At 64.3% G+C, this 115,343-nt stretch carries 90 protein-coding genes, 6 rRNA genes and 1 pseudogene (1 of these 97 running past the window's edge); 56 read left to right on the top strand and 41 right to left on the bottom strand.

Annotation, left to right across the window (positions count from 1 at the left end):
- From BKA07_RS18595 to BKA07_RS18585, 3 genes are all read left to right on the top strand, one after another.
- Positions 1–1,126: the 3' portion of a CaiB/BaiF CoA transferase family protein gene (locus BKA07_RS18595; RefSeq protein ID WP_167952594.1), read on the top strand. 137 nt of this gene lie to the left of the window's left edge; only the last 1,126 of its 1,263 coding nucleotides appear in the window; the start codon falls outside the window, past its left edge; its stop codon occupies positions 1,124–1,126.
- Positions 1,126–1,995 carry a hydroxymethylglutaryl-CoA lyase gene (locus tag BKA07_RS18590; RefSeq protein ID WP_167952592.1) on the top strand — a complete coding sequence of 290 codons (870 nt, stop codon included), beginning with the start codon at positions 1,126–1,128 and terminating at the stop codon, positions 1,993–1,995. The genes BKA07_RS18595 and BKA07_RS18590 overlap by 1 nt, the downstream gene beginning before the upstream one ends.
- Before the next feature lie 80 nt (positions 1,996–2,075).
- On the top strand, positions 2,076–3,449 hold the full coding sequence (locus BKA07_RS18585) for a 2-hydroxycarboxylate transporter family protein (protein ID WP_245162011.1): 1,374 nt from the start codon (positions 2,076–2,078) through the stop codon (positions 3,447–3,449).
- Positions 3,450–3,572: 123 nt separating this feature from the next.
- Here BKA07_RS18585 and purL read toward each other — a convergent pair whose 3' ends face one another.
- Positions 3,573–5,939 carry a phosphoribosylformylglycinamidine synthase subunit PurL gene (purL, locus tag BKA07_RS18580; protein WP_167952587.1) on the bottom strand — a complete coding sequence of 789 codons (2,367 nt, stop codon included), beginning with the start codon at positions 5,937–5,939 and terminating at the stop codon, positions 3,573–3,575.
- A 174-nt stretch (positions 5,940–6,113) separates the two neighbouring features.
- Here purL and trhO point away from each other — a divergent pair, with 174 nt between their 5' ends.
- The gene (gene trhO, locus BKA07_RS18575) at positions 6,114–7,025 is read left to right on the top strand and encodes an oxygen-dependent tRNA uridine(34) hydroxylase TrhO (protein ID WP_167952585.1); all 912 of its coding nucleotides are present in this window, start codon (positions 6,114–6,116) and stop codon (positions 7,023–7,025) included.
- A 156-nt stretch (positions 7,026–7,181) separates the two neighbouring features.
- On the opposite strand, the gene BKA07_RS19860 is transcribed toward trhO, so the two are convergent.
- Positions 7,182–7,514, bottom strand: coding sequence for a hypothetical protein (locus tag BKA07_RS19860; protein ID WP_342449127.1), 333 nt, complete (start codon positions 7,512–7,514; stop codon positions 7,182–7,184).
- A gap of 818 nt (positions 7,515–8,332) precedes the next feature.
- On the opposite strand from BKA07_RS19860, the gene BKA07_RS18565 reads away from it, so the two are divergent.
- The 9 genes from BKA07_RS18565 (at position 8,333) to BKA07_RS19650 (ending at position 22,130) form a co-directional block, all read left to right on the top strand.
- Positions 8,333–9,864, top strand: a 16S ribosomal RNA gene (locus tag BKA07_RS18565).
- 405 nt (positions 9,865–10,269) lie between these two features.
- Positions 10,270–13,385, top strand: a 23S ribosomal RNA gene (locus BKA07_RS18560).
- Between the two features lie 172 nt (positions 13,386–13,557).
- Positions 13,558–13,676 (top strand): 5S ribosomal RNA (gene rrf / locus BKA07_RS18555).
- Together the 16S, 23S and 5S rRNA genes form the textbook arrangement of a ribosomal RNA operon.
- Before the next feature lie 785 nt (positions 13,677–14,461).
- Positions 14,462–14,716 (top strand): helix-turn-helix domain-containing protein, encoded by a 255-nt coding sequence (locus BKA07_RS18550; RefSeq protein WP_167953397.1) that lies wholly within the window; start codon positions 14,462–14,464, stop codon positions 14,714–14,716.
- Positions 14,713–15,954 carry a type II toxin-antitoxin system HipA family toxin gene (locus BKA07_RS18545; protein ID WP_167952583.1) on the top strand — a complete coding sequence of 414 codons (1,242 nt, stop codon included), beginning with the start codon at positions 14,713–14,715 and terminating at the stop codon, positions 15,952–15,954. The genes BKA07_RS18550 and BKA07_RS18545 overlap by 4 nt, the downstream gene beginning before the upstream one ends.
- A gap of 485 nt (positions 15,955–16,439) precedes the next feature.
- Positions 16,440–17,971, top strand: a 16S ribosomal RNA gene (locus tag BKA07_RS18540).
- A gap of 405 nt (positions 17,972–18,376) precedes the next feature.
- Positions 18,377–21,492, top strand: a 23S ribosomal RNA gene (locus BKA07_RS18535).
- 172 nt (positions 21,493–21,664) lie between these two features.
- A 5S ribosomal RNA gene (rrf, locus tag BKA07_RS18530) occupies positions 21,665–21,783 on the top strand.
- A gap of 215 nt (positions 21,784–21,998) precedes the next feature.
- Positions 21,999–22,130 carry a hypothetical protein gene (locus BKA07_RS19650; protein WP_280712884.1) on the top strand — a complete coding sequence of 44 codons (132 nt, stop codon included), beginning with the start codon at positions 21,999–22,001 and terminating at the stop codon, positions 22,128–22,130.
- Positions 22,131–22,354: 224 nt separating this feature from the next.
- Here the strand turns inward: BKA07_RS19650 and BKA07_RS18525 are convergent, their stop codons facing one another.
- Positions 22,355–23,521: a DUF6882 domain-containing protein gene (locus BKA07_RS18525; protein ID WP_167952581.1), complete on the bottom strand. Its 1,167-nt coding sequence runs from the start codon at positions 23,519–23,521 to the stop codon at positions 22,355–22,357.
- Positions 23,522–23,771: 250 nt separating this feature from the next.
- On the opposite strand from BKA07_RS18525, the gene BKA07_RS18520 reads away from it, so the two are divergent.
- The 4 genes from BKA07_RS18520 (at position 23,772) to BKA07_RS18505 (ending at position 30,269) form a co-directional block, all read left to right on the top strand.
- On the top strand, positions 23,772–25,505 hold the full coding sequence (locus tag BKA07_RS18520; RefSeq protein ID WP_167952579.1) for an ABC transporter transmembrane domain-containing protein: 1,734 nt from the start codon (positions 23,772–23,774) through the stop codon (positions 25,503–25,505).
- A gap of 1 nt (position 25,506) precedes the next feature.
- Positions 25,507–27,669, top strand: a complete 2,163-nt coding sequence (locus BKA07_RS18515; protein ID WP_245162010.1) for an ABC transporter ATP-binding protein — start codon at positions 25,507–25,509, stop codon at positions 27,667–27,669.
- 331 nt (positions 27,670–28,000) lie between these two features.
- Positions 28,001–29,464 carry a hypothetical protein gene (locus BKA07_RS18510; RefSeq protein ID WP_167952577.1) on the top strand — a complete coding sequence of 488 codons (1,464 nt, stop codon included), beginning with the start codon at positions 28,001–28,003 and terminating at the stop codon, positions 29,462–29,464.
- 310 nt (positions 29,465–29,774) lie between these two features.
- Positions 29,775–30,269, top strand: coding sequence for a peptidoglycan-binding domain-containing protein (locus tag BKA07_RS18505; protein WP_167952575.1), 495 nt, complete (start codon positions 29,775–29,777; stop codon positions 30,267–30,269).
- Between the two features lie 122 nt (positions 30,270–30,391).
- On the opposite strand, the gene purQ is transcribed toward BKA07_RS18505, so the two are convergent.
- The 9 genes from purQ to purD form a co-directional block, all read right to left on the bottom strand.
- Positions 30,392–31,132, bottom strand: a complete 741-nt coding sequence (purQ, locus tag BKA07_RS18500) for a phosphoribosylformylglycinamidine synthase subunit PurQ (protein ID WP_167952573.1) — start codon at positions 31,130–31,132, stop codon at positions 30,392–30,394.
- Entirely contained in the window at positions 31,132–31,386 is a 255-nt protein-coding gene (gene purS, locus BKA07_RS18495; protein WP_167952571.1) for a phosphoribosylformylglycinamidine synthase subunit PurS, read from the bottom strand. Before purS ends, purQ begins: the two co-directional genes overlap by 1 nt.
- 116 nt (positions 31,387–31,502) lie before the next feature.
- On the bottom strand, positions 31,503–32,981 hold the full coding sequence (locus BKA07_RS18490) for an NAD(P)/FAD-dependent oxidoreductase (RefSeq protein ID WP_167952569.1): 1,479 nt from the start codon (positions 32,979–32,981) through the stop codon (positions 31,503–31,505).
- A 169-nt stretch (positions 32,982–33,150) separates the two neighbouring features.
- Complete coding sequence (locus BKA07_RS18485) at positions 33,151–34,005, bottom strand: ABC transporter permease (RefSeq protein ID WP_167952567.1); 855 nt, start codon at positions 34,003–34,005, stop codon at positions 33,151–33,153.
- Position 34,006: 1 nt separating this feature from the next.
- Positions 34,007–34,912 (bottom strand): ABC transporter permease, encoded by a 906-nt coding sequence (locus BKA07_RS18480; RefSeq protein ID WP_167952565.1) that lies wholly within the window; start codon positions 34,910–34,912, stop codon positions 34,007–34,009.
- Positions 34,909–36,072, bottom strand: a complete 1,164-nt coding sequence (locus tag BKA07_RS18475; RefSeq protein WP_167952563.1) for a polyamine ABC transporter substrate-binding protein — start codon at positions 36,070–36,072, stop codon at positions 34,909–34,911. The genes BKA07_RS18480 and BKA07_RS18475 overlap by 4 nt, the downstream gene beginning before the upstream one ends.
- On the bottom strand, positions 36,065–37,225 hold the full coding sequence (locus BKA07_RS18470; RefSeq protein WP_167952561.1) for an ABC transporter ATP-binding protein: 1,161 nt from the start codon (positions 37,223–37,225) through the stop codon (positions 36,065–36,067). The genes BKA07_RS18475 and BKA07_RS18470 overlap by 8 nt, the downstream gene beginning before the upstream one ends.
- Positions 37,222–38,991 carry an amidohydrolase gene (locus tag BKA07_RS18465; RefSeq protein ID WP_342449126.1) on the bottom strand — a complete coding sequence of 590 codons (1,770 nt, stop codon included), beginning with the start codon at positions 38,989–38,991 and terminating at the stop codon, positions 37,222–37,224. Before BKA07_RS18465 ends, BKA07_RS18470 begins: the two co-directional genes overlap by 4 nt.
- A 340-nt stretch (positions 38,992–39,331) precedes the next feature.
- Complete coding sequence (gene purD / locus BKA07_RS19855; RefSeq protein ID WP_167952559.1) at positions 39,332–41,710, bottom strand: phosphoribosylamine--glycine ligase; 2,379 nt, start codon at positions 41,708–41,710, stop codon at positions 39,332–39,334.
- A 33-nt stretch (positions 41,711–41,743) separates the two neighbouring features.
- Between purD and BKA07_RS18455 the strand changes: the two genes are divergently transcribed.
- From BKA07_RS18455 to BKA07_RS18440, 4 genes are all read left to right on the top strand, one after another.
- The gene (locus tag BKA07_RS18455; protein WP_167952557.1) at positions 41,744–42,901 is read left to right on the top strand and encodes an asparaginase; all 1,158 of its coding nucleotides are present in this window, start codon (positions 41,744–41,746) and stop codon (positions 42,899–42,901) included.
- Positions 42,901–43,302, top strand: a complete 402-nt coding sequence (locus BKA07_RS18450) for a sterol carrier family protein (RefSeq protein ID WP_167952555.1) — start codon at positions 42,901–42,903, stop codon at positions 43,300–43,302. Before BKA07_RS18455 ends, BKA07_RS18450 begins: the two co-directional genes overlap by 1 nt.
- The gene (locus BKA07_RS18445) at positions 43,299–44,741 is read left to right on the top strand and encodes an aldehyde dehydrogenase family protein (protein WP_167952553.1); all 1,443 of its coding nucleotides are present in this window, start codon (positions 43,299–43,301) and stop codon (positions 44,739–44,741) included. The genes BKA07_RS18450 and BKA07_RS18445 overlap by 4 nt, the downstream gene beginning before the upstream one ends.
- Positions 44,742–44,808: 67 nt before the next feature.
- Positions 44,809–45,792, top strand: a complete 984-nt coding sequence (locus BKA07_RS18440) for an EamA family transporter (protein WP_167952551.1) — start codon at positions 44,809–44,811, stop codon at positions 45,790–45,792.
- A gap of 318 nt (positions 45,793–46,110) precedes the next feature.
- Here BKA07_RS18440 and BKA07_RS18435 read toward each other — a convergent pair whose 3' ends face one another.
- Positions 46,111–47,091, bottom strand: a complete 981-nt coding sequence (locus tag BKA07_RS18435) for a universal stress protein (protein WP_167952549.1) — start codon at positions 47,089–47,091, stop codon at positions 46,111–46,113.
- A gap of 158 nt (positions 47,092–47,249) precedes the next feature.
- On the opposite strand from BKA07_RS18435, the gene BKA07_RS18430 reads away from it, so the two are divergent.
- The 3 genes from BKA07_RS18430 to purM are packed head-to-tail and all read left to right on the top strand — an operon-like array spanning position 47,250 to position 50,375.
- Positions 47,250–47,732: a hypothetical protein gene (locus BKA07_RS18430; RefSeq protein ID WP_167952547.1), complete on the top strand. Its 483-nt coding sequence runs from the start codon at positions 47,250–47,252 to the stop codon at positions 47,730–47,732.
- Between the two features lie 44 nt (positions 47,733–47,776).
- The gene (gene purF, locus BKA07_RS18425) at positions 47,777–49,258 is read left to right on the top strand and encodes an amidophosphoribosyltransferase (protein WP_167952545.1); all 1,482 of its coding nucleotides are present in this window, start codon (positions 47,777–47,779) and stop codon (positions 49,256–49,258) included.
- A 1-nt stretch (position 49,259) separates the two neighbouring features.
- Entirely contained in the window at positions 49,260–50,375 is a 1,116-nt protein-coding gene (gene purM / locus BKA07_RS18420; RefSeq protein ID WP_167952543.1) for a phosphoribosylformylglycinamidine cyclo-ligase, read from the top strand.
- A gap of 215 nt (positions 50,376–50,590) precedes the next feature.
- On the opposite strand, the gene BKA07_RS18415 is transcribed toward purM, so the two are convergent.
- Positions 50,591–50,815: a DUF3073 family protein gene (locus BKA07_RS18415; RefSeq protein ID WP_167952541.1), complete on the bottom strand. Its 225-nt coding sequence runs from the start codon at positions 50,813–50,815 to the stop codon at positions 50,591–50,593.
- A gap of 128 nt (positions 50,816–50,943) precedes the next feature.
- Between BKA07_RS18415 and BKA07_RS18410 the strand changes: the two genes are divergently transcribed.
- The 3 genes from BKA07_RS18410 (at position 50,944) to BKA07_RS18400 (ending at position 53,379) form a co-directional block, all read left to right on the top strand.
- Positions 50,944–51,759: a DUF8083 family protein gene (locus BKA07_RS18410; protein WP_167952539.1), complete on the top strand. Its 816-nt coding sequence runs from the start codon at positions 50,944–50,946 to the stop codon at positions 51,757–51,759.
- A 160-nt stretch (positions 51,760–51,919) separates the two neighbouring features.
- Complete coding sequence (locus BKA07_RS18405) at positions 51,920–52,483, top strand: hypothetical protein (protein WP_167952537.1); 564 nt, start codon at positions 51,920–51,922, stop codon at positions 52,481–52,483.
- On the top strand, positions 52,480–53,379 hold the full coding sequence (locus BKA07_RS18400; RefSeq protein WP_342449125.1) for a hypothetical protein: 900 nt from the start codon (positions 52,480–52,482) through the stop codon (positions 53,377–53,379). Before BKA07_RS18405 ends, BKA07_RS18400 begins: the two co-directional genes overlap by 4 nt.
- 46 nt (positions 53,380–53,425) lie before the next feature.
- On the opposite strand, the gene BKA07_RS18395 is transcribed toward BKA07_RS18400, so the two are convergent.
- The gene (locus BKA07_RS18395; protein WP_167952535.1) at positions 53,426–54,313 is read right to left on the bottom strand and encodes a LysR family transcriptional regulator; all 888 of its coding nucleotides are present in this window, start codon (positions 54,311–54,313) and stop codon (positions 53,426–53,428) included.
- A 90-nt stretch (positions 54,314–54,403) separates the two neighbouring features.
- Between BKA07_RS18395 and BKA07_RS18390 the strand changes: the two are divergent.
- Positions 54,404–55,327 (top strand): annotated as a pseudogene (locus BKA07_RS18390) (EamA family transporter); the annotation flags it as partial.
- Here the strand turns inward: BKA07_RS18390 and BKA07_RS18385 are convergent.
- Positions 55,322–56,221, bottom strand: a complete 900-nt coding sequence (locus BKA07_RS18385) for an AraC family transcriptional regulator (RefSeq protein ID WP_342449124.1) — start codon at positions 56,219–56,221, stop codon at positions 55,322–55,324. The pseudogene BKA07_RS18390 and the gene BKA07_RS18385 overlap by 6 nt on opposite strands.
- A 291-nt stretch (positions 56,222–56,512) precedes the next feature.
- On the opposite strand from BKA07_RS18385, the gene BKA07_RS19635 reads away from it, so the two are divergent.
- Together BKA07_RS19635 and BKA07_RS19630 are read left to right on the top strand one after the other, a co-directional pair.
- Positions 56,513–56,824: an aminotransferase class I/II-fold pyridoxal phosphate-dependent enzyme gene (locus BKA07_RS19635; protein ID WP_342449123.1), complete on the top strand. Its 312-nt coding sequence runs from the start codon at positions 56,513–56,515 to the stop codon at positions 56,822–56,824.
- Between the two features lie 58 nt (positions 56,825–56,882).
- The gene (locus BKA07_RS19630) at positions 56,883–57,416 is read left to right on the top strand and encodes an aminotransferase class I/II-fold pyridoxal phosphate-dependent enzyme (RefSeq protein ID WP_342449151.1); all 534 of its coding nucleotides are present in this window, start codon (positions 56,883–56,885) and stop codon (positions 57,414–57,416) included.
- 11 nt (positions 57,417–57,427) lie between these two features.
- Here BKA07_RS19630 and BKA07_RS18375 read toward each other — a convergent pair whose 3' ends face one another.
- From BKA07_RS18375 to BKA07_RS18365, 3 genes are all read right to left on the bottom strand, one after another.
- Complete coding sequence (locus tag BKA07_RS18375) at positions 57,428–58,906, bottom strand: phytoene desaturase family protein (RefSeq protein WP_167952533.1); 1,479 nt, start codon at positions 58,904–58,906, stop codon at positions 57,428–57,430.
- 4 nt (positions 58,907–58,910) lie between these two features.
- Positions 58,911–59,609: a nucleoside/nucleotide kinase family protein gene (locus tag BKA07_RS18370; RefSeq protein WP_167952531.1), complete on the bottom strand. Its 699-nt coding sequence runs from the start codon at positions 59,607–59,609 to the stop codon at positions 58,911–58,913.
- A gap of 66 nt (positions 59,610–59,675) precedes the next feature.
- A complete protein-coding gene (locus tag BKA07_RS18365) occupies positions 59,676–60,704 on the bottom strand; it encodes an ATP-grasp domain-containing protein (protein WP_167952529.1) in 1,029 nt (342 codons plus the stop codon).
- A 170-nt stretch (positions 60,705–60,874) separates the two neighbouring features.
- Between BKA07_RS18365 and BKA07_RS18360 the strand changes: the two genes are divergently transcribed.
- From BKA07_RS18360 to BKA07_RS18345, 4 genes are all read left to right on the top strand, one after another.
- Positions 60,875–61,237, top strand: coding sequence for a VOC family protein (locus BKA07_RS18360; RefSeq protein WP_167952527.1), 363 nt, complete (start codon positions 60,875–60,877; stop codon positions 61,235–61,237).
- Between the two features lie 57 nt (positions 61,238–61,294).
- On the top strand, positions 61,295–61,831 hold the full coding sequence (locus BKA07_RS18355; protein WP_167952525.1) for a HutD family protein: 537 nt from the start codon (positions 61,295–61,297) through the stop codon (positions 61,829–61,831).
- A 264-nt stretch (positions 61,832–62,095) separates the two neighbouring features.
- Positions 62,096–63,298, top strand: a complete 1,203-nt coding sequence (locus tag BKA07_RS18350) for a hypothetical protein (protein WP_167952523.1) — start codon at positions 62,096–62,098, stop codon at positions 63,296–63,298.
- Between the two features lie 226 nt (positions 63,299–63,524).
- On the top strand, positions 63,525–65,012 hold the full coding sequence (locus BKA07_RS18345; RefSeq protein ID WP_167952521.1) for a catalase: 1,488 nt from the start codon (positions 63,525–63,527) through the stop codon (positions 65,010–65,012).
- Between the two features lie 242 nt (positions 65,013–65,254).
- On the opposite strand, the gene BKA07_RS18340 is transcribed toward BKA07_RS18345, so the two are convergent.
- Positions 65,255–66,865: an amino acid permease gene (locus tag BKA07_RS18340; protein ID WP_167952519.1), complete on the bottom strand. Its 1,611-nt coding sequence runs from the start codon at positions 66,863–66,865 to the stop codon at positions 65,255–65,257.
- Between the two features lie 519 nt (positions 66,866–67,384).
- Here BKA07_RS18340 and BKA07_RS18335 point away from each other — a divergent pair.
- From BKA07_RS18335 to BKA07_RS18315, 5 genes are all read left to right on the top strand, one after another.
- Positions 67,385–68,749, top strand: coding sequence for a glutamine synthetase family protein (locus BKA07_RS18335; RefSeq protein ID WP_167952517.1), 1,365 nt, complete (start codon positions 67,385–67,387; stop codon positions 68,747–68,749).
- Positions 68,730–69,551, top strand: a complete 822-nt coding sequence (locus BKA07_RS18330) for a gamma-glutamyl-gamma-aminobutyrate hydrolase family protein (RefSeq protein WP_342449122.1) — start codon at positions 68,730–68,732, stop codon at positions 69,549–69,551. Before BKA07_RS18335 ends, BKA07_RS18330 begins: the two co-directional genes overlap by 20 nt.
- Positions 69,548–70,900 carry an aldehyde dehydrogenase family protein gene (locus BKA07_RS18325; RefSeq protein ID WP_167952513.1) on the top strand — a complete coding sequence of 451 codons (1,353 nt, stop codon included), beginning with the start codon at positions 69,548–69,550 and terminating at the stop codon, positions 70,898–70,900. Before BKA07_RS18330 ends, BKA07_RS18325 begins: the two co-directional genes overlap by 4 nt.
- A 165-nt stretch (positions 70,901–71,065) precedes the next feature.
- Positions 71,066–71,869, top strand: a complete 804-nt coding sequence (locus tag BKA07_RS18320; RefSeq protein WP_167952511.1) for a 3-oxoacyl-ACP reductase — start codon at positions 71,066–71,068, stop codon at positions 71,867–71,869.
- Between the two features lie 58 nt (positions 71,870–71,927).
- Positions 71,928–72,701 (top strand): FadR/GntR family transcriptional regulator, encoded by a 774-nt coding sequence (locus BKA07_RS18315; RefSeq protein WP_342449121.1) that lies wholly within the window; start codon positions 71,928–71,930, stop codon positions 72,699–72,701.
- 135 nt (positions 72,702–72,836) lie between these two features.
- Here BKA07_RS18315 and BKA07_RS18310 read toward each other — a convergent pair whose 3' ends face one another.
- On the bottom strand, positions 72,837–74,783 hold the full coding sequence (locus BKA07_RS18310; protein WP_167952509.1) for an aconitate hydratase: 1,947 nt from the start codon (positions 74,781–74,783) through the stop codon (positions 72,837–72,839).
- Positions 74,784–74,915: 132 nt separating this feature from the next.
- Here BKA07_RS18310 and BKA07_RS18305 point away from each other — a divergent pair, with 132 nt between their 5' ends.
- Positions 74,916–75,761 carry a DNA-formamidopyrimidine glycosylase family protein gene (locus BKA07_RS18305; protein WP_167952507.1) on the top strand — a complete coding sequence of 282 codons (846 nt, stop codon included), beginning with the start codon at positions 74,916–74,918 and terminating at the stop codon, positions 75,759–75,761.
- A gap of 147 nt (positions 75,762–75,908) precedes the next feature.
- On the top strand, positions 75,909–76,865 hold the full coding sequence (locus tag BKA07_RS18300; protein ID WP_167952505.1) for an aldo/keto reductase: 957 nt from the start codon (positions 75,909–75,911) through the stop codon (positions 76,863–76,865).
- Here the strand turns inward: BKA07_RS18300 and BKA07_RS18295 are convergent.
- Positions 76,807–78,081: an MFS transporter gene (locus BKA07_RS18295; protein WP_167952503.1), complete on the bottom strand. Its 1,275-nt coding sequence runs from the start codon at positions 78,079–78,081 to the stop codon at positions 76,807–76,809. The genes BKA07_RS18300 and BKA07_RS18295 overlap by 59 nt on opposite strands.
- A gap of 51 nt (positions 78,082–78,132) precedes the next feature.
- A complete protein-coding gene (locus BKA07_RS18290) occupies positions 78,133–78,882 on the bottom strand; it encodes a TetR/AcrR family transcriptional regulator (RefSeq protein ID WP_167952501.1) in 750 nt (249 codons plus the stop codon).
- 47 nt (positions 78,883–78,929) lie between these two features.
- On the opposite strand from BKA07_RS18290, the gene BKA07_RS18285 reads away from it, so the two are divergent.
- Complete coding sequence (locus BKA07_RS18285) at positions 78,930–80,366, top strand: flavin-containing monooxygenase (RefSeq protein ID WP_167952499.1); 1,437 nt, start codon at positions 78,930–78,932, stop codon at positions 80,364–80,366.
- Positions 80,363–81,187: an SDR family oxidoreductase gene (locus tag BKA07_RS18280; protein ID WP_167952497.1), complete on the top strand. Its 825-nt coding sequence runs from the start codon at positions 80,363–80,365 to the stop codon at positions 81,185–81,187. The genes BKA07_RS18285 and BKA07_RS18280 overlap by 4 nt, the downstream gene beginning before the upstream one ends.
- A 45-nt stretch (positions 81,188–81,232) precedes the next feature.
- Here BKA07_RS18280 and BKA07_RS18275 read toward each other — a convergent pair whose 3' ends face one another.
- From BKA07_RS18275 to BKA07_RS18250, 6 genes are all read right to left on the bottom strand, one after another.
- Positions 81,233–82,231 (bottom strand): AraC family transcriptional regulator, encoded by a 999-nt coding sequence (locus BKA07_RS18275; protein WP_167952495.1) that lies wholly within the window; start codon positions 82,229–82,231, stop codon positions 81,233–81,235.
- Position 82,232: 1 nt separating this feature from the next.
- Entirely contained in the window at positions 82,233–82,739 is a 507-nt protein-coding gene (locus tag BKA07_RS18270) for a flavin reductase (protein ID WP_167952493.1), read from the bottom strand.
- A complete protein-coding gene (locus BKA07_RS18265) occupies positions 82,736–83,053 on the bottom strand; it encodes an EthD family reductase (protein WP_167952491.1) in 318 nt (105 codons plus the stop codon). The genes BKA07_RS18270 and BKA07_RS18265 overlap by 4 nt, the downstream gene beginning before the upstream one ends.
- Positions 83,054–83,109: 56 nt before the next feature.
- Positions 83,110–84,336, bottom strand: a complete 1,227-nt coding sequence (locus BKA07_RS18260; RefSeq protein WP_209044028.1) for a styrene monooxygenase/indole monooxygenase family protein — start codon at positions 84,334–84,336, stop codon at positions 83,110–83,112.
- A 204-nt stretch (positions 84,337–84,540) separates the two neighbouring features.
- Entirely contained in the window at positions 84,541–85,257 is a 717-nt protein-coding gene (locus BKA07_RS18255; RefSeq protein WP_167952489.1) for a helix-turn-helix domain-containing protein, read from the bottom strand.
- Between the two features lie 76 nt (positions 85,258–85,333).
- The gene (locus tag BKA07_RS18250) at positions 85,334–86,968 is read right to left on the bottom strand and encodes a GMC family oxidoreductase (RefSeq protein WP_167952487.1); all 1,635 of its coding nucleotides are present in this window, start codon (positions 86,966–86,968) and stop codon (positions 85,334–85,336) included.
- A gap of 195 nt (positions 86,969–87,163) precedes the next feature.
- On the opposite strand from BKA07_RS18250, the gene BKA07_RS18245 reads away from it, so the two are divergent.
- A complete protein-coding gene (locus BKA07_RS18245) occupies positions 87,164–87,463 on the top strand; it encodes a muconolactone Delta-isomerase family protein (protein WP_167952485.1) in 300 nt (99 codons plus the stop codon).
- A 23-nt stretch (positions 87,464–87,486) separates the two neighbouring features.
- Here BKA07_RS18245 and BKA07_RS19625 read toward each other — a convergent pair whose 3' ends face one another.
- From BKA07_RS19625 to BKA07_RS18235, 3 genes are read right to left on the bottom strand one after another with little or no spacing between them, the layout of a single operon-like run.
- A complete protein-coding gene (locus BKA07_RS19625) occupies positions 87,487–88,206 on the bottom strand; it encodes an amidohydrolase family protein (RefSeq protein ID WP_425339359.1) in 720 nt (239 codons plus the stop codon).
- Positions 88,190–89,137 (bottom strand): amidohydrolase family protein, encoded by a 948-nt coding sequence (locus BKA07_RS19620; RefSeq protein WP_209044027.1) that lies wholly within the window; start codon positions 89,135–89,137, stop codon positions 88,190–88,192. Before BKA07_RS19620 ends, BKA07_RS19625 begins: the two co-directional genes overlap by 17 nt.
- Before the next feature lie 2 nt (positions 89,138–89,139).
- A complete protein-coding gene (locus BKA07_RS18235) occupies positions 89,140–91,083 on the bottom strand; it encodes a primary-amine oxidase (protein WP_167952483.1) in 1,944 nt (647 codons plus the stop codon).
- 93 nt (positions 91,084–91,176) lie between these two features.
- Here BKA07_RS18235 and BKA07_RS18230 point away from each other — a divergent pair, with 93 nt between their 5' ends.
- The 4 genes from BKA07_RS18230 to BKA07_RS18215 all read left to right on the top strand — a co-directional run bounded on the left by BKA07_RS18230 (position 91,177) and on the right by BKA07_RS18215 (position 95,936).
- Positions 91,177–91,794 carry a TetR/AcrR family transcriptional regulator gene (locus BKA07_RS18230; protein WP_167952481.1) on the top strand — a complete coding sequence of 206 codons (618 nt, stop codon included), beginning with the start codon at positions 91,177–91,179 and terminating at the stop codon, positions 91,792–91,794.
- A gap of 96 nt (positions 91,795–91,890) precedes the next feature.
- Positions 91,891–92,823 (top strand): AraC-like ligand-binding domain-containing protein, encoded by a 933-nt coding sequence (locus BKA07_RS18225; RefSeq protein ID WP_167952479.1) that lies wholly within the window; start codon positions 91,891–91,893, stop codon positions 92,821–92,823.
- A gap of 119 nt (positions 92,824–92,942) precedes the next feature.
- On the top strand, positions 92,943–94,439 hold the full coding sequence (locus BKA07_RS18220) for an APC family permease (protein WP_167952477.1): 1,497 nt from the start codon (positions 92,943–92,945) through the stop codon (positions 94,437–94,439).
- 81 nt (positions 94,440–94,520) lie between these two features.
- Positions 94,521–95,936 carry an aldehyde dehydrogenase family protein gene (locus BKA07_RS18215; RefSeq protein WP_167952475.1) on the top strand — a complete coding sequence of 472 codons (1,416 nt, stop codon included), beginning with the start codon at positions 94,521–94,523 and terminating at the stop codon, positions 95,934–95,936.
- A gap of 86 nt (positions 95,937–96,022) precedes the next feature.
- Here BKA07_RS18215 and BKA07_RS18210 read toward each other — a convergent pair whose 3' ends face one another.
- Positions 96,023–96,646, bottom strand: a complete 624-nt coding sequence (locus tag BKA07_RS18210) for a class I SAM-dependent methyltransferase (protein WP_167952473.1) — start codon at positions 96,644–96,646, stop codon at positions 96,023–96,025.
- Positions 96,647–96,650: 4 nt separating this feature from the next.
- Complete coding sequence (locus tag BKA07_RS18205) at positions 96,651–97,547, bottom strand: LysR family transcriptional regulator (RefSeq protein WP_167952471.1); 897 nt, start codon at positions 97,545–97,547, stop codon at positions 96,651–96,653.
- 165 nt (positions 97,548–97,712) lie between these two features.
- Between BKA07_RS18205 and BKA07_RS18200 the strand changes: the two genes are divergently transcribed.
- Genes BKA07_RS18200 through BKA07_RS18185 form a run of 4 tightly spaced genes read left to right on the top strand, consistent with a single transcriptional unit; the run spans position 97,713 to position 103,264 of the window.
- Complete coding sequence (locus BKA07_RS18200; RefSeq protein ID WP_167952469.1) at positions 97,713–99,092, top strand: MFS transporter; 1,380 nt, start codon at positions 97,713–97,715, stop codon at positions 99,090–99,092.
- 32 nt (positions 99,093–99,124) lie between these two features.
- The gene (locus BKA07_RS18195; protein WP_167952467.1) at positions 99,125–100,837 is read left to right on the top strand and encodes an acyl-CoA dehydrogenase family protein; all 1,713 of its coding nucleotides are present in this window, start codon (positions 99,125–99,127) and stop codon (positions 100,835–100,837) included.
- A gap of 26 nt (positions 100,838–100,863) precedes the next feature.
- Positions 100,864–102,072, top strand: a complete 1,209-nt coding sequence (locus BKA07_RS18190; RefSeq protein WP_167952465.1) for a CaiB/BaiF CoA transferase family protein — start codon at positions 100,864–100,866, stop codon at positions 102,070–102,072.
- Position 102,073: 1 nt separating this feature from the next.
- Positions 102,074–103,264, top strand: a complete 1,191-nt coding sequence (locus BKA07_RS18185) for an acyl-CoA dehydrogenase family protein (RefSeq protein WP_167952463.1) — start codon at positions 102,074–102,076, stop codon at positions 103,262–103,264.
- A 6-nt stretch (positions 103,265–103,270) separates the two neighbouring features.
- Here BKA07_RS18185 and BKA07_RS18180 read toward each other — a convergent pair whose 3' ends face one another.
- Both BKA07_RS18180 and BKA07_RS18175 read right to left on the bottom strand, forming a co-directional pair.
- Positions 103,271–104,338 (bottom strand): amidohydrolase family protein, encoded by a 1,068-nt coding sequence (locus BKA07_RS18180; protein WP_167952461.1) that lies wholly within the window; start codon positions 104,336–104,338, stop codon positions 103,271–103,273.
- 29 nt (positions 104,339–104,367) lie between these two features.
- Positions 104,368–105,255 carry an oxidoreductase gene (locus BKA07_RS18175; protein WP_167952460.1) on the bottom strand — a complete coding sequence of 296 codons (888 nt, stop codon included), beginning with the start codon at positions 105,253–105,255 and terminating at the stop codon, positions 104,368–104,370.
- A gap of 62 nt (positions 105,256–105,317) precedes the next feature.
- Between BKA07_RS18175 and BKA07_RS18170 the strand changes: the two genes are divergently transcribed.
- Both BKA07_RS18170 and BKA07_RS18165 read left to right on the top strand, forming a co-directional pair.
- Positions 105,318–107,036, top strand: coding sequence for an ABC transporter transmembrane domain-containing protein (locus BKA07_RS18170; RefSeq protein WP_342449120.1), 1,719 nt, complete (start codon positions 105,318–105,320; stop codon positions 107,034–107,036).
- Entirely contained in the window at positions 107,033–108,826 is a 1,794-nt protein-coding gene (locus BKA07_RS18165; protein ID WP_167952458.1) for an ABC transporter ATP-binding protein, read from the top strand. The genes BKA07_RS18170 and BKA07_RS18165 overlap by 4 nt, the downstream gene beginning before the upstream one ends.
- A 15-nt stretch (positions 108,827–108,841) precedes the next feature.
- Here the strand turns inward: BKA07_RS18165 and mgtE are convergent, their stop codons facing one another.
- The 3 genes from mgtE to BKA07_RS18150 all read right to left on the bottom strand — a co-directional run bounded on the left by mgtE (position 108,842) and on the right by BKA07_RS18150 (position 112,107).
- The gene (mgtE, locus tag BKA07_RS18160; protein ID WP_167953387.1) at positions 108,842–110,200 is read right to left on the bottom strand and encodes a magnesium transporter; all 1,359 of its coding nucleotides are present in this window, start codon (positions 110,198–110,200) and stop codon (positions 108,842–108,844) included.
- Positions 110,201–110,277: 77 nt separating this feature from the next.
- Positions 110,278–110,646: a universal stress protein gene (locus BKA07_RS18155; protein WP_167952456.1), complete on the bottom strand. Its 369-nt coding sequence runs from the start codon at positions 110,644–110,646 to the stop codon at positions 110,278–110,280.
- Positions 110,647–110,679: 33 nt separating this feature from the next.
- Complete coding sequence (locus BKA07_RS18150) at positions 110,680–112,107, bottom strand: sugar porter family MFS transporter (RefSeq protein ID WP_167952454.1); 1,428 nt, start codon at positions 112,105–112,107, stop codon at positions 110,680–110,682.
- Between the two features lie 73 nt (positions 112,108–112,180).
- Between BKA07_RS18150 and BKA07_RS18145 the strand changes: the two genes are divergently transcribed.
- Together BKA07_RS18145 and BKA07_RS18140 are read left to right on the top strand one after the other, a co-directional pair.
- Positions 112,181–112,891, top strand: coding sequence for an ArsR/SmtB family transcription factor (locus tag BKA07_RS18145; protein WP_167952452.1), 711 nt, complete (start codon positions 112,181–112,183; stop codon positions 112,889–112,891).
- On the top strand, positions 112,888–113,676 hold the full coding sequence (locus BKA07_RS18140) for an isocitrate lyase/PEP mutase family protein (protein ID WP_167952450.1): 789 nt from the start codon (positions 112,888–112,890) through the stop codon (positions 113,674–113,676). The genes BKA07_RS18145 and BKA07_RS18140 overlap by 4 nt, the downstream gene beginning before the upstream one ends.
- 10 nt (positions 113,677–113,686) lie before the next feature.
- On the opposite strand, the gene BKA07_RS18135 is transcribed toward BKA07_RS18140, so the two are convergent.
- A complete protein-coding gene (locus tag BKA07_RS18135; protein WP_167952448.1) occupies positions 113,687–114,196 on the bottom strand; it encodes a hypothetical protein in 510 nt (169 codons plus the stop codon).
- A gap of 78 nt (positions 114,197–114,274) precedes the next feature.
- Entirely contained in the window at positions 114,275–115,258 is a 984-nt protein-coding gene (locus tag BKA07_RS18130; protein ID WP_167952447.1) for a patatin-like phospholipase family protein, read from the bottom strand.
- Positions 115,259–115,343 lie beyond the last annotated feature (85 nt).

Here is a 115,343-nt window from a genome sequence, read left to right as displayed (position 1 = left end):
CGGTGCCGAAGTCATCAAGATCGAGACTCCGGGCGCTGGGGACGAACTGCGCAATTGGCGTCGACAGCGGGGCAAGGTCTCGATGATGTTCCGCACGCTGGCCCGCAACAAGCGATCGGTGACCGTCGATCTGCGCACCGCCCAGGGGCAGGAGATCGTCAGGGATCTCGTCGCCAAGGCCGATGTCGTCATCGAGAACTTCCGTCCGGGCACACTCGAGAAGTGGAATCTCGGCGAAGACGATCTCAAGGCGGTGAACTCGGACATAGTGATGGTGCGCATCTCCGGCTACGGGCAGACCGGCCCGTACCGTGATCGGGCCGGATTCGGCGGAGTCGCCGAGGCCTTTGCCGGCCTGCGCCACGTCACGGGTCATTCCGACCGTCCAGCAGTGCGACCAGCTGCCCCCATCGGCGACGCCATGGCCGGTCTGTACGGGGCACTCGGGGCGGTCATCCAACTCTTCGCGCTCAAGAGCGGTCATCGACTCGACCGCATGCGGGTGGTCGATGTCGCTCTCTACGAGGCTGTGTACTCGGCGATGGAATCCCTCATCCCCGACTACGACGCCTACGGGATGGTGCGCGAACGCAGCGGCGCCAATCTCCCCGGCGTAGTGCCCAGCGGCAGCTATCCGACCGCGGACGGGCAGACCGTGATGATCGCCGGCAATGCGGCAAAGCCGTTCCGAGCACTCATGAACCTCTGCGGCCGTTCGGACCTCGCGGACGACGAGTCCTTGGCAGACGGAAGCGCACGCAGTCGACGTGAGACCGAACTCGACGACATCGTACGCGCCTGGACCCTGGAACACAGCGTGACTCAGGCCGTCGACGCACTCGCCGAAGCGGGCGTGCCCGCTGGACCTGTCTACGATGCCGAGGGTATCGCCGCGGACGAGCATTTCGCGGCCAGGGGGATGCTCGAGCCGATCGACACCGCCATCGACGACGAGACGACCGAGGCGATCCGCTACCCCGGTGTCGTACCCCGCATTCCCGGGACCGAAGGCCGCATCAGGTGGGTCGGACCGGAGCTCGGTGAACACACCGAATCAGTGCTCACCGGGGTCCTCGGTGTGAGCACCGAGAACTATTCGGAGCTCAAGAGCAGAGGAGTTGTCTGATGACGAACCCACAGGTGAGAATCACCGACGTCGTCCTGCGCGATGGTCTCCAGGACGAACCCCGCGTCACCTCGGTCAAGGATCGACTGCTCATCGCAGCGAGCCTCGCCGATGCCGGGATCGTCGACATCGAAATAGCATCGTTCGTGAACCCGAAGCGCGTTCCGCAGATGAGCGGTGCCGAGGACCTGGCCGGCATGGTCTCCGAACGACCGGACATCACGTGGCGAGCACTCGCGCTCAACCGACGCGGTGTCGATCGCGCTGTCGCTGCCGGTTTCACCACCGTCAACTTGGTCGTCTCGGCCAGCGCCGCGCACAGTCGGGCCAACGCAGGAAAGGACCCGAGCGAGGCGATCGCCGATCTGAGCTCGATCGTTGACGCCTATCCTGACGTGGACTTCAGCGGAGGAGTCTCGACTGCCTTCGTCTGCCCATTCGAAGGGGAGATTGCGCCGGCGGCAGTGACCGAGATCGTCGCGGCCTACGCAGATATCGGCGTGCGGAGGATCGGCCTGGCCGACACGATGGGCACCGCGACACCACAAGAGGTGCAGAAAAGCCTCGAGCATCTGCGCAGCGAACTTCCCGACATCGACCTCAGCCTGCACCTGCACAATGCCCATGGGCAGGCCCTCGACACCGTGGACCGGGCATTCGACCTGGGCATCACCGAATTCGATGCCGCCACAGGAGGCTACGGCGGCTGCCCCTTCGCCCCTGGGGCGCACGGAAACATCGCGACGGAACAACTCGTCGAACATCTGCACGCGCGGGGATTCGACACCGGAGTCGACCTTGAAGGGCTGCGACGCGTGAGAGAACTTCTCATCGCAGCACTCGAGCGAGGCGCAGCAGTCGCCGTCTGAACACGATTGTCGATCGATAAGCGCTTGGTCAAAGCAGCAAACCGATCGACGCTCTCCGCATCAAACGAGAAGAGACAATGATGTCAGAAAATCGTCCCACCGTTCATCCTGGAAGTGACGTTCCCGTCACCGACGAATCGTCGTCGGGCAAGCGCAGAAAGCGTGATCTGTTCCGGATCGCGGGCATGCCCTACCTCTATTACGGCGCGCTGTTCATCACCTTCCTGGTCGCCGCATTGGCCGACAACCTGCCCGACAGTATGCTCGTGGGCTTCGGAGTCACCGTCGTCCTCGGCGGCGCGCTCATGGCCATCGGTGAAGCGATTCCGAAGGTTCGCGACTACGGGTTGCCCACCCTCCTGTGCACCTTCGTCCCAGCCATCCTCATCTATGCCGGCGTCATGCCGAGCTCGATCCCGCCTGTGGTGTCGAATTTCCTGGCAGGCTACGGCTTCATCGACTTCTTTGTCGTCGCCGTCATCGCGGGGTCGGTTCTGGGAATGCCGCGAACGCTCCTGCTCAAAGCCGGCCCGCGGTTCCTCATCCCGCTGCTTGGATGCATCGTCATCACCTTCGTCATCATCGGCGGCATCAGCACAGTCCTCGGTTTCGGGTTCATCAAGGGGATTCTCTTCGTTGCTGGTCCCGTCATGGCTGGTGGGCTCGGAATCGGAGCGGTCCCGATGTCCCAGATGTACGCCGCTCAGACCGGCACCGAGGCATCGGTCTTCATGGCCGATCTCATGGCGGCATTGGTGATCGGCAACATCTTCTGCATCATCTTCGCCGGCCTGCTCAACGGTCTCGGGAGGTCCGGCAAGCAGTGGTTCGTCGGGTTCAACGGTGACGGCGAACTGATGCGGATCGAGGGGAAGAAGAACGAGCTGACGATGCCCGAGAAGAAGGGCTCTGCAAGCTTCCAGAGCCTGGGAATCGGTGTCGCGATCGCGGCCGGACTGTTCATCCTGGGCACGTTGCTCGGCGCGATCATGCCGTTCCTCCACCCCTACGCGTGGACCATCATCGCGGCCGCCGTGATCAAGATCTTCGGACTGTTCCCACGCGAACTCGAAGAGTCCAGCACGGAATGGGGCGAGCTCATGACATCCTATTTCCTGCCGGCGCTCCTCGTCGCGGTGAGCATCACCTATATCGACATCAATGAAGTCGTCGGCGCGATCTCGGATCCGATCTTCATGGGGTTGACGGTACTGACCGTCATCTCGTCCGGACTGGTGTCCGGGGTGCTGGGCTGGCTGTTGAAGTTCAACTTCGTTGAAGCGACGGTCACCCCTGGATTGGTCATGGCCGATACCGGAGGCAGCGGAGATGTGGCTGTGCTCAGCGCGGCCGACCGCATCCACCTCATGCCCTTCGCCGCGTTGAGCACTCGGCTCGGAGGCACGGTGAACCTCTTCATCGTGTCCCTGCTGGTGCCATTCCTCACCATGTGAGCGAGACGAACCTTCCGCCAAACGGGAGACGCCGAGGGGACCAGTCAGCGTCGAGGGGACCAGTCGCAACTGGTCCCCTCAAGGCCAAGAGGTCCCCTCGGCGATTGTGCGAGCAAGGGCGCTTCACCCGAAGTGCTTCGGCAGCGTCCCCTCGTGGGTCTCACGCAGCTCGTCCAGACCGATCTCGAAGTGATCGACGACTTCGAGGACGGGCGCCTCGTCGCCGGTGTCGGTCATGCCGATGCGGATGAACGGGAAGCGCCTCGCGGTGCACATGTCCTTGAACCGGACTTCTTCCGACCGGGGCACGGCCACGATCGCACGCGCCGTGGACTCGGAGAACAGCGCGGTGAACACATCGACGTCATCGCGTTCGCACACCTCGTCGAGCCAGATGCGGGCACCGGTGCCATAACGCAGGCAGGATTCGATCAGAGCCTGCGACAGACCTCCCTCGGACAGGTCGTGCGCGGCATCGATCATGCCGTCACGCGAGGAGTTGATGAGGATCTCACCGAGCTCCTTCTCCGCTGCCGGCTTGTACTGCGGTGGCACTCCGCCGAGGTGGCCGGCAGTCACGTCGGCCCACGCCGAACCGTCGAGCTCGGCTTCGGTCGTGCCGAGGAGGTAGATGGTCTGGCCCGGCTCCCTCCAGCCGCTCGGGGTGGCCCGGGTGACGTCGTCGAAGACGCCGAGGACACCGACGACCGGGGTCGGGTGGATGGCCACGCCGCCGGTCTGGTTGTACAGGGAGACATTGCCACCGGTGACGGGGATGCCCATGTCCTGACACGCCTCGGCGAGGCCTCCGATGGCGTGGGCGAACTGCCACATGATCTCCGGATCCTCGGGGGAACCGAAGTTGAGGCAGTCGGTGACGGCGCGGGGGATGGCCCCGGCGGTGGTGACGTTGCGGTAGGCCTCGGCCAGCGCCAGCTGTGCCCCGCGGGTCGGATCGAGGTAGCCGTAGCGGCCGTTGGCGTCGGTGGCCACGGCCACTCCGAGTCCGGACTCCTCGTCGACGCGGACGACGCCGGCATCGTCGGGGAAGGCCTGTGCGGTGTTGCCCTGCACATACTTGTCGTACTGGGAGGTGATCCAGTCCTTCGACGCGAGGTTCGGCGCACCGGCGAGCTGCAGCACGGTGGCCCGCAGCTGCTCGTCGCCGACGGGCTTGACCAGGCCCGCGGATTCCACGGTGTTCGCAGCCACCTCGGCGGTCCAGGACGGCTCGGCCATCGGACGTTCGTAGACGGGACCGTCGTGGGCGACCGAGCGCGGGGGCACGTCGACGATGACGTCGCCATGCCATTCGATGGTGAGACGGTCGGTGTCGGTGACCTCGCCGAGGACGGAGGTCTCGACGTCCCATTTGCCCACGATGGCCAGGAAGTCGTCGAGTCGTTCGGGGGTGACCACGGCCATCATGCGCTCCTGCGACTCCGACATGAGGATCTCCTCGGGTGTCAGACTCTCATCGCGCAGCAGCACGTCGTCGAGGGCGATATGCATGCCGCCGTCACCGTTGGAGGCCAGCTCCGAGGTCGCGCAGCTGATGCCGGCGGCGCCGAGGTCCTGGATGCCCTCGACGACTCCGGCGTGGAAGAGTTCGAGGCAGCATTCGATGAGCACCTTCTCCGCGAAGGGGTCGCCGACCTGGACGGCCGGACGCTTCGAGGGCTTCGTGTCGTCGAAGGACTCGGAGGCGAGGATGGAGGCTCCGCCGATGCCGTCGCCCCCGGTGCGGGCACCGAAGAGGATGACCTTGTTGCCCTTGCCCGAAGCGTTTGCCAGGCGGATGTCCTCGTGGCGCATGACACCGACGGCGAGGGCGTTGACCAGGGGGTTTCCCTGGTAGACGGGGTCGAAGACGGTCTCCCCGCCGATATTGGGCAGACCGAGGGAGTTGCCGTAGTTGCTGATGCCGGACACGACTCCGTGGAGCACGCGAGAGGTGTCGGGATGGTCGATGGCACCGAAACGCAGCTGATCCATCACGGCCACAGGTCGGGCGCCCATCGAAATGATGTCGCGCACGATTCCGCCCACACCAGTGGCCGCACCCTGATGGGGTTCGACATAGCTGGGGTGGTTGTGGGACTCGACCTTGAAGGTCACAGCCCAACCGTCGCCGATGTCGACGACGCCGGCGTTCTCGCCGATGCCCACCAGGAGGTGCTTCTTCATGTCCTCGGTGACCTTGTCACCGAACTTCGACAGGTGGACCTTCGAGGATTTGTAGGAGCAGTGCTCGGACCACATGACCGAATACATCGCCAACTCCGCCGAGGTGGGGCGACGTCCCAGGATCTCGCGGATCTGCGCGTATTCGTCCGCTTTGAGTCCGAGGTCGGCATAGGGCTGGTCCACATCGGGATTCGCGGCGGCGAAATCGACGGTCTCCTTGACCTTCTTGGAGGCGGCCTGATCGGTTTCGACCTGCTGGGTATCGACCTGCGTGGAATTCGCAGAGTTGAGGTTACTCGACATGTGGCCCTTTCATACGACACGGCATCAGGGTCAATCTTAGCCGTGGTGCGGGGGAGGAGGGGAAGCCGGTCTCATCGGCGGCGGCTGCCGTCGGCCGGGCCAGCGGCTGCCGTCGGCCGGGCCAGCGGCAGCCGCCGATCTCGACGGACGTATTCGCCAATTAGAATATGGGTCATGGCAACTCCCAAGATCGTCCTGTTCTACGTGTTCACCCCTCTTGCGGACCCCGAGGCGGTCAAACTGTGGCAACATACGCTGGCCGAGGGCCTCGGTCTCAAGGGGCGGGTGATCGTGTCGAAGGACGGCATCAACGCGACCATCGGCGGCGACGTCTTCGACGTCAAACAGTATGTGCGGGCGACGCGATCCTACGAGCCGTTCAAGAAGGCTGATATCAAGTGGTCCAACGGTGCCGGCGATGATTTCCCACGGCTGAGCGTCAAGGTCCGGCCCGAGCTCGTGACGTTCGGCACCGATGACGAGATCACGGTGACCGAATCCGGAGTCGAAGGCGGCGGCGAGCATCTCAAGCCCGGAGCACTGCACAAACTCCTGGACGAACGCGGCGAGGAAGTCGTCTTCTTCGACGGACGCAATGCGATGGAGGCCCAGATCGGGAAGTTCCGCGACGCCGTCGTGCCTGAGACGGACACCACCAGGGACTTCATCGACGAGATCGAATCCGGCAAGTACGACGGCTTCAAGGACAAGCCCGTCGTCACCTACTGCACCGGCGGTATCCGCTGCGAAGTCCTGTCCGTGCTGATGAAGAACCGCGGCTTCGAAGAGGTCTACCAACTCGACGGCGGCATCGTCCGCTACGGCGAGACCTTCGGCAACACCGGGTACTGGGACGGTTCGCTCTACGTCTTCGACAAGCGCATGCACGTGGAGTTCGGCGACGACGCCGAATCGATCGGCCACTGCGTCGCGTGCGAGAAGGCGACCCCGAACTTCGTCAACTGCGCGAACCTGGACTGCCGCAAGCAGTACCTGCGCTGCGAGGACTGCACCGAGAAGAGTCTGCAGCTCTACTGTCCCGACTGTGCCCAGGCTGGGATCCCCGCCGAGGCAGCCGCCGGCTGACCTGCACCCCGTGTCCCCGAGGCTTCGGCCACCCGAACCTGCAATAGCGCTCCGCCTGCAGGTTGCTGGTGCGGTTTCGGGTGACTGTTAACGCAGCAGGCTCTTCGTCGCGGCCCGGATGTCCGTCCACGTGAAGTCGTAGCCGGCGTGTTCCGGTCACGCGGGCAGCACCCATCTGCTCTTGAGCACCACCTCCGATTCCTGCCGGAGGACGAGTATGCCGATCTCCAGCAGCCACCGGGGAGCAGGAAGGCCGAGCGGCATGCGCACACCGCGCCGCAATGCAGACATCAGAGTGGTGTTGTCCGAGACTCCGGGACTCAAGATATTCACCGGTCCTGAGATCCCATCATGCTCATCGATGAATCGGATGGCACGCACGACGTCGTCGAAATGCACCCAGGCGAATCGCTGCTGCCCGTGTGTGAATGGATGACCGCGCGACACCGTCGGCCCCGAGGCATCCGATCCGATGCCGCGATACCTCATGTGACCGAACCAGCGTCCTGTTGGCTTCGTTGTATCGGCACCCCACGCTGCGGCCGGCGAGGTTGATGAGCAGGTCGGCGCCGTCGACCAGGGCAGCGATGCCCGCAGGATCGATCCTGGAGACATGGGCGTCGGAGGAAGTAGACCGGCCGACGATACTCATCTGATGGCCCCACGTCCGCAGGGGCGTGAAGAGAGATCTGCCGATGAAACCGGAGGCTCCGGCGATGACAGCTATCGGTGACGAGTCATTCTCGGTATGAGGGGAAGCATTTTCCGCGGTCATGCAACGTCGGTAGCACCGGCAGAACCGGGCGCCAGCGGGGATCTGCACACCTTCAACCCACGCCGCGCGTGGCGGTGTGGTGGGCGTCACTGTGCGAGATCGGGTTTGGAGTTGCACGTGGCTGTTCGTCTGGTCTAGAGTTGTATCTCGTTGCCCCGCAGAAAACGAGTTCTTCGAGATTGGTTTTCACCGGGTGTGACCAGCACAAACAGGGTTTGGTTGACTGGTTTACACGCGGTCGGGGAGCGATAATTTGAAACTGGCGCCCCCAGTGAACGTGATCGTTTGTGCGGTTGTGGTGATGGGTGTGTGTTTGTGGTTTGAGAATCCAATAGCGTATTTGTTTGAACAGATAGTGATGCCAGAATGATTTGTTTTCTGGTGAGACAATCACACGGTTCAACCTGGTGAGCCTGGTTCCCTGCTTTTGTGGTGGGGGTTGGTTCGTGGGTTGGGTCGTGGTTTGTGGTCAGCTGGGTCACCCCGTGGCTTGGTTGGCTGTCTTGCTGGGATTAGTACTGGAACATAATTTTTTATGGAGAGTTTGATCCTGGCTCAGGACGAACGCTGGCTGCGTGCTTAACACATGCAAGTCGAACGCTGAAGCCCTGGTGCTTGCACCGGGGTGGATGAGTGGCGAACGGGTGAGTAACACGTGAGTAACCTGCCCCTGACTTCGGGATAAGCCCGGGAAACTGGGTCTAATACCGGATATGAGCATGGCCCGCATGGGTGGTGCTGGAAAGTTTTTTCGGTTGGGGATGGGCTCGCGGCCTATCAGCTTGATGGTGGGGTAATGGCCTACCATGGCGACGACGGGTAGCCGGCCTGAGAGGGCGACCGGCCACACTGGGACTGAGACACGGCCCAGACTCCTACGGGAGGCAGCAGTGGGGAATATTGCACAATGGGGGAAACCCTGATGCAGCGACGCAGCGTGCGGGATGACGGCCTTCGGGTTGTAAACCGCTTTCAGCAGGGAAGAAGCCTGACGGTGACGGTACCTGCAGAAGAAGTACCGGCTAACTACGTGCCAGCAGCCGCGGTAATACGTAGGGTACAAGCGTTGTCCGGAATTATTGGGCGTAAAGAGCTCGTAGGTGGTTGGTCGCGTCTGCTGTGGAAACGCAACGCTTAACGTTGCGCGTGCAGTGGGTACGGGCTGACTAGAGTGCAGTAGGGGAGTCTGGAATTCCTGGTGTAGCGGTGAAATGCGCAGATATCAGGAGGAACACCGGTGGCGAAGGCGGGACTCTGGGCTGTAACTGACACTGAGGAGCGAAAGCATGGGGAGCGAACAGGATTAGATACCCTGGTAGTCCATGCCGTAAACGTTGGGCACTAGGTGTGGGGGACATTCCACGTTCTCCGCGCCGTAGCTAACGCATTAAGTGCCCCGCCTGGGGAGTACGGTCGCAAGGCTAAAACTCAAAGGAATTGACGGGGGCCCGCACAAGCGGCGGAGCATGCGGATTAATTCGATGCAACGCGAAGAACCTTACCAAGGCTTGACATACACCGGATTGGGCTGGAAACAGTCTTTCCCTTTTGGGGCTGGTGTACAGGTGGTGCATGGTTGTCGTCAGCTCGTGTCGTGAGATGTTGGGTTAAGTCCCGCAACGAGCGCAACCCTCGTTCTATGTTGCCAGCACGTGATGGTGGGAACTCATAGGAGACTGCCGGGGTCAACTCGGAGGAAGGTGGGGATGACGTCAAATCATCATGCCCTTTATGTCTTGGGCTTCACGCATGCTACAATGGCTGGTACAGAGAGATGCGAGACCGTGAGGTTTGAGCGAATCCCTTAAAGCCAGTCTCAGTTCGGATCGTAGTCTGCAATTCGACTACGTGAAGTCGGAGTCGCTAGTAATCGCAGATCAGCAACGCTGCGGTGAATACGTTCCCGGGCCTTGTACACACCGCCCGTCAAGTCACGAAAGTCGGTAACACCCGAAGCCGGTGGCCCAACCCTTGTGGAGGGGGCCGTCTAAGGTGGGACTGGCAATTGGGACTAAGTCGTAACAAGGTAGCCGTACCGGAAGGTGCGGCTGGATCACCTCCTTTCTAAGGAGCGCACATTTAGAACCCCATCGAGGCAGCCGTTCGTGTTGTCTGGTGGGAGCTCATGGGTGGAACATCACTATTATCGCTCACACCTACCAGCGTCGTTGGGGTACCTGCCCTGTCGACGAGGTTTCGGGGGTGGGCTAGAGCAGATACGTTATTGGGTCCTGGAATCACAAGCCCCGCACTGTGTGTGTGGGTGTGGTTTCTTCCAACAGGACCGACCCGTCCTGGTCCGGCAGCCGATGGTTGTGTGGTCTGGGGTGGTGTTTGGTAGTGGTTTGAGAATCGTATAGTGGACGCGAGCATCCACAACCCATTCGTGGGTTGTGATGTAATGTGATTTTTCTTGTGAAATCTTAGAGTGTTTTTTCGCGCATACGCATACAACCCTCTAGAGGGGGTGTGTGAGTGTGTAAGAGCGCATGGTGGATGCCTTGGCATCAGGAGCCGATGAAGGACGTGGAAATCTGCGATAAGCCTCGGGGAGCCGATAAACGGGCTGTGATCCGAGGGTGTCCGAATGGGGAAACCCCGCCACTCGTGAGGGTGGTGACCCGCATCTGAATGTATAGGATGTGTGGAGGGAACGCGGGGAAGTGAAACATCTCAGTACCCGTAGGAAGAGAAAATAAGAATGATTCCGGGAGTAGTGGCGAGCGAAACCGGATGAGCCTAAACCTTGTCAGTGTCAAGCGTGCTGGTGTTGCTGGCTGGGTGTTGTAGGGGTGTGCGTGGTTCGGTCCAGCATGGCCGAGACGTTGAGTGTGGTGCGTGTAGTCGAATCTGGTGGGATCCAGGACCGGAGTGGGTGAGAGTCCCGTAGGCGAAACATGTGGCGCCGGCGTTGCGTGCGTGCCCGAGTAGCACGGTACTCGTGGAATGTCGTGTGAATCTGCCAGGACCACCTGGTAAGGCTAAATACTTCCTGATGACCGATAGCGGATAGTACCGTGAGGGAATGGTGAAAAGTACCCCGGGAGGGGAGTGAAAGAGTACCTGAAACCATGTGCTTACAATCCGTCAGAGCCCCCGTTGTTGGGGTGATGGCGTGCCTTTTGAAGAATGAGCCTGCGAGTTAGCGGTGCGTGGCGAGATTAACCCGTTGTGGGGTAGTCGTAGCGAAAGCGAGTCCGAACAGGGCGGTATAGTCGCGTGTCCTAGACCCGAAGCGGAGTGATCTAGCCATGGGCAGGGTGAAGCGTGTGTAAGAGCGCGTGGAGGCCCGTACCCACTTCAGTTGAAAATGGAGGGGATGACCTGTGGTTAGGGGTGAAAGGCCAATCAAACTCTGTGATAGCTGGTTCTCCCCGAAATGCATTTAGGTGCAGCGTTGCGTGGTTCTTGCCGGAGGTAGAGCTACTGGATGGCTGATGGGCCCCACCGGGTTACTGACGTCAACTAAACTCCGAATGCCGGTAAGGTTCAGCGTGGCAGTGAGACAGTGGGGGATAAGCTTCATTGTCGAGAGGGAAACAGCCCAGACCATCAACTAAGGCCCCTAAGCGTGTGCTGAGTGGGAAAGGATGTTCAGTTGCGAAGACAACCAGGAGGTTGGCTTAGAAGCAGCCATCCTTGAAAGAGTGCGTAATAGCTCACTGGTCAAGTGATTGAGCGCCGATAATGTAGCGGGGCTAAGTACACCGCCGAAGTTGTGGCAGCATCCCGAATAAGCCGTAATGGTGGGGTGTTGGGTAGGGGAGCGTCGTGCTGGCTGTGAAGTTGCCGTGTGAACGAGTGGTGGAGCCGGTACGAGTGAGAATGCAGGCATGAGTAGCGAAAGACGGGTGAGAAACCCGTCCACCGGATGACCAAGGGTTCCAGGGCTAGGCTAATCCGCCCTGGGTAAGTCGGGACCTAAGGCGAGGCCGACAGGCGTAGTCGATGGACAACCAGTTGATATTCTGGTACCGACACACAACCGACAATACCAAAACACACGAAACTAACTTCCTCACTCACCCGTGGCGTCTTCGGATGTCTGGTTGGTGTGTGGGGTGGGACCTGAGTGTGGAGTCGGTAAGCGCGAGGTGTGACGCAGGAAGGTAGCCAGGCCACGCGATGGTAGTCGTGGTCTAAGGTTGTAGCACGTGGGGGTAGGCAAATCCGTCCCCGCATGTGGTGTGAGAGCTGATGGGCGCCCCACAGTGGTGGGGTGATCTGGTGATCCTATGCTGCCGAGAAAAGCATCGGCGTGAGGGTGTGTGTTGCCCGTACCCTATAACCGACACAGGTGGTCAGGTAGAGAATACTAAGGTGATCGAGAGAATCGTGGTTAAGGAACTCGGCAAAATGCCCCCGTAACTTCGGGAGAAGGGGGACCATCCCGGTGAACCACCCTGAGCGGTGGGATGTGCTGGTGGTGGTCGCAGAGGCCAGAGAGAAGCGACTGTTTATTAAAAACACAGGTCCGTGCGAAGATGTAAGTCGATGTATACGGACTGACGCCTGCCCGGTGCTGGAAGGTTAAGAGGACCCGTTAACAGGTTTCCTGTGAAGCGGAGAATTTAAGCCCCAGTAAACGGCGGTGGTAACTATAACCATCCTAAGGTAGCGAAATTCCTTGTCGGGTAAGTTCCGACCTGCACGAATGGCGTAACGACTTCTCTGCTGTCTCAACCACGAACTCGGCGAAATTGCATTACGAGTAAAGATGCTCGTTACGCGCAGCAGGACGGAAAGACCCCGAGACCTTCACTATAGTTTGGTATTGGGCTTCGGTGTGGTTTGTGTAGGATAGGTGGAAGACTATGAGGCCTCGACGCTAGTTGGGGTGGAGTCGATCGGTGAAATACCACTCTGACCATTCTGGATTCCTTAACTTCGGACCCTGATCGGGTTCAGGGACAGTGCCTGATGGGTAGTTTAACTGGGGCGGTTGCCTCCTAAAGAGTAACGGAGGCGCCCAAAGGTTCCCTCAGCCTGGTTGGCAATCAGGTGTCGAGTGTAAGTGCACAAGGGAGCTTGACTGTGAGACGGACGTGTCGAGCAGGAGCGAAAGCTGGGACTAGTGACCCGGCCATGGCTTGTGGAAGCGTGGTCGCTCAACGGATAAAAGGTACCTCGGGGATAACAGGCTGATCTTGCCCAAGAGTCCATATCGACGGCATGGTTTGGCACCTCGATGTCGGCTCGTCGCATCCTGGGGCTGTAGTCGGTCCCAAGGGTTGGGCTGTTCGCCCATTAAAGCGGTACGCGAGCTGGGTTTAGAACGTCGTGAGACAGTTCGGTCCCTATCCGCTGCGTGCGTAGGAAATTTGTGGAGGCCTGTCCTTAGTACGAGAGGACCGGGACGGACGAACCTCTGGTGTGCCAGTTGTACCGCCAGGTGCATGGCTGGTTGGCTACGTTCGGGATGGATAACCGCTGAAAGCATCTAAGCGGGAAGCCTGCTTCGAGATGAGATTTCCAGCCCTTTGTTGGGGTGAGGTGTCCCATAGATGATGGGGTTGATAGGCCGGGTATGGAAGCACTGTGAGGTGTGGAGTTGACTGGTACTAATACGCCGATCACTCACATAACCCTTTTCTTTTGTGGGGGTGGTGTGTGCGGGTAATGCTTTGAGGTTTGTACGAGAGTCACATGTGACGGTCATGTTGCATGGTGGTGTTCGCGTTCGCTGTGCGGTTCTTGGACTGCTACTTTCATTCTTTGAGCATGTGGTTGTTCGGATGAGTGGTGGTCTGGTGGTTTTGCGGTGGTGATAGTGGTGGGGAAACGCCCGGTTAACCGTTCCGATCCCGGTAGCTAAGCCCATGCGCGCTGATGGTACTGCAACTTGGTGGTTGTGGGAGAGTAGGTTGCCGCCGCAATAAATTTGTGAAGGAGGGGCTCTGTCCGTATGGACGGGGCCCCTTCTTCTTTTTTGTGGTGTGGGGTGGTGTTTCGTCTTCTGGCCACTGATATCAGTGGGTGGTGACTGGTGTCGTGGAGGGGCACCGGTATCGGCCCTGGCCGCGGGTCCACGGAGGCCCCACCCACTTCGGGAGGGGAACTCAAACCGATTGCTGCTCAGGTTGCGGGCACGCCGAGGAACCAGCACACGGCCTCCAGATTACCGCGGCCCTCGTATCCGTTGCCTATGTCCAGAGGCCCACACGTGGCGTAAGGAACGATGTCCTCGCAGGTGTTGTCGACCCCTCAACCGGTCTGTGAATGGCCTCGGCGCGCACAATACCTGTCGCTCTATAGAGCCGGCTGTCCTCGCCGTATGATACTCACCCTCTCACCCTCTCTCCCTTCTATGCATCAGTCCCCTCAGTCGAATATGGCTTGGTGAAGGTCGCCGGCGCAGTGAGGCAACAAGATGCTCAATAGTTCTTCGCGCAGGCCGACTCAGCGACCTGGTAGGAGTGCCGAACCGGAGTCGGTCCTCGATTCGAGCTCCGGGCAGTCGAATCAGAGCAGATATACATGTGAAGATCGTAGAGTCCGACCGCTGGTCGCTGAAGTCCAGGTCAAGACCCACGTACGGCAGGCAATTGATGCACCTCGTAACGTCGCGTATTCTGTTCATTAAGGTATTTGGCGAGTTGAAAATTACTCATTAAGGAACACTGTGGATATAACGAGAAGAGTCGGACGTCGGCTCGGCGATATGGGCGGGTCGGTGCGTCGCTGGCGTCTGATGCAAGAACTCAGGGCAGAGGAGCTTGCCGAACGCGCCGGTATTTCCCGGTCGACACTGCAGAAGATCGAACGTGGAGACCCCGGAGTCTCTATCGGTGCTGTGATGTCCGTGATGCAATCACTGGGACAACTCGACCATGTAGCTGAAGCGTTCGACCCACTCAGCACGGACTTGGGCCGGCTGCGGTCCGCGGAGAGCCTGCCCGATCGGATCCGTCGATGAGCGAGCAGATCCGCGTCGAAATGGACGGAGACGGACAGCCCCTATTCGTGGGAACTGCGTACTTTCATATTTCGCGAACCCAGATATCGACGACCTTCAAATACGCGGACGAGTACTTGACTCACCGTGGGGCCTATTCGATTGATCCCGAACTTCCGTTGTCGACAGCGCCTTTCACTGTTCCCGGACTGCCGGGTGCCTTCGGCGACTGTGCACCCGACAGGTGGGGTCGGAACTTGGTGGCCAAGCAGCATCGGAAGATGGTCAGCGATGGAGCGGCTCGCGATCGCCGACTCACCGAAGTCGATTATCTGCTCGGCGTCAGTGACACGACCAGACAGGGCGCGCTCCGGTTCAGGCGCTCAGCCGATGCCGAACACCTCGGCGCCGACGGTCACGTGCCGAAGATGGTGTCGCTCCCCGAGCTGCAACGTGCTGCCGATGACGCCGCGGAGGGTTCGCACGTCGCGATCAAACGGCTGCTTGACGCTGGTACCGGTTCGCTCGGGGGTGCTCGACCCAAGGCCTCAGTGGCCGGCGACGACGGGAGTCTGATGATAGCGAAGTTCTCACGATCCACCGACGAGTGGAATGTCATCGGCTGGGAAGCACTTGCCCTCGAGCTGGCGATGCGGGCGGGCATAGATGTGCCGAAGACTCGTCTGCTGAGCATTGAAGACCGGCCTGTGTTGGTCCTCGGTCGTTTCGACCGGTTCAACGACCATCGCATCGGCTACATGAGCGCAATGACAGGTGCGGGGCTGCGTGATGGTGATCCAGCGGACTATCTGGACATCGTTGAGGCGATCGAAGACGTGAGTCGACAGTGGCGGTCTGACTGCGCTGCCCTGTATCGGCGTGTTGCGTTCTCCGTCGCCATTCACAACACCGACGATCACCTGCGCAACCACGGATTCCTGCGTGGCGAAGCGGGCTGGGAGCTCAGCCCCGTCTTCGACATCAATCCTGAGCCGTCGCTTGTCGTCGAACGGCAGACAGCGATCAACGGTGCGACAGAGGCGGACCAAGAGCCTGAAGCACTGCTCGAGCTGGCTCCGCTGTGCCACCTCACGACTCACGCCGCGCGAGAGATTCTGAATGAGGTCGCCGAGGCGGTCGCCGGTTGGCGCAATCTCGTACCGGCGATGTCGATTCCGTCCGCAGAGAAGGAAGCGGTGGGAGACGCGATCGATGTCCAGCTCGGACGGATTCGCGATGTGCTCCGTCGTGCGTACTGAATGCCGGAGGCATCTTTTCGGCTTTACGGTGGCGGTGTGGTGGGGGTCACTGTGCGAGATCGGGTTTGGAGTTGCACGTGGCTGTTCGTCTGGTCTAGAGTTGTATCTCGTTGCCCCGCAGAAAACGAGTTCTTCGAGATTGGTTTTCACCGGGTGTGACCAGCACAAACAGGGTTTGGTTGACTGGTTTACACGCGGTCGGGGAGCGATAATTTGAAACTGGCGCCCCCAGTGAACGTGATCGTTTGTGCGGTTGTGGTGATGGGTGTGTGTTTGTGGTTTGAGAATCCAATAGCGTATTTGTTTGAACAGATAGTGATGCCAGAATGATTTGTTTTCTGGTGAGACAATCACACGGTTCAACCATGTGAGCCTGGTCCCTGCTTCGGGGGCTGGTTCGTGGGTTGGGTCGTGGTTTGTGGTCAGCTGGGTCACCCCGTGGCTTGGTTGGCTGTCTTGCTGGGATTAGTACTGGAACATAATTTTTTATGGAGAGTTTGATCCTGGCTCAGGACGAACGCTGGCTGCGTGCTTAACACATGCAAGTCGAACGCTGAAGCCCTGGTGCTTGCACCGGGGTGGATGAGTGGCGAACGGGTGAGTAACACGTGAGTAACCTGCCCCTGACTTCGGGATAAGCCCGGGAAACTGGGTCTAATACCGGATATGAGCATGGCCCGCATGGGTGGTGCTGGAAAGTTTTTTCGGTTGGGGATGGGCTCGCGGCCTATCAGCTTGATGGTGGGGTAATGGCCTACCATGGCGACGACGGGTAGCCGGCCTGAGAGGGCGACCGGCCACACTGGGACTGAGACACGGCCCAGACTCCTACGGGAGGCAGCAGTGGGGAATATTGCACAATGGGGGAAACCCTGATGCAGCGACGCAGCGTGCGGGATGACGGCCTTCGGGTTGTAAACCGCTTTCAGCAGGGAAGAAGCCTGACGGTGACGGTACCTGCAGAAGAAGTACCGGCTAACTACGTGCCAGCAGCCGCGGTAATACGTAGGGTACAAGCGTTGTCCGGAATTATTGGGCGTAAAGAGCTCGTAGGTGGTTGGTCGCGTCTGCTGTGGAAACGCAACGCTTAACGTTGCGCGTGCAGTGGGTACGGGCTGACTAGAGTGCAGTAGGGGAGTCTGGAATTCCTGGTGTAGCGGTGAAATGCGCAGATATCAGGAGGAACACCGGTGGCGAAGGCGGGACTCTGGGCTGTAACTGACACTGAGGAGCGAAAGCATGGGGAGCGAACAGGATTAGATACCCTGGTAGTCCATGCCGTAAACGTTGGGCACTAGGTGTGGGGGACATTCCACGTTCTCCGCGCCGTAGCTAACGCATTAAGTGCCCCGCCTGGGGAGTACGGTCGCAAGGCTAAAACTCAAAGGAATTGACGGGGGCCCGCACAAGCGGCGGAGCATGCGGATTAATTCGATGCAACGCGAAGAACCTTACCAAGGCTTGACATACACCGGATTGGGCTGGAAACAGTCTTTCCCTTTTGGGGCTGGTGTACAGGTGGTGCATGGTTGTCGTCAGCTCGTGTCGTGAGATGTTGGGTTAAGTCCCGCAACGAGCGCAACCCTCGTTCTATGTTGCCAGCACGTGATGGTGGGAACTCATAGGAGACTGCCGGGGTCAACTCGGAGGAAGGTGGGGATGACGTCAAATCATCATGCCCTTTATGTCTTGGGCTTCACGCATGCTACAATGGCTGGTACAGAGAGATGCGAGACCGTGAGGTTTGAGCGAATCCCTTAAAGCCAGTCTCAGTTCGGATCGTAGTCTGCAATTCGACTACGTGAAGTCGGAGTCGCTAGTAATCGCAGATCAGCAACGCTGCGGTGAATACGTTCCCGGGCCTTGTACACACCGCCCGTCAAGTCACGAAAGTCGGTAACACCCGAAGCCGGTGGCCCAACCCTTGTGGAGGGGGCCGTCTAAGGTGGGACTGGCAATTGGGACTAAGTCGTAACAAGGTAGCCGTACCGGAAGGTGCGGCTGGATCACCTCCTTTCTAAGGAGCGCACATTTAGAACCCCATCGAGGCAGCCGTTCGTGTTGTCTGGTGGGAGCTCATGGGTGGAACATCACTATTATCGCTCACACCTACCAGCGTCGTTGGGGTACCTGCCCTGTCGACGAGGTTTCGGGGGTGGGCTAGAGCAGATACGTTATTGGGTCCTGGAATCACAAGCCCCGCACTGTGTGTGTGGGTGTGGTTTCTTCCAACAGGACCGACCCGTCCTGGTCCGGCAGCCGATGGTTGTGTGGTCTGGGGTGGTGTTTGGTAGTGGTTTGAGAATCGTATAGTGGACGCGAGCATCCACAACCCATTCGTGGGTTGTGATGTAATGTGATTTTTCTTGTGAAATCTTAGAGTGTTTTTTCGCGCATACGCATACAACCCTCTAGAGGGGGTGTGTGAGTGTGTAAGAGCGCATGGTGGATGCCTTGGCATCAGGAGCCGATGAAGGACGTGGAAATCTGCGATAAGCCTCGGGGAGCCGATAAACGGGCTGTGATCCGAGGGTGTCCGAATGGGGAAACCCCGCCACTCGTGAGGGTGGTGACCCGCATCTGAATGTATAGGATGTGTGGAGGGAACGCGGGGAAGTGAAACATCTCAGTACCCGTAGGAAGAGAAAATAAGAATGATTCCGGGAGTAGTGGCGAGCGAAACCGGATGAGCCTAAACCTTGTCAGTGTCAAGCGTGCTGGTGTTGCTGGCTGGGTGTTGTAGGGGTGTGCGTGGTTCGGTCCAGCATGGCCGAGACGTTGAGTGTGGTGCGTGTAGTCGAATCTGGTGGGATCCAGGACCGGAGTGGGTGAGAGTCCCGTAGGCGAAACATGTGGCGCCGGCGTTGCGTGCGTGCCCGAGTAGCACGGTACTCGTGGAATGTCGTGTGAATCTGCCAGGACCACCTGGTAAGGCTAAATACTTCCTGATGACCGATAGCGGATAGTACCGTGAGGGAATGGTGAAAAGTACCCCGGGAGGGGAGTGAAAGAGTACCTGAAACCATGTGCTTACAATCCGTCAGAGCCCCCGTTGTTGGGGTGATGGCGTGCCTTTTGAAGAATGAGCCTGCGAGTTAGCGGTGCGTGGCGAGATTAACCCGTTGTGGGGTAGTCGTAGCGAAAGCGAGTCCGAACAGGGCGGTATAGTCGCGTGTCCTAGACCCGAAGCGGAGTGATCTAGCCATGGGCAGGGTGAAGCGTGTGTAAGAGCGCGTGGAGGCCCGTACCCACTTCAGTTGAAAATGGAGGGGATGACCTGTGGTTAGGGGTGAAAGGCCAATCAAACTCTGTGATAGCTGGTTCTCCCCGAAATGCATTTAGGTGCAGCGTTGCGTGGTTCTTGCCGGAGGTAGAGCTACTGGATGGCTGATGGGCCCCACCGGGTTACTGACGTCAACTAAACTCCGAATGCCGGTAAGGTTCAGCGTGGCAGTGAGACAGTGGGGGATAAGCTTCATTGTCGAGAGGGAAACAGCCCAGACCATCAACTAAGGCCCCTAAGCGTGTGCTGAGTGGGAAAGGATGTTCAGTTGCGAAGACAACCAGGAGGTTGGCTTAGAAGCAGCCATCCTTGAAAGAGTGCGTAATAGCTCACTGGTCAAGTGATTGAGCGCCGATAATGTAGCGGGGCTAAGTACACCGCCGAAGTTGTGGCAGCATCCCGAATAAGCCGTAATGGTGGGGTGTTGGGTAGGGGAGCGTCGTGCTGGCTGTGAAGTTGCCGTGTGAACGAGTGGTGGAGCCGGTACGAGTGAGAATGCAGGCATGAGTAGCGAAAGACGGGTGAGAAACCCGTCCACCGGATGACCAAGGGTTCCAGGGCTAGGCTAATCCGCCCTGGGTAAGTCGGGACCTAAGGCGAGGCCGACAGGCGTAGTCGATGGACAACCAGTTGATATTCTGGTACCGACACACAACCGACAATACCAAAACACACGAAACTAACTTCCTCACTCACCCGTGGCGTCTTCGGATGTCTGGTTGGTGTGTGGGGTGGGACCTGAGTGTGGAGTCGGTAAGCGCGAGGTGTGACGCAGGAAGGTAGCCAGGCCACGCGATGGTAGTCGTGGTCTAAGGTTGTAGCACGTGGGGGTAGGCAAATCCGTCCCCGCATGTGGTGTGAGAGCTGATGGGCGCCCCACAGTGGTGGGGTGATCTGGTGATCCTATGCTGCCGAGAAAAGCATCGGCGTGAGGGTGTGTGTTGCCCGTACCCTATAACCGACACAGGTGGTCAGGTAGAGAATACTAAGGTGATCGAGAGAATCGTGGTTAAGGAACTCGGCAAAATGCCCCCGTAACTTCGGGAGAAGGGGGACCATCCCGGTGAACCACCCTGAGCGGTGGGATGTGCTGGTGGTGGTCGCAGAGGCCAGAGAGAAGCGACTGTTTATTAAAAACACAGGTCCGTGCGAAGATGTAAGTCGATGTATACGGACTGACGCCTGCCCGGTGCTGGAAGGTTAAGAGGACCCGTTAACAGGTTTCCTGTGAAGCGGAGAATTTAAGCCCCAGTAAACGGCGGTGGTAACTATAACCATCCTAAGGTAGCGAAATTCCTTGTCGGGTAAGTTCCGACCTGCACGAATGGCGTAACGACTTCTCTGCTGTCTCAACCACGAACTCGGCGAAATTGCATTACGAGTAAAGATGCTCGTTACGCGCAGCAGGACGGAAAGACCCCGAGACCTTCACTATAGTTTGGTATTGGGCTTCGGTGTGGTTTGTGTAGGATAGGTGGAAGACTATGAGGCCTCGACGCTAGTTGGGGTGGAGTCGATCGGTGAAATACCACTCTGACCATTCTGGATTCCTTAACTTCGGACCCTGATCGGGTTCAGGGACAGTGCCTGATGGGTAGTTTAACTGGGGCGGTTGCCTCCTAAAGAGTAACGGAGGCGCCCAAAGGTTCCCTCAGCCTGGTTGGCAATCAGGTGTCGAGTGTAAGTGCACAAGGGAGCTTGACTGTGAGACGGACGTGTCGAGCAGGAGCGAAAGCTGGGACTAGTGACCCGGCCATGGCTTGTGGAAGCGTGGTCGCTCAACGGATAAAAGGTACCTCGGGGATAACAGGCTGATCTTGCCCAAGAGTCCATATCGACGGCATGGTTTGGCACCTCGATGTCGGCTCGTCGCATCCTGGGGCTGTAGTCGGTCCCAAGGGTTGGGCTGTTCGCCCATTAAAGCGGTACGCGAGCTGGGTTTAGAACGTCGTGAGACAGTTCGGTCCCTATCCGCTGCGTGCGTAGGAAATTTGTGGAGGCCTGTCCTTAGTACGAGAGGACCGGGACGGACGAACCTCTGGTGTGCCAGTTGTACCGCCAGGTGCATGGCTGGTTGGCTACGTTCGGGATGGATAACCGCTGAAAGCATCTAAGCGGGAAGCCTGCTTCGAGATGAGATTTCCAGCCCTTTGTTGGGGTGAGGTGTCCCATAGATGATGGGGTTGATAGGCCGGGTATGGAAGCACTGTGAGGTGTGGAGTTGACTGGTACTAATACGCCGATCACTCACATAACCCTTTTCTTTTGTGGGGGTGGTGTGTGCGGGTAATGCTTTGAGGTTTGTACGAGAGTCATGTGTGACGGTTATGTTGCATGGTGGTGTTCGCGTTCGCTGTGCGGTTCTTGGACTGCTACTTTCATTCTTTGAGCATGTGGTTGTTCGGATGAGTGGTGGTCTGGTGGTTTTGCGGTGGTGATAGTGGTGGGGAAACGCCCGGTTAACCGTTCCGATCCCGGTAGCTAAGCCCATGCGCGCTGATGGTACTGCAACTTGGTGGTTGTGGGAGAGTAGGTTGCCGCCGCAATAAATTTGTGAAGGAGGGGCTCTGTCCGTATGGACGGGGCCCCTTCTTCTTTTTTGTGGTGTGGGGTGGTGTTTCGTCTTCTGGCCACTGATATCAGTGGGTGGTGACTGGTGTCGTGGAGGGGCACCGGTATCGGCCCTGGCCGCGGGTCCACGGAGGCCCCACCCACTTGGAGTAGTGGCATCCTCATTACTTTCGGCCGGGCTTCGGAGGCGGTGGCGCTGCCCGATTACGCCGACGCGCTCGTGAAGCACGGGGGAGACGAGCCCTATGAGGTCATCTCCTCATCCCGGATATCCCTCGCCCCTGCCGATTCCACTCCGGTCGAAACTCCGGAGCTGCCTTGAGCGGGCACGTTTCGACGAGCAGGATACTCCCTCGCACCCCCTGATGGAGCTCACCCATATTGGCGATCGTACGCCAGCGATGACTCCGGACTCCGGAGACGGCCCAGCGACCGGCAACGGGCTCGATCTGACTCGCACCCCCGATCCTGAACGACGGTACCTGGACGACCGTGTGTTCAGCCGGGGATCGCGTGAAGCCAGGCAGCGTCACGCTGCCTGTTCGATCAGCGGCCGAAGAGCTTCGAGAACAGGCCCTTCTTCTTTTTGGGCTCCTCAGACTTTTCCTCTGTGGCACCCGGCGTGCGGCCATTATCCTGGGACTCATCCTCAGCGGCGGTGTCAGCCTCGCGCTCCTCGACCGTCTGCTCCTCGGATCCGGACTCGGACGTGGGACTAACGGCACCTTGTGCACCGTCGTCGGACGGGGCCACCTCGGCGGTGGAAGGGGGTGATGTCATCGCTTCCGACTGCTCGGGCGTCGCATCGGCAGGTGTCGGCTCCGTCGATGCCGACGCCGTTGCACCTACGCCGGCTGCAGTGTCATCCTCGCCACGTTGCTGTGCCGCACCTGCGGGTTCGGCCGCTGGACTTGGTGCCGGGGCTGGTGTCTTCTCACCGGCCTCGGGGGCCGGAGCAGCCGTGTCCGCTGCTGTCGTCTCCCCTGGGGCCGTCCCGGTGGCCTGCGCGTACTGTTCGGCGGCTTCACTCTCGAGTGGTGCACCGATCTCACAGTTGGAGATACGGCGCTGTTCGTCGAAGGACAGGTCGGCCGCGCCGTCGGCGAAGAGCAGGCGCAGTCCGCCCTCGGACAGTTCCGCGGTGGGAATGTTCCGCTTGTCGACGTACGTCTCGAGCGCGGCGCGATGATCCGTCACCGTCGTCTGCGTCAGTCCCTGCATGAGCGCGCGCACCGTGGTCTTTACGCGCGGTTCGGGCAGGGTCAGCTCCGGGGCGTCTACAAGCAGCCACACCGTCGTCCCCGCACCTGCCGCGGCCGGATAGTGAGCCCATTTTCCCGTCGCCTCCTTCGACGCCAGCGTCAGTCGCAGAGCCAGCTCCTCATCGAGCTCGAGCTCGGCCGTGACCAACTCAGCAACCTCCTCGGCGGCGCCGAATTTGCGAATATCGTGGGCCAGGCCGACGACCGACTCGGGGAACTCATTGATGTTGTCCCAGCCCCACAGCCACGTACTCTGCCCGCTCGACTCCGAGCCGAGCAGATGCGGGCGGCCGCGTAGGACAGTCCCGTCGGAGGAGGTGAAGGTCAGATGCGGATCAGAGGTGAAGTCGACCTCCCATTCCGCATCGGCGATCAGGGCGCCGAAGTGCGTCTGCATCTCGGTGGAGAAGAAGACGGCGCGATTGACGAGGTCCTGCAAAGTTGTGCTCATGATTTCAAGACTAAAGGTGTCCGTCCGATAAGCGAGGAGGCACGCCCATCCACCAACGAGGTCTGTGCTGCGACCACCCCCGGGATCCGTCTGCGTCGATGTCTGTGTCAGTGCCTTGTGATGGACTGTGGGCACGGGAAGAATCGCATGCAGCTGTTGGTCGGGAGGGAAATTCATGTAGGATGACCTGTTGCGCTTTCGAATATCACATCGCGTCCTCGCGGACCATTAAACACTCTGGACGTCCAACGTGGCCCTATTGCACCTGTCCCTGAAATACGCACGGTCCTACTGGCTCTACATCGTCTTCGTCGTAGTCCTGCAGCTGGCCGCAACCATCGCAGCCCTGTTTCTGCCGAGCCTGAATGCGCAGATCATCGACCAGGGAGTGGCCAAAGGCGATACCGACTTCATCTGGTCGACCGGAATGACGATGCTCATCGTCTGCCTGGTTCAGGTCGTCACGGCGGTGACCGCCATCTTCTTCGGCGCCCGAACGGGAATGGGCGTGGGCCGAGATCTGCGGCGAGCCATCTACAGCAAGGTCGACGAACTCTCTACCCTCGAAGTCGGCAGATTCGGCAGTGCCACCCTCATCACACGCAACACCAACGACGTCCAGCAGGTCCAGATGCTGGTGCTCATGACCCTGAACTTCATGGTCTCCACACCGATCATGTGCATCGGCGGGATCATCATGGCACTGCGCGAGGATGTCGGACTGTCCTGGCTGGTGTGGGTGGCCGTGCCGACGCTGTTCATCGTCGTCGGCATCCTCGTGTACCTGCTGATGCCTCTGTTCCGCAGGATGCAGGAACAGGTCGACGACATCAACGGTGTGCTGCGCGAGCAGATCACCGGCATCAGGGTCATCCGCGCGTTCGTGCGTGAGCCCTTCGAAGCCGACCGCTATGCGGATGCCAACCGGGCACTCACCGAGACCTCGGTCAAGGTCGGCAACCTCTTCGTGCTGATGTTCCCTGCGATCATGATGATCCTCCACCTCGCCACCGCCGCGGTGCTGTGGTTCGGCGGTCATCGCGTGGACGCGGGTCAGATGGAGGTCGGATCGCTGACGGCGTTCCTGCAGTACCTGCTGCAGATCCTCGTAGCCGTGATGATGGGCGTGTTCATGATGATGATGATTCCCCGTGCCGTCGTCTGCGCCGAACGCATCGCCGAAGTCCTCGACTCCACGACGTCCATGCTCGTCCCGGACGGAGTCGAAGAACTCCCTCGCCGAGGTGACCTCGAGTTCCGCAACGTCACCTTCGGTTATCCCGGCGCCGAGGTCCCCGTCCTCGAGGATCTCAGCTTCACCGCACGACCGGGAACGACGACCGCGATCATCGGCGCCACTGGGGCCGGCAAGTCCACCATCGTCAATCTCATCCCTCGTCTGCTCGATCCCGAGGCGGGAGAGGTGCTCATCGACGGCTTGCCCGTGAGCCGGCTCAACCGGCAGCAACTGGCACAGCTGGTCGGCCTGGTGCCGCAGAAGCCCTATCTGTTCTCCGGCACGATCGCTTCCAACCTGCGCTTCGGGAACGAATCCGCCGATGACACACATCTGTGGCAAGCACTGCAAACCGCGCAGGCAGACGACTTCGTCGCCGACAAGACCCACCGGCTCGAGGAGGCCGTCGCCCAGGGCGGCACCAACTACTCCGGCGGGCAGAGGCAGAGGCTCTGCATCGCCAGAGCCCTGGCGGCGAAACCGCGGATCTACGTCTTCGACGATTCGTTCTCTGCCCTCGACGTGGCCACCGACGCCCGCCTGAGGCGTGCTCTCGACCAGACGACCGGGGATTCGACAGTTGTGGTGGTGGCTCAGCGTGTCTCGACGATCCGAGACGCCGATCAGATCATCGTCCTCGACGAAGGCCGGATCGTCGGCCGTGGAACACACGAGGAGCTCGTCGAGACGAACCCGACCTACCAGGAGATCGTCGAATCCCAGCTGGCCACGGAAGGGGTGAACTGACATGAGCGTCGAAGAAGATCACGTCTCCGACGTCGACGAAGGGGACATGTTCAGCGACACCCCGGCCAGGAAGGCGAAGCACTTCTGGCCCTCGGTCAAACGGCTGTTCGGGCTGATGACAGCGGAGAAGCTCGGACTCATCAACGTGGTTCTTCTCGTCATCGGCTCGGTCGTGCTGACCGTGATCGCCCCGAAGGTGCTGGGCAGGGCCATGGACGTCGTCTACTCCGGTGTCATCGGGTCCCAGATGCCCGCCGGGGCGAACATCGACGACATCATCGCCGGTGCCCGTGCCGAAGGCAGAGACGACTTCGCCGATATGCTGGCGACCGCCGATGTCGTCCCCGGACAGGGCATCGACTTCAACGCCCTGGGTCAGATCATCATCATCGTCCTCCTCATGTACCTGGTGGCGTCGATGCTCATGTGGGCACAGGGCTACATCCTCAACGCCCTCGTCATGCGCGTCGTCTACCGGCTCCGCGAAGACATCGAACGCACCATCAACAAGCTCCCGCTGCGATACTTCGACACCAGACAGCGCGGCGATGTGATGTCACGGGTGACCAACGACGTCGACAATATCCAGCAGGCGCTGCAGCAGGCGTTCTCCCAACTCGTCCAGTCGGCCCTGACCATCCTCGGCATCGGCGTGATGATGTTCATCGTGTCCTGGCAGCTCGCACTGTTGGCGCTCATCGCACTCCCGCTGTCGGCGATCATCGCCGGGGTCATCGGCACCCGGTCACAGAAGATGTTCAAGGCGCAGTGGAAGCACACCGGCGACGTCAACGGGCATGTCGAAGAGTCGTTCTCCGGCCTCGACGTCGTCCGTGCCTTCGGCCGCAGTGAGACCATGCTCGAGGAGTTCGACCGCCGCAACGAGTCCCTGTTCACGGCTTCGGCCGGTGCGCAGTTCGTCTCCGGAATGATCATGCCTGCAATGCAGTTCGTGTCCTATCTCAGCTATGTCCTCATCGCCGTGGCCGGTGGTCTGAGGGTGGCCTCCGGGCAGATGACACTCGGCGATGCGACCGCATTCATCCAGTACTCCCGTGAGTTCTCCCAACCGATCTCGGAGATGGCCGGTGTGGCGAACATGCTGCAGTCCGGCGTCGCTTCGGCGGAGAGGACCTTCGAACTCCTCGACGCCGAAGAAGAGCATCCCGATGACGCTTCCGTGACGTTGCCGCAGCGCACACCGGGGCGCGTCGAGTTCTCCGATGTCAGCTTTCGCTACACCGCGGACGTCCCGCTCATCGAGAACGTCTCCTTCACCGCCGAACCCGGACACACCGTGGCGATCGTCGGCCCGACCGGAGCGGGCAAGACCACTCTGGTCAACCTCGTGATGCGCTTCTACGAGATCACCGGTGGTCACATCTTCCTCGACGGAACCGACACGATGGACCTGACTCGGGCGGATCTGCGATCCCATGTGGGCATGGTGCTGCAGGACGCCTGGCTGTTCGAAGGCTCAATCCGCGAGAACATCCGGTACGGCAGGCTCGACGCCACCGATGAGGAGGTCGTGGACGCGGCCCAGGCGACGATGGTCGATCGCTTCGTACGACAGCTCCCCGAGGGCTATGACACCGTCATCGACTCCGAGGGCGGCAGCGTCTCCGCCGGAGAGCGCCAGCTGATCACGATCGCCCGCGCGTTCCTCGCGAACCCGTCGCTGCTCATCCTCGACGAGGCGACCTCATCGGTCGACACCCGCACCGAGGTCCTCGTCCAACAGGCGATGGCGGCCCTGCGGACGGACAGGACATCGTTCGTCATCGCCCACCGACTGTCCACGATCCGCGACGCAGACACCATCTTGGTGATGGAGGAGGGAGCGATCGTCGAGCACGGCAGCCACGAGGAGCTGCTGTCCGCAGAAGGAGCGTACTATCGCCTCTACATGTCCCAGTTCCGTGGGGAGGACGCGGAAGAGCAATTCACCGCCGAGGTGCTTGCCGAGTCCGAGACCGATCCCGGAGTTCTCGTCGAGGATCGCACCACCATGGAAAGCACCGACGACGCTGACCGCACCGACGACTCTGACCGCACCGACGAGGCCGACCGCACCGACGGCACGGACGATGCCGGACGGGGTGTCGACAATTCTTCGACGTCACCGAGGACACTGAGCGAGGACACAGCCACAGACTCGTGAGTTACCGCGCCTGAACGGTAACGATTTTCGGGTGGAAGCATCCAATCGTGACCTCGAGGCTCTCGAATATCGCGCTGTTGTCCGGTGGTGCGCCGTGGCCGAATGGTGTGCTGGACGCGGAGCGGACCGCTGAATGGCGAAAGCTGAGCCCCCACACGTTTTGAGGGATGTCTCGAAGAGGTAAATATCTGCAATTGATCGATGACATTTCCGTCATGAACTAAACGACCAAAAGTCGCCACCTCTTCACGGCCGACATATCGTCACTTCCACAACCGTGCATCGTAGCCACCTGTGCACCGCAGCCACCCAGGCCCCTGGAAGGATGATCATGAAACGGCTGGTTCTCGCAGCGAGCGTTGCTCTGGCAGTGCCCACCATCGGAATCGGACCGGCTGCCGCGGGCTCATTGGAGGTCGCACCAGGAAACACGACGCAGAATGAGCCTCACCCCGTCGGCCATGCAGGGGATGACCCCGAGGGGGCAACGGGCACCACCGAACCCGACACTGATGATTCCGCGGCCGACCTCGGCACGGACGGCACCGGCACCAGCCAGGGGCAGAACGGCGACCAAGACGGCAACGAGTCGACAGAACCGGAAGTGCCCACGGCACCCGGAGATGAAGCCACTGATCCCGACGGAGACGAGGATGACGCGGATGACGACGCCGGAGAAGAGTCCGAACCGATCGACGCGAGCTTCACGCTCGAGAAGACGGAGATGACTGCCGATGAGATCGGCGATCCCGACAGAGGTATCCGCTACACCATAGATTTTCTCACCGCCGGAGACGTCGTCACCGCTGAACCTGGAGACGACGCATCGACGACGGTCGAGAACGACGGCGCCTACACCGGAACGATCCTCGCCAACACCGAGCTCAAGACCGGTGACACACTCGCCGTCACCGTCACGGTCGAGCGCGCAGGACAGGAGACGGAGACATTCAGCGGCAGGGTCGAAGTCGTCGCGCCTGATGACGAGGGCCAAGAGGCGCCGGACTCCGAGCTCACCGTTTCCCCCAAGACACAGGGGCTCGAGAACTTCCTCGACACGGGAGTGGCCATCACGCTGACCACCTGCGTCATGGACGAGGACGTGGACTTCCGAGTGAGCACCAAGGCAGACCCTGACACCACTGTCTGGGAGCAGACGCAGACGGCAGGTGAGGACGCAGCCGGATATGCTCACTTCGTCCCCGACGGCGACGGCGGCCCCACCTGGGTCGGCGAGTACCTCGTCACGGCCTCGTGCGGCGATCGCAGCGCTGAGACGACCTTCACCGTGACCGAGGACGACAGCGTCGTGGAACCGTCGCTGTCCATCGAGCCACAGAAGCTCTCGGGCGAAGACTTCGTCAACCGGGACAAAGGCGTGACCATGACCGTCACCGACTGCGAACCCGGCAGCGACGTCCAATTCGAAGTCTGGGGCCACGAACCCAGCGAAAAGCTCTACGAAAGGACGGTCGAAACCGATGAGGACGGCACCGCGACGGTCCAGGTCTATGGCATCGAGAACATTCCTGAAGCCTATGTAGGCACCTATCATGTGGTGGCCGACTGCTCGGACCAGGATTTGAAGGGCGATTTCGTCGTCACCGGCGGCGGATCCGGTGGCGACTCGAACGGCTCAGCCGGAGGATCAGGCGACTCCGGCGACTCCGGGAATGCCGACTCGATGCCGCGAACAGGCGCCGAGCTCACCGGCCTCGGAGCCGGTGCAGCTCTCATCCTGGCCGGCGCGGCGACGATCGTCTTCGCTCGCCGCCACGCACAGCTCGGATCCTGATCGGTGGCCCGTCGGGTTGGTGAGCACTCCCGGCCCGACGGCGCGAACCCCACGGAGACGAGCTGGCATTCGGCCTCGGCGCACTGACCACGAGAGTCGGTGAACCGGGGCCGAACTGTGTGGCCATGGCGGACACTCGACACCGATGACGACACCCACTCGCGGGCATGGCGTTTGAGTCTCGTCCGACCCTTGTCGCGGCACGAGCGGCGGTCATAGATTGACGCATGTGGTGGCAAGGTTGCTTCCACGAACGTTCACAGCCGCTGAGCCTCGATCCGGGCTCTCCGGCATCGATGTAGGAGGAGAAATGTCGAATCCCGGTCAGCCCACCATCCAACGCGGAGACCAAGGCGAGGTCGTCAGGCGCGCACAGCGAGGCCTGCGCAGAGTTCCGGACCATTCGGTGGCCGTCGACGGAATATTCGGCGCCGTCACCGAAGCCGGCGTCAAGGACGTACAGGACGGCGCAGGGCTGGAGGTCGACGGCATCGTCGGTGACGACACCTGGGAGGTGCTGCCCAACGGCGGACCGATGCCCCTGCTCAAGGTGGGCTCCACCCACAAGGCCGTCACCGATCTGCAGGAAGTGCTGAAGAACGGTTCGGTGGAGGGTGACTGGCCCTCACCGGGAGAACCGGACGGCGAATTCGGTCCAGCAACCGAGGCCGCAGTGGAAGGCTTCCAGAAGTGGGGCGATGCCGACGTCGACGGAGTCGTCGGCGACGAGACCTGGTCGGTGGAGATGCATGCCGCGTCCGCGACCCTCGAGTCGGCGGTCGGACTGAAATGGGCCGAGGACTGAAGGAACCGTCGAGGACCGAAGCCGCCGAGGCTGCTGCGATTCGGCCCTGCGACGGTTGCAAGCCTCAGCCGGTCTCTGCGACGGCTGCGGGCCTCGGCCGGTCTCTGCGACGGCCGTGTGCCTCAGCGGCCGTTGACCAGGGTGCGCACGGCCGAGGAGAAGAATCCCTGACCGTCGATCCCGGTGCCGTCTTCGGGACCGAAACCGGCTTCGACAGCATGCTCGGGGTGGGGCATGAGTCCGACGACGTTTCCGGCCTCGTTCGTGATGCCGGCGATGTCGCGCAGGGATCCGTTGGGGTTGAGACCTTGGTACCGGAACACCACGCGACCGGTGCCTTCGAGCTCTTCGAGGACCTCATCGGTGGCAACGAATCCGCCCTCGCCGTTCTTCAGCGGGATCCGAATGGTCTGTCCGTGCTCGTAGTCACCGGTCCAGGCGGTGTTCGTGTTCTCCACGAGCAGCTCCTGGTCACGGCAGATGAAATGCTGGTGGTCATTGCGAATGAGCGCACCCGGCAGCAGGTGTGATTCGCAGAGGATCTGGAAGCCGTTGCAGATGCCTAGGACCGGCATACCGGCGTTTGCGGCCGAGACGACGGACTCCATGATCGGAGCGAATCCCGCGATCGCACCGCAGCGCAGGTAATCCCCATAGGAGAACCCACCGGGCAGAATGACGCCGTCGACACCGGCGAGCGTGGAATCGGCGTGCCACAGATTGACCGGCTTCGCTCCGGCCAGGCGGACGGCACGTGCGGCATCACGGTCATCGAGCGTGCCGGGGAACGTCACGACACCGATCGATGCACCGGACTCAGCGCCCGCCTCGGCGGTGGCCGGGGCAGTGGTGACTGCCGTCATCAGGCTTCCTCGACGGCGCGAACGGCCACGACGTTCTCGATGACCGGGTTCGACAGGAGCTTCTCCGCGGCCTCGCGTGCCTGCGCGAGAACTTCCTCGGTGACCTCACCGTCGATTTCGAGTTCGAAGCGCTTCCCCTGTCGCACCTCACCGAAATCGGTGAACCCGAGTCGGGACATTCCACCGGAGATCGCCTTGCCCTGGGGGTCAAGAATCTCGGGTTTGGGCATCACCTCAACGACGACACGTGCCATGCGTGTTCTGCTCCTTCAAGAAAGTGTTCGGGAGTTCCTCCCGCGCTCGCTGAAAGTCTACCAAGGGCGGAATGAACTCCCGTGTCCGGTCCGAAGGCTGAGCACCTCGAGGACGTTCAGGAGTCGAAGCCCATCCCCACAGAGTCGAGGACTTTGAGCAGCGGACCGCGTCGCCCCTCGTTCCCATCGGCTTTGATCAGCGCATTCGTCGTCATCTGGATGCCCAGCCAGGCCACCGGCTCGGGTGGGAAGGGCAGAGGCAGCCTTCGCACCATCTCCAGTTGGGTCAGCTCCGTGTCCTGCCCGGTCAGCAGGTCGAGCATGACGGTGCCTGCGAAGCGCGAGGCGCCCACACCCAGACCGGTGAAGCCCGCGGCCATCGCGACCTTCTGGCCGTATGCCGTGGTGAAGAAGGAGAAGAACCGTGAGCAGGTGTCGATGGCTCCTCCCCATTTGTGGCTGAACTTCACGTCGGTCAGCTGGGGAAACGTCTCATAGAAGTGTCCGGCCAGGGTCTCGAAGGTCTCGGGTCGCTGGTCGTACTTCCACGAGATCTGCCGCCCGTAATGGTAGACGGCGTCCCATCCGCCGAAGAGGATCCGGTTGTCGGCCGACAGTCGGTAGTAGTGGAACCGATTGGCACAGTCGCCGATGCCCTGCCTGCCGTCCCAGCCGATGGACGCAAGCTGCTCGTCGTCCAGCGGCTGGGTCATCAGGGCGTAGTCGTAGACGGGGACCGTGTGCAGACTGACGCGCTTGAGCAGCGAGGGGAAGACATTCGTCGCCAGCGCCACTCGCTGCGCCGTGATCGTTGGGGCACTCGTGGTGCCCTCGGCGCTTCCGGTGCCTGCGGTACTGGCGGCGCTGGCGGCTCCCGCGGTGCCCACAGCTCCGGACGCGGTCGCCGAATTCACCTGGGTCGTCACCTGGACCGTCGACTTCCGATCGCTGACATCGGTGACCTTCGTGCCCTCATAGACCTCGACGCCGAGTTCGCCGATGACGCGCAACAGCTCCCAGCACAGTTTGGCCGGGTTGACCATGGCGACCTCGCGCGAGTCCCAGAGGGCGCCCTTGTACGTCGGCGACTTCACGATCTGCGCGAGCTCCGCCTGGTCATAGAAGATGAAACCGGCTTCCGGGTCGTGGGCCTCCCGCAGCTCCGGAACCTGATAATCTTCGGTCGCGACGTCGAGTTCGCCGGTGCGTTCGAACTCGACGTCCATGTCGTACCTGGCCACGGCCGTTTCGATCGCGTCGAGGTTCTCCCGCCCGAGCTGCGCCAGACGTTCGTTCTGCTCCGGCAGATGGGCCTCGCCGTTGTCATAGCCATGGGTGAGGCTGGCCGCGCAGAAACCGCCGTTGCGTCCCGAGGCGGCCCACCCGATCGAGTTCGCCTCGAGCAGGACGACGTGACGACCGGGGTCGCGCTCCTTCGCCTGCAGAGCCGTCCACAGACCGGTGAAACCACCTCCGACGATGACGAGCTCGGCGTCGATGTCGGCAGTCAGCGGTGGGAGCGGGTCGGGTCGCTGAGCGGAATCGAGCCAGAACGGAACGGTTGAGGCCTCTGCCAATGCGGCATTGACATCCATGTCATTTCTCCTTCTGCCTTGCGGCAACGGTGTGCATGTGCGGGTCGATGCAGGCCCCGCGGAACCCGGCCCACCTCCGCGCAGAACCCGGGCCAACCTCGGCGAAGGCTTGTGCCCCACCTCTGTGAGGGCCCATGTCCCACCTCGGTCAGGGCCCATACTCCTCGGGTCATCCGGCCATGGTCTTGATGATCTCCGTCGAACTTCCCCCGGTCCTGCGCAGGGCCAGGGCGCAGACTCCGAGAGCGATGAGGGTGAGCAGGAACATGAGAGTCGAGATCGCGGCGATCTCGGGCCGCAGGGCCACCTTGACCGCCGCGAAGATGTAGACGGGCCACGGCGTCGAACCCGGGAGCTGGACGAAGCTCGAGAGGATCGTGTTGTCGAGACTGAGCGTGAACGACATGAGGGCACCGGCGAAGATGCCGGGCGCCGCGATCGGCAGGGTGATGTCGCGGAACCTGCGCCACGCATTCGCACCGAGGTCGGCCGCGGCCTCCTCGAGCTGACGGTTCATGCCGGCCATCCGCGCACGGATGATGAAGGTCACTACCGCCATCGAGAACATGGCATGTGAAATGACGAGACGGACCATGCCGTCATTGAACGGCGTCAGTCCCCAGTCCACGCCGAGGGTGACGAACCACGGGAGGAAGGCGATGCCGTCGACGATCTCGGGAGTGAACAGCGTTGCACCGAGGACGACCGTGAGCCCTACCGCCCACCACATTCCGCGCTTGGCACGGGCCAGGGCGACGCCGCCGATGGTGCCGAAGATCGTCGCGACGATCGCCGACCCGACGGCAGCCTGGAGGCTCGTGAACACGGTGGCGACGATGACATCGTTCTCGAGCCCGTTGGCATAGGCATCGAAGCCGAACTCCTGAAAGCTCGCGAGAACCTTGCCGTTGTTGAACGAGTAGGCGACGATGACCGCGATCGGAAGGAACAGATAGATGAAGACGAGGATCCCCCACGCGTTGAGGAGCCTGTCGGTCAACGGCTTGCGGATCGTGTATGCCATATCAGGCCCTCCCGTTCGAGATCGGAACGCTGTTGGCCCTCGCCGCGATGAGCTGCCCGACCTTGAGCAGGGCGAAGCCGATGCCCACAACGACGACGGTCGAGGCGATGAGGACGACGGCCATGGCCGAACCGAGCGCCCAGTTCTGTGCGGAATTGAACTGTTCGGCGATGAGCTGTCCGATCATCGACCCGCTCGCCCCGCCGAGCACAGTGGCCGTGATGTAGTCGCCGTTGAGTGGGATGAACACGAGAAGGCACCCCGAGATGACACCCGGCATCGCCATCGGCAGGGTCACTTTGAGGAAGGTCTTGACCTTGTTCGCACCGAGGTCGTAGCTGGCCTCCCGCAGCTTGGAGCCGGAACGGTCGATGGCGACGAAGAGCGGCAGGATCATGAGCGGCAGATAGTTGTAGACGACGCCGATCTGGACCGCGGTGTGCGTGTAGAGGATGTCGATCCTCTCCTGGGTCAGGCCCAGGGCCAGCAGCCCTTCGGAGAAGAATCCGGTGGGGGAGAGGATGATCTGCCAGCCGAGCGTGCGGACGAGGAAGTTCGTCCAGAACGGCACCATGACCAGAGCCAGCGCGAGATCGCGGCGGGCCGGAGCGATCTTCACCGCGATCCAGTAGGCGAAGGGCAGAGCGATGAGCAGGCAGATGAACGTGCCGAGGAGTGAGATCCTCAGCGTTGCGAAGAAGGTCGACACGAAGGCCGGATTCATCGCCTCGGGGAACCGGTCGAAGCTGAGTCTGTCAGTGGCGACCGCCGTGTAGATGTCAGGCTTGTAGCCGAAGCTGAAGAAGATCACCATCGCCACGGGGATGATGAAGAAGAAGACGACATAGGCCCACGTGGGGAACGACAACGCCGCCGGACCGAAGATTCTGGTGCGAAGAGGCCTCATGCTGCTCCCGACCTCCTTTTGGCTTCGGTGAGGATGTCGACCCGTGCCGCCATGCCCTCGTTGAAGATGCTGGCTTCGAGGCGGTCGAGGACCGTCTGATCGGGGAAGATGAGATCGATGTTGTCGAGCTCGGCCTTCCTGGCCTTCTCTTCCGTGCCCTTGACCCCGATCGGGTAGCCGATGTACTCGATCTGAGTCATGGAGTTCTCCGGGGAGATCATGAAGTTGATGAACTCATGCGCGGCATCGGGATGCGGAGCCCCGGTGGCGATCGCCCAACAGTCCATCCACAGGTTCGCCGAGGGAGTCGGGAAGACATACTTCCAGTCGTCGGGATTGTCGACCTGGTTGAACCCCTGTCGCGCATCGCCGTTGTAGGACTGCATGAGGTCGAAGCTGCCCTGGATCATGCCGGTCGATGCACTGCCGAAATAGGCGCGAACATTGGGTGCGACCTCGTCGACGAGGACCTTCTCGGCCTCGGCGAGTTCCTTCTCATCGGTCGTATTGAGGCTGTATCCGAGCGTGGCCAGCGAGATCGCCGTGAGTTCCCACGGGTCGGAGAGCAGCGAGGTCCGTCCGGAGGCCTCGTCATGGGCTGCGTCGATGAAGTCCTGCCAGGAGGTCATCTTTCGTGTGATGACATCGGTGCGATAAGCGTAGCCGGTCGTGCCCCAGGCCTTGCAGATCGTGTACTCGTTGCCGGGGTCGAACGCCTGGTCGGTGAAGTTCGGGTCCATGTGCGAGAAGTTCGGGATCAGCGACAGGTCCAAGCGCTGGAGCAGGTCATGGCTGGCGAATCGGTCGATCTGGGACCCGGTCGGGACGACGACATCGTATCCGGACGTGCCTCGGCTCGAGGACAGCTTGGCGATGAGTTCTTCGTTCGACCCGTAGGAGTCGACTTGCAGGAGGACGTCGAACTCGTCTCGGAACTGTCCCAGCAGATCCGGAGAGTCGTAGTCGCCCCAGGTGTAGAGGTTGAGCTTCGACTCGATCTCACCGTCGGTCGGCGGCGAGTCGGCCATGCTCGTGTTCCGCCCGCAGGCGGTCAGCGCACCGAGGCCGATGACGCCGAATCCGGCCAGCGCCGCTCGGCGTGTGATCGCGTTGACCTTGTGATTCGGAGCGAGCACATTGATCGGGGAGTGCTCACCCATGGGCGAACACCGCCACAGCATCCGATTCCCAGGCCAACGCGACCTCATCTCCCTGTTCGAAGAGTCGGGCACCCGCTGCCGGGACGCGGGCGAGGATCTCGTCGTTCGTTCCCGACCGCACCATGTACTGGACGACATCGCCGAGGAACGACGTGGAGATGACGGTGCCGGGCGCGGTGTTCGGAGTCGACCCGGCCGCTGGGTCGGCTTCAGCGATTCGCATCCGTTCGGGCCGGATAGCGGCCCGAACCTCCGTCCCCTGTTGCAGCGGCCCACCGCCTTCGGCCGAATGCGCCGTGGCGGGCTTGGCCTCGACCGCGCTCGTGTGCATCACCGAGTTCCTGCTCTGCAGGGTGGCACCCGCGCCGTCGACCTCGGTCACGGTGACCGGGATGAAATTCTGTTTGCCGATGAAGCCCGCGACGAACCGGTTGCCCGGCTCCTCGTAGATCTCCTCCCCGCTGCCGACCTGCTGGATGACTCCGTCGTACATGACGACGATGCGGTCGCTCATCGCCAGCGCCTCCTGCTGGTCATGGGTGACGAAGACGAAAGTGGTGCCGAGGTTCGCGTGCAGGCGTTTGAGCTCGAGCTGCATCTCCTCTCGCAGCTTCCGGTCGAGAGCCGACATCGGCTCGTCGAGGAGCAGGACCTGCGGGCGGTTGACCAGTGCGCGCGCCAGAGCGATACGCTGCTGCTGACCACCGGAGAGCTGTTCGGGTCTGCGTGCGGCGAAATCCTCCATCTGGACGAGCACGAGGACTTCGCGGACCCGCTCGGCGATCTCCGGTTTGGGGACCTTGGCCTGCTTGAGGCCGTAGGCGATGTTGTCGGCGATGTTCATATGGGGGAAGAGCAGGTAGGACTGGAACACCGTGTTCACGGGTCGCCGGTGCGGCGGGAGAGTGACGATGTCCTTGCCCGAGAGGAGGATCGCGCCGTCGGTGGGAGCCTCGAACCCGGCGATCATGCGCAGCAGGGTGGTCTTTCCGCAGCCCGACGGGCCCAGGAGGGAGAGGAACTCACCCTTGCGCACGGACAGGTCGAGGCGTTCGATCGCGGTGTTGTCTCCGAAGACCTTCTTGACTCCTCGGACCTCCAGGTGTTCGACCTGCGGGAAAGCAGGTGTCTCTGGCGTGGCTGTTGTGGTCATGATTGCCTTTCTGCTGCAGCGGCGTCGAATACGATGCGGCCGCCCGCGATCGTCAGTTCGTTTTGCACCTCGACGAGTCCTCGCGGGTCGAGTTCGAAGGGGTTCTCACTCGCCAGCGCGAGGTTGGCGACGGCTCCCGTGCACAGTCGCCCGTTGATCTCCGACCGCAGCAGGTGCGCGGAACCGGAGGTGTAGGCGCGCAGCGCCGTGCTCAGGTCGATGGCCTGCTCGGGCAGGAGCGGTGCCGGATCGCCCGCGTCCGGGTGGCAGCGATTGACGGCGACATGGATCGCCTCCCACGGGTCGGCCGTCGAAACCGGCCAGTCCGATCCCATCGCCAGGTGCGTACCCGCCTCGGCGAAAGACTTGAAGGGGTAGAGCCAACCGGTGCGCTCAGCACCGAGGCAGGGCACGTTGAGATCGATCATCTGTTGGTCGTGGCAGGCCCACAGCGCCTGCAGGTTCGCGGTGATCCCGAGCTCGGCGAAGCGGGGCACATCGACGGGATCGACGACCTGGACGTGGGCGATGTGGTGCCGGCGATCGCAGGCCCTACCGGTTCCGATGGCGTCGAATGCGTCGAGGGCTGCCTTGACGGCGGCGTCCCCGATCGCGTGGCAGTGGATGTCGAAACCGGCCGCGTCGAGGGCGGCGAAGGCCCGGTGGAGGTGTTCGCGGGTGAAGTAGCTGGTCCCGAAGCCGCCGCAGGCGCAGCTGTACTCGGTGCTCATCGCGGCCGTGCGGGATTCGACGATGCCGTCGAGCATGAACTTCACCGAGGTGGTGCGAAAGTCGCCCTTAGTCCGTCGCTTCTCGAGCAGAACCGCGACCTGGGCGTCGATGTCTTCGACGTCACGGGGCCACCACAGGCTGCCGACCACCTCGGCGGTCAGGTCGCCGGCATCGTGTGACTGGACGTAGGCGTCGTAGGGCGAGCGGTGGCCGGAATAGTCGCCGACGATGGCGTCCATCCACGCGGTGACGCCGAGGCGGTGGAGATAGTTCTGCCCGGCGAGCAGGCCGGCTCGTATGGCGGAGTCGGTGGCCGCGGGCAGGGTCGCTGTGACGAGGTCCATGGCAGATTCGTGCAGGCACCCGGTCGGTGTTCCGTCCTCGCCCCTCTCGATCACACCGCCTCGCGGAGTGGGGGTGGAGGCGTCGAGACCGGCGAGGTTCATGGCCGCCGAGTTCACCCACGCCGAGTGGTGGTCGGCGCTGAGCAGGATGATGGGCCGGTCCGGGCTCAGCTCGTCGAGGACTGCGGCACTCGGTGCGCCTCCGGGAAAGTCGGCCATCGACCAACCGCCTCCCGTGACCCAAGCACGGTTCTCGGCTGGGGCCGGGCGATCGGCGGCGGCAGAGACCGGGTGGTCGGTCGCGGCAGAGGCCGTGTGGCCGGTCGCGGCCAAGTACTCGCGGATGACTTCGAGTACGGCATCGAGGTCCTCGGCCCCGCTCACGTCGCAGGCCAGGGATTCCTGCCCGCCGAAGGTCGTGTGCACATGAGCGTCGACGAACCCGGGTGTGATGAGCTTCCCCGTGGCCGTGATGGTGGTCGCGGCGGGTTCGGCCGCCTCGCCGGTGCCGATCTCGGTGATGATTCCGTCGCGGATGCTGATGCGGTTCGCGGGCAGGACGGAGTGGCCGTCGAAGATGCTGACGTCGAGAACGTCGAGGTTCATGTTCCTCCCGACTTCCTTGTCGAAGGTGAGGCGAGGCGCATCGAATGCGCTTCGCAGGATGTCATTGCCGGTCGATCGGTGCACTTCCCGCCGAATTGCACGTCTCTGTGTGGCTCGGACGACTGCATGTGTCACCCGTCACTGTTGGTCACACACACTAGCGGAACCCGTAGGTTACGTCTATCGAATCCGTTGTATGAGATGACGTTTGGCGAAAATTCGCGCATGAAAGACACTAATGCCTGCTGAATCAGTACCTTCGTGCGTGGTGCTCGGGTGATGAGGGCGTGGCGGCGTCGCAGTGGCAGTCAGGGCTTATCCACGCGGCTGAAGTCCCTCCCGCTTTCGAGACAGCGACGGAGCGCCGAAACCACTGTGCGTACGCAGTGGTTACGGCGCTCCGTCGTCGTCTCGGTGAGAGAGGCTAGCCGGGGAACTTCTGGCCCGTGAGCTTCTCGAAGGCCTCGACGTAGCGGGCGCGGGTCTTTTCGACCACCTCGGCGGGCAGTGCCGGTGGGGCAGTGTCCGAGGACTTGTCCCAACCGGACTCCGTCGTCAGCCAGTCGCGGACGAACTGCTTGTCGAAGCTCGCCTGCGCCTTGCCCGCCTCGTAGCCCTCGGCGTCCCAGAAACGCGAGGAGTCCGGGGTGAGCACCTCGTCGCCGAGGACCAGCGTGCCGTCCGGCAGCGTCCCGAACTCGAACTTCGTGTCGGCGAGGATGATGCCGCGCTCGCGGGCGATCGCCTCGGCCCGCTGGTAGATCTCGATCGTCAGATCACGGACCTTCTCTGCCGCCTCGGCGCCGATGGTCTCCGAGACCTGTTCGAAGCTGACGTTCTCGTCGTGGTCTCCCAGTTCGGCCTTGGTCGCCGGGGTGAAGATCGCGGGCTCCAACCGGTCGGCTTCGACGAGGCCTGCAGGCAGCGGGACGCCGCACACGGAGCCGGTCGCCTTGTAGTCGGCCATGCCGGATCCGGTGAGGTAGCCCCGTGCCACGCATTCGACGGGCAGCATCGACAGGTTCTTCACGATGAGGCCGCGGCCGGCCACGGCTTCCGGAACGTCGGAGCTGATGACATGGTTGCCGATGACTTCGGAGAGTTGGTCGAACCACCACAGGCTCAGGCCCGTCAGCACCTTGCCCTTGTCCGGGATCTCGGAGTCGAGGACCCAGTCATAGGCGGAGATGCGATCCGAGGCGACCATGAGCAGCTGCTCGGCAGACGCGGCGTCGGCGGCCTCTTCGGGAATGTAGAGGTCGCGAACCTTGCCCGAGTACACGTGCGTCCAGCCCGGCAGAGCTGGAGCCGAGGAATCGAGCCCCGCCGAGGCGGGTATTGGGTCTCCGACCGAGAACGGCAGCGTCGGCTCGTCCGCCGACGCAGCGACCGCAGCCGGTGCCGGGGCGGCAGTCGGCTCGTCCGCCGACGCCGCTGCAGCAGCCGATGCCGCTGCGGGTGCCGGGTAGATGTCGGCTACGGTGATCTGCCCGCCGGCGGCCACCTCGGCGATGTCGGTCCGATGCTGTTCGCCGTCCCACTTGACCTCGGCCACAGCGGAGTAGGCCTTGGCCCGCGCCTCGTCGAGACCATCGCCGAGTGAGACGACGGAGAGCACCCGGCCACCCGAAGTGACGATGTCACCGGTCTCGGCGATGTCCTCGGAGATGACGGTATCCTCGGGGGCGAAGCCGGCGCCCGTGTCCTTGGCCAGGGAGGTGCCGGCATGGAGGATGTGGACGTCGTCGAGCTCGTCGGCCGTGCCCAGGCCGCGGATGATGTCGCCGGTGCGCGGAGTGTTCGGGTAGTTCTCGGCGGCCATGACCACGGTCACCGAGGTGCGCGGGTCCCACTCGAGTTCGCCGACCTCGTCGAGGCGACCCTCGGCGGCGGCGAGCATGGTCTGCCCCAGCGGGCTGCGCAGACGGGCGAGCACGGACTGCGTCTCGGGGTCGCCGAAGCGGACATTGAACTCGACGACCCGCAGGCCCTTCGAAGTCAGCGCGAGACCACAGTAGAGCAGACCGACGAACGGGGTGCCGCGGCGCGTCATCTCATCGATGACCGGTTGGGCGACGGTGGACATGATCTCGTCGACGGTCCCGGCCGGAATCCACGGCAGCGGCGAGTAGGCGCCCATGCCGCCGGTGTTCGGGCCGGTGTCGCCGTCGCCGATGCGCTTGAAGTCCTGGGCCGGAGCCAGCGGCAGGGTGTGCCGACCGTCGGAGAGGACGAAGAGGGAGACCTCGGGGCCGTCGAGGTAGTCCTCGATGACGACCCGGTCGGAGACCTCGAGGCAGGAGGAGGCGTGGGTCAGGGCCTCGGCGCGATCGGAGGTCACGACGACGCCCTTGCCGGCGGCCAGCCCATCGGCCTTGACCACGTACGGGGCGCCGAAGTCATCGAGGGCTGCGGCCGCCTCGTCGGAGGTGTAGGCAACGACGGTGCGTGCGGTGGGCACGCCGGCGGACTCCATGACCTCCTTCGCGAAGGCCTTCGACCCTTCGAGGACAGCGGCCTCGGAGCTGGGGCCGAAGACCGGGAACGAGGCCTGGCGCAGGGCGTCGGCGACCCCGGCGACCAGTGGCGCCTCGGGGCCGATGACGACGAGGTCAACGTCGAGCGTCTCCGCCAGAGCGGTCACCGCGGCGGAGTCGTTCATATCCACGGCTGCGGTGTGCGCGATCGCAGCGATGCCCGGGTTGCCGGGCGCGGCGATGACGGCGTCGACCTGGGGGTCGCGGGACAGAGCAAGGACGAGGGCGTGTTCGCGGGAGCCCGAACCGATGACAAGAACCTTCACACCACCAGCCTATAAGGTCGTAGGCTTGAGTGCGTGACTCGTTCCACTTTCACTTCCGCCGACGCCGCCGAGCTGGCCGCAGTCGTGCGCAGCGGATTCGCAGAATCCCGCCACATCGGTTCCGCCGTCGTCCTCGACCCGGATGGATCACCCCTGATCAGCCTCGGTGCGCCTGAGGTTCCCGTGTTCACCCGGTCGAGCCTCAAACCCCTCCAGGCGATCGCCGCGATGTCGCTCGGCGCGCAGATCAGTGGTGTGTCAGCGGCTCTGGCGACCGCCTCCCACAAGTGCGAATCCGGACACGCCGAGGTGGTGGCCGGCATGCTCGACACCGCCGGACTGAGCGTCGATGACCTGCAGTGCCCGTCGGCACATCCCGCCGACGCTGCCTTCCGCCGCAGCCTCCAGGAACGGGCTGCGAAGAGCGGTGACGCCGACACCGACCCGAAGTCGCCCCTGTACTTCAACTGCTCCGGCAAACACACCGCGTTCCTCATGGCGGCGCTCGCCGTCGGTGCGGAGACCGAGAGCTACCTCGATCCCGCCCATCCGGTGCAGACGAAGGTCGCCGAGGTGGTCGAGGCATTCTCCGGTGAGACGCCGGCGGCTGTGGGCACCGACGGCTGTGGTGCCCCGGTGTTCGCACTCAGCCTGGTTGGCCTGGCGCGAGGGATCGGCCGTGTGGTGCGACAGGGCAGCATGGGCGCGGATCCCGGCGCCGCTGACTCAGCCGGCACCGCGGACTCAGCGAGCCACGCGGCCTCAGCGATCGCCTCGGCGACGGATTACCGGTCGTACGCATCCGCCGCCCGCACCCTCATGGACGGCGTCTTCGCCGATCCCTGGGCGATCGAGGGCCACGGACGCCCGAACTCGAGCGTCATCGACCGCCTCGGCGTCTTCGCCAAAGGGGGAGCCGAGGGCGTCATCGTCATGGCCACGAAGACGGGATACTCGGTGGCGCTGAAATGCCTCGACGGCTCGTCACGGGCCACTGGGCTGGTGGCACTGACCCTGCTGCGCAAGGCAGGGGCACTTCCGAACGTGACCGACGACCACCTCGGCGAGGTCACCACCGCGATCACGGACCCCGTCACCGGCGGCACCGATTCCGAGGGGCGGACGGCAGTTGTCGGGCGGGTCGTCGTGGGTGAAGATGTAGCCGATATCAGGCAGAGGGAGCAGAGCTGATGGCGATTCGCAGAAGGATCGACCCCGACCAGGGCCGCAACGCGCTCGAGATGTGGGCGGTGCACTCGGGTGCCGACGCCGCACCGGCGGACCGGTCGACGCTGGCCACCGCGGTGAGATTCACGCTCGAGGAGCTGGCCACACGCGCAGAGGGCAACAGCGTCGAGGTCCGAGTGCCGCCTTTCGGGGTCACCCAGTGCATCCCGGGGCCCCGGCACACCCGCGGCACACCGCCCAACGTCGTGGAAACCTCGGCGCAGGTGTGGCTGGAGATCGTGACCGGCAAGACCGAATTCTCCGCAGCGCTCGCCGACGGCGCGGTCGACGCCTCCGGCACGCGCGCCGACATCAGCGACTTCGTCCCCCTGTACACCTCGGCAGAACTGGAGGGCCGGCGATGAACGCCCAGATCACCCAGACCACCTCATTCATCGGCGGACGTCATGTGCCGTCCCTGACCACCTACGCCAACGTCGACCCGGCCACGGGCGAGCACCTCGGCGATGTGTCCCGCGGCGGCGGTGACGAAGTCGACCGCGCGGTCAAGATCGCGGCCCGGGCGCAGCGGGAGTGGAAACGATCGAGCCCCGAGCAGCGATCGAAGCTGCTGTTCACCACCGCCGAGGTGATCCGGGCCAACCGAGACGAGCTGGCCAGCCTCGAATCCGAGGACACGGGCAAACCCCTGACCCAGGCCTATTCCGATGTCGACGTCTGCGCCCGCTACTTCGAATTCTACGGCCACACCATCGAGTCCTACTACGGGCACTCGATCCCCATGGGCGAGGACATGCACGTCTACACGCGCCGCGAGTCCTACGGCGTGACCGGACACATCGTGGCCTGGAACTATCCGCTCCAGCTCATCGGCCGCGCCGCCGCGACCTCACTGGCCACCGGCAACTGCGCAGTCGCCAAACCTGCCGACGAGACGCCGCGCTCCACGGTCCGCCTGGCCGAGCTCATCCACTCCGTCGGCTACCCCGACGGTGTGTTCAACGTGGTCACAGGCTTGGGCGCCGAGGCGGGTGCGGCGCTGGCGGCCCACCCCGGCATCGCCCACCTGGGCTTCGTCGGCTCGACCCAGGTCGGTTCGCAGATCGCCCACGCCGCCGCGGACAGGGTGATCCCGACCGTGCTCGAACTCGGCGGGAAGTCCGCGAACATCGTCTTCTCCGACGCCGATGTCGACGCCGCGATCCCGTCCCTGGTGCGCTCGATCATCCAGAACGCCGGTCAGACCTGCTCGGCCGGCTCCCGCCTCATCGTCGCCCAGGACGTCCACGCCGAGGTGGTGGAGAAGATGGCGGCCGCGATGGAGGAGGTGACTATCGGCTACGGACTCGACGACCCGATGCTCGGGCCCCTGATCTCCAAGAAGCAGCAGGCCCGTGTCGAAGGGTTCCTGACCCACATCGGCAACGCAGAGATCCTCACCGGCGGAACCCGACCAGAAGGACTCGCCGCCGACCTCACCGGTGGTGCCTTCATCACACCGACGCTCGTGGACAATGTATCCCCGGGATCGACGATCGCGCAGGAAGAGGTCTTCGGCCCCGTCGTGGCGGCCATGGCCTTCGGCGACGAAGAGGAGGCGATCGCTCTGGCCAACGGCACCGACTACGGTCTGGTCTCGGCCCTGTGGACGCAGAACGTCTCCCGTGCCCACCGGGTCGCCGCCGAGGTGGAGGCCGGGCAGGTCTTCGTCAACACCTACGGTGCCGGCGGGGGAGTGGAACTGCCCTTCGGCGGGTTCAAGAAGTCCGGTTACGGTCGCGAGAAGTCCATCGAAGCCCTCGACGAGTACACACAGACGAAGACCGTCGCCGTGAAGCTGTGAGCTCGGCGGCAGTCGTCGCCGCGGCGACATTGTCCCTGCGGCGCTTCGCTCGCGGCTGCGGCCGTCGATGACTCCTGCCGTCCTCGGTCTGGTGCTGGGCGCCTCGGTGGCCCATGCGCTGTGGAACATCGCCGCGAAGTCCGTCTCCGGCAAGGGCTATGCCTTCGTCCTGGCCTATCACGGACTCTCGGCGATCCTGCTCGCCCCGATCGCCGTCTGGCTGATCGCCTCGGGGGCGCATGATCTCAACGTGGCCCTGGTCGGTGCCGCAGTGCTCAGCGCGGTCTTCCACATCGCCTACTCGGTGTCCCTGCAGTCCGGCTACGACCATGCGCCGCTGGGAGTCGTCTATCCCACGGCACGCGGGGTCGGACCGGTCATCACGATCATCATCGCGGTGCTGTTCCTGGGAGAGCGGCCGAGCGGCCCGGAAACCATCGGCGCCTTCGTCGTCCTCGCCGGCATCGCGGTCGTGACCGTGCGTCCGAGGGCCGTGGGCGGGGTCGCTGCATCGGGCGGTGGGCAGCTCGGCGGCGGAGTCAGGCTCGGCGGTGGGCAGCTCGGCGGTGGAGTCAGGCTCGGCGGTGGTCATGCGACAGGCAGTCACGGCTTCGGCCGCGGTCTGGCATGGGGTGGGCTGATCGGTGTCTTCATCGCCTCGTACACACTGTGGGACGACTTCTCCGTCAACCACATCTCCGATTCGCCGCTGCTCTATTTCGCCGTCTCCGAAGCCTGCGTCGGACTCATCATGGCCCTGGGAATCGTGACGATCCCGGGAGGTGCGGCACGACGCGCGGACTTCAGATCGATCCTCGCCGGACACAAGCGGGCCCTGGTCACCGTCGCCATCCTCTCCCCGCTGGCATATCTGCTCGTTCTGTTCGCGATGCAGCAGGCGCCGGTGTCGCTCGTCGCACCGGTGCGGGAGACCTCCATCATCGTCGGAACGCTGCTGGCCTGGTGGTTCTTCGGGGAGAAGAACATCGGCATGAAGCTGCTCGGCGCGGTCGTCGTCGTCGCCGGAATCGGTCTCATCGCCCCCGGCTGAGGCCAAGTCGCGGCAGCGTCGCCCTGGCGCCGCACTGGTGCCGCACTGGTGCTGCGGCAGCACTGCCGCCTTGGCGCACTGGCGACCGATCCCACATCCGCTGGGCAAACATGCATGCGTCCCTCAGTTGTGACGTACGCAAGCACTTCTACCTAGCGGCTATTTTGGCGCGGCAGCTCACCGCGCCGCCGCACTGCCGCAGCACCGCGGCACCGCCGCCGCCGCGCCGCACCGCGCCGCCGCCGCACCGCGCCGCCGCCGCGCCGCACCGCGCCGCCGCCGCGCCGCACCGCGCCGCCGCCGCGGCGGCGCGGGGCGTCAGCGCTTCTTCGTCGGCTTGCGGCGGGTTACGCGGACCACGCGGGTCGGGCACACCGCGTGTGAGAGCACCGCCTGGGAGGTCGAGCCGAGGATCGTGGACACGAAACCGCTGCGACCGCGGGAGCCGATCATCATCAGCTCCGCGGTGTACGTGGCACTGATGAGCACCTCGGTGGCGGGGGCGTCGAAGATCGACCAGCGGACGGAGAGCTCCGGGAATTCCTCTCTCAGCGACTCGACCGCTTCCTCCCGTGAGGTCACGGCTTCGTCGTACATCTTCTCGAGATGGGTTTCGCTCGGCATCCACTCCGGCGACAGGACGTGGGTGGCCGTGATGCCGATCAGGTGGAGGGGCAGACCATAGATGCGGGCCTGCAGGGCGGCCTCCCGCAGGACGGGCCCGTCGGTCTCGAACGGATCGATCGCGGCAACGACCTCTCCGGTGAAGTCCGGCCGTGTGCCAGCGGACTCGGCGGCGGCAGTCTGCGCAGTCGAGGAGCGCACGGGCAGATCGACGGGAAGGGGCCTGTCCGGCAGCGGGCGCTTGGGCCAGGTGCTCGGGATGACCACTGTGGGGCAGTGAGCGTGGGCCGGCATCGCCAGAGCCACCGAGCCCAGCAGGCGGCCGGCGAAGCCACCGCGTCCGCGGGCGCCGATGACGGCAAGGTCCGCGTTCTTCGAGTTGTCGACCAGCACGCCTGAGGCATCACCGGGGAAGACCACAGTCGACACGGGCACCGAGGCATCGGTGACGGTTCTCGCACTGTCATCGACGAGCTGCTGCACCGATCTCTTGAGCACGGTGTCGAAGTCGGCAGGGTAGACGATATCCGCCTGGGTCATATTGACCCCGGGCACGGTGTACGCTGCGACGAGGCGAATCTCGGATGAGGTCAGCTGCGCGTGCCTGATCGCCCATTGCAGCGCACATTGACTGTTGGCCGAGCCGTCGACCCCGACGATGATCGTATGAGACATGTCCACCCCTATGTGAGAAGCCCTACCGTGCCTGTCACCAGCTTATGGGATCGGGCGGAAAACTGCCTGAGAGTCGATCCAGGACTTCTCGACTAGACTGTCCGCGACTCGAAACGCGGGCGCAGCGCCCGCGCCGGAAACACGCGCCCAAGGAGATCATGAAGGACCAGATCGACGTCGCTGTTCGTCGCAGCCCCAAGTACTCGGTGTTCATGGGCCTCGGCGCGATCGTCGGCGTCCTCGTCGCGGGTGTGCTCACACTCTTCGTCGACCCCGAAGCCATGCCCACCGGGTACACGGTGGCCAAGGGCGCGGGCCTGCTGCTCCTCATCCTCGCCGTCGGCGGACTGTTCCTCGGCGGGCTCCTGGCCGTGATCCTCGACCGAGTGTGGCGGCGGAAGACGCGAAGCTACCGGGTCGACGCGGAGATCGACATGGTTGACGACCCGAAGGAGACCGCGCGCCGCCGAATCGCCGAAGCCAACGGTGAGGACCCCGAGGCGGAACCCGCCGGCAGCACGGGACCTGGGACCCTCGCCGAGGCGGACGGCAGTGCCGATGCCACCCCGACTGCCACCTCGGCGGCGGACGGCATTGCCGACGACGAGAGCCGGAACGGATCGTCGAGTTCCGGAGTCTGAACCTCCTGTGAAGTGGAGCTCACCGGTGTGAGACAATCTGTCACGTGGCAAGAGGAGACGGGCAGCTGACGCACGAAATCGATCCCCTGGACCGCGGACCTCAGGATGCTTGCGGAGTGTTCGGAGTCTGGGCACCGGGCGAGGAGATCGCCAAACTCACATACTTCGGGCTCTACGCTCTGCAGCACCGGGGGCAGGAGTCTGCGGGCATCGCTGCCAGCAATGGCAGGCAGATCCTGATCTACCGCGACATGGGGCTGGTCTCGCAGGTCTTCCATGAACGCGATCTCGAACTGCTGCAGGGCCACATCGCGCTTGGGCACACGCGCTATTCGACGACGGGTTCGCCCTCGTTCGAGAACGCTCAGCCCACCCTGGGGCCCACACCGTTCGGCACCGTGGCGCTGGCCCACAACGGAAATCTGACGAATTTCGACGACCTCGAGGCCCTCGCCGACGGTCGCCGCGATGACGCGAACAAGGTCGTCGAAGAGGCGACGAAGAAGAACAGCCGGACCAGGCCCTTCCGCGATTCGTCCAATGACACCTCCCTGGTCACCGAGCTGTTCGCCACCGAAGAGGGCGAGAACCTCACCGAGGCCGCGCTCAACCTCCTGCCCAAGGTCGAGGGCGCGTTCTCGCTGGCCTTCATGGACGAGAACACCCTGTACGCCGCGCGTGACCGCCACGGTGTGCGGCCGCTGACGCTGGGCCGGATGGAGAACGGCTGGGTCGTCGCCTCGGAGACGGCCGCGCTCGACATCGTCGGCGCCGACTTCGTACGCGACGTCGAGCCCGGCGAACTCATCGCCATCGACGAGGACGGTCTGCGCTCCTTCAAGTTCGCCGAGCAGGACCAGGCCCGCTGCGTGTTCGAGTACGTGTATCTGGCCCGCCCGGACAGTGTGCTCCACGGCAAGACGGTGCATGCCGCGAGGACGCAGATGGGTCGGCAGCTGGCCGATGAATACCCTGTCGACGCGGACCTCGTCATCGCCACCCCGGAATCGGGTACACCGGCCGCCGTCGGGTACGCCGAGCAGTCGGGCATCCCCTTCGGCCAGGGGCTGATGAAGAACGCCTACGTCGGCCGCACATTCATCCAACCCTCGGACACACTGCGTCAGCGCGGCATCCGACTCAAACTCAATCCTCTGCGCGAGAACATCGAGGGCAAGCGCTTGATCGTCGTCGACGATTCGATCGTGCGCGGCAACACACAGCGCGCGCTGGTGCGGATGCTGCGCGAAGCAGGAGCGAAGGAGATCCATGTGCGCATCTCCTCACCACCGGTCAAGTGGCCCTGCTTCTACGGCATCGACTTCGCGACCCGGGCCGAACTCATCGCCAACGGGCTGAACATGGACGAGATCCGTGACAACCTCGGCGCGGAATCCCTGGGCTACATCTCGCTCGACGGGATGATCGAGGCCACGCAGCAGGAGCGCAGCCAGCTGTGCACGGCCTGCTTCTCGGGCGAGTACCCGATCCCTGTCAACAACACCGCTGCCGACAAAGGATGTTGAGTTGAGTACCGATCCGAACTCGGACGCAGCAGCTGCGTCGAAGTCCGCCACCTATGCCGCTGCCGGCGTCGACGTCGAGGCCGGTGACCAGGCCGTCGAACTGATGAAGTCCGCGGTCGCGGCCACGCACAACGCGAACGCCGTCGGTGAGGTGGGCGGTTTCGCGGGACTCTTCGATGTCTCCGTGCTCAAGGACTTCGACCGTCCGCTGCTGGCGTCCTCGACCGATGGCGTGGGCACGAAGGTCGCCATCGCGCAGTCCCTCGACAAGCACGACACCATCGGATACGACCTGGTGGGCATGGTCGTCGACGACATCATCGTGTGCGGGGCGAAGCCGCTGTTCATGACCGACTACATCGCCTGCGGCAAGGTTGTGGCCGAGCGCATCGCCGACATCGTCCGCGGCATCGCCGAGGCGTGCGCCAAGGCCGACGTCGCACTCGTCGGCGGGGAGACCGCCGAACACCCAGGTCTGCTCGGGGTCGACGAATACGACGTCGCCGGTGCCGCCACAGGAGTCGTCGACGCGGCGAAGCTGCTGGGTCCTGAGAAGGTCGGAGCCGGGGACGTGCTCATCGGCCTGCCGTCCTCCGGCATTCATTCGAACGGATACTCCCTGGTCAGGCACATCATCGCCGAGGCGGGGTGGGGCTTGGACAGGACCGTGCCGGAATTCGGCCGCACACTGGGAGAGGAGCTCCTCGTCCCCACACACGTCTACACAGGCGAGCTCAACGCCCTGTTCGCGGCTCTGCCCGGTGTCGTGCATGCGGTCTCGCACGTCACCGGCGGGGGGCTGTCCGCCAATGTGGCACGCGTGCTGCCGAAGGGCCTCGTCGCGAAGATGTCGCGGACCTCGTGGGAGGTCCCTCCGGTCTTCTCCGTGCTCGGCGACCTCGGCGGTGTCCCGCAGGAAGATCGGGAACGGACCTGGAACCTCGGTGTCGGCATGGTGCTCGTGGTCTCCGCTGCGTCAGCCGACAGCGTGCTCGCCGCCTGCCCGGGTTCGTGGGTGCTCGGCGATGTCAGCGCCGACGACGGATCCCTGGCCTCGGAGCTCGACTACGTCCAGGGTGCCAAGGGCGTCGACGGCGGAGCCGCGATCCTCGGCTGAGGACTGTGCGCTGTCCCGAGGCGGTGCGGAGTTGCGGCGCATCACCTTGCGGAACAGTACACAGGTTGCAACCGATGTACTGTTCCGTAAACCGACGAGTCTCGGGGAAGACTCCACCTGCGCAACGCAGAAGGCGGAGGCCGCAGCCCCCGCCTTCGTGCTCAGATGATGCCGATGCCCAGTGACTGGGGTCCGATCACATCAGTGCTGATCGGTTACGATTCGCGCTGTGTGTCCTCGTCTTCGTCATCATCGTCGACGTTGTACTTGTCGGCGTAATCCGAATAGTCGAATTCGTCATCGTACGGATCAGACGAATCGGAATTCCGCTGCTCGGCTCCCAGTTCCTTCTGGAGCGCACCGAGGTCGGTGTCCGGGCTGTAGTATTTCAGCTTCCGGGCTACCTTGATCTGCTTTGCTTTTGCGCGGCCGCGACCCACTGGCGTGACCCCCTCCGTCGTCATGTGGGGCGAAGTGCCCCGGACTAGATCTCTGCTATGCGCTTAAATCCTACCTGTTCGTAGTGCGAAGTTCCATTTTGAGGGCCGACCTTGGATAGGCTGGACCCATGTCCTACAGTCGCGATTATGTGGTCACTCTGCGGATTTTCGAACCCACCGTGGTTCATTCCGAATTGCAAGACGAATCGGTGGAAGACAACCGTGCTCGGGTCGAGGAGCAGATCTCCGAGAACGCCGATTCCCGCTTGATCTCACTGCCCCCGAGCCCCGTGGCCGAGTCGTTCCGCAATACCCCGATCTTTCTTCCGGCGTCTCAGACCTCGGACGGAGTGGACCGATACTGCCCGGCTCAGGAGGACATCCGCGGGTGGGAGGCGCTCGAATCTCTGAGCGAGCACACCTCGAAGGCGACCTTGGACATCATCGCTCCGAAGTCCGCGCGCAGGCGTGCGGCAAGCCGTCGCGCAGAGTGGCTCCAGGATGCGAAGGACACACGCGTCTTCACCCGGGTCTCGGCCTGGGACGTGCCGCCCTCGTGGTGGCTGTTCTTCTCGCTGAGTGAGGATCAGATCATCACGGATGAAACCGATGCCGGGCTGAGGGTCCTCATCCGCACGGATATTCTGGCCGCCTCGGCGAGGATGGAGTGGGCGGCGGAGACCATTGCCGACAAATCCAAGGTCGTCGACATGGTCGAGCAGACATCGACCCTGGCGCAGTGGGTCGACGGCTTCGACATGAACTCCGTCCTCGAGCTCGATCTGGGTGGCATGAGCGATGTGCTCTGGCCCAACGAGGCCCCGGAGCTGGTCGACTCGTGGGTGACCGCGCTGAGCAATGACGATCCCGAGTCCGCGGTCGCCTCGTTCCAGAAATATGCGGCGATGTGGGAACAACTCAATCTCTACGCCCGCAGCTCCTGAGTTCCGCAGCTCGTGAGTTCCTGCGCTCTTCCGTCTTTGCGCTACTGGGCTCGTCAGTCCCTGAGCTCCGAGCAGATCGTCTCCTGAGTCTCGAACAGATCAGGGGCGGCTACGATGGTCTGCGTACCCGCCGGCGTCGAGAGAATGAACCACACAGCGCATGGATGAGAAGAAGCGTCGACTTCTGACGAACAGGAAGCCGCCGTCGTCTGCAGACGAGTCGACGACCACAGGCTCGACAGACACGGCGGCTGCAGGCCCGTCGACCGCGACGAAGCCGAAGCCGATGACGAAATGGTCGATCGGGTGGCGTCTCGGGGTGACCGCGATTGCGCTGATCATCCTCACCTGCGGTCAGTTCCTCAACACCAACGACTTCTTCCCGCTGGGGTCGCTGACCCAGTACGCCACCGCGAAGGACCTCAACGGGGAAGTGAACTCGACGTGCATCGAGGCGCAGTTCCCCGGCGAGGACGAGCCGCGCCGGCTCGGCTTCAATACGGACACCGTCGGGATCGAACGCGGTGACATCGAGTCACAGCTCGACCGGGTCATCTCCCACCCCGAACTGCTGCAGACGATGGCCGATTCCTATGAGCGCCTCCACCCTGATGACCCGAATCCGGAGACGATGATCCTCTGCCGGACAGTGACCCAGTTGGAGAACGGGCAGAGCGTCGGCGAACCTGCGCACAAGATCCTGGCGACCTGGGAGGTGCAGTGAACAAGCCCTCGAAATCCACAGCGAAGACCCGGACCCTGACGGGCACCCCCGCCGAGGCGAAGGCCGGCAATCCGCTTACCCGCTGGTTCACGCCCCAGATCTCCTTGGCCAGGGTCGCGATCTTCCGCGTCCTCGTCTACCTCTTCGTCATCATCGATGTGCTCACGATCTCCAACGACGTCATCGCGCACGGGTGGACTCCCGATCTCTACCAGCCGCTGTGGCTGGCCAGGTTCCTCCACATCCCACCGGTCAACGTCCTCGGCGCACAGATCCTGCTTGCCGCGATCATCATCTTCTCCCTCACCGCGGCGGCCGGAATCCTCCAGCGTCTCAGCGGCTGGATCGTTGCGATCACCTTCGGGCTGTGGATGTTCTACACCCAGGGCTATGGCTACGTCGCTCATGACCACATGGCACTGGTCATCGCCGTCGTGGTGCTGCCGACGGTCGGCGTCGCACGATTCCGGGACGTGGGAACCACCTCGGCGAAGGCAGGGTGGGCGCTGCGGGTCGTGCAGATCTCCGTCGTCCTCACCTATTTCTACTCGGTGCTGATGAAGTGGATCGCCTCGGGAAACATCGCCGACTGGGGCAACGGGGCCGTGATCGTCTGGGCTCTCATGCGCCGCGGTGCCGAATGGTCGAAGCCCTTCCTGGAGATGCCGGGCCTGCTCATCGCGGGGCAGTGGGCGACGCTGGTCTTCGAGTTCCTGTCGCCGATCGCGCTGTTCGTCAAGGGCAAGTGGCTCTACGGGGTCGTCGCGTTCTTCCTCCTCTTCCACCTCATGACCTACCTTGCATTGGGCATCCACTTCCTGCCGACCGTCATCTGCTGGGCGGCGTTCCTGCCCTTGGAGAAGCTGATTCCCCGACGCTTCGCCGCAGCACGGTGAGCGTCGCACTGAACGAACCGCGGGCCGCGGTTCGGTTCGCGAGGTGTCACGGCTCCTGTCGCAGGGCGTTGAGCACACGTTTGACGGCGGCACGCTCGGCGGTCTCGGGACGCATGACCGCGACGACCCAGCGTGCGGTCGTGACCCCGGTCAGCGGGACCAGTGCCAGTCCCGCGTTCCGTGGAGTCGTGAGCCGAGGCAGCAGCGCGAGCTGATCGCTGGAGGCGACGATCGCTTCGATGAGCCGGTTGTCCCTGATGCGCTGAGTGACCTCGAGCTCGCGGCCGGTCACCTGTTCGATAGAGGCCATGATCGCTGCGAACGGGTAGCCCTCCGGCACGCCGATCCACCGTGCGTCGACGAGGTCGCCCGGGATCAGCTCCTCCCGTCGTGCCAGCGGGTGATCGTCAGACATCGCCACATCGATGTGCTCTCTGGTCAGTGAGACGACCGTGAGTCCTTCGGTTCCGGCAGGGCGCTCGGAGACCAGGCTGTGGGCGACGACGATGTCGACGTCCGAGGTCATCCCCGCGAACTCGTGCTCGGCGAGGTCGACATCGACCGTGGTCAGGACGATGCCCGGGCTGGTCTCGCGCAGCTCCTGCAGCGCCGCGGGGATGAGGTAGGTGAGTGCGCTCGGCAGGCCCGCGATTCTCACGTCGCCGGAGGTCCCGCCGAGGTAGTCCTCCCAGTCCGCCTGCACGCGGGCAATCGCTGAGGCCACGTTCCTTCCGCCGTCGGCCAGCATCCGTCCGGCGGCCGTGAGCTTGAGTCCGCGCCCTTCTGCTTCGACGAGGGTGTGGTCCAGTTCCTTCGTGGCCTGCTTGAGCTGCTGCGACACGGCAGACGGTGTGCGGAATGTGGCTTCGGCGACGGCGGTCACGCTGCCGAGTTCGTCGAGCCGGCGCAGGAGCTCGAGATGCCTGGGATCCATGGGCCAATCCTATAACTGTTAAGTCGCGCTGCAATGACTGTGAAGAAATATTCGATTGTGTTAACAGTCAGTCGGCAGAACAATGGAGTCATGTCGTTCAAACACTGTCTGCTCGCTGCCTCGGTGGCGGTGATGTGGGGGTTGAACTTTCTGGCGATCGACTTCTCACTCGCTCAGTTCCCGCCCTTCTTCCTCGTCGCCCTTCGCTTCGCCGTTCTCGCGCTGCCGGCCCTGCTCTTCGTGCCGAAGCCGGATGTGAAGTTCCGCTGGATCATCGGCTACGGGATGGGGTTCGGGCTGCTGCAGTTCCTGTTTCTCTACTGGGCGATGGCGACGGGGATGCCGACCGGTCTCGCTTCACTCGTCCTGCAGGCCTCGGGGCCGTTCACGGTGCTGCTGGGCATGACTTTCCTGCGGGAGCGGGTTCGGGGCTCGCAGATGGTGTTCCTGCTCATCGCCATGGCCGGACTCGGAGTCGTGGGGTGGCAGCGTCTCGACTCGAACGCGAGCTTCCTGCCGTTCCTGCTCACCCTTGCCGGTGCCTTCGGCTGGGCGATCGGCAACGTCTGCAATCGCCAGGCGCACTCGGCGCAACCCGTGAAATTCACGATGTGGATGTCGGTGGTCCCGCCCGTGCCGATGCTCATCCTCGCGCTCGTCGTCGAAGGTCCGACCACCATCGTTCGGTCGCTGTCAACGCTCATGACCCCGACCGGCTGGTGGGGACTCGCGGGGCTCGCCTACACAGCGGTGATCGCGACGATCATCGGCTCGGGCGTCTGGTCGTGGCTGATGTCACGCAACCCGGCTGGGGTGGTCGGTCCGTTCTCGATGCTCGTGCCGGTCGTCGGCATGAGCGCCGCCTGGTTCGTCCTCGGCGAGACGGTGTCGGTCGGTGAGCTGTGCGGAGCCGTGCTCGTCATCATCGGCGTCCTCGGCGCGGGACTGCGCGCGACGAAAGGGTCGACGAGCCCCGGGCGCCCTCACGGGGACGCCCGGGCAGGACCGTCACCCTCGTTCGACGGGAAGCCACAGCTCGGTGGTGGCAGTGCTGAAGTCATCAGCACGATCGAGAATCGCCACGATCGACGGACCCGGCCGCAGCTGCCACGGATTCGATGGGAACCATTCGCTTGCGGTGGCCGCCCAGGTCGACTGCAGCGCTTCGGGATACGAGCCCGCGGTGGTGAACACCGCCCAGGCCCCGGCATCGACGTCGATCACGTCGAGGTCTCGCGGCGCCGAGGCGGATGCTGAGACCGCGACTCCGTGCAGGTAGGTGAGCTCGGTGCCCTCCCGGTAGTCCGGGTCCACATCGGCCGTGACCTGGAGCAGTCCGGTGGGCTCGGCATCGCTCAGTGCCTTGAGACGAATGTGCTCGTCAGCCGGCAGCGATGCGATGTGCTCGCGAATGTGCGGATTCTCGCCTTCGTAGATGAGAGGTACACGCTTGGCGTGACCGATGAGCGAGAATGCTGGTTTGTCGGTGATTCGAGTGTCCATGGAGGAACTCCCTTCGATCGTCAGGCGAAACCTGATGGTTGATTGACTGCGAAGGGGGCCACCGTTGCGTCGGATCTCGGACGGACCCGCGCCATGGACGGCACGGAATGCCCGACCGAAGGCTTCCGTCGATCCGTAGCCGAAGCGGACGGCGATGCCCAGCAGATCATGACCGGCGAGGACATCGGCCGCGGCCACGGTCATCCGACGCCGCCGGATGTAGACCGACAGCGGCATTCCCGCCAATGACGAGAACATCCGCCGCAGATGGTATTCGGTCGTGCCGAGCCGTGCCGACAGTCTCTCGACGTCGATGCCCGTCGCGCCCTCGGCCCCTGCCGAACCGGCACTGTCTGCGAGATCGGATTCGATGAGGTCGATGAGCATATTGAGGTCAGCGATCACGGTGTCTCCCTTCGATCATCAATATTTCCGCAGAGCGGTGCACAGGCGCCCGACAATCCCGGTTCGATTCAATCATGTCCGCGCCCTTGCGGGGCCCTTGCACGATCACCGCACGGACACTGGTCGCCGCGCTCGCGATTCGAGGCTACGATCACCTCATCACCACCGGCGGACAAGCGGGCCTGGCGCTCAAGCCCGCTTGTTCCCACGACGTTCCAAGGGAGCACAAGTGTCATCGAAGTTCGCCGAGCGCATTGCCGGCGTGCAGCCATCCGCCAGATCTATACCGAGGTGCTGGCGAAGGAAAGCGCGACGGCGCTGCAGTACACCGCCTCGGCGGGCCTGCCCGGACTGCGAGCCCGGATCGCCGAACGGATGTCGAACGCGGGTGCGGCGACGGATGCCGATGACGTCCTCGTCCTCCACGGCGCTCAACAGGGTCTCGACCTGGTGGCGAAGCTGCTCATCAATCGGGGCGACGTCATCGTCACGGAGAACCCGACGTCATCGTCACGGAGACCCCGACGTTCCTGGGTGCCCTCATCGCCTTCAGCCCCTGCCAGTCTGAGTACGCGGCCGTCGATATGGTCTCCGACGGGATAGACGTCGACGCGCTGGAGGCGACGCTGCGAGGCACGGAGAACGTCAAGTTCATCTACTCATCCCCGACTTCCAGAACCCGACGGGAGTCAGCCTCAGCCTGGAACGCCGCCGGCGGATCATCGAACTGGCCAACGAATTCGACGTGCTCATCCTCGAGGATTCGCCCTACCGCGAACTGCGCTTCGAGGGCGGACAGCTGCCCACCCTGGCCTCACTCGACACCGAGGGCCGAGTCATCCACCTCGGCAGCTTCTCGAAGATCCTCGCCCCCGGGGTGCGCCTGGGGTGGGTGAGCGCGGCACCGGAGATCCTCGACAAGCTCAGCCTGCTCAAGCTCGCCGCCGACACCCAGTCGTCGCCCCTGAACATGACCGCGGTGACCAGGTTCCTCTCGACCCTCGACATCGACGCGACCGAGTTCATGGCCGATCATGCGCTGCCTGAGGCCCGGGTCGCCTATGTGCCCGGAGGATCGTTCTTCCCGAGCGAACAGCGCAGCAACTATGCCCGGTTCAGCTACTCGGGTCAGTCGGATGACGAGATGGTCGAGGCCCTGACTCGGCTGGGTGCGATCCTGCGCAGTCACATCTGATCGCCGTGTCCTCAGGGTGCCAGGCTCGGCGCCTCGGTGATGCCGAACCGTGTCTTCAGCGCCCGCTGGGCCGCGAACCAGCCGTTCATCCCGTGCACTCCGGGCGCCGGCGGGGTCGCGGCCGAACACAGGTAGGCACCGGGGACGCCGAGGCCGTAGTTGTCCCAACTGGTACGCGGGCGGGCCATCATCCGGTAGAAGGAGACGAGTCCGGTGGCGATGTCGCCGCCGATGTAGTTCTGGTTGTGTCCGGCCATCTCCGAAGCCGGGATCGAGTTGTAGGACACGATGGTGTCGCGGAAGCCGGGGGCGAAGCGCTCCATCTGCCTGATGATGTACTCGGCCGGGTCGATCGGGCAGTCGAAGGGCACGTGGCAGTACGTCCAGAGCGGGCGCATTCCGTTGACCTCACGCGAAGGGTCGAACACGGTCGGGTCGGAAACCAGGCTGACCGGGTGGGACGGCATGCGTCCGGCCATGACATCTGCCTCGGCGGCGGCCATCTGCTCCCGGGTTCCGCCGATGTGGATCGTGCCGGCCCGGGCGGTCTCCGGGTCCGCCCACGGGACCGGGCCGTTGAGGACGAAGTCGACCTTGGCCGCGGCGTTGCCCTGCTTGAAGCTTCGCAGAGACTTGTCGACGCGGGTCGGGAGGAGGCCGGAGAAGATCTGCGCCGCATTCAGCGCCGAGGTGTCGAGCAGGTATGCGCGCGCGGCGGGCATATCCGAGACATGGTCGATGCGTGCATCCGTCGTAACGGACCCGCCGTGAGCCTCGAGGTCGGCGACCATGGCATCGATGATCGCCTGCGAGCCGCCCACGGGGGAGGGCCAGCCGGCGGCGTGGGCGACGGTCGAGAGCATCGTGGCCGTGGCGGCTGTGCCCATGGCCGGCAGCCCGCCGATCGCGTGTGCGGCGACGCCGGTGAACAGCGATTGGGAAGTCTCGTGTGAGAGCGGAATGTTCCACGCCGGGCTCGCCTGGGACAGCAGCCGCAGCCCGAACTTCATCACATTGGCGATGCCGGGGCCATCGCGCAGGGTCTCCGGGACGGTGCGTTTGTCGCCCAGGGACAGCCAGATCGCATCATCGACACGGTCGAGGAGCGGGGCGAAGAAACGTCGCCATTCCGGTCCGGCCTCGCCGAGGTGGTCGACCGTTGCCTCGAGATCGTGGAATGCCAGCGCGGAAGGTTTGCCATCGAGCGGTTGGGCGTAGGAGACCTCCGGAGTGGTGAACTCGACGCCGCGGGCCCGGAGGTCGAAGTCGACGAAGAAGGGAGATGAGATTGCCAAGGGATGCACGGCCGAGCAGATGTCGTGGGTGATGCCGGGTGCCAGGCCCAGGTCGAGGGTGCGGGCACCACCGCCGATGGTGGGCTGGGCCTCAATCACCTGCACGGACAGGCCGGCCCTGGCCATGGTGACTGCGGCGGCCATGCCGTTGGGTCCGGATCCGACGACGACCGCATCTGCCTGGGGATTGCTCATGGGGTCAGTCTAGGGGAGGGGCCTGACACGGCAGGTGGGTGCGCAGGCGTGGGTGCTGAAGATCTTCATTGTCAATGATCCAGTTCGCCCGATCCCAGGGTGTGCACTCGGCGAGGTAGAGCCTCTGCCCGCCGACATAGCGATGATTGTCGGCGGCCTCGGGATTCGAATCATACTGGCCCGGACTCCGTGCATTCCCGCGAGGAACCGATACCTCGAACGGCACCTCGACCCAGACGCTCGCATCCCAAAGTGTGCAGAGTTCGGGCCGGTGCAGGAAGATCCCTTCGGCAAGGAGCACGCACCTCTCGGGCAGTTCAAGTCGAACCGGTGCCGCGGACTCATCAGCCTCGACGTCCCACACCGCAGGAACGATCGGAGCGCCTTCGCGGAACGGGTCCACCACCGATCGGACGAACGCACCATAGTCGTAGGAATCGTGGAAAAAGGAGTCAGGGCCCCGGCCGCGGGCATAGCGCACCGCACGAGGATGGTGGAACCCGTCGATGCTCATCGAAGCCACCGGGCGGTCGTCACCCGAGTCTGACGGCCTTTCGGCGGCCAACTCTACAAGTTCCTCGGCGAGAACTGTCTTGCCGGCCCCGTCGAGACCATCGATCGCCACGAGTGCTCGCCGGTCTGGTCGGACCTCGCGAATCATCGAGAGAAGCCGCCGGAGTACAGCGCGTCGGGAATCGGTCATGCATTCGAGACTAGCTGAACCGTCACCGTGGCTTCACTGAACCGTCACCGAGGCTTCACTGAACCGTCACCGAGGCTTTGTGAGCACCGGCTCCTCCGGCATCTGGTCAAGTAACGCGGTGAGGAACTGCGCGATCTGATCCGCTGCGGCGGTACGCCCGGCCCTGCGCTCGGCATCTTCGACACTCGGGTTGTAGTTCGTGTTCGTGTTGATGTCGTAGACGACTTCACGGCCGTCGGCGGTCTCGATGAACTCGATTCCGGCGATGTCGATGTGCAGTTCGGCCAGGAGCGCCTCCAATCGGACGATGAGGGGAGACTGTGCGGTGATGTCCTCTCGTCGGGAGAAAGGCTCGACGGGTGCGGTGACCTCGCCGTCGACGGCCGCACCCGGCGCGCCTGGGACCTCGCAGGCCTCAGCGGGGCACAGTTCGAAGGACCCGTCGGAGACATCGACGCGAACGGCATAGTGGAATCGTCCGCCGATGAATTCGGCACGGGTGACGAACGGCTGTGCCGGCTGCACGTACTCCTGGACCAGTGTGATCCCATCGATCGGTTCGTTCGCGCCTCCTGGGGCGAAGTCGCCTGCAGCCTCATCAAGGTCGGCGTGGGAGTCGAAACGGCGCACGCCGAGGCCCTTGCCGCCCTGATTGTGCTTGGTGATGAACGGAGGGGCGAAGTCGCGTGCCGCCTCGGACAGTGCTGCGCTGCCGAAGACCGCCGAGGTACGAGGTACGTCGAAGCCGCGGTTGGCCAGCTCGCGGTGCTGACGGATCTTGCTCACCTCGAGTTCGTAGACGTCCGCCCCGTTGATGACGGTGCGTCCCGCAGCACGGAGCCAGGCGAGGACTGCGCGACCGTATTCCTTGACGTGCGGATCGGCGCGTGTGTGCGCCGAGGCGGACAGCCGTGACCAGAACAGGCCGGACGGCGGCTGCGCAGTGAGATCGATGGAGGCGTCTGGCAGCAGCCATTCGACGCAGCGGATGCCGAAGCGTTCGAGTGCCTGTGCGAACGGCGCGATCCAATCAGGGTTGTCATGGATGATGTACACCGAGCGGACATCCGCCTCTGGCAGTGAGTGTGTGCTCATCATGGTCCTCATATCGTCGATCGGCGGTGAGGAAGCCTCACACACCGGAACTGCTCAACAATTCTAGGGCAGAAGGCCGTCTCCGCATCGGGGCTCTCCCGGCTTGGGTCATGAGAGCCGGCACCAGCAGCGCCCTGTCATGTGTCACCCCCTCGGCGTAGACTCTCAGCATGGCTATCGCAAAGCAGCCCGTCGTCGTTCTCGACGCCCCTGACGCACGCGAGCTCGCTGAGTTCTACGGCGAACTCCTCGACTGGCAGCTCAGGGTCGATGACGACGGCACCTGGGCGGAGATCACATCCGATTCCTGGCCGCCGATCTGCTTCCAGCAGGTCGAGGATTACCGCGCACCCGGCTGGCCCAGTCAGACCCACCCGCAGCAGATGCACCTCGACGTCATCGTCGATGACCTCGACGCCGCTGAGGCGGCCGTGACCGAGCTCGGTGCGGGGAAGGCGGCGGAGCAGCCGGGAGAGACCTTCCGCGTCTTCCTCGACCCCGTCGGTCACCCATTCTGCCTCGTCTTGAATTGACGTTCTGACCGGTACTGCCGCTCTTGGCCGGTGATGCGTCAACGGTACGGTGATCTCATGCGTGTGATCACCTCATTCGACGAGCTCGAACCGGTACCGTGGGCCAACGGTGCCGGTGAGACGACCGAGCTCGTCTCTCTCACCGACTCCCAGACCCTGACACCGTCCCTTCGACGGTGGCGGCTGAGCATTGCGCGCTTGGATCGCCCTGCCGTGTTCTCCCCGCTGCCGGGCTTGGCGCGCACGTTCCTTCCCATCGGCGCCGAGGTGGCACTTGAGATCGACGGAGAAGTGCACCCGGTGACATCGGCCGAACCCAAGACATTTCGCGGGGAGCAGACAGTCTCGCTCGTCGAGTTGGGCGCCCCGTGCTTCGCGCTCAACCTCATGGTCGAAGACAGCAATCGCATGGTCGAAGACAGCAGCGGATCCGAGTCCGAGCAGCGTGCGCTGGAGATGTCGACGAGGTTCGCCGGTTCCGGGCAGTTCGCGATCACTCTGAATGCTGTCCCCGACCGACCCCGCTTTCAGTTGCTTCGCCTCGACGACGATGACGAGTTCCCGTATCGCTTCGACGCAGCCATTCTGCACTGACCCCCAGGGGCTGAAGGGCCGCGGTCGCCTTTCCTGCCAAAATGGTGTCAGTCGACTGTATCCCAGGTCACACAATTTGGCGTTATCCCAGGTAGGGGGCCACGTTCGCGGAATCTGCTCCCAGCTGTATCTCAGGCTGCGAGGGGCCGTGTCAGGATACCCGCACCTGCGAGCTCGATACTGATTCCAGTCATAGTCTCTGGAGGAACATTGGCGTCGAAGCAGTATGAAACAGAAGCAGAGAACCCGTCTCAGACCATTCCGATGATCACCGAGGAACTCGCATCCGCGTCAACGACGACGCACCACGTGACCGCGCCGGTCATGCCGCCGAACCCCATACGCCGCGACACCGAGCCCGAGCCGGAGGTGCTCGCTGAACCGGGGACGTTCGCTGAGTCTGAGGCGCCGCCGGAGACGACTCTGCAGGACATCGACAAGAAGGGCAAAGCCGAGAAGAAGGAGAAGAGCGACAGCAGGGTTTCCGCGACTCAGCTTCTCGCCGGTGCTGCAGCCGCAGCCACCTCGTCGGTGATCGGCGGACAACTGGGTGTCGCCGGGACGGTCGTCGGTGCAGGGGTCGCGAGCATCATCACCGGACTCGCGGTGACGCTCTATACCAGCAGCCTCGACAAGGGAAAGGAGAAGATCAGGGAAGTCGGCACGAAGCTCGCTCCGGCCGTCAGGGCGAAGTCGTTCGCTGCCAAGACACAGCGATCAGCCGTTGTCGCTGCCGGCCAGACTGAGAGCACCTTCGGAAGCCTCAGCGACAAATCCGCTGATGCCTCAGCTGACGGTCAGGCGACAACAGTCGGCGACGAACCGAAGTCGTGGTGGCAGAAGCTGCGTCGCAAACGAGTGCTCTACCCGGTGACCATCGGGGTGGCGACATTCGGAATCGGACTGGGTGCCGTGGTGCTGGGTGCCGTGGTGATGGCCGAATCACTCACCGATGCCGACATCTCGCCCGGGACCTCACAGATCTCACGATCCGTGTCTGGACAATCTGGAGCCGGTCACGACTCCGGAACGTCCCAGGACGGCGGCTCCACCGCCGATCCTGGTTCCTCCGGGGCGGATCCGCATCCTGTGCAGAACCCGAACCAGGGAAGCGGAAACGAGGACTCGACGACGAGCGAAGCCCAGTCCACCTCGGCGAACGAAGGCAGCTCCACCACCTCCTCGTCCGCCGATCAGACGGGGACCGACCAGGGTGCTGATTCCAGTTCATCCGCAGCCACCAGCGACGACACCGCGGGAGCCGGCAGCGGTTCGAGCGGCTCCAGCAGTTCCGCAGCGGATACCTCCGGCGGGGGAGCAGCTTCCTCGGGCGGCAGCTTGAGTTCCGGCTCGCAGGACGGTGTGGGAAGCTCCGACTCCGGCAGTTCCAGCGCAGACTCGGGTGCGGGAGGCGGCTCAGGCTCGATCTCGGCAGGCAGTGGAAGCGACGCAACAGCCGAAGGGTGAGGGCCGGGAATACTGGGGAGGGTGGCCTTGGTTGTACCGAATGCGGAACCTGGCTAGCGTGAAAAGTGGCTGCGACAGTCTTCTGCCCGCTGCCAGGAACTCGATATCAGGGTGGATGTGATCTGGCTTCCGCTTCACCGCACACCGACGATTGATGTTCGTCATATGATGAGTGAAGCGGACGGGATGATTGCACCCTGTCGCTCAATCGGTTGAAGGAGAAGCAATGACCAAACACGCTGATCAAGAACACCCCGGTTTCGATGGTTCGAAGCCCTCGACGACCGAATCCGGTAAGCCGCGCGAGTCCGACGCGCATTCCCTGAGTGTCAGCCCAGACGGACCGCTCCTCCTCCATGACGTTGAGCTCGTCGAGAAGCTGGCTCGCTTCGACCGCGAACGCGTACCTGAGCGCAGCCCTCACGCCAAGGGCTCGGGAGCCTTCGGCGAACTCGAGATCACTGCAGATGTGTCCGCCTACACGCGGGCGAAGTTCCTGCAGAAGGGCACAAAGACCCCGATGCTCGCACGGTTCTCCACCGTCGCCGGTGAGTTGGGATCGCCGGACTCCTGGCGCGACGTGCGCGGATTCGCCCTGAAGTTCTACACCGAAGACGGCAACTTCGACATGGTGGGCAACAACACCCCGATCTTCTTCGTCCGCGACCCCATGAAGTTCCCCGACTTCATCCACTCGCAGAAGCGCACACCTGACTCGGGGCTGCGCAGCAACAACATGCAGTGGGATTTCTGGTCGCTGTCCCCCGAATCGGCGCACCAGGTCTCCTACCTCATGGGACCCCGCGGTCTGCCCAAGAGCTGGCGGAACATGAACGGCTACTCCTCGCACACCTACATGTGGGCCAATGCCGAGGGCGAGCGGTTCTGGGTCCAGTACCATTTCCACACCGACCAGGGTGTGGAGAACATGACGAATGAGGAAGCTGGCCAGATGGCTGGTGAAGACGCCGACATGCACCGTCGTGATCTCTTCGACGCGATCGAGCGCGGCGACTATCCGTCGTGGACCGTCAGCGTCCAGATCATGCCCTACGAAGAAGCCAAGACATACCGCTTCAATCCCTTCGATCTGACCAAGACATGGTCGAAGAAGGACTACCCGCTCATGGAGATCGGCAAGTTCACCCTCAACGAGAACCCGTCGAACCACTTCGCACAGATCGAGCAGGCCGCATTCAGTCCCTCGAACACTGTGCCGGGCACCGGAATCTCGCCGGACAAGATGCTGATGGGCCGCGTCTTCTCGTACCCGGATGCACAGCGCAACCGCATCGGCACGAACTTCAACCAGCTGCCGGTCAACGCGCCCGTCACGAAGACGAACTCCTATGACAAGGAAGGCCAGATGGAGTACCACCACTCGGGTGATGCTCCGAACTATGCCCCGAACTCCTACGGTCGCCCGTACCAGGCCGAGGAGGCGCAGGTCGAAGCTCGGTGGGAATCCGACGGCGAGCTTGTCCGCAGCGCCGCCACTCTGCACGCAGAGGACGACGACTTCGGTCAGGCCCACACTCTGGTCCGCGAAGTCTACTCCGAAGAGGAGCGTCAGGGCCTCATCGAGACCGTCGTCGGAGCGCTGAAGGACGGCGTCGAAGAGCCAGTGCTCTCCAACGTCTTCCAGTACTGGCGCAACATCGATGAAGAGGTCGGTCGCGCAATCGAGGACAAGTACAAGTCCGAGACCGCGTGAGCCGTTTGGCGCAGTGATCCGCGCCGCGAGAGTATCGCCACCACGCTGATGTCCGCGCCGCATGGCTCCGCCTGACACCTCAGCAACCCTTCGGGCGCTGAGCAACCCCTCTGCAGGTTGCTCGGTGACCGGAGGGTTGCTGACTTTGTGTGCACTGCGCGGGAGGTTGCTCAGACCCTGCAGGGTTGCCGTTCCGTCTGATTGCCTGTCACTCCCGGTGAGTTCCGGCGAGGCTCAAATGCTCAGTCGTCGATTTCGTCGAGGAGCCTCTTCTCGTCCGTCGCCAGCTGCTCCTTGTCGAGATGCTGCATGAAATGCTTCCTGCCGCGCGCATACCAGAGCACGACGCTGATGATGAGCACCGCGAACACGGCGATGGGGGAGTAGTTGAATGTCGAGATCGTAATCGGCAGGGTCGGGGGCAGGACGAAGAGGATGCAGATGAAGATCACCCATATCACCGCGATCCACCCGATGAGCGCGCTCCAGCGGCCCAGATTCCACGGACCGGGCGTGAATGCATTGCCTTTGAGCCGGCGTAGCAGCACGGGTGCGACATACGCGATGTAGAGTCCGATCACCGCCACACTCGTCACTGCCAGGTATGCGGTCTCGTTGAACAGTGCAGGCACTGTCAGAACGGTCGACAGCACGATGCACAGCCAGATCGAGTTTGTGGGAGTGCCGGTGCGCGGATTGACCTTCTTCCAGTGCTTCGAGCCGGGGATCGCGTCGTCTCGTGAGAATGCATAGCTCATCCGAGAGTTCGCTGTCACCGATGCCATGCCGCAGAAGAACTGGGCGCCGCAGACGATGAAGAGCAGGAACTTCGCCATCGTAGGATTGTTCAGGGCATCGAGGAACACCTGCGCCGGCGGCAGGCCGGTCGCTGTGGCGTTGAGTGCGGTGAGCCCGGCCTCCGAACCGTCCTGAATGGCTGCGGTGATCGAGTACAGCAGGATCCAGCCGCCGATGATCGAGATCAGCACGCTCATGACGATGCCCTTGGGCGCTGCGATCGAAGCGTTCTTCGTCTCCTCGGCAACGTGGGCCGAGGCGTCATAGCCGGTGTAGGTGTATTGCGCCATGAGCAGGCCCATGAGGAAGACGAAGGGCATGAAAGTGAACCCGGTTTCGTTGTGCCAGGCTGTCGTGGTCCAGCTGAACGACTGGTGCTTGGTGGGCATGATCCACAGTGCGCCGACGATGATGAGCACGCCGATGATGTGCCACCAGGCAGAGACGCCGGAGAGCAGATTGACGAGGCTGACTCCGAAGGTGTTGAGCAGACCGTGGGCGACGATGATCGCTAGGAAGAGGCAGAACGTGTTCAGCGCTGTGGGCACCACACCGAAGGTCAGGGCGGCGAAGGCCATCATGGTCGTTGCCGCACCGTAGTCGATGGCTGCGGTCACGGCCACCTCTCCGAGGAAGTTGAACCATCCGACGTACCAGGCCCAATGCCGCTTGTCGCGGTTGGCCAGGCGTCCGGCCCAGAAATACAAGCCGCCCGCCGTTGGGTACTTCGAACAGACTTCTGCCATGGCTAGCGCCACACAGAGGACGAAGATGCCGACCAGCGGCCAGCCGATCGTGATCGCGGCGGGCCCGCCCGAACCCAGCGCGATGCTGTAGGAAGTGATGCATCCGGCGAGGATGGAGATGATGGAGAATGAGACCGCGAAATTGCCGAACCCCGACATTCCGCGCTTGAGTTCCTGTTTGTATCCGAGTTCGGCAAGGCCGGCCTCGTCAGCGCTGAGGGCCGGAGCCGCAGCGTCTGCGCTGCCTTTGCCCTCGTGCGGCGTCGGGCTGGACGCCGGGTCATTGGGTGGAGCGGCTTCATTGTCCATGGAGAACACCGTTCTTCTCGAATTGATTGCTTCCGCTGACTGGCGGCCGGCTGGCCGACCGCCGGTTGACCGGCTGGCTATCCAGCGGGTCGGCCGAATCGACTCGCCGGGCCGAACCAGAACGGTTCAGTCCTCAGTCCCGGATCGGTCGTCGCTGACCGATCGGCATCGTTGGAGCCAGGCCGTTCGTCGGGCGCAGACACCGAGACCGAAGCGTGCATGAACGCGTGCGGAAGGCACGAAAATTGTGCGTAATGTCGTTCACAGCTCTGTTCTGTTGTTGAGCTTCTCACCGCGTAAATGGTTTGTCAATACGTATTTTCACAGACCTCAAAGCGGTATCGTCACTGATTTTGCGCCAACTATTGCGCGTGATTGGTTCGGTGACATACCTTAAATATGAGAGTATTCCTGAACCGCCGCAAGCCGCCAGCACAGCGATGTGTGACCACCGCAGGGATGCAGGCCGTCGCAACGATGCGAACGCATCGCCCGAGTGGGCTACCGAGAAGAGGAACCATGAGCGTGACTTCGTCAGACCTGACCCTGGAACAGCTGCAGGCAGAGATCGCCGCCGGTCGTGTCGACACCGTACTCGTCGCCGCGACGGACATGCAGGGCAGGCTCCAGGGCAAACGGATCACGGGCCGCTTCTTCCTCGATGAGGTCAAAGACAGCGGCACCGAGGGCTGCAACTACCTCATGGCCGCCGACGTCGAGATGAATACCGTCGACGGCTACGAGCTCACTTCCTGGGAACATGGCTACGGCGACCTCATGTTCGTCCCCGACTATTCGACCCTGCGTCGCATTCCTTGGCATCCCGCGACGGTGATGGTCCAATGCGATCTCGCTTTCCTCGACGGATCACCACTGACCGTCTCCCCGCGACAGGTTCTCAAGGCTCAGCTCGAAAGACTCGACGAACTGGGATATTCCTCGATCGGTGCCACAGAACTCGAATTCGTCCTCTACAACACCGGCTACCGCGAAGCGATGGCAGGCGACTACCGCAATCTGGAAGCCGCCAGCACATACAATATCGACTACTCTCTCTTCGGCACCGGGCAGGTCGAGGGCTATCTGCGACGTCTGCGTAACGAGATGGACGCCGCCGGCCTCTACACCGAAAGCGCGAAGGGCGAATGCAATCTCGGTCAACTCGAGGTCGGCTTCCGCTACACGGACATGCTCGCCACCTGCGACAACCACGTCGTCTACAAGCTCGGCGCGAAGGAGATCGCGGACCAGGAGGGTAAGTCGGTGACCTTCATGGCCAAACCCAACGACCGCGAAGGCAGCTCCTGCCACATCCACATGAGCATCAGCGACGCCGCGGGTACGCCGGTGTTTCCCACCGGTCACGGCACCGAGATGTCGGAGACGATGAAGCGCTTCGTCGCCGGGGTCGTCGCCACCCAGCACGACTTCACCTACCTCTACGCTCCGAACATCAACTCCTATAAACGCTTTGCCGACGGCTCCTTCGCTCCCACGACAGTCGGCTGGGGCTGGGACAACCGGACGTGTGCCGTGCGCATCGTCGGCCACGGGCCCGGGCTGCGATTCGAACAGCGCGTTCCCGGAGCCGACGCCAACCCGTATCTTGCGACCGCCGCTCTCATCGCCTCCGGTATCCACGGAATCGAGAACGAACTCGAACTGCCGGAGGCGCTCGCAGGCAACGCTTACACACAGCATGCGCCGACAATCCCACGCCGTCTCCACGATGCCGTTGCCGCCTTTGAAACTTCGGACGTCGCGCGCCGAGCCTTCGGCGACGAGGTCGTCGATCACTACACACACGCAGGCCGTGTGGAGATGGCGGCCTTCGATGCCGCAGTCACCGATTGGGAGGTCCGGCGTGGTTTCGAGCGACTCTGAGCCTTCCCTCGAACGAGCAGCCCCTGGCCCAACGACCCGCCGCCCGCTCATCGGGCTGCCCACCTACTACGGTCGCGGCCAATTCGGAGTCTGGGACCGAGACGCTGCCTTCCTGCCCAGCGTTTACGTCACCGCCGTGACCCGGGCCGGCGGTCGCACCGTCCTCCTGCCCCCGGAGGACCCCTGGAACCTGTCCGAGGTGGCTGAACTCGACGGCATCATCCTCACCGGCGGCGATGATGTCGACCCAGCGCTCTACGATGCACAGGCTCACCCGCGGACCCAGGTTCCCAACACGCGTCGCGACTCTTTCGAGACCACCTTGTACCATCACGCCCGCACCGCGAATGTGCCGATATTCGCGATCTGCCGCGGCGCCCAGGTCGTCAACACCGTCCACGGCGGAACGCTCCACCAGCATCTGCCCGACCTCGACGGCTACGGTGCCCACGAGGCGGAGAAGAAGGATGAATTCGCCGAGGTGGCCGTGTCGACCGTTCCTGAGACCACCGTATCCGGTCTGATCGGAGCCGAAGCCACGGTCGAGTGCCACCATCATCAGGCCATCGACGTCCTCGGCGAGGGCCTGATTGTGAGCGCACGCTCCGACGATGGCTGTGTCGAGGCGTTCGAGACCCCGGACGGTTCGATGCTCGCGGTGCAGTGGCACCCGGAGGAGACGCTGGACGATCTGCGGCTGTTCACCGGCCTCGTTGAGGCCGCGGCCCAGCGCCGGAGGCCACCGAAGACGACACTCCTGAACTCCCCGACACCCGAAACGGAAGCGGAGGCCCGCCGATGACCGAAGTGATCAATCCTGCGACCGAGGCACTCATCACCTCGGTCGATGCTCGCAGCTCCGAGGCTACGAAAGATGCGATCGGGCGATCCGCCGACGCCTTCAGCCGGTGGAGGGCCACGGCACCGGCCGAGCGGGCCGAACTCCTGCGTGCCTTCGCACGGGCGGTCGACGAGGACATCGACAATCTCGCCGCACTCGAGGTCGCCGAGGCCGGGCACACGATCGGCAACGCCCGGGGCGAGGCCGGAAACGTCCGCGACGTCCTCAACTACTTCGCGGGCGGAGTCGAGCGCCACCTCGGCGATCAGATCCCCGTGGCCGGGGGAGTCAACGTCACGTTCAACGAACCGCTCGGGGTCGTCGGGATCATCGTGCCGTGGAACTTTCCGATGCCCATCGCCGGATGGGGGTTCGTGCCCGCGCTCGCCGCGGGCAACACCGTGGTCCTCAAACCCGCCGAGCTGACCCCGTTGACGGCGATCCGCCTCGGCGAGCTGGCTCTTGAAGCGGGTATTCCCGACGGTGTCTTCCAGATCATTCCCGGCAAGGGCTCCGTCGTCGGGCAGACGTTCACCGACGATCCCCGGGTCGCAAAGATCGTCTTCACCGGATCGAGCGCTGTGGGTGAGGCGATCATGGCCGATGCGGCCAAGACGATGAAACGGACGACTCTGGAACTCGGCGGCAAGTCCGCCAACGTCGTCTTCGACGACGCCGACCTCGAACTCGCCGCAGCCACCGCGCCCTACGGCGTCTTCGACAACGCCGGCCAGGACTGCTGTGCGCGTTCGCGCATCCTCGTCGCCGACTCGGTCTTCGACCGGTTCATGGAACTCCTCGAGCCCGCAGTGGCCGGTGTCGTCGTCACCGACCCCAGCCTCGAGGAGGCGGAGATGGGCCCGCTCATCTCCGCAGGCCACCACGAGAGTGTGGCCGGATTCCTCGACGGAGTCGATATCGCGTTCACCGGCAGCGCCCCTGAGGGGGCAGGGTACTGGATGGCGCCGACGGTAGTGCTCCCGAAGTCACCGCGTGATCGCATCGTCACCGACGAGGTGTTCGGGCCCGTCGTGACCGTGCAGCGCTTCCGCGACGAAGGCGAGGCGATCACGATGGCCAACGATTCGCCCTATGGACTGTCGGGCTCGATCTGGACCCGCGACGTCGGCCGGGGGCTGCGCGTCGCCCGTGGCGTCGACTCTGGGGCGCTGTCGCTGAACTCCCATTCGGCGGTGCGCTATTCGACCCCTTTCGGCGGGTTCAAACGCTCCGGCATCGGCCGCGAACTCGGCCCGCACGCGATGGATTCGTTCACGGAGACGAAGAACCTCTTCATCGCCACGGACTGACCGGCAGCCGAGGCTTGCTCGGCAGGGCTGAGCGGCACGCTTAGCTGGTCGTTTCGGACCGATGTTCGCCCCGGAGATCGGTCCAAAACGTCCACCTAAGGCAGAAGCCAGTGCTCCACTGTTCCCAGACACTCACATTGCAGATCTCTCAACGAAGGACATGACATGAATGACTCAGCAGCGACGGCCTCGGACCAGATCATCTGCCGGCGTCTTCCGGGGCGGACCGCCGTCGTCACCGGAGGGGCCAGCGGAATCGGTCTGGCAACCGCGAAGCGTCTTGCCTCCGAAGGGGCGAACGTCGTCATCGCCGACACCGACGAAGACTCCGGAACAGCCGCCGCCGAGGCGGTCGGAGGCCTCTTCGTGTCGACCGACGTCACCGGTCAGGACCAGGTGGAGAACCTCTTCCAGACGGCATTCGACACCTACGGCAGTGTGGATGTCGCCTTCAACAATGCGGGAGTCTCCCCTCCTGCCGATGCTTCGATCACGGAGACCGGCCTCGACGTGTGGCGCAAGGTCCAGGACATCAACCTGACCTCGGTGTACCTCTGCTCACAGGCAGCGTTGAAGCACATGCGCAAGCAGGGGAGCGGTTCGATCATCAACTCGGCCTCGTTCGTGGCGCTGATGGGTTCGGCGACCTCGCAGGTCTCCTACACCGCATCGAAGGGCGGGGTGCTCGCGATGTCGCGAGAGCTGGGCGTTGAGTTCGCGAAGCAGGGAATCCGAGTCAACGCGCTGTGCCCGGGGCCGGTGAACACCGACCTGCTGCGGGAGCTATTCGCCAAAGACCCGGAGATGGCGGCCAGGCGTCTGGTGCATGTGCCGATGGGACGCTTCGCCGAGGCTGACGAGATGGCAGCGGCCGTGGCCTTTCTGGCCAGCGACGACGCATCCTTCGTTACCGCGCAGTCGTTCACCGTCGATGGGGGGCTGACCAATGCCTACACCACGCCTCTATGAGAAGCCGCTGGCATGACGTCGAGGGACGCGCTGCTCGCATGAGAAGACGGGTACGGCAGTGACACAGGGAGACGAAGCGGCGGTGCCCACCGGCCAGGCAGCCGCGTTGCGGGTGATCGCGCCTGCTCGCTCGGCCAACATCTTCGAAGAGACGATCGAGTGTCTGCTCCAGATCATCCGGCTCGGGATCATCCCGCCCGGCCAGCGCTTCCCGCCTGAGCGTGCACTCGCCGAGCAGCTGAGGGTGTCCCGAGCAACCCTGCGTGAGGCGATCTCGGAACTGCAGGCCGCTGGGTGGGTCAACGTCCGCCGGGGTCGTGGTGGTGGAACTTTCGTCTCCCGGTCTCCGGAGGTGGCACAGGTTCACGGCGCCGCTCACGAAGCAGGTTTCGAGCACGATGCTGGATTCTCCGCTGCGGAGGTCGAGGACACACTGACGTGGCGCCGAGTGATTGAGATGGGTGTCGCCGAGGTGGCCGCCGGGCAGGACCTCACCGCAGCTCAGCGCTCACAGCTGGCAGCGGCCGTGGATACGAGCCGCCAGTCGAGCCTGGCCGATTACCGGCGTCTGGACTCCCAGCTGCATCTGACTTGGGCTCAGGTCACGGGTTCGGCGAGCCTGGTGCGCTCCATGGTGGAGAGCCGGACCCGGGCGAACAAGCTGCTTGAGCGGATTCCGATGATCGAACCCAACTTGGTCCACTCGCACGATCAGCATCAGCGGATCCACAACGCGATCCTGGCCGGAGATCCCGTGGCGGCCCGGACAGCAATGGCCGAGCACCTGGACGGGACCGCTGCCCTGCTGCGTGGGTTCCTCGTCGCGCCGTGAGCCCTCAGCAACCCTTCGGGCGCTGGGCAACCCCAGCAAAGGTTGCTCAGCGCCCGAAGGGTTGCTCACTTTCTCAAAGTGGCATTCGGAAACCGCCCAGGGCAACGGGGCGGGGGAGTGCGCGGATTGAGTGCCTCAGCCCTTCTGGCCGGCCTCGTGCTGACTCCGCTGGGCGATGCGACCTCCCGCGAGGACCATATCGACCTGCCGGGGCGAGAGCGTGTGGCGGAATTCGTACGTTCGGCCGCCCACCTCGGCGGTGATTGTCTCACCGGCGCCGAGCTCATCGCGCAGGCCGCGGAACTGGAGGACATCGCCCTGCGAGAGGGCTGCGTAGTCCTCCTGATCCGCGAACTCGAGGGCGAGGACGCCGAAGTTCGCGAGGTTCTGCCAGTGGATGCGTGCCAGGGATTTGGCGACGACGATGCGCAGGCCAAGGTAGCGCGGGGCGATCACGGCGTGTTCGCGGGAGGACCCCTGACCGTAGTTCTCACCGCCGACGATCGCATGACCGCCCTCGTGCTCGACGGCGCGTGTGGCATAGGTGTCGTCGACCTGGATGTAGACGAATTCGGAGATCTTGGGAATGTTGCTGCGGTAGGGCAGGACCCGGGAGCCGGCGGGCATGATCTCATCGGTGGAGACGTTGTCGCCGACCTTGAGCAGGATCTCGAGGTCGATGTCGTCGGGCAGCGGCTCGAAGTCCGGCAGGGAGGAGATGTTCGATCCCTTGACCAGTTCCACTTCGCGTGCTTCCTCGACGGGCAGCGGCGGGACCAGCATCGACCGGTTGGCGGAGAACTTCTCCGGCAGCTTCACCTGCGGATAGTCCATGTCGAGATCCCGCGGATCGGTGATGCGCCCGGTCAGGGCCGCGGCCGCTGCGGTCTCGGGCGAGCACAACCACACGGCGTCCTCGTCGGTGCCGGAACGTCCGGGGAAGTTGCGCGGCATGGTCCGCAGACTGTTGCGGCCCACTGCCGGTGCCTGTCCCATGCCGATGCAGCCCATGCAGCCCGATTGGTGGATGCGGGCACCCGATCCCACCAGCGACGTCAGCCAGCCGCCGGCGATGAGATCGGCGAGGATCTCCCGGGAAGTCGGATTGACGTCGAGGGAGACCTGCCCGTCGGTCCGCTTGCCTTCGAGGATCTGGGCGACGACGGCGAAGTCTCGCAGACCCGGGTTCGCCGAGGAGCCGATGACGACCTGGAAGACCTCCTCATCGGTGCATTCTCGGACCGGACGGACATTGCCCGGTGAGGACGGTGCGGCGATGAGCGGTTCGAGCTGTGAGAGATCGATGGAGTCGGTGAGGTCGTATTCGGCGCCCTCGTCCGCCGTGATCCGGGTGAAGTCCTCTCCTCGGTCGCTGGCTTCGAGGAAGTCCCTGACCGCGTCATCGGCGGGGAAGACGGTTGCGGTGGCTCCGAGCTCGGCGCCCATGTTCGCGATGACGTGACGGTCCATGGCGGTCAGGTTCTTGAGTCCTTCGCCGTGGTATTCGATGATCTTGCCGGCGCCGCCCTTGACTCCGTGGCGGCGTAGCATCTCGAGGATCACGTCCTTGGCGGAGACCCAGTCCGGAAGCTCTCCCGTGAGTTCGACACCCATGACCTCGGGAGCGGCGATGTAGAGGGGATCACCGGCCATCGCCATGGCCACTTCCAGCCCGCCGACGCCGATGGCCAGCATGCCGAGTGCCCCGGCGGCGCAGGTGTGGGAGTCGGAGCCGATGAGGGTGGCACCGGGCTTTCCGAACCTCGACTGGTGCACCGGGTGGGAGACCCCGTTGCCGGCGGGCGAGTACCAGAGCCCGAACCGCTGCGCGGCCGAGCGGAGGAACATGTGGTCCTCAGGATTCTTCTCATCGGTCTGCAGCAGGTTGTGATCGACGTACTGCACGGAGGTGTCCGTGCGGATCCGGTCGAGGCCCAGGGCTTCGAGCTCGAGCATGACCAGGGTTCCGGTCGCATCCTGGGTCAGGGTCTGATCGATGCGGACCCCGAGTTCGTTGCCGGGCTGCATCGTCCCGGATTCCAGATGCGAGTTGATGAGCTTCTGGGCGACGTTCTCTGCCATCGTCAACCTCCTTCTGCAGTGGTCGATGAACATGGCGCTGCACGCACATGCGTGATCTGTCCACGTTAGCCCTCGCGCACAGGACTCACAAGGGCGGTGGTCTCGGCCCCGACCAGGGCGCATACTGGGACCATGCCGGAACTGCCCGAGGTCGACGCACTGGTGAGCTTCCTGCGCGCGAAGGTCGTCGGCGACTTCATCACCCGCGCCGATATCGGGGAGCTGAGCATCCTCAAGACCGCTGATCCCCCGCTGGACGCGATCAGCGGACTCGAGATCAGCGGGGTCTCTCGCGTCGGCAAGGCCCTCATCGTCGAATTCGACGGCCTCGAGCTGGTGTGTCGTTTCGCCCGTGCCGGCTGGCTGGTCTGGCACGATGTTGTGCCCACCGGCCCGGTGAAGATGGGAAAGGGACCGCTGGGCCTGCGCATCCACCTGGCATCCGGTGCCGGCTTCGACCTGAGTGAGGCGGGAACGAAGAAGAACGCCGCGGTCTCGCTGGTGTCCGACCGCGCCGAGGTGCCCGCCATCGACAAGGCCGGGCCCGACGCCCTGTCCATCGAGGCAGATGAGTTCACCTCGGCACTGGCCGGTTCGACCTCTCGGATCAAGACCGTCCTGGAGGACCAGGAACTCATCGCCGGCATCGGCAACGCCTACTCGGACGAGATCCTCCATGCTGCCAAGCTCTCCCCGTTCGCCCCGGCCTCGGGCGTCGAAGCACCGGCACTGCTCGAGACGGTGCGTGAGGTTCTCGGTCGGGCCCGGGAGACGTTGGTCGAGCTGCCTCCGGAGAAGGTCAAGGCGGCGAAGAAGCGCCGGTTGCGGGTCCACGGCCGCACCGGAAAGACGTGCCCGGTGTGCGGAGCGACCATCGCGGAGGTCTCCTTCGCCGATAAATCACTGCAGTACTGCCCTGGCTGCCAGACCGGAGGGAAGAAGCTCAGCGACCGCAGAATGGACCGACTCCTCAAGTAGTCCGGCTTCTCAGCAGTCCACCTCCTCGACGAGGCGGCCCCTGGCACACCGCCCAACCTGAGGAATTTTTGCCGCTGAGCCTGTCGTTGCACCGGATGGACGACCACCCGCGACCCGCCGTCCGCCCCGAGCCGACACAGGAGCATCATGACGCAGCAGGTACAGATTCCCGGCACCGACCTCTCGATCTTCCCCATCAACCTGGGTACGAACACCTTCGGCTGGACCGCCGACGAATCCGGCTCACATGCCGTACTCGACGCGTTCCTCGCCGCCGGCGGCAACTTCCTCGACACCGCCGAGTCCTATCCGGCGTGGGTGCCCGGCAACACCGGCCGCGAGTCGGAGACCATCATCGGCTCCTGGCTCGCCGCCCGTGACAACCGCGACAAGGTCGTCATCGCCACGAAGGTCGGCGATCATCCCGACCACAAGACGCAGGATCCCGCCTACATCCGCACCGCCATCGACGCCTCCCTCGAGCGCCTCCAGACCGATTACGTCGACCTCTACTATGCGCACCGCGATGATGAGGTGACCCCCATCGCCGAGGTTGCCCGGGTTTTCGATGAGATCGTGCGTGCCGGTAAGGCCAGGTATGTCGCCGTGTCCAACTATTCGAAGGACAGGCTCGCCGAATGGCTGGCCGTCGCCGAGCACGAGAATCTGGCCGCGCCCGTGGCGATCCAGCCGCAGCACAGCCTCGTGAAACGTCGCGAATACGAGGCGGAGCTGCGGCCGCTGGCTCAGGAGCACAACCTCGGCGTCTTCACCTACTTCAGCCTCGCCGCGGGGTTCCTCACCGGTAAGTACCGCACCGAGGACGACCTCGAGGGGGCCAGCCGCGGAGGTATGGTCCAGGGCTATTTCAGCGCCGAGGGACTCAAGGCCGTCGACGAACTCGTCGCGGTGGCCGAGGCCCACGATGCGGCACCGGCAACGGCGGCACTGGCGTGGCTGCTGGCCAAGGGCGCAACCGCCCCGATCGTCTCGGCGCGGGTGCCCGAGCAGCTCGATGCTCTGATGGCCGCACCGGGGCTCGCACTCACCGCGGACGAGATCGCTCGCCTGGATCGAGCCTCGGCGCCCTTCGCCCGAGCATGAGCGGGCGCATCGCCAGCAGGCCGAGCACGGGGCCGGGCAGGAGCAGCCACACGGCGACGGCTCCGAAGTCGACGATGAGGCTCTGGAGGACGACGATGCTGATGACGCTGACGGCGAAGCCGAGGGAGTTCATCACCGTCAGCCCTGTTCCCGTCAGCTCTGCGGGAGCATAACGGGCGGCCAGGTCCGAAAACTGAGGGGAGTCGGCGATGACGAGAAAGCCCCAGAGCGCCAAGGCCGCGACGAGGATCGGACCCACGTCGGGCAGCAGCGGGTAGACCAGGCACATCAGTCCCGAGCCCGCGAGCGCCACAGCGGCGACCGCAGCACCGCCGGTCCGGCGGCCGATGATTCCGCCGAGCACGCATCCGGCCACCCCGGCGGCGATGACGAGGAAACTCGTCGTCGCCAGGCCGGTGGAGTCGCTCTTCTCGTCCACAGCAGCGATGACGAGTGTGGGAACCACCGCCCAGAAGGCATAGAGCTCCCACATGTGGCCCGCGTACCCGAAGACCGCAGCTCGGAACATCCGGTCTCGGAACAGTCTGCGCAGCGCCGGTTCTCCAGCGGCCCTCGGGGTCGTCGACGGCGCGGACGCAGCGCTCGCCCGAGCCGCTCCGCTGCCCGAGATCGACGCCCCTCGACCGGAGATCATGGCGATGAGCACGGACCCGAGCACGGCCAGGGCGGACGAGCCCCACATGATCGACTGCCAGGGCAGGGAGGCACCGACCGCCGACAGGAGTTGTGGCATCGCTGTGCCCAGGGTGAGCATCGCCACGAGCCAGGCAAGGGCCTGCCCGGACTTCGCCTGGGCCCGTTTGACGATCATCTTCATCCCCATCGGGTAGATGCCCGCAAGGCTGATGCCGACGAGGAAGCGAGAGATCCAGACGAGCGCGAGGTCCGAGGGGCCGAGGGTCCAGACGAAGTTCAGTCCGGCACCGATGAGGCTCGAGACGATGAAGATCCGCTCGGGCGGAAAGCGGTCAGCGATCCCGGTCGCCGCGCTCAGCAGCGTTCCGCAGATGAAGCCGATCTGGGTGGCGGCGATGAGCCACCCGAACTGTGCGGGTGTCGCACCGAGCCAGGCCGAGAGTCCATCGACGGCGCCGCTGGGGCTGAACCACAGCGAGGTCCCGAACCACTGCGCCAGGACGATGGCCAGTACGGCAGCTCCCGTGACCCGTCTCGATCGCGATTGCGAAACAGCCATTGTCTCCCCTCATCGACGCCGGAACCGGTGGCCGATCATAGAGCCATCGTGTCATGAACCGCGGTCGGGAGCCACCCCATAGGCGCGCATGGCCACCTCGGCGATGTGAGTGAGGAAGGCTGTGGTCGACGTGCGCTCCGGCACGGGGGTGTGCACGCGTTGGACCAGGGCTTCGGTGATCCCGCCGACGACGATGATGCTGGTGAGATCGCCACCGTTCGCCTTCGGCGAGAAACCGCGGTCGGGCAGGTCGAAGGCGGACTGCAGCCGCACGAACGCGGAATCGACGGCCGCGGCGAGCATGCGCATCGTCTCCCTCCGCCTGGCTTCGAGCGACTCGTTGACGCCGACGGCTTCGACCTCGAGCACGCGGGCCTTGCGCTCATCGCGCAGCATCGGCATGAGTGCGGCGGAGACGACGTGGACGGTCGCGTCGCGCAGGCTCGTCGAGGGCGGAATCGTCAGCGTGGCCATGGCCTCGCCGATCTCCGCGTTGAGGACGATGTAGAGGTGTTCGAGCAGCGATTCCTGCGCCGACAGCGACTCCTGTGCTGCCCCGCCCTCCGCAGTGTGTCCCGTCCTGCGAGCGGGGAAGAGTTCGTAGAAGGATCTGCTCGACACGCTGGATTCGTGGCACAGCGCCTGGATGGAGGTCGCCCGAAATCCGAGTGTCCCGTACAGCTCGAGAGCGGCTTCGAGGAGGCGCTCACGACGTGCCCCGTCGCGGTCGGCCCGTGAGGTTCCACGCCACATGCCCGCCGAGGAGGTGCCGGGGAAGTTCTCGGAGGCTTGCACATTCATTCCTCCAGTGTAGTGAAAATTCTGATTTTCAATGGCAGTATTGTGACATGCCTTACAACGTCAGACAGAAACATCGAGCTCCGAAGGTGACCGCGCCCATCCCACCGGATGACACCTTGCCCCGCGTGTGCGTCATCGGAGCCGGAGCCTCGGGTCTCGCCGCGGCCAAGGCCCTCTACACGGCGGGCGTTCCCTTCGACTGCTTCGAGAAGGGCAGCGAGTTCGGCGGCAACTGGCTCTTCGACAATCCCAACGGGGTCAGCGCCTGCTACGAGACCCTGCAGATCAACACCTCGTGTCCCCGCATGGCCTTCTCGGACTTCCCGATGCCGGCCGACTATCCCGACTACGCCAGCCATGATCAGGTCCATGCCTACTTCCGCGACTACGTCGCCCATTTCGACTTCGGCCACACGATCACCTTCAACACCGAGGTGACCCATGTTCGCCGAGGCGCCGACGGCGGCTGGGACGTCGACATCCGTTCGACGGCCGCTGCCGGTTCCGCCGGTGACCGGGCCGACGGCGAGCCCGAGGCGGGCGCGACGCAGACCCGCCATTACGAGGCGGTGATGGTCGCCAATGGCCACCACTGGGACGCCCGCTGGCCCGACCCCGGCTACCCGGGGCATTTCCACGGGGAGCAGATCCACGCGCACGACTACCGCAGCGGCGAGCAGTTGGCCGACCGCGATGTCGTGGTCGTCGGTGCCGGCAACTCCGCGATGGACATCGCGGTCGAGGGCTCCCATCGCGCGCGTCGGGTCAATCTCTCCATCCGCCGCGGCCAGTGGGTGATGAAGAAGACGCTGTTCGGCTTCGCCGCCGACCAGGTCGCCCTGCCGGGCTGGGCGCCGTGGTGGGCCACGGCCCTGCGGCTGCGTCTGGCCGCGCTGCTCTCCGGGGGACTGCGCCGATTCGGGCTGCCCACCCCGGAACACGCACCCGGCCAATCGCATCCGGTGCAGTCGGACACGATCAGGGACCGCCTCGGTGCGGGTGCGATCACGGTGCGACCGGGCATCGAGCGCCTCGACGGAGATCGGGTGGTGTTCACCGATGGAAGCGAAGCCCCGGCCGATCTCATCGTCTGGGCGACGGGGTATCGGGTGAACTTCCCGTTCTTCGATCCCGACCTGGTCTCGGCCGAGGGCAACGACCTGCCGCTGTTCAAGCGCATGGTCCATCCCGACCATCCGGGTCTGTTCTTCATCGGCCTGCTCCAGCCCGTGGGCGCCGTGATGCCGCTGGCGGAGGCGCAGAGCCGGATGGCCGTCAAGGTGCTGACCGGCGAGTACGAGCTGCCGAACCGTGAGGAGATGACGAGCCGGATGCACTCCGACGACCAGCGGAACAAGCGACAGTTCTACGATTCGCCGCGACATACGATGCAGGTCGACTTCGACCACTATCTGCGGGAGCTGGAGCGCGAGATGCGCACTCAGCGGCCGCGCGAGGCACGTAGAGGACGGGTGGCGGTATGAGCCGGCCACGCAGCTTGACCGGGCAGGTCGTGGCGATCACGGGTGGAGCCCGGGGCATCGGCGCCGAGATCGCCGCCGGGTTCAGTGCCGCCGGGGCGCAGGTGGCCATCGGCGACATCCACCTCGACGAGGCCCAAGCCACCGGTTCCCGGCTGGGAGTCCGTGCCTACAGGCTCGACGTCGCGGACCCTGAGAGCCAAAAGGAGTTCCTGACCGCAGTGGCCCGAGATCTCGGGCCCGTCGACATCGTCGTCGGCAATGCGGGTCTGATGTGGGTCGGCCCCTTCGAGCAGGAACCGGACTCGGCGGCCCGGGCGCAGATCGAGGTCAACCTGCTCGGCGTCATCAACGGGATCAAGGCCGCGGCTCCGGCAATGGTCGCCCGTGGCAGTGGGCACCTCATCACCGTGGCCTCGGCCGGTTCGATCCTGCCCACACCGGGGGAGGCGACCTATGCCGCGACGAAGCATGGTGTGCTCGGGTACCTCAAGGCCGTCCGTGCGGAGATGCGCGGGTCCGGCGTCCGCGTCACCGCGATCATGCCCGGCGTCGTCGACACCACGCTGGCCGCCGGGACCTCGAGTGGTGCCGCGAAGCTGCTCACCCCCGCCGAGGTGGCCCGTGCCGTTGTCAAGGCTGCCGCACGACCACGGTTCGAGGTCACCGTGCCCGGCTTCATCGGCCCGGGCGTCAGGGTCGTCAGCCTCCTGCCGACGCCGATCCGCGACAGGATCTTCGCCGCGCTGGTGCCGAACCAGCTTGACGCGAAGAAGAATCAGCGCAGTGGCTACGAGGCGAGCTTCACCGCCCAGGAGCGGTGATCCCTTCGACCGAGGAGCCGACGGAGCAAGCCACGGTTCCCCGACTCAGCGGTGCGAACTCCGTCTGCAGGTCTCCGACGGCTTCTCACCATGGCGGCCGGCATAGTCGGAGGCGAATCGGCCGAGGTGGCTGAAGCCGAAGCGCTGGGCCACCTCGGAGACGGGGGAATCGCAGGCCTCCGACTCCCGCAGCGCCGCAGCGACTCTGTCCAGGCGGACGGATTTGAGGTACTGCATGGGGGAGAGGCCCAGCTCCCGGCGAAAGGAAATCTGAAGCGATCGACCGCTGACACCGGCGTACTGGGCGAGAGTGTCCAGTGTCAGCGATTCTTCGGGAATCGCGTGGATGAGTTCGACGCCTCGCCGCAGGGCCGATGCGGACGCCGGAGACGCACCCTGCAGATGCCTATGGAGCGAGTGCTCAGTAGCCCAGAGCAGGCCGATGATCACCTCTTCGACCATGTGATCGATGAGCAGCGGTCCGGCAGCCCCCGATTGAGACAGATTCGCCAGAAGACGGACGGATCGCATCCATGCGGCACCGTCACCGGTATCGACCGTCAGGGGCAGCGTGAAGTCGATCGGAGAGTGCAGCTGCGTTCCCAGATAGTGTTCGGTGATGCGCTCGAACTCGGGTCGGTCGATCTTGACCGTGAACATCGTGCAGGGCGCGTCCCAGCCGCTGAACGCCGTGTCGACATCGGGTCGGTAGACGGCGCCCTGCTGTCGGTTCGCCACTATGGCGCGCGATCCCGCGGATGTCCTGAACGAGCCGTTGAGGGCGATGTTGACCTGGTAGGCCTCCTCGTAGGGGCCGGTCTCGACCGTGACCGGGGTTGTGTATTTCAGGGTCCCGATCGACAGGGGGCCGACCTCGGTCGCCGTCGCCCGCATCTCGAATCGACGACCGACTCCCCGAATCCGCAGGCGGTGCGGATAGTAGAGCTCGGTGCCGACTTCCCGAGCCTCTTCGGGCGACTGTCCGCGCAGCCACCTCGGTTTCAGGTCGGTGCCCGGGCTGCGATCGGCTGGGCTGTCTTTCATCTCAGATCGCTGTCAGCTCGCTGACTCGGTGGAAGCTGCGACCGTAGTAGACGAGCCCTTCTGCTTCGTCTCTGACTCGAATCGAGTCGATCTCGACGAAGACCACGGAGTGGGTTCCCTGGGTCGTTGTGCTCTTGATGCTGCCGACGAGAGCGACTCGTGCATCCCTGAGAGTCGGAGCCGTGGTGTCGTCATCCCAGATGTCCCACGCGAACCGGTCTTCCATCGGCACCTTGGTCGCCCCGGAGAAATGACGTGCGAGCTCGCACTGTTCTCCGGCGAGGACGTTGATGGCCACCACGCCGTTGTTCGTGAAGACGTCGTGGGCGGCGCTTGCCTGGTTCACGCAGACAAGCACCGTCGGCGGTGAGTCAGTGACCGAGCAGACGGCGCTGACCGTGATGCCGAGTTTTCCATGCTTGCCCTCTGTGGTCACGATATTGACGGCAGAGGGCAGATGGGCCATTGCCTGACGGAACTGCTGCTGGACGTCGTTGAGATCCTTCATGAGTCTTCTCCTCCGGAAATTGCGAAGTCGATGATGACGGCGCCGCCGGTGGCGTAGTTGCTCACGTCTGCGGCGACGTCCCGCCCTATCTGTGATGCCATTGCGGTGGCAAATGCGTCCTTGTCGGGGAATTCTGCTTCGAAGACCGCGAAGTAGGGCGCATTGCCCTCATCGTCTGCGGACACGTCGACCGAGTAGGACCAGGTCAGGATGCCCGGCAGCTGTTCGGCCAAGGGCAGGTGGGAGTTGGTGTAGTAGTCGATGAACGCGGCCCGATCGGTGGGTTCGGGGTACAGCACGAGCAGTTTGTGCATGATGGGCTCCTGTGTTCGGCTCGAAGAGCGTGGGAGTCAGGTGGTGACCTCGAGGTTCAGGCGGATGCTCGGTTGACGGCCGCTTCGACTCGCTCCTCGCTGGCCAGAAGGTCGATCTGGCGGATGGGGTGGTTGAAGTTCTCCGTGAACTCGTCCACCAGAGCCTGGTTGTCGACCATGGCGCTGAAGAGTGCGGGGATCTGCGGAGGGGTGGGAGTGTGGATGATCGTGTTGATCCAGTCGTTGGCGGCCTCGAGGCGCTCGGATCTCCGCGATGCCACCTTCTTCATGAAGCGTTCGTCGAACACATCGTCTTCGACGATCGCGTCTCCCACGACTCGGGCGGAGTAAGCCGTCGAGTTCGCGCCCTGTGCCTGGACCGGGTCCATGGTCAGATGCACGTCTCCCAAGGCCAGGAGGAATCTGCCGTTGGGCAGGCGGGCGTAGTCTTCGCGCATGACCGGTGTGAAGGCGCCTTGGAGGATGTCTTTGTCGGACTGGAGGCGGAACTCGTCGTGATCGACGCGGTCGAACACCGTCGGGTGGTAGTCCCTGAGCATATTCAGGGTGAGGCGCCGGTAGGCCTCGGGATCATCGGCATAGCGCTGGTCGGTCAGGGCCTCCTGTGGGCCGCCGGGCACGCTTTCGAACAGGAGTGCCATCACATCACCGGAGAAGGACCACATCGGAATTGCGAGGAGTTCGCCCACGCCTGGGATCACACTCACCGCGACCCCGTTGGGGTCGCAGCGCTCGACGCCCTTCCAGAATCCGACCGCCAGCTTCCGCTGAGGGCGATCATAGGGGGACTTGTCGGCTCGCTTCGGGAACATCGCTCCGATCTCGCCCTTGCCGGTCGACACCACGACGAGATCGTGGATCTCGCTGAGGTTCTGGATGTCGGCGACCCCGAGATCGCGGTACTCGATCACACCGCCGCGGTCGGTGAAGTCCTCCATCAGTCGAGGGAGGTAGATCCGGTAGTCGAGCGTGCGTGAGGGTGCGGCGAAGCTGCCCTGGTAGGTACGCTGATCGCCCCAGCCGTTGTAGTGGTAATGGTGGGTGTAGTAGTACTGGTCCTCGGTCCAGTGGTTGATGCCGAGGTCCTCTTCCAGCTCGAGAGTGACATGCATATGGGCCACGCTGTTCATCACCCGACCGTCGGCCACCTCTTCCGGCGTGCGGTTGGTGTAGATGGTCGTGGCAATCCCGTGCTGTCGCAGCTGGAGTCCCAGGTGGAGTCCGGCGACTCCGGCGCCGATGATGCCGATGCTCTTCATCATTCGTTCCTCTCGGGCAGACGTCGATGTCCGACTGTGCTCAAGTGTTTGCTCTCATATCGAGCATGTTCTGCTTTTCTGCTCTCTATGTGAGCATTGAATCTACCGAATGTGGTGCATGGCACACAATGGAGTCAGGGAAGAAGACCCGGACTTTTCGCAAAACGGATAGTGGCAACGCTGCCCCGGGGTCTGGACCGCCCGTTCTCAGAGCTGCCAGTCGTCCGCGGGTGAGGTGAGCCGTTCGCTGTAGGTGCGCAGCTCGTTGACCATGAGCGGCACATCGCCATTGCCCAGGGGGAACAGAAGCGAGAGGCTGGCTTCTTGGCCATCGAGCATCCGCACGGACGAGGCCACTGCCTCGAGTCCGACGAAAGGTGTTCCTTTGGTGTGGACGTATCCGGTCTGACGGGCCAGGGCGACTTCATCGACGTCCTCATCGCTCGGCGGCTGCAGGGAGAGGAGGGCCAGGCCGGGCGCGCTGGTGTCCACGGGGAATCGGCTGCCGGTGCGGACGGCGACGGAAGCGGGACTCTGTAGGGGTCGGGTCGATGACAGGACCACAGCATCATTGCGCTGTCGTGCGCAGAAGATCGCCGTCGCCGAGGTGACGTTGGACAGTTCCTGCAGGACTGCCACGATCTCGATTTCGAGGTCGCCGATTCCTGACTTCGCCAGGGCCGTCATGCCCAGCCCGACCCGGAACCGTCCGTCCGCGCTGCGGGCCACGAGGGAATAGTCCTCCAGGGTGCGCAGGATCCGATAGACGATGGAGCGGTGCAGGTCGAGTTCTTCGGCGAGTTCCTTGCTGGTCCGCTGCCGACCGTCGGCAAGGAGCTGAAGAGCATCAAGGGCCCTCTCCAGAGTCTGCGAGCGGACTCCGCGGCCGGACTTCGAAGCGGGGGTCGCCTCATTGCTGCTCACGCGCATGCCCTCCTCAACGGTCTCGAATGACAATCCTATCCGAGCGGATTCGAGAGGAGGGCAGGCGAGGCCGAATTCACCGCCCAGGAGCGGTGATCCCCTCGACCGAGGAGCCGACGAGGACGGCGGCCGCGCGTTCGGCGATCATGATCGTCGGGGCGTTCGTGTTGCCCGTGGGCACCTGCGGCATGATCGAGGCATCGGCGATGCGCAGGCCCTCGAGCCCGTGGACCTCGAACGTCGAAGGGTCGACGACCGCGGTCTCGTCCTGTCCCATGCGGCAGGTGCCGACCTGGTGGTGGTAGGTCACGACCGAACCGCGGACGTAGTCCTCGAGTTCGTCATCGCTGATCTCGGGACCGGGGAAGATCTCTCTCGGCTGCCAGTGCGCCAGCGCCTCGGCGCGTCCGATCTCCCTGCACTGTCTGACCGAGGCCACCAACGCGTCGACGTCGGCCTGTTCTGACAGCACGTTCGGATCGACCAGAGCCGGATCCTGCGGATTCGGTCCGCTCAGCCTCACCTCGCCGCGGCTGGCCGGTCGGACGAGCCCGCCTTGGAGGGTGAAGCCGTACTCGGGTCCCGACTGCACGTTCGGTGCGGAATCCTGGGCATACATCGGCACGGAGAAGAACAGGGGCTGGGTGTCGGGCACCGGAAGGTCGGGATCGGATTTCCAGAACAGATGCACCTCGGCGGGGGCGACCTCACCCATCGGCACCGGCCGGGACCCGGTGGTGAAGATGACCGGGGACAGCCAATGATCCTGCAGATTCTTGCCCACCCCGGGCAGATCGTGAACGGGATCGACCTCGACGTCGCGCAGCTCTGCGGCAGGGCCGATCCCCGACCGCATGAGCAGCTCAGGGGAGGCCAGCGCACCAGTGGTGAGGATGACTTCGCCGGCGCAGACCGTCCCCACCTGTCCACGGAAGTCCACCTCGAGGCCGGTGACCGTCTTGTCCTCGAGCAGCAGTCGACGAGCATGTGTCGAGGTCAGGATCGTGAGATTTCCATCGCCGAGGCGGGGCTTGAGGTAGGCGCGCCACGTGTTCAGGCGTTTGTCGTCACGGACATTGAGTTGGATCCGGGAGATGCCTTCGACTCTGCCCGAGTTGTAGTCGGGGTTGTAGGTCAGCCCGGTCTGCTCGCCGGCGGTGACCATGTCCTCTTGGATCGGATTGCGTTCGTAGCCGATGCGCACGTCCATGGGGCCGTCGGTGCCGCGGGCTTCGGTGGTCTCGCCGTCGTAGTTCTCGATGGCCTTGTACACCGGCAGGACCTCGTCCCAGGACCAGCCGGGGCAGCCGGAGTCGACCCACTGCTCGTAGTCCCAGGCGTCGCCGCGGACCCAGATCACGGCATTGAGGGCGTTCGATCCGCCCAGGACCTTGCCGCGGGGCAGGTGGATCTTGCGGTTCATCGCATCTGGCTGCGGGGTCGTGTAGTAGTCCCAGTCCTGCGCCGAATGCCAGATCAGGCCGAGGGTGTTGAGGTGATCGATGTTCGGGTTCGTCTCGTCCCCACCGGCTTCGATCAGGCACACCTTCTTACCGGCGTCGATGAGTCTGCGCGCGATCACACATCCGGAGGATCCGGCGCCGACGATCAGATAGTCGAAATGGTCGTCTGGCAGGTCGGTGGGAAAATTCTCGCTGTGCGCACTGATCGAGCCTGTTCGGTCGACTGCACTGTCATCGGTGGCGTTCATGGGGACAGATTAATGACCCGAATCACCGTGTGACAGTGACCGGACGGGAACTCTGCGCGCACTGGCAAGTCGTGCCGTGGCCCGTGCGCGCAGGGTCAATTTCGGCGTCGAGTTGGTGGACGATTGCCCTGCGTCACCCGGTGTGCGTCTATAGTGGCCCTCGAATCACCCACTTGAACCGAGCAGGAGGACCATATGCTGTTCTTGGCACGCATGGACGTCGTATTCCCCGAGTCGATGTCGGACGAGACCAAAGCCGATTTCCAGGTCAAGGAGAAGGCCTACTCCGCCGACCTTCAGGAACGCGGAATCATGAAGGGCATCTGGCGCGTGGTCGGGGAGTACTCCAATTACTCGATGTACGAGGTCGACGACCTCGACTTCCTCCACTCGGTCTTCCAGGGATTCCCGATGTTCGCCTATATGAACGTCAACGTCACACCCCTGGCGAAGCACCCCAACGCGACCACGGACGACTTCTTCCGTCAGCTCTGAGGCTCAGGCTGCCTTCAGGTCGGTCACCCTCGCCCTGCGTAGACCAGATCTCCTGCGAAATAGGTCCTCAGCACCGCTGTCTCATGCAGCTGTGCCGGGTAGGAGGTGAACGGGTCCCTGTCGAGCACGATGAAGTCGGCTGACATTCCGGGGCGCAGCATGCCGGTCACCTCGCCCAACCCCATGGCCTGAGCCGGATTGCGGGTGAATGCCGCGAGAGCCTGCTCGACCGTCAGCGCCTCATCGGCATTGAGCTGACCGGTCACCGCAGGATCGGGGTTCGACCGCGTCATCAGCGTGGCCAGGCCCGTCCAGGGGTCCGGCGTCGGCGCTGCACACGGCCAGTCCGAACCGCAGGAGACCAGCGCACCGGAGTCCATGAGTCGTCGCAGCGGCCAGGAGCGCTCGAAGGTCTCAGCGGAGACCTGTTTGGCCATGGACTCCTGCATCACCGAGGGGAACCACAGATACGGGGAGGCGTCGGGGACCACCTGAAGCTGGGCGAAACGAGCCAGATCGTCATCATGGACATACTCGACATGGGCGATGTGGAATCGAGTGTCCCAACCGTGGTCCCTCCGAACCACCTCCACGGCGTCGAGGATCATCCTCACCGCGCCATCGCCTGTGGCGTGCAGCTTTGCGTTGAGGCCTCGATCGGCCAGTGCTCGCAGCGATGCGATGAGCTCGTCCGGATCCCACAGCGGCTCGCCGGTGAAGTTGGGATCATCCTCGGTCGGGATGGTGGCACCGGTAGGGATTGATCAAGGCCGCTGTGCGAGTCATCGGCACACCGTCGAGCACATACTTGGCGAAGGTCGGATGCAGATGAGCAGAGTGGTTCTCATCTCCGACCAGGTACAGTTCCTCACCGGTGATGCCCTCTTCGAGGAACGGCTGAGCCGGCATCGACGCCACGACATGCGCCGTGAGATCGCCCGCCGAATCAAGATCGTGCAGCGTCCGCAGCGCATAGTCCATCGTCGCGGATTCCTGGACGCCGGTGACGCCGAATGAGTTCAGCGTCTGCACCGCGGTGCCGATGGCCTTCGCGTGGTAGGCGGCCACGTCCTCGATCGCGTCCAGGACGGCTGCCTCTGCCGGACCGCACGCCAGCTCGGTGAGAACCCCGTTGAGCCGCCCATCGGCGTCGCGGACATACGTCCCGCCCTCTGGATCGGCAGACTCTTCCGTGATGCCGAGGATCGCCAACGCGGCAGAGTTCACCCACCGGTTGTGCATCGTGTCATCGCGCAGAAGCACGGGATGACCGCCTGCCGCCTCGTCGAGGGTGCGCAGGTCGTGATGAGTCAGATCGTCCATCACGGTCGATCCGACGATTCCGCCGACCACCCACTGGCCGGCCTCCAACTCGGAGAGCCACTCGCGGACCTTCGCCGCGATTCCGGAAACGCCATCGCTGGGCAGAACCTGCAGTTCGAACGCAAGCTGACGTCCGCCGAGCCCGAGGTGGGCATGGACGTCGACGAGGCCCGGCATGGCGAACCGACCGTCGAGATCGACCACCTCGGCGGCGGTGGCAGCTGACGATCGCACATCCTCGAGACTGCCGACCGCGCCGATCTTCCCATCCCTGACCGCAAAGGCTTCGGCCCACGGCTGCGAGGGATCGCTCGTGAAGATGCGCCCGTTGGCGACGATGAACTCAGCCACGCTCACTCCTCGCAGCAGCCGCCGCCGGCCGTTTCGCAGTGTCCGCCTGACTCCGGCGCCGGCACATCGAGGACGGGGGAGCGGTCGAAGAAGCCTTCGGGACGCAGTTTGAACCCGACGGTGTCGACGGGCATGATCGGCCAGTCCTCGACGCGCGGGAAGTGTGTGAGTCCGAAACTGTGCCAGACCACGATGTCCTCACCGTCGACATTCCGGTCGGCGGCCGTCCAGGCCGGCAGGCCCGCATGGCCAGGGTGCTGGTTCGGGAAATCCCCGGTCGGATAGCGCTCGTCCTCGTGATACTGCGTCACCCACAGTGCCTTCGATGCGAACGTCGCCCGACGGTGGATGGACGAGTCCTCGGCCGCGAGCAGTGTGGGCAGACCCATCGGATGCAGTTTGTAGCCGACAGGCTCGCCGAGGCGGTTGACCGAATCCGAGTTCGACACGACCCAGGTCCGAGCCTTCGACTGATACGCGTCGCGCTGGGCGGCCAGCTCTGTGCCGAGCACGGTGCGCTTGCGGCTGAAGGCATTGCCGCGCGGGTTGGTCCGCGAGGTCGGCAGGCGCACGACGTCCTCCTCCTCGACCCGGCACTTGCCGCCGTCGAGGGCGAAGTCGAGGCGCGCCCCGAAGAGATGCTGGTGGAACGGGGCGCCGAGTCCCGGTGCGATCTCAGAGGCGAAATCACTCGAGCCGTTCGGCAGGGCCGAGGTGAAGACGACGCCGGTGGCCTTGGCCTCGAACTCGATCGTCCCGTCGAGGTAGAGGTACCAGTAGAAGCCGTAGTCGTAGTTGCCGACGGTGGTGAAGAAGGAGATGACGAAGCGGCGATTGCGCCTGGTGTAGGCCACGTCCGACCACAGGTCATAGTGCTTGGCCAGGATTGAGGCATCCTCCTCGTGCATGCAGACCCCGTTCTTGATCTGTCGAGGTTCGCCGAGGTTGTTCGCCACCCACGGTGACAGGTACGTGATGTCGCCCAGGCAGTCACACCCCAGCTCGAGCGAGTTCGCCCACTGTCCGACGAGGTATTCGCCGGTGTCGAAGTAGTTCTGCCAGGACCGCACCGGCGAGGGGTCGCCGTAGGGCACGACCATCTCCGCGATCGCGGCCCGGTCGAGGATCGTGCGGGTGGTCTCGCCGTCTCTGAAGGCGATGTTGTGCAGGACGAGACCCTCACGCATGTCGAAGCCGACGTCGAATGACCATTTCTCCCATTCGATGTGATTGCCCCCGGACAGGGTGAAGCTGGGCCCCTGGGGTTGGGTGATCTCGATCGGCTTCTGCGTGGTGCGCACCGGACCGGTCAGCTCCGGATCCGTGTAGTTGCCGTGCTCGCCGGGCACCGGCACGTCCTCGAGGTCGAGGATCTGGTCGACGGACTTGTTGGTGACATCGACATAGGCGACGAGTCCGTCGATGGGGTGCGCCCAGGCGGAATCGGACTCGTGCTGCTGGTGGAAGGCGAGCCCGCGCAGAATCCGCCTGCCCGACTCCTCCGGATATTCGAAGACGCCGGCCGAAAGCGGTGCGACACGGACCTGTTCCACGGGCAGGCCACGACGAGAGAGGATCTCCTGCCACGTCGGATCGGCGGCGAGGACCTCCTCGACGAGCTCGAATTCCTCCTCCATGACGGGGAACTCGCCGTCTGTGGTGGAGTCCACCTCGGTCACGGAATCGAGGCGCGCATGCGTCGCGGAGACGATGATGTCACGGGCCGTGCCGGCGGACTTGTCGAGGACGAGGGCACGGAAACGACGGTCCACCTCGTCGACGGTGCGGTCCTGGCCGCGGACGGGATCGAGCAGACCGACGTAGGTCAGTCGCGCCTCGGCGGGGAAGTGCCCGGCATCGCGGATCACCGACGTCACTGTCGTGATCTCGTCCTCGGTCGGCAGCGAGAACGGGGTAAGCCCGGCGGGAGTGGAATGGCAGGACATGTGTGCACCTTTGCAGCGAGGATATGTGTGTTGACTCACGTAATAACCTACGCTTGGAGAAAATAAAGTCAAGAGCAGGAGACCGGAGAGAGCATGCCCAAGATCGTGGATCATGACCAGCGTCGCCGCGAACTCGTCGCCGCGACCCTGCGCATCATCGTCCGCCAGGGGCTGGCCGGGGCGACGATGCGCGACATCGCTGCCGAGGCCGGGTTCGCCAATGGCGCGATCAAATCCTATTTCGCCTCCAAATCCGACCTGCTCGCCGCCACTTACCTCTTCGTCTTCGCGGCCACGAACCGCCGCGTCGAACTCTCGACCGCGCATCTGCGGGGCGTCCCTGCGCTGCGGGCCTTCGCCCACGAGGTCCTTCCGATCACTCCCGAACTCCACGACGAGGCTCGGGTCGTGCTGTCCTTCCTCGCCGAGGTCGCGCAGAGTCCCGATCATGCCCGCACCACACGTGAGACCATGGCCCTGTGGCGCACGTGGATCCTCGGCTGGCTGCGCCAGGCCGACGACGACGGGGAATTGGCCGCCGAGGTGGTCCTCGAGCCGGCGGCCGATGTGCTGCTGACGTACCTGCTCGGAGCACAGACCACCGCGATCATCGGCGGTGGGACCTTCGACTTCGCCGGGCTCCGCAGCCAGCTCGACTATGTCGTCGCCCGGATGTCGGTCGATCACGACCAATCGGTCGGTCAATCCTGAACTGCTCGTGACTCCCCGCGTGGTTGGGGATAGAGTGAGCGCCAAGCGGTCGCCGGCACAGAGGTCGCCGATCAGTCGTTTCGGCAGAGGACGAAGATGTTATTGGAGAGCACAGCCTCGGACTTCGACGGATGGAAGTCCCTCGTCTCGGACTCGTTCGTGCCGCTGGACACCGAGCCCCAGCGTCGCGGCGGCTTCCGGGGAGCGATCAGCGCCCGCGACTACGACTCCGTCGTCATGTCCCACATCGGCGCCAACCCTCACGCCGTGCTGCGTACACCCGACCTCATCAGGGCCGACACTGCGAGCAGCTACTACAAGGTCTCTCTCCAGCTCAAGGGGCACGGGCTGCTCATCCAGGACGGTCGTGAGGTGTCTCTGGCACCGGGTTCGCTGGCGATCTACGACACCTCACGCCCCTACACGCTGAGCTTCGACAGCGACTTCTCCTCCTATGTGATGATGTTCCCGCAGTCGCGGGTCAACCTGCCCTCCGACACCGTCCGTCAGCTCACCGCCACCTCGATCGGCGCCGAGCATCAGCTCGGAGCCGTCGCCACGCAGATCATCACTCAGGCCGGGGCGATGCTGCCCACACTCGGCAGATCGGTGGGCGTCCGGTTGGCCGGCAACGTCGTCGACCTGCTCACCACCGTCATGGCCGATGAACTCGCCGAGGCGGAGGTGCCGGGGGAGAGGCAGCGGCTGTGGGCGGAGATCACCGGTCACATCGACGCCAACCTCGCCGACCCGCTGCTGTCGCCGTCGACGATCGCCGCCGCACATTTCATGTCGGTCCGTGCCCTTCACCAGGTCTTCGAAGGCAGCGGCGACACCGTATCCGGCGAGATCCGCCGCCGTCGGATCGCTCGCTGTCGTCAGGACCTCGCCGACCCACTGCAGGCTCAGGTGCCGGTCGCCGCAATCGGCGCCCGGTGGGGCCTGAGCGACCCGGCTCATTTCTCCCGGCTCTTCCGCAGCGTTGTCGGCAGCCCGCCGGCTCAGTTCCGACGGAACTCCCTGAACTGAGTGCGCCCCGCGGCTTCTGGAACTGCGCCGAACGTCAAGAGCCGTGCCCACAGAGCCAAGACACGCGCACAGCCGATGAGAGAACCTGATGGTACAGCCACTATCGTAAGGGGAATCACATGGGCGTGAATCTCGGCATCGGAAGCGAGTCGACCGGCATCTCCGGCGAACCGGGCGCCACGGGGCTCGACTCCCGCCGCATCGGCACTCTCGCGCTCGTCTTCATGATCATCGCCGCCTCGGCGCCGCTGACCGTGGTCGCAGGCGGAGTCCCGAGCAACTTCGCGGTCACCGGGCTGCTGGGGATCCCGCTGTCGTTCATCGTCCTGGGCATCATCCTCGTCCTCTTCGCGATCGGCTATGCGGCGATGAGTCGGCACGTGCACAACGCCGGTGCCTTCTTCGCCTATATCTCCAAGGGGCTGGGCAAGCCTGTGGGAATGGGAGCGGCGCTGACCGCGCTCGTGGCCTACAATTCGATGCAGATCGGCATCGCGGGAATGTTCGGCTTCGTCTTCTCCTCCTTCCTCGACTCGCTGTTCGGTCTGCAGGTGACTTGGTGGGTCTGCGCACTGATCGCCTGGGTGATCGTCGGAATCATGGGTGTCTTGAGGGTCGACTTCTCCGCGAAGGTCCTCGGGGTCATCGTCGGCACCGAGTTTCTCATCGTCATCGTCTTCGACATCATCGGCTTTGCCCACAGCCCCGAAGGCGTCACTGCCGACGGGATGCTGCCGGACCAGCTTTTCGCTCCGGGGGTCGGTGCCGCCCTGGCCTTCTCGATCGCCGCGTTCATGGGGTTCGAATCGGGGGCGATCTACAACGAAGAGGTCAAGGACCCCAAGCGCACGGCAGGGCGGGCGACGATCATCGCGGTGTCCGTCATCGCCGTCTTCTATGCGTTCTCCGCCTGGGCAATGACCGTCGCCGAGGGCGCCTCGAACGTCGTCGGACGCTCCCAGGAGTTCGGGCCCGACCTCATGTTCGTCTTCCTGAGAGAACATGGTCCGGTGTGGTTCGTCGACCTCGCGAACCTGCTCTTCCTCACCTCGCTGCTGGCCGCGCTCGTAGCCTTCCACAACATCGTCGCCCGCTACTTCTTCGCCCTCGGCCGTGACCGGGTGCTGCCGAAGCTCCTGGCCAGAACCTCACGTCGTTCGGGTGCCCCCATCGCCGGCTCCCTGGCCCAGTCGGCTCTGGCCCTCATCGTCATCCTCGTCTTCGCGATCGCCGGATCCGGCAGTGAGGATCCGCTGTTTCCCGTCGTCACACTGTTCACCTGGCTGACGAACATGGGCGCCTTCGGGCTCGTACTCCTCATGGCGCTGACGGCCATCGCGGTGGTCGGCTTCCTCCGTTCGCATGCTGAGGAGTACTCGCTGTGGACGCGGGGCATCGCACCCGGGCTCTCGGCGGTCGGGCTGATCGTCCTCTTCGTCTCCATCGTCATCAACTTCAACGTCCTCATCGGCCTCGAAGGCGCCTCGGTGCTCTTCTGGCTGCTGCCCGCCATTGTGCTGGTGCCCGGAGTCTTCGGCACCGTCTGGGCCCTCGTCCTCCGGTCGAGGAACCCCCAGCGCTATGCAGGCATCGGAACAGGTGGAAGCCTGGGCTGAGAGTCCACCCCGCGATCACGCACACACCCCGCGATCACGCACACACACCACGATTACGCACACCCCCAGAAAAGGAGAATCATGAGCACCGATTTCACCACTTTCGCAGGACTGCGCTCGTCCATCGAGGACTCCCATGGACGTGAACTGCTCGACCCCGCCACCGGCGAGATCGTCGGCCGCACCCGTGAGGGGAGCACAGCCGACATCGACACCGCCGTCGCCGGCGCCCGCAAGGTCCAGCCGGACTGGGCAGGACGGACCTCGAAGGACCGCAGCGAGCTGCTGAATCGGGCCGCCGATGCGATCGAGGCCTCCGCCGAGGCGCTGGCCGAACTGCTCTCGCGCGAGCAGGGCAAGCCGCTCAACGGGCCCAACGCCCGCTTCGAGGTCGGCGCCTGCGCCGCATGGCTGCGCGCCAACGCCGCCTTCGAACTCGAACCCGAGGTCCTCGTCGACGATGAGGACACCCACGCCGAGCTCCACTACGGACCCATCGGCGTCGTCGGTGCGGTCGGTCCCTGGAACTGGCCGATGATGATCTCGGTCTGGCAGTTCGCTCCCTCACTGAAGATGGGCAACACCGTCGTCCTCAAGCCCTCCGAGTACACACCGCTGTCGGTGCAGGCACTCGTCGCGGTGGTCAATCAGGTCCTGCCCGCAGACGTCCTCACCGCGGTTCCCGGCTCCGGGGAGGTCGGGGCGGCACTGACCTCCCATGCGGATGTGGACAAGATCATGTTCACCGGCTCGACGAAGACCGGTCAGGCCATCATGCGCTCGGCTGCGGACACTCTGGCCAGGCTGACGCTGGAGCTGGGCGGCAACGATGCGGGGATCGTGCTCGAGGACGCCGATCCCGCCGCCATTGCCGGTGATCTGTTCTGGGGTGCGTTCATCAATACCGGTCAGACCTGTGCCGCGATGAAGCGCCTCTACGTACCCGATTCCCTCTACGACCAGGTCTGCGACGCCCTCGTCGAGGTGGCCGAGCAGTCACCCATGGGTGTGGGTCTCGAAGAGGAGAACGTGCTGGGACCGCTGCAGAACAAGCAGCAGTACGACATCGTCGCCGGGCTCGTCCAGGCGGCCAAGGACGGTGGAGCTCGCGTGCTCACCGGCGGCGACCCGCAGGCCGAGCAGCCGGGCTACTTCTACCCGACCACGCTCGTCGCCGACATCGACAACGACAACCCGCTGGTCGCCGAGGAGCAGTTCGGCCCCGTCCTGCCGATCATCAGATATTCCGATCTCGAACAGGCCATCGGCTGGGCCAATGAACTCGAAGTCGGACTCGGCTCCTCCGTCTGGGGCGGCGACCTCGAAGAATGCAAGAAGGTCGCGGCCCGGCTGGAGGCGGGAACGACTTGGATCAACAAGCACGGCGCCGTGGATCCGCGCATCCCCTTCGGCGGCGTGAAGAAGTCGGGCTTCGGCCTCGAGTTCGGGCTCGAGGGGCTCAAGCACGTAAGCGTCCCCCACGTGATCGCCTGGTAGGAATCGCCGGGCCCGCAGCGGGCAGCATGTGATCGTCCCACCTGCAGCCGCCCGTGCTGAAGTAACTCGCGAGGCGTCAGACGGTGTTACCGGAGGACGAACATCCCATCCGGCGAACCGTGGTGCGGCCCGGCTCCTGGGCGGGAGAAGACACTGACCGACCACGGCGAGCCATGGTCGAACGACCCGAGGTGCCAATCGCCGAATCGATGCTCGACCTGAAGGTCCGCGGCCGCGCACGCAGAATCCTGATCGCTCGGCCCACCTCGTGCATGTGTGCTTGTCCCGATGATGAGCAGGCCGCCGGGCCGAAGAACCTCCGCGATCCGAGCGACCGCATCATCCAGGTCTGGAATGAACGCGGGTACATTGCCGGACATGAGGACGAGGTCGAAGCTCTGCGGCAGTCCTTCGTCGACCAGCGTCTCAGTCGAGATGTCAGCGGCACCTATGCGACGGAACCACGCCGGGTCGTAGAGCTCGCCGGCGACGGTCAGAACCTCGGAACTCGGGTCGATTCCATAAGCCCCATGGCCCTTGACTCGCAGCCCATTGACAGCGCTGCCGATTCCACACCCGATGTCGAGTATGCGAGATGCGCGATCTGCGAGCATATCGACGAAGCGCACGTCGACCTCCAGGTCGGACCCCGACTGCACATATTCGCGCATCTTCGCAGCATAGTCTTCAAGATTTCTCGATGCTGTCATAGACTCACTCCTCAGCCGCCTCCGGCAGGATCTCGCGGACGATCTCGATCACCCGCGCCAGGGCCTCCGAAGGGTTGTTGCGGCGCCACCCGAGTGCCAGTGTGAACGCATCTCCACCCTCGGCGAGCGGAATATAGGTGACGCCGTCGATGCGGATGTGGTCGGAGGACTCGACGACGATCGCGATCCCGATCTGTGCGCCGACCAGGGCGAGCAGGCTGTAGGGGTCGGGCGCTTCCTGGGCGATGTGTGGGAGGAATCCCGCCTCGTCGGCCAGGCGCATCATCACCTCGCGTACCTGCGAACCATGCGACGGCGCGTAGGAGATGAACGGCTGCTCGGCGAGATCAGCCATCGACACGAGGTCCCTGTCGGCGAGGTCGTGGCCGGCGGGGACGGCGACCATGACTCGTTCCTGCCGGATGACATGGACATCGACACCGGCCGGCGAGGGCGGACTGACGATCGCCAGATCCATCAGTCCATCGCGGACTGCCAGAGCGGCCTCGCCCGAATACGTCTGCGGCTGCAGGTCGAGGCTGATTCCCGGCTGCCGACTGGCCACCTCGCGAGAGAGCCGGGACAGGATCGAGTAGCCGCTGCTGCCGCCGAAGCCGATCCGCACACGTCCGACCACTCCTTCTTGCGCGGCCCGAGCGATGCGTCTGGCCCCGTCGACCTGAGCCTGAATCGCCTGTGCGGGTTCGAGCAGCGCTTCCCCCGAGGAGGTGAGCCTGACCCGGCGCGTGGTGCGTTCGAAGAGCTGGACACCCAGATCCCTCTCGAGCGAGCGGATCATCTGGCTCAATGCAGGCTGGGCGATGTGCAGAGCCTCAGCGGCCCGCCCGAAATGCAGCTCCTGAGCCACAGCGGTGAACGCAGCGAAGTGTCGCAGCTCCATCCCGAGGTCCTCCCGTTGAAAGACGGCGGCCGAGTAATGTCGCCGAACCTCCATTGATAAGAATTCGCAAATAATAACCTCGAGATTACGTCTTGGACTCCGAGTAATACAAGTGGAACAGTGATGACAGGCACACACGAGACACCACCGAACAAGAGAGACCACATGAGCAACAACGGATCAGCGTCGATCCCGGACACGGAAGCGACACCGGCACCGGCGATCGACCCCAAGCAGGGACGGCGGGCCGGGACCGCAGCCTTCATCGGCACCACCATCGAATGGTTCGACTTCTACATCTACGGCACCGCCTCGGCGTTGGTGCTGGGCAAGCTCTTCTTTCCAGACGTCAGCCCCGCGATGGGTACACTGGCGGCCTTCGCCACCTTTGCCGTCGGCTTCATCGCACGCCCTCTCGGCGGCATCGTCTTCGGGCACTTCGGCGACAAATTCGGCCGCAAGAACACCGTCATCACCACGCTCCTGCTCATGGGCCTGGCCACCGTCGGCGTCGGGCTCCTCCCCACCTACGAGCAGATCGGCTTCACCGCTCCCATCCTCCTCGTCGTCCTCCGCATCATCCAGGGCGTGGCCATGGGCGGCGAATGGGGCGGCGCCGTCCTCATCGCGACCGAGTTCGCGCCCCCGGGGAAGAAGATCCTCTACGGTGCCTTCGCCCAGCAGGGCTCACCCGTGGGCAACCTGCTGGCCACGGTCGCCTTCCTCGGACTGACCTACATGAGTGCCGAGAACTTCGGAGCCTGGGGTTGGCGAATCCCCTTCCTCGCCTCGGCGATCCTCATCGTCGTCGGCCTCTACATCCGTCTCAAGATCACCGAATCCCCTGAGATGATCGCCGCGACCCAGAAGGAACCGCAGAAACGCACCCCGATCGTCGAACTGCTGCGCGACCATTGGAAGGTCGTCTCGCTGGCCATCGGCGCGGTCGTCACCGGTGTGGCGATCACCTACGTCAAAACCACCTTCGCGCTGTCCTGGGCAACGACCGATCTGGACTTCGGCCGCACCGAATTCCTCCAGATCGTCACCGTCGCCCTCATCGCCCAGGTGATCATCCAGCCTTTCGGCGCCATCCTCACCTCGAAGATCAACCCCCGCAAGGCCGTTCTCACCATGCTGCTGCCCGAGCTGGTGGTGCTTCCGTTGATGTTCGTGCTGATCCAGACCGGAAACTTCGGCTTGGCGATGCTCGGCATGGTGCTGGCCACCGCACCGCATGCGATGTACTACGCGGCGCTCGCCGGAGTGCTCGCCCAGCTGTTCCCCACCATGATCCGCTACACCGGCATCTCCGTGGCCTACCAGGTCTCGACGGCATTGTTCGCCGGCACCGCGCCCTTCCTCAGCCAGGCCCTGCTGGGCGCAACCGGTTCGATCTGGACCGTCGTCTGCCTCGGCCTCGGCTACGTCATCCTCTCTCTCGTGTGCATGTCCCTCCTGCTGCGCGGGAAGACCTGGACCGACCGAGAAGGGGAGCCAGGGCACCGCGCCGAGGCGACCCCCGAATCCACTGCGGTGCGCTGAGTCGCACCCACACGACCACAGAAGAAGGAACCATGAATTACGTCGACCTCGACCCCGCTCTGCGGCCGCTCATCGAGTCCTACCTCGACCCGGCCGACCGGCAGCTGCTGTCCCCTGTCCTCTCCGCCCTCGGCGCCGATGCTGCCGACAGGCTCGCCCCGCTGGCGGATATCGCGGACAAGAATCCGCCGACGCTGTCCCAGTTCGATCGGGAGGGTGATCGGGTCGACGAGATCCACTACCACCACAGCTACCAACAGCTGGTCAGGGCCGCCTACGAGGAATACGGGCTTTCGGCACTGTCCCATCGCGGACTGCACGGCTGGGTCGATGTGCCCCCTCACCTGGTGAAGTACATCCTGTCCTACGTCTTCGTCCAGGCCGAATTCGGTCTGGCCTGCCCGGTGTCGATGACCGACGCCGCCGCCCGAACCCTGCGGAAGTTCGGTGAAGGTGAGCAGATCGCCGAGGCGATCGAGCGGCTGATCTCGACCGATCCCGACCGTCGGTTCACCGGTGCGATGTTCATGACCGAGATCCAGGCGGGGACCGACATCTCCCAGACGTCGACCGTGGCCGAACGCGAGGGTGAGAACTGGGCACTGTCGGGACGCAAATGGTTCGCCTCGAACCCCGACGCGGACATCATCCTCACCCTTGCCCGGTTCCCCGGAGGGGACGAGTCCACCCGCGGTGTCGGCCTGTTCATGCTGCCCAAGCTCCGTCCGGACGGAACGAAGAACTCCTATGTCATCGACCGCCTCAAGGACAAGCTCGGCACCAGGTCGATGCCCAGCGGCGAGGTCACCCTCGACGGCGCCTACGCCGTCCAGGTCGGTCAGCTCGAGCGCGGTTTCCGGCAGATGGCGGAGATGGTCAACACCTCCCGCCTGTCGAATGCCATGCGCGCCACCGCGCTCATGCGCCGCTCGATCAACGAGGCGCTCGCCCATGCCCGGCAGCGCGTCGTCTTCGGCAAGCCCCTCATCGAAGCACCCTTGATGCGCAGGACGCTGCTGCCCCTGCAGGCCGAGGCCGAAGCCGCACTCGGACTCGTCTTCTGCGCCGGTGACATGCTCCAGAGCGCCGACGGCGGAGACGCTGACGCCGCTGCGCAGATCCGCGTGCTCACCCCGCTGGCCAAGCACTATATCTGCAAGCGCGCCCGGTTCGTCACCGGCGAGGCCCTCGAGGTCCGCGGCGGTCGGGGCTACATCGAGGAGTGGCCCGATGCCAGGCTCGTCCGTGACTCCCACCTCGGCTCCATCTGGGAGGGCTCGACCAACGTCATCGCCCTCGACGTCCTGCGCTGCATGCGCAGACAGAACACCCACCGCCTCCTGGCCCAGACGATGACTGCGAAGCTGAACACCGTCACCCTCGCCGAGGCGGGCCCCGAGATCCGTGAGCTCCTGACCCGGTGGACGGCGATCGTCGACCGCGGTGACGCGATCCTGAGCGCCGAGGCGGATGCCGCCGAGGCCCTCATCGGCTATTACGCCGATGATCTGGCACAACTGATCATGGCTTCCCTGCTGCTCGAACAGGCCGATTCCGAGGTCACCCGCGACGGCAACTTCCGCAAGCTGCTCGTTGCCAGGGCCTTCATCGGCAGCACCCTCACAGGTGACGAAGCCGTCGTGGTCGACACACTCGCCCATTTCGAGGACATCGTCGACGGGGCAAGCATGATCCGCGACGCCGTCTCGACCGATGCCGCCTCAACACCTGCCCCCGTGGCCTGAAGCCACATCGACGACCGGAGCATCACATGACCACCACCGACACAGCCGACCCAGCCGCCGACTCCTTCACCGGGCCGCTGACCGGAGTACGCGTCATCGATCTGTCGAAGATCCTCGCCGGACCCTATGCGACGATGTCGCTGGCCGACCTCGGAGCCGAGGTCATCAAGGTCGAGCACCCGGAAGGCGGCGACCCGACACGGGCCTGGGGCCCACCTACCTTAGGGGCCGATGCCACCTATTTCCACGCCGCCAACCACGGCAAGAAGTCGGTGACCATCGACCTCAAATCCGACCACGGTCAGGCGCAGGTCTATGAGCTCCTCGCCGGGGCCGACGTAATCGTGGAGAACTTCCGGCCCGGCAGCTCCCTGCAGCAGATCTTCGACTACCAGGAGCTGGCCGCCAGGTTTCCGCATCTCGTGGTCCTGCACATCTCGGCCTTCGGTGACGACGGCCCGCTGCGGGACGAACCCGGCTACGACATGGTCGCCCAAGCGCGCGGCGGACTCATGTCCTTGACCGGTGAGGCCGAGGGGCCGCCGATGAAGGCCGGATTCGCGATGGGCGACCTCGGCGCGGGACTGTTCGGGATCATCGGCATCGTCTCGGCACTGTTCGAACGCAGCCGCACCGGCAGAGGCCAGTACCTGACCACCTCACTCTACGAAGGGCAGTTGGCGCTGCACGTGAACTGGGCGACGAACTACTTCGCCGACGGCAACCGCCCTCATGCCCTGGGATCCGGCCACCCGAACCTCGTGCCCTATCAGGCGTACCCGGCCGCCGACGACTACTTCGTCATCGCCATCGGCAACGACTCCCTGTGGCAGAAGCTGTGCACCCAGATCGAGCGGCCCGATCTCGCCGTCGACGACCGGCTGCAGGAGAATCGGGGGCGCGTGGCCCACCGCGAACTCGTCGAGGCAGAACTCTCGAGGACCCTGCGCACGAACACCGTTGAGAACTGGTGCGCGAAATTCTCGGAAGCAGGCGTGCCCGCCGCACCGATCAAACACCTCGACGAGGTCTACGCCGACCCGCAGACCGAGGCCCTGGGCATGGTCCAGACCGTCGATCACCCCAGTGCCGGGCCGATGCGGCAGGTGGCGTTCCCCGTCAACTTCAACGGCGTCCGCCCACCCGTGCGCTCCGCGCCGCCGGAACTCGGAGCCGACACGGACGACATCCTCGGCGTCGAAGACCCGCCGACCCCAACGCCACCAGGAGCATGACATGACCACCCGCGCACGAGACACCTCCGACCTCGACAAATCCGACCTCCTCGACCTCGATGGACTCTTCAGCGAGGCCGAACTCGACCTCCGCGACAGCGTCCGCGCCTTCGTCGATGCACGGATTCGCCCGAACATCGCCGACTGGTACGAGAGCGCGGTCTTCCCCCGTGAGATCGCGGCCGAGATGGGTGAACTCGGGCTGCTGGGCATGCACCTCGACGGCTACGGCTGCCCGGGCCGCTCGGCCGTCGAATACGGCCTCGCCGCACTCGAACTCGAAGCCGGAGACTCCGGTCTCCGCACGTTCGTGTCCGTGCAGGGCTCGCTGGCCATGTCCGCGATCCACAAATTCGGCTCCGAAGAGCAGAAGAACCGGTACCTGCCCGGCATGGCCGCAGGTGAGGTCATCGGCTGCTTCGGCCTGACCGAACCGACCGCCGGCTCCGATCCCGGTTCCATGGCCACCACCGCGACACGCAACGACGACGGCTCGTGGGTCCTCAACGGGGCCAAACGGTGGATCGGCATGGCCTCCATCGCCGATGTCGCCGTCATCTGGGCCGCCGCCGACGAAGGCATCCGCGGGTTCCTCGTCCCCACCGACACGGCCGGATTCACCGCGACCCCGATCGAGCAGAAGCTCTCGATGCGCGCCTCCATCCAGTGCGACATCGACATGGACGATGTCCACCTTCCCGCCGAGGCGGTCCTACCTGATGCCACAGGGCTGAAAGGGCCGTTCTCCTGCCTCAATGAGGCCCGCTACGGAATCATGTGGGGTGCGATGGGGGCCGCCCGCGACTCCTACGAGGTGGTGCTGAAATACTCCCAAGAGCGCCTCCAGTTCGACAAACCGCTCGCCGGATACCAGATCACCCAGGAGAAGCTGGTGAACATGGTCCTCGAGATCCAGAAGGGCATCCTACTGGCGCTCCAGACCGGCAGGCTCAAAGACGCGGGAACACTCGACCCGGTCCAGATCTCGGTCGGGAAGCTCAACAACTGCCGTGAGGCGATCGCCATCTGCCGAGAGGCGAGGGCCATGCTCGGCGGCAACGGGATCACCCTCGAGTACTCACCGCTGCGGCATGCGAACAACCTCGAATCCGTGCGCACCTACGAAGGCACCGATGAGGTCCACACCCTCATCCTGGGCCGTCACATCACCGGCGAACAGGCCTTCAGATAGTCGCGGTCAGGTCACGAGGCGACGCCCGCCGGACCACACCTCGGCGGGGGAGCGCAGCACCGAGAGATCGGTGAGCGGATCACCGTGGACAAGGATGAGATCGGCGCGCGCACCCTCGACGATCCGCCCACGGTCCCCCAGTTCGAGCGCCTCGGCGGCCGAACTCGTAGCGGCACACAGCGCCTCGGCAGTCGTCATCCCGGCCTCGACGAGGTAGGCGATCTCGTCGTGCAGCGAGGGTCCGTGGGCGACCGGGGCGAACGGGGTCTCGTTGGCGTCGGTGCCGGCGATGACGGTGATCCCCGATTCGATCATGGCGCGGACGTTGTTCAGCGCCACCTCGAAGGCGGCATCGGCATGCTCACCGAGGCGGGCGTCGGCGATGGCGCGCATCATCACGAGCGTCGGGGAGACGATGGTGCCCTGTTCCTCCATCCGAGCGAGCGTGCGGTCTTCGAGCGGCCGATCGATGGGGGCGTGGGTGAGGATGTCGACGCCGGCATCGAGGCCCCGGTCGAAGGCCGCGGCGGTGACGACGTGGGCGACGCTCAGAAGTCCACGCGAATGCGCCCCGTCGACCAGTGCCGTCAACGTGGGGATGTCGAGTGCGGGAACCTCGGTGGCGTCCGGGTCCTCGGCGATGATCTTGATGACATCGACACCGTTTGCGACCCTCCAGTCGAGGAATCTCGCGGCGTCGGCCGGATCCGAGACTCCGGATTCTTCGGGGTTGCCCATCATTTCGATCTGAGTGCTGCCCGGCGCCGAGGCGGCGGATCCGGCGCTGAGGATCGACGGAAGCTCGGCGTCCGCCCGCAATTCGTGCACGCGGGAATCGGGATGTGTGCCCAGATCGACAACGGTCGTCAGGCCCGAACGCCGAGCAGTCACCAGTCTCTCCCGATCCCCGAGGTGGACGTGGGTGTCGATGAGGCCGGGGAGCAGGAGCCGGCTCGGTTCGGTTTCGGGCTCCGCGGCAGGGCGGATCGAGGTGATCGTGTCGGAGAACTCGATGTCGACGGGCTCGTCGGCCCAGCCGCTGTCGACCAGACGGATGTTGTGCAGTGCAGTCATCTCGTCACTGTACAGAACTGCGCGGGGTGTCACAGGGTCGATAGAGGAAACTCCACCCCGGTCAGCTCCTCGGACACCGTCCACAGACGCCGAGCCACCTCGGCGTCCTCGGCTGCAGCGGACCGACCGACGAGTTTCGGCTCGCCCCGGGTCTGCCAGAAGCTGCCCGGACCGACATAGCTGTTGCCCGGAATGTCAGCGGTGGCCGCACACAGCGTCGGCAGGGACCCTTGAGTCTCACTTTGCGAGATCAGCCCGATCACCGCCTCGGTGACGGAAGCGAGCACGCGACTTCCCTCCCGCTGGTACAGGTTCGTCGCCGCCAGACCCGGATGGGCCGCAGTCGCGATGACGGGGGCGGACACCTCGGTGAGCCGTCGCTGCAGTTCGGAGGTGAAGAGCAGATTGGCGAGCTTCGACTGCCCGTACGCAGCCATCGGCCTGTACGCTCTGCGCTCCCAGTCGAGATCGTCGAAGTCGATCGTGCCGGTTCGGTGTCCGATCGAGGAGACGGTGACGACGCGATCGCGGATCTGCGGCAGCAGCAGATTGGTGAGAGCGAAATGGCCGAGGTGGTTCGTCCCGAACTGTGACTCGAACCCGTCAGCGGTGTGCCCGAACGGTGGCGTCATGATCCCGGCGTTGTTGATGAGGATATTGATCGGGTCGGTGAATTCCTCAGCGAAGGCGCGCACGGAGGCGAGGTCGGCGAGATCGAGCCGACGAACGTCCACGGGGCCGCGCATCGTCTCGGCCGCAGACCGCCCCTTGTCGAGGTCGCGCACGGTAAGCACCACTCGAGCGTCCATGCCGGCCAGCATTGCAGCCGCCGCCCGACCGATTCCGCTGTTGCCACCGGTGATGACGATGGTGCGGTCGGCCGCGGACGAGATCTTGTCATCGAGCCTGGTGCCCATGAAGCCATCGTAAACCCAAGCGCGACCCTCGCGACCGATCGCATAATGTTAGGGTAGCCTTCGTGTCGCAGACTCCCTCATCAGGTTCGATTCTCCTCCGCAGAGCCGCCCGACGCCGCCTCGGCCTCCTGCTCCCCGGCGTCATCACCATGTCGATCTGGCAGGTCTGCGAAGCGATCGTGCCCGTGGCCATCGGCATCGTCGTCGACGCCGCGATCATCCCGCTGTCCCTGCCGATGCTCATCGCCTCCATCATCGGCATCGGTCTGCTGTTCACTCTCCTCAGCCTCGGCTATCGCTTCGGTGCCCGATTCTGCAACGCCGCCCGCGAACACGAAGCACACGCACTGCGCGTCGAGCTCACCCACGCCGCGCTCACCTCGGCGAACCTGCCTCCCGACCGGGCCTCCGGCGAGGTCCTGTCGATCGCTTCGGCGGACGCGGACACGGCAGCCCAGTCCTTCGCGCAGCTGGGGCGGGGCATCGCCTCCGTCCTCGGGATGATCGCCGCCGCAGTCTTCCTCCTCATCGCGGACCCCGTGACCGGTCTCGTCGTCCTCATCGCCGTGCCCATCGGCCTGCTCATCGTCGCCCTGCCCAGCCGCTCGGTGTCCGCCAAGGCGAGCGCCCAGCTCGAAGCGGTGGCCAGAGCAGGCCGTTCGGCCTCCGACCTCATGCACGGCCTGCGCGTGATCAAGGCCATGGGCGGCGAGCCCTGGTCCGTGCGCCGCTACCGTCACACCTCGGACGAAGCCGCCGACGCCGGCATCGCCACAGGTGAGCGGACCGGACGGCTCGCGGGCCTCGGGGCGCTGGTCATGTCGGTCGTCCTCGCGATCGTCCTCATCGTCGCAGGCCTTCGCCTCCTCGAGGGACAGATGAGCGTCGGCGCACTCATCGGCATCCTCGGCATGACCGCCTTCCTCACCGAACCCATGCGCGCCCTGGCCGAGATCGTCGGCCTCTTCGCCCAATCCCACGGCGCAGCCCAGCGGATCTCCCAGCTGCTGACCGACATCGACGAGGCGGATGCTCCTATCCCGACAGCAGCGACATCGCAGGCCCGGACCACCGCCCCGGCGCCGACCATCGACTTCTCCGAAGAAGCAGTCGGCGTCCGCAGCTGGGCAGTGGGGGAGGAACGCACGGTCGACTTCACCACCGCCTTCGGGGCGTTGACCTGCATCGTCGCCGAAGACCCCGAGTCGGAGACCGAGCTGCTCGCGGCCCTGGCCACCCATGCCCGCGGCACCGGACCCGACCAGATGATCGTCTCACCGCACACGGTCGACCTGTTCGAAGGCACGATCCGCTCGAACATCACCATGATCCTGGGCACCGACGATGCTCCCGTGACCGCCGAGGTGCTCGCCGCCTCGGGCGCCGACGAGCTCCTCGGCCTCGTCGACGCCGGACTCGACCACCGGATCCAGGAGCTCGGCGGCAACCTCTCCGGAGGACAGCGTCAGCGCGTGGCCCTGGCCCGGGCGCTGCACGCCGATCCCCGGCTCCTCGTCCTCCACGAACCGACCACCGCCGTCGACGCCGTCACCGAAGCACGGATCTCGGCGGGGCTCAAGGACCTGCGCACCTCCCGCGAGTCAGCGGCCACCATCGTCTTCACCAGCGCACCGGCTTTCCTCGCCGCTGCCGATTCCGTCGTTTTCGTGCCCACCACCGGCCCCGTCCTCGTCGGAGGGCACGCCGAACTCCTCGCCGCCGCGGACGCATCCGCCGTGGACGCATCAGCGAAGGCCTACCGGAATGCGGTGACCCGATGAGCGCGGCACCCGGACAGACGACCCTGGCGATCGCCTCCAGGCGTCGCTCGTTCGCACATCTGTCCCCGCTTCTGCGCGCGCGTTGGGGCTGGGTCGTCCTCCTCATCGCTGCCGGCGTGGCCAACGCCGCGGCCGGACTCGTCGGGCCGTGGGCGATCGGCCGCCTCGTCGACGAACTTCCCGCGGGAGCCGGCACCGAGGTCGTCGTCGAGTGCGCGATCGCCGTCGCCGTCGCCGGTGTGATCATGGCACTGGGCACGTGGATCGGGGCATGGGCACTGGCCCACATCACGATGCCCGTCGTTGGGGATCTGCGCACCCAGGTCGTCGAGTCCGCACTGAGACTCGAATCCCAGCGTGTCGAATCCACCGGCACCGGCGACCTGGTCTCCCGTGTCGCCGATGACTCCCGCAAGATCAGTGAGGCGGCCGCGCAGGTGCTGCCGCTCGTCGTCGAGTCCCTGCTCATCGTCATCGTCTCAGCCGCCGGTCTGACCGCGATCGACTGGCGGCTCGGACTCGTCGGTCTCGTTGCCCTGCCGATGTACTGGCTGACCTTGCGCTGGTACCTGCCCAGGTCGGAACCGATCTACAAGGAGGAGCGCGCCGCCTTCGGCCGTCGTGCCGGACGTCTGCTGGGCGGACTCACCGGAGCTCGAACCCTGCGCGCCTACCGCGCCGAAGCCGGGGAGCTGGCGCGCATCGATGCGGCCTCGGGGCAGGCCCGGGACCTGTCGATCGGCGTGTTCCGATTCCTCACCCGAGCCTTCGGACGCAACAACCGCGCCGAGGCTGTCGTGCTCTCCCTGCTGCTGGTCGCCGGCTTCGCCCTGGTCTCCTTCGGCGAGACCACGGCCGGCGCCGTGACCACTGCAGCCCTGGTCTTCCACCGCCTGTTCAACCCCATCGGAGCCCTCGTCGGTCTCTTCGACCAGATCCAATCCGCCGGCGCCTCGCTGACCCGCATGGTCGGTGTCATCGACGAAGCTTCCACCTCGCCGAGGCGGTCGACCGATCACTGCATCGACCGTCCTTCCCTGATCCTCGAGGACCTGTGGTTCACCTACGATGACGAACCGGAATCGAGGAACCACGTCCTCAAGGGCGTGAGCCTGCGCCTCGATCCCGGGGAGGTCGTCGCCGTCGTCGGCACCACGGGGGCGGGCAAGTCCACACTTGCGCGTATTGCAGCCGGTCTCTCGGCACCCACGCTGGGACGTGCCGTACTCGAATCGGGCACAGCCGCCTCGGCGGGGGAGGGCGAACCACTGACCGAACTGCCGGAAACGGTACTGAGGTCCCACATCACGATGGTCGCCCAGGAGGTCCACACCTTCAACGGCACCCTGCGCGAGAACGTTGCTCTGCCCGTCCCCGACGCCACGGACGAGCAGGTCACCGCCGCACTGAACACGGTCGGCGCCGGCTGGGTCTCCGAGCTCTCCCGAGGATTGGCAACCGAGGTCGGCGACGGCGGGGCCAGGCTGAACGCCGAGCAGGAGCAGTCGATCGCCCTGGCCCGGCTGGTGCTCGCCGACCCCGACTTCGCGGTCCTCGACGAGGCGACTGCCGAAGCCGGATCCGCCGGTGCCCACGCCCTCGAACAATCCGCCGAGGCCGCACTCGTCGGGCGCGGGGCCCTCGTCGTCGCCCACCGGCTCAGCCAGGCCGAGACCGCGGATCGCGTCCTGGTGATGGAGCACGGACGCATCGTCGAAGAGGGCACGCATTCCCAACTGGTCGCAGCCGGCGGCCACTACGCGCAACTGTGGGCGGCCTGGTCGGCGTGAGCCCGAACGATGTTTTCAGCGCAGCCCCAGCACCGCCGTCGCGATCGAGAAGTAGAGGATCAGACCCGTGGCGTCGCAGAACGTGGAGATGAACGGGTTGGAGAACACGGCAGGGTCGGCACCGACTCGCTTCGCGATGATCGGCATCAGCCCGCCCACGGTGGCGGCCATGATGCACACCGACAGCAGGGTGAGCCCGATGACCAGGCCGATCGCCGGCCCGTAGACCAAGCCGGCGACGATGAAGCCGAGGACACCGAGCACCGCACCCAGCAGGAAGCCCACGCGCAGCTCGCGCCAGATGACGCGGCCCAGGTCGCGGATCCGCACCTCACCGACGGCCAACGCCCTGGTCACGGTCGTCGCGGCCTGGTTGCCGGTGTTGCCTCCCGTCCCGGTGAGCAGAGGAATGAACAGAGCGAGGATGACGACCTGGTCGAGCCGTTCCTCGTAGACCTCAAGGACCTGGACGGTCAGTATCGCGGATACGGCGAGGACGAGCAGCCACACGATGCGGCTGCGGACCAGGCGAATGATGGAGCTGGACAGATACGAGCGGTCGAGGGGCTCTGAACCGCTGGAACGGGCGATGTCCTCGGCATCTTCCTCATCGACGATGTCGAGGACGTCATCCATCGTCAGGATTCCGACGAGCCGTTCCTCCTGGTCGACGACGGGCATCGCGATGAGCCGGTGGGAGAGGAAATCGCGGGATGCGGCCTCGCGATCGGTCAGCGCATGAGCCGTGATCGATTCGCGCACCATCTCTGACAGGGGCGTGTCCGGGTCGGCGGCGATGAGGTTGCGCAGCGACACCACGCCCAGGAGGACACGACCGGGTCCGACGACGGGCAGCAGGTAGACGGTCTCGGGGCCGTCGATGCGAGCGCGCACGACCTCCATCGCCTCGGCGGCTGTCCAGTCCTCGTGGAGGCTGAGCACCTCCGGTGACATGTAGCGGCCGATCGCGGACTTCGGGTAGCCGAGCACCGCGGTCGTCATCTTCCGCTCGTCCGCGTCGAGGCCCTTCATCAGCTGAGTGACGACGCCGGCCGGCAGCTCACCGAAGAGTTCGGCACGGTCATCGGGGTCAAGGCCCTCGACGATGTCGGCGACCTCCGGTTCGCGCAGATTCTGGAGCAGTTCGGCCTGATAGCCCGGTGGCAGGTTCTCGAACACGGCCACGGCCACGTCCTTGTCGAGAATCCGGAACAGGACCGCCGACTGCAGCGGGGTGGAGGTATGGACGAGGCGGGTGAGCTCCTGAAGCGAGACCTGATGCGACAGGTCGGCGATCGCGTCGACTGCGGAATGGTCGATCCGGCCCGAGAGTGCGTCTTCAAGTCGGTCCGCTGCCGAGATCTCGGTTGTCATATCCTCCACGAAAGCTCCTTCACCTCGGCGGTTCGCAGGTCGCAGTCCAGCCTATGCCATGCGGCCGGAGCCCGGCATCAGGCCCCGGACCGATTGACCCTCACGGTGAGCACCGGGACGGGAGAGCGGAGGATGAGCCTCTGAGCCACGGAACCCAGCAGCACCTTGCCCACCCGGGACCGGCTGCGCACCCCGAGGACCAGCCGGCCCACCTCGGCGTGGTCATGCAGTTCATCGATCACGGCGGCGACCGGGTCACGGTCGCCACGGCCGGACCGGTTGATGAGCGTGACCTCGAGATCGCGCGGGATCTCATCGTCGGTCAGGTCGTGGAGGGTGAGGTTGATGAGTAGGAGACCGGTATCCAACGCTCGCGCCTCGGCGGCGGCACTGTCCAGAGCCGTGCGGCCCTCGGGGCTGTCGGTGACTGCAACTGCGACTGACATGATGACTCCTGTCTGGTGAACGGTCGTCGACGATCATTTCCTGCCGTACTTCGCTTTGAATTCGCGCTCGAACTGCGCCAGATCCTTGTCCTTGGTCTCGGGGAGGAGGACGGCGAGGAAGATGAAGGCGATGGCCGCGAAGCCGGCGAACATGCCGAAGGTCGCGGTCATGCCCATCGCCTCGATGAGCGGCGGGAAGAACTGAGCGACGATGGCGTTCATGATCCACAGGACGAACACGCAGATGCCCATGGCGAAGCTGCGGATCTTCATCGGGAAGATCTCGGAGAGCATCAGCCAGGTCAGGGGCCCGACCGTGCCCTGCATCGAGAAGACGAAGAGAACGAGGAAGACGAGCACCGTCCACGCCTGGGCCGGGCCGGCCGGGACGAAGACCGCAGTGAGCGCGATGAGGATGTGGAAGAGGGCGATGAGGGCGTAGCCGGTGAGGAACATGATGCGGCGCGGCAGCTTGTTGAGCAGGAACATGCCCAGCGAGATGCCCGCCAGGGAGAAGACCCCGTTGGCGATGTTGCCGATGATCGCCACACCCGAGTCGAGTCCGGCATTGCTCAGCAGCTGCGTCCCGTAGTACATCACCGAGTTGATCCCGGTCAGCTGCTGGAAGAACCCGAGACCGACGCCGATGATGACCAGACGCAGCACCCACCGGGTGCCGAGGTCGGACAGGCCACCGGTGGCCTGTTTGGCGTCTTCGGAGGCAAGGTGGGTGACCTCGGCGACCTCCGCCTCGGCGCGTTCGGGGGAGCGGACCTGTTTGAGCACTGCCAGAGCCTCCTCTGTGCGGCCCTTCGAGATCAGCCAGCGGGGACTCTCGGGTTGGAAGACCATGCCGACGAGCAGGGCGATCGCGGGCAGAAGCGCGATGAGGAGCATCCAGCGCCAGATGGAGTCGACGTGGCCCCAGACGTTGAAGATCACGGCGTTGATGACGAACGCGGCGAGCTGGCCGAAGACGATCATCAGCTCATTGCGGGTGACGAACGAACCGCGCTTCTCCGACGGGGCGATCTCTCCCAGGTAGACCGGGACCGTGGCCGAGGCGCCGCCGACGGCCAATCCGAGAACGAAGCGGGAGCCGATGAGGAACTGTTCACCCGGAGCGAGAACGCAGCCGAGCGTGCCGATGATGAACACGCCGGCCAAGAGGAGGATCGTGTGCCGGCGGCCGAAGGCGTCGGCGATGCGACCGCCGAAGACCGCTCCGAAGGCGGCACCGACCATGAGCGAGGCGACGACGAGACCTTCGGACAGCGGGGTCAGACCGAAGTCCTCGCTCAGCGGTTCGAGCGCACCGTTGACGACGCCGGTGTCATAACCGAAGAGCAGTCCGCCGAAGGTGGCGACGGTGGCGATGATGCCGAGCCGATGAACAGGGCGGCCGGATCCCGCATGAGGCAGATCGAACTGCCTCGCATGGGGATAGGGGGATGACGACATGAACGACTCCTTTCCCCTCTCGTTCTAACACACTTCGACCCACCCCGAACCGTGGCAGTCATAAGATGGGCTCATGAGCAGGAGCTATCCGGAATCGGTGCCGAACATCGCCGCACTGGCCTCGGCGCTCGCCGATCCCACACGAGTGATGATCTGCACCAGCGTCCTCGACGGCAGAGCCTGGACGCTGACGGAGCTGTCGCGAGTCTTGGGCCTTCCGATGTCTTCGACCTCGGAACACGTGAGCTTACTCATCGATCGCGGCGTCCTGAGGGAGCGACGCCAGGGCAGACACCGCTATGTCCAGCTCGCATCTGCCGGCATTGCGGACTGGCTCGAGCACACTGGCGCTCTGGCAGGGGAACGGGTCGAATCCGCTCCGTCACTGGCGGCGAAGACGCGTGATCGCCACCTCCTCGAGGCGCGCACGTGCTACAAGCACATCGCCGGCCGATTCGGGATCCAGCTGTTCGCAGCGCTGAGCGCCAACTGGTGGATCGACGACAGCGTGACCGTGACCGATTCGGGCCGGGAGTCCATCGCCGAGGCGTGGGGCATCGAAGTGCCCACCGTGCCGAAGTCGTCTCGCCCGGTCACCCGCGCCTGCCTGGACTGGACGGAACGGCGGTCCCACCTCGGTGGGTGGCTCGGAGACGAACTGTGCCGCGAATTCATCGACCGCACCTGGATCGTCCGCCGCCCGAACAGTCGATCGCTGAGACTCACATCGGCCGGTCGAGAGAGGCTCGACTGGATCCTGACGACCGAGGTGACATTTCTATGAGCACTGCCTTCCACGAGATGCACCGGCCGGGCGATCCGTTCCTCCTGCCCTGTGCCTGGGATGTCGCAAGCGCCCGATTGTTCGCCGAGGCGGGTCACCCGGCCATCGGCACGACGAGTCTCGGAGTGGCCGCCGGCATCGGCGCTGCCGATGAGGGCCGTGAGTCTCTCGATGCCATGGCCGGGCTGATCGCGAACATGTCACGGGCACTGCCGGATCGGCTGCTGACCTGCGACTTCGAAGACGGGTACGGCGATGCCCCGGAGGCTGTCCTCGGCATTCTGCGGCAGCGCCTCGGACCTGCGGAGTCGGCTCTCGTCGTCGACGGGATCAACATCGAGGACTCTGCACGCGGTCGGCTCGTCGAACCGCTCGCGCTGGCAGGCAAGGTCTCCGCGATCAAGGAAGCGTATCCGGATCTGTTCGTCAACGCGCGGATCGACACGTACTGGACCGGTCAGGATCGCCTCGGCGACACCCTCGAGCGGATGCGATGCTATGTCGATGCCGGGGCCGATGGGATCTTCGTTCCCGGCGACCTCGACCTGGATGTCATCGCTCGGATCGTCGACGCCTGCCCGCTGCCGATCAATGTGCTGTCCAGTCCGCGCTTCGCGCGCAGCCGATTCGCTGAGGTGGGCGTGGCCAGGATCAGCACAGGCTCACTTCTCTATCGAACTGCGATGTCAGCGGCGCTGTCGTCCCTGCGCACAATGAGAGAAGACCACCCTGCAGAGACAGCGAATGTGCTGTCCTACCGGGTGGTCTCCGAGCTGGGCGACTAGCCCCAGCGGCTCAGTCTTCGTCGAAGTTGTCGTCGATGACCTCGGGCATGCCGTCGATGACGGCGACCTCTTCGACACCGTCGTCGGCAAGGGCGTCGACGTCGAGGCCGTCGCCGGCGAGCGCGGCGACTTCGTCTTCGTCCTGATCCTCAGTGACCATCTCGTCTCCGAAACGGTTGCCCTGTTCGGCGGCCGGTGAGGCATCGGAGGAGAATTCGCCCGGAATGTCGGGCGCATCGTTGCCGTCTTCGGGAGCTTCCGCATCCAGGAGTTCGTCATCGGCACCTTCGATGCCGCTTCCGTCCGGGCCCTCCGCGCCGGGTTCGACGATGTCTGCGGCACCGGCAGCGGCGTCGGTCTCGGGTTCGTCGAGTTCCGTGTCGACGTCGTCGGCTTCGACTTCGGCGGCGAAGAGCTCCGGGTCGTTGAGCTCATCGGCCGTGGGCTCTTCGAGGGTCGGTTCGCCACCCATCTCGGGTTCGTCCTGCCACTGTGTCGGATCGTTGGGGTTATCGCTCATGATCGCTCCTTCGGTGGTGATGCCTGCAGACGCCCACATTGTCGCACGGGCCACGGCCTCCTCGCAGGTGCTGCCTGGTCAGTGTCGATCGTAGCGTTCCTTCCACGCCTGCCAGTCCCATGAGCTCAGGAACTCCCCAGCAGCGGACTGACCAGCGTCGATGAGCCCCAGCTTGTCCTCCCGCGTGAGTGCGAAATCGGTGCTGCTGTGGCCGGAGGTGTCGACGAAGATCGTCCGATCGGTGACCGAGGGCTCATCGATATGACGTCGATCGTGGGCATTGATCATGGTCGACAGGAGCGAGATCACGTATTGATACGTGTTCGCGTTGGGCCGCCACTGGGTGTCGGCCGGCTCCCTGGCTGAGAGCATCACGCCCAGAGTCGGCCAGCGGGCAGGCCTCTCGTCTTTGCGGTCGAAGATGTCGACGGGGAAGTTCGAGAGCAGCCCGCCATCGGCACCGAGCACCGAGTTGCCGCCCGCCACGCCTGCAGCTGCGGGCAAGGACCGTGGCCGGAAGAAGAACGGCGTCGCGGCCGAGGCACAGACCGCCTCGGCGACGGACTGCGAATCCGGGTCGAGGCCGAGAGCGGACTCGTAGTCCCAGGGCAGACGCAGCATCCGGCCGCGAGAGACGTCGGAGACGATGACGACGAGCCGATACTGCCGTTCCCAGGGTAGGGCGCTGTGCGGGTCGTGGAGGCGGAGGTCTCCCCAGGTGCGGATGCCCTGCGAGGCCAAGGCATCGGCGAGGAAGTCGTGGAGCGCAGTGCCGAGATACATTCCCTTGTGGAACAGCAGCCCCTGGATCTTCCCGAGCCACGGCACGAGGTGGAAGGCGGGGCCGAGGTCCTCGAAGTCCGTGAAGTCCTGGTCGAGGATCGTCTCGATGAGGTTCTCGGGCGGGAAGCCCGCGGTGGTCAGTGCGCCGACGATCGCACCCGCCGAGGTTCCGGCGATGCGATGGATGGAGTAGTCCGCCGAGCTCAGCGCATCGACAGCGCCGACGAGCCCGGGCAGCTTCGCCCCTCCGCCCTCGAGGACCAGATCGGTGACGGCCATGGCGTCCTCCTCAGCAGGCTCGGTGTCTCAGGAGCGTCGGTCTTCCGGAGGCCTAGGTGCCGATGCTCTTCCTCTCATTGTCCAC

It is taken from the genome of Brevibacterium marinum (assembly GCF_011927955.1).
Taxonomy (GTDB): Bacteria; Actinomycetota; Actinomycetes; order Actinomycetales; family Brevibacteriaceae; genus Brevibacterium; species Brevibacterium marinum.
This window is presented reverse-complemented; position numbering and strand designations above follow the sequence as displayed.

Excerpts from the sequence above, each read along its gene's own strand:
- BKA07_RS18340 (WP_167952519.1), bottom strand. The coding sequence starts at position 66,865 with ATGGACAATGAAGCCGCTCCACCCAATGACCCGGCGTCCAGCCCGACG.
- BKA07_RS18370 (WP_167952531.1), bottom strand. The coding sequence starts at position 59,609 with ATGACCGATTCCCGACGCGCTGTACTCCGGCGGCTTCTCTCGATGATT.
- BKA07_RS18355 (WP_167952525.1), top strand. The coding sequence starts at position 61,295 with ATGCGTGTGATCACCTCATTCGACGAGCTCGAACCGGTACCGTGGGCC.
- BKA07_RS18550 (WP_167953397.1), top strand. The coding sequence starts at position 14,462 with ATGGGCGGGTCGGTGCGTCGCTGGCGTCTGATGCAAGAACTCAGGGCA.
- BKA07_RS18345 (WP_167952521.1), top strand. The coding sequence starts at position 63,525 with ATGACCAAACACGCTGATCAAGAACACCCCGGTTTCGATGGTTCGAAG.
- purS (WP_167952571.1), bottom strand. The coding sequence starts at position 31,386 with ATGGCACGTGTCGTCGTTGAGGTGATGCCCAAACCCGAGATTCTTGAC.
- BKA07_RS18165 (WP_167952458.1), top strand. The coding sequence starts at position 107,033 with ATGAGCGCGGCACCCGGACAGACGACCCTGGCGATCGCCTCCAGGCGT.
- BKA07_RS18435 (WP_167952549.1), bottom strand. The coding sequence starts at position 47,091 with ATGTCTCATACGATCATCGTCGGGGTCGACGGCTCGGCCAACAGTCAA.
- BKA07_RS18375 (WP_167952533.1), bottom strand. The coding sequence starts at position 58,906 with ATGAGCAATCCCCAGGCAGATGCGGTCGTCGTCGGATCCGGACCCAAC.
- BKA07_RS18475 (WP_167952563.1), bottom strand. The coding sequence starts at position 36,072 with ATGGGTGAGCACTCCCCGATCAATGTGCTCGCTCCGAATCACAAGGTC.
- BKA07_RS18320 (WP_167952511.1), top strand. The coding sequence starts at position 71,066 with ATGAATGACTCAGCAGCGACGGCCTCGGACCAGATCATCTGCCGGCGT.
- BKA07_RS18290 (WP_167952501.1), bottom strand. The coding sequence starts at position 78,882 with ATGAATGTGCAAGCCTCCGAGAACTTCCCCGGCACCTCCTCGGCGGGC.
- BKA07_RS18280 (WP_167952497.1), top strand. The coding sequence starts at position 80,363 with ATGAGCCGGCCACGCAGCTTGACCGGGCAGGTCGTGGCGATCACGGGT.
- BKA07_RS18260 (WP_209044028.1), bottom strand. The coding sequence starts at position 84,336 with ATGATGAAGAGCATCGGCATCATCGGCGCCGGAGTCGCCGGACTCCAC.
- BKA07_RS18305 (WP_167952507.1), top strand. The coding sequence starts at position 74,916 with ATGCCGGAACTGCCCGAGGTCGACGCACTGGTGAGCTTCCTGCGCGCG.
- BKA07_RS18185 (WP_167952463.1), top strand. The coding sequence starts at position 102,074 with ATGACCACCCGCGCACGAGACACCTCCGACCTCGACAAATCCGACCTC.
- BKA07_RS18440 (WP_167952551.1), top strand. The coding sequence starts at position 44,809 with ATGACTCCTGCCGTCCTCGGTCTGGTGCTGGGCGCCTCGGTGGCCCAT.
- BKA07_RS18205 (WP_167952471.1), bottom strand. The coding sequence starts at position 97,547 with ATGGAGCTGCGACACTTCGCTGCGTTCACCGCTGTGGCTCAGGAGCTG.
- BKA07_RS18515 (WP_245162010.1), top strand. The coding sequence starts at position 25,507 with ATGAGCGTCGAAGAAGATCACGTCTCCGACGTCGACGAAGGGGACATG.
- BKA07_RS18300 (WP_167952505.1), top strand. The coding sequence starts at position 75,909 with ATGACGCAGCAGGTACAGATTCCCGGCACCGACCTCTCGATCTTCCCC.
- BKA07_RS18275 (WP_167952495.1), bottom strand. The coding sequence starts at position 82,231 with ATGAAAGACAGCCCAGCCGATCGCAGCCCGGGCACCGACCTGAAACCG.
- BKA07_RS18365 (WP_167952529.1), bottom strand. The coding sequence starts at position 60,704 with ATGAGCACACACTCACTGCCAGAGGCGGATGTCCGCTCGGTGTACATC.
- BKA07_RS18545 (WP_167952583.1), top strand. The coding sequence starts at position 14,713 with ATGAGCGAGCAGATCCGCGTCGAAATGGACGGAGACGGACAGCCCCTA.
- BKA07_RS18485 (WP_167952567.1), bottom strand. The coding sequence starts at position 34,005 with ATGGCATACACGATCCGCAAGCCGTTGACCGACAGGCTCCTCAACGCG.
- BKA07_RS18180 (WP_167952461.1), bottom strand. The coding sequence starts at position 104,338 with ATGACTGCACTGCACAACATCCGTCTGGTCGACAGCGGCTGGGCCGAC.
- trhO (WP_167952585.1), top strand. The coding sequence starts at position 6,114 with ATGGCAACTCCCAAGATCGTCCTGTTCTACGTGTTCACCCCTCTTGCG.
- BKA07_RS18145 (WP_167952452.1), top strand. The coding sequence starts at position 112,181 with ATGAGCAGGAGCTATCCGGAATCGGTGCCGAACATCGCCGCACTGGCC.
- BKA07_RS18135 (WP_167952448.1), bottom strand. The coding sequence starts at position 114,196 with ATGAGCGATAACCCCAACGATCCGACACAGTGGCAGGACGAACCCGAG.
- BKA07_RS18220 (WP_167952477.1), top strand. The coding sequence starts at position 92,943 with ATGGGCGTGAATCTCGGCATCGGAAGCGAGTCGACCGGCATCTCCGGC.
- BKA07_RS18190 (WP_167952465.1), top strand. The coding sequence starts at position 100,864 with ATGACCACCACCGACACAGCCGACCCAGCCGCCGACTCCTTCACCGGG.
- BKA07_RS18310 (WP_167952509.1), bottom strand. The coding sequence starts at position 74,783 with ATGGCAGAGAACGTCGCCCAGAAGCTCATCAACTCGCATCTGGAATCC.
- BKA07_RS18155 (WP_167952456.1), bottom strand. The coding sequence starts at position 110,646 with ATGTCAGTCGCAGTTGCAGTCACCGACAGCCCCGAGGGCCGCACGGCT.
- BKA07_RS18585 (WP_245162011.1), top strand. The coding sequence starts at position 2,076 with ATGTCAGAAAATCGTCCCACCGTTCATCCTGGAAGTGACGTTCCCGTC.
- purL (WP_167952587.1), bottom strand. The coding sequence starts at position 5,939 with ATGTCGAGTAACCTCAACTCTGCGAATTCCACGCAGGTCGATACCCAG.
- BKA07_RS18590 (WP_167952592.1), top strand. The coding sequence starts at position 1,126 with ATGACGAACCCACAGGTGAGAATCACCGACGTCGTCCTGCGCGATGGT.
- BKA07_RS18250 (WP_167952487.1), bottom strand. The coding sequence starts at position 86,968 with ATGAACGCCACCGATGACAGTGCAGTCGACCGAACAGGCTCGATCAGT.
- BKA07_RS18210 (WP_167952473.1), bottom strand. The coding sequence starts at position 96,646 with ATGACAGCATCGAGAAATCTTGAAGACTATGCTGCGAAGATGCGCGAA.
- BKA07_RS18410 (WP_167952539.1), top strand. The coding sequence starts at position 50,944 with ATGTCCTACAGTCGCGATTATGTGGTCACTCTGCGGATTTTCGAACCC.
- BKA07_RS18325 (WP_167952513.1), top strand. The coding sequence starts at position 69,548 with ATGACCGAAGTGATCAATCCTGCGACCGAGGCACTCATCACCTCGGTC.
- BKA07_RS18350 (WP_167952523.1), top strand. The coding sequence starts at position 62,096 with ATGATCACCGAGGAACTCGCATCCGCGTCAACGACGACGCACCACGTG.
- BKA07_RS18215 (WP_167952475.1), top strand. The coding sequence starts at position 94,521 with ATGAGCACCGATTTCACCACTTTCGCAGGACTGCGCTCGTCCATCGAG.
- BKA07_RS18405 (WP_167952537.1), top strand. The coding sequence starts at position 51,920 with ATGGATGAGAAGAAGCGTCGACTTCTGACGAACAGGAAGCCGCCGTCG.
- BKA07_RS18445 (WP_167952553.1), top strand. The coding sequence starts at position 43,299 with ATGAACGCCCAGATCACCCAGACCACCTCATTCATCGGCGGACGTCAT.
- BKA07_RS18200 (WP_167952469.1), top strand. The coding sequence starts at position 97,713 with ATGAGCAACAACGGATCAGCGTCGATCCCGGACACGGAAGCGACACCG.
- BKA07_RS18285 (WP_167952499.1), top strand. The coding sequence starts at position 78,930 with ATGCCTTACAACGTCAGACAGAAACATCGAGCTCCGAAGGTGACCGCG.
- BKA07_RS18450 (WP_167952555.1), top strand. The coding sequence starts at position 42,901 with ATGGCGATTCGCAGAAGGATCGACCCCGACCAGGGCCGCAACGCGCTC.
- BKA07_RS18505 (WP_167952575.1), top strand. The coding sequence starts at position 29,775 with ATGTCGAATCCCGGTCAGCCCACCATCCAACGCGGAGACCAAGGCGAG.
- BKA07_RS18270 (WP_167952493.1), bottom strand. The coding sequence starts at position 82,739 with ATGAAGGATCTCAACGACGTCCAGCAGCAGTTCCGTCAGGCAATGGCC.
- BKA07_RS18235 (WP_167952483.1), bottom strand. The coding sequence starts at position 91,083 with ATGTCCTGCCATTCCACTCCCGCCGGGCTTACCCCGTTCTCGCTGCCG.
- BKA07_RS18175 (WP_167952460.1), bottom strand. The coding sequence starts at position 105,255 with ATGGGCACCAGGCTCGATGACAAGATCTCGTCCGCGGCCGACCGCACC.
- purQ (WP_167952573.1), bottom strand. The coding sequence starts at position 31,132 with ATGACGGCAGTCACCACTGCCCCGGCCACCGCCGAGGCGGGCGCTGAG.
- mgtE (WP_167953387.1), bottom strand. The coding sequence starts at position 110,200 with ATGACAACCGAGATCTCGGCAGCGGACCGACTTGAAGACGCACTCTCG.
- BKA07_RS18140 (WP_167952450.1), top strand. The coding sequence starts at position 112,888 with ATGAGCACTGCCTTCCACGAGATGCACCGGCCGGGCGATCCGTTCCTC.
- BKA07_RS18295 (WP_167952503.1), bottom strand. The coding sequence starts at position 78,081 with ATGGCTGTTTCGCAATCGCGATCGAGACGGGTCACGGGAGCTGCCGTA.
- BKA07_RS19860 (WP_342449127.1), bottom strand. The coding sequence starts at position 7,514 with ATGAGGTATCGCGGCATCGGATCGGATGCCTCGGGGCCGACGGTGTCG.
- BKA07_RS18360 (WP_167952527.1), top strand. The coding sequence starts at position 60,875 with ATGGCTATCGCAAAGCAGCCCGTCGTCGTTCTCGACGCCCCTGACGCA.
- BKA07_RS18230 (WP_167952481.1), top strand. The coding sequence starts at position 91,177 with ATGCCCAAGATCGTGGATCATGACCAGCGTCGCCGCGAACTCGTCGCC.
- BKA07_RS18225 (WP_167952479.1), top strand. The coding sequence starts at position 91,891 with ATGTTATTGGAGAGCACAGCCTCGGACTTCGACGGATGGAAGTCCCTC.
- BKA07_RS18335 (WP_167952517.1), top strand. The coding sequence starts at position 67,385 with ATGAGCGTGACTTCGTCAGACCTGACCCTGGAACAGCTGCAGGCAGAG.
- BKA07_RS18480 (WP_167952565.1), bottom strand. The coding sequence starts at position 34,912 with ATGAGGCCTCTTCGCACCAGAATCTTCGGTCCGGCGGCGTTGTCGTTC.
- BKA07_RS18130 (WP_167952447.1), bottom strand. The coding sequence starts at position 115,258 with ATGGCCGTCACCGATCTGGTCCTCGAGGGCGGAGGGGCGAAGCTGCCC.
- BKA07_RS18525 (WP_167952581.1), bottom strand. The coding sequence starts at position 23,521 with ATGAGCACAACTTTGCAGGACCTCGTCAATCGCGCCGTCTTCTTCTCC.
- BKA07_RS18490 (WP_167952569.1), bottom strand. The coding sequence starts at position 32,981 with ATGGATGTCAATGCCGCATTGGCAGAGGCCTCAACCGTTCCGTTCTGG.
- BKA07_RS18265 (WP_167952491.1), bottom strand. The coding sequence starts at position 83,053 with ATGCACAAACTGCTCGTGCTGTACCCCGAACCCACCGATCGGGCCGCG.
- BKA07_RS18395 (WP_167952535.1), bottom strand. The coding sequence starts at position 54,313 with ATGGATCCCAGGCATCTCGAGCTCCTGCGCCGGCTCGACGAACTCGGC.
- BKA07_RS18510 (WP_167952577.1), top strand. The coding sequence starts at position 28,001 with ATGAAACGGCTGGTTCTCGCAGCGAGCGTTGCTCTGGCAGTGCCCACC.
- BKA07_RS18245 (WP_167952485.1), top strand. The coding sequence starts at position 87,164 with ATGCTGTTCTTGGCACGCATGGACGTCGTATTCCCCGAGTCGATGTCG.
- BKA07_RS18470 (WP_167952561.1), bottom strand. The coding sequence starts at position 37,225 with ATGACCACAACAGCCACGCCAGAGACACCTGCTTTCCCGCAGGTCGAA.
- BKA07_RS18150 (WP_167952454.1), bottom strand. The coding sequence starts at position 112,107 with ATGTCGTCATCCCCCTATCCCCATGCGAGGCAGTTCGATCTGCCTCAT.
- BKA07_RS18195 (WP_167952467.1), top strand. The coding sequence starts at position 99,125 with ATGAATTACGTCGACCTCGACCCCGCTCTGCGGCCGCTCATCGAGTCC.
- BKA07_RS18430 (WP_167952547.1), top strand. The coding sequence starts at position 47,250 with ATGAAGGACCAGATCGACGTCGCTGTTCGTCGCAGCCCCAAGTACTCG.